Raw genomic sequence first — 114271 nt, forward strand, 5'->3', positions numbered from 1 at the left:
GCATCCGTCCCAGGCTGCCGCACGCGCCCGGGATCGCCGTCGACCAGGAGGAGCGCGGCGTCGAGGTGGTCCCAGGCGCGGCCGCGATCGTCCGGGGCGCTGAACTCGGCGGTAAGAGCGGTAAGAGCGGTGAGTTCGGCGTAGGCCGTGCGCCGGAGGTAGGACACCGACGGTTCGGTCGGGGCGGTGAGCGGCAAACTGCCGGACGGCTCGGGCGCGGGGGAGCGCCGCCGCCGCAGGGCCCGGACGATCCAGGTCGCCCCGGCCACGACGCTCGACAGCAGGAGGGCCGCGAAGGCGCCCACGAACAGGCCCGGCCAGAAATCCGTGGAGAACAGGGGCGGGAGGGCGGTCTCACCGGCGGCGCTCGGCGCTGCGGGGGGCGCGGGCTCGGACCAGGGCCGGTCGGTGCGCGGGGTGTCGTCGAGGAAGGTCATCAGCGCGTCGAGGCGCTCGCCGAGGAGGTGGTCGCCGGCCTCGTCCGCCCTGCTGTCGCCCAGCGTGACGGAGTCCGGCATGTCGAAGGTGAGGAGGTTGCCGTCCAGGCGCAGGCCGTGGTTGTAGGCGTCGATCGTGCCGTCGTCCGGGTCGGCGACCACGTACACCCCGTCCTCGCCCACCTTGGCGTGCACCGCCGCGGCGAACAGGCCCGAGTCGCCGGCCGACTCGCTCTCCGGCGTCTGCGGCACGAGGGAGACGTACACCGGGCCGCCGCCGTCGGAACGCCGGAAGTCCCGGATCCGCTCGTGCAGCCGGTCCAGTTGCCGGGCGTCGAGGACGCGCGGGCTCTCCGGATCGGCGTACACCGGGTCCTGTTTCAGCCCTGCCGCGACCCGCTCCACACGGGCGGACAGGTCGGCGGGGGTGGGAGGCTGCGCCGCGCTCGACCGGGTCTGGTCGAAGACGACGGTGGCGGTGAGGGCGACAGCGGCGGCGGACAGGAGAGCCGCGCCCCAGACGACCGGGCGCAGGACGGGCTTCTTCGGCCGCCCGCGCCCCGCGTAGACCGCGAGCAGCAGGATCGTCAGCGGTACGCCGGTGAGCAGGATGCCCGTGATGAACGACTGGTTCTGGCGGTCGGACGGGCCGATGTACAAGTCGGATGGCTCGTCGTCCTGGTACTTCTCACGAGCGGCCTCGGCGCGGGCGGCGGCCTTCTCGCCGCCCTGCGCGATGACGTCGGCGAACCGCTCGAAGCTGCGCAACGGGCCCGCATCGTATGGGAGTTCGTACTGTGTGACGGTGACGGCGGCGTCAGCGGGGGCGTCGACGCCGAAGGCCCTGGCCTCCGCGATGTCCGGACCCTCGAAACGGACGTACAGCCCGTCCCGCCCGAGCCGGTCGTGGACCGCGCCGAGCAGCTGCCGTCCGTCCGTGCTGCTCTGCATGGGCAGGACCAGGACGTACGTCGGGACGCCGGTCTTCTTCGCGATCCGGGCGAGGTCGGGGGCGGTGGAGCGTGGGACCTCGCGGGGGAGCTGGTCGGTGACGTGGACCGGGTTCTCGCGGAGGCGGTCGGCGAGGTAGGCGGCCAGGGTGGGGGTGTCCGCGGCGACGGCGGGTGTGGCGGTCGCGAAGAGGGCCGTCAGCGCGAACAGGGCGAGGAGCACTCCGGGAACGCGCCTGCGGCTGTTGCTCGTTGCCCGTATCCCTGCTGTGCAGGCGTTGTTCGTCGTGACTGCTCTCACCGGTGAGTCCCCCGCGGTCCGATCGATGTCCGCGCGGCACTCTACTCGGCCGTTCGCGAGTGCTACAGGACGCCCGGCTGCGGCTCGGCCGGTGCTCGCGAGGGCCCCTCAGGATCGGTGTCGCCCTCGCCAGGTCGGGATCGTGCGGTGTCCGCACCTCGAATTCGTGGCTGCGGCCCGGCCTGTGCTCCGGTGGGGCCCGTCAGGATCGGTGTCGCCTTCGCCAGGGCGGGATCACGCGGTGTCCCACGCCGACTTCGTGAGTGAATCGTGCAGGCCTGATGGCCGGTAGGTGACGAACCAGCCCGTGGCTCTGCGCTGCTGGGGTCCCGGGCGATTCGCTCACGCACAGGTGCTGCCGTCATCTGGAGCTGGTTCTGGGCGGGTTGACCGGGCCGGACGTTGCAGATGGATAACAGGCCGCACCCTGCGGCCCGTGGGGCCGGACGTGCCTTGAGGGGCTTATGTGCGGCTGATACGGTGCGATGGCTTGACACTCACCCCCAGTGCTGGCTATTCGCCCAGGTCGGGCGGGTACGTCCGGCCCGTCCCGCACTTCTCCGTGCGGGTCGACGCGGGTGAAGTGTCCGAATTTGAAGGCACATGACAGACATCTTCTTGGGTGTACGGGGAGCGGTTGCGTGAAGATCCAAGAGCGTACGGGGGCGGGCGCAGGTCGTTCCGCCGCTCCGGCTCAGCCGTCGGTCGGCGACCGGCTTCCCACCCCGCCTCGCGAGCGCAAACCGGCTCTGGCCGCGCTCGCGGTGCTGCTGATCCTGGCGGGCGCGCTGGGTGCGACCATGCTCGTGCTCCAGGTCGGTGAGCGCATCGAGGTCGTCAAGGTCACGCAGGCGATCCCCCCGGGTGGCTCGGTCACCCAGTCGAACTCGACCCCCGTCATGGTCGCCAAGGACGACAGCATCCACTACATCGAGTGGACCCAGCTGGACCAGCTGAAGAAGCAGAAGCTGAAGGCCGTCAACGCCATCCCCGCCGGAGCCGTCGTCGTCGGTGAGATGTTCGGCGACGAGGCGGGTGTCGCCGCCGGCAAGGCCACCGTGGGCCTCTCCCTCAAGGCCGGCCAGTACCCGACCGGCATCAAGCAGGGCGACACCGTCGCGGCCTACCGCGTCGGCTCCGCCACCGGCTCGGGCAACAGCAACAGCAACAGCGACTCCTCCTCGTCGTCGGCGACCGACAGCTCCGTCATCGTCGACAGCGCCCGCGTCACCTACGTCCCGGGCCCGAAGGACAGCGGCGACGAGATCGTCGGCAGCACCAACCTGGCGGTCACCCTGACCGTCGACAGCGACAAGGCCGCCGGCTTGGCCCAGGCCGCCTCCAACGGCGAGGTCGCCCTCGTCCAGGTCCCCGGTAACTCCGGCAACTAGAAGGCGGCACCCAGCCCATGGCGCTCATCGCTCTCGCCGCCGACAAGGGTTCCCCCGGCGTCACCACCGCGGCCGTCGCCCTCGCGGCGGTCTGGCCGCGGCGTGTCCTGCTCGCCGAGGCGGACCCGGCGGGCGGTGACCTCGTCTACCGCAGTGCCGCCGCGCACGGCGGACCGCTCAACCCCAACACCGGCATGCTCTCCATCGCCGCCACCGCCCGCCGTGGCCTCGTGCCCGACCAGCTCTGGGACCACGTCCAGCCGCTGAGCGGCGGTCTCGAGGTCCTCGTCGGGCTCGGGATCGCCGAACAGGCCGCCGGACTGGCGGGGTTGTGGCCGACCCTCGGGCACGCCTTCAACTCCCTCGCCGACTCCCCGCACGCCGCCGCCGACGTCATCGCCGACTGCGGACGCGTCAGCGGCGACACCCCGGCCGTGGAGCTGTTCCCGCACGCCGCGCTCGTGCTGCTCATCTCACGCACCGAGCCGGAGGCCCTCGCCCGCGTCCGCGACCGCGCCGCCGCCCTCGCGGCCAAGCTGCACGGCGGACCGCGTGGCGCCGCCAGCCTCGGCACCCCGATGATCGGCGTCGTCCTGATCGCCGACACAGGCACGGCCGCCAAACTCGCCTCGCAGGTCAACGACATGCTCGTGCACGCCCAGACCGGTGCCCGCGTGGTCGGCACCATCGCCGACGACCCGGCCGGCGCCGACCAGCTGGCCGGCCGCAAGCGCGGCCGCCTCGACAAGTCGCTGCTGATCCGCTCGGCCCGCAAGGTCGCCGCCGACCTCTACCAGCAGTACGGCGCCGCCTGGGCCGCCTCCGCCCGAGCCGACCAGGCACCCCAGGCCCACCACGCCCCGCACGCCCCGGGCCAGACGCAGGGCCACGCGGGGGCCGGCGCATGACCGCTGTCGACCACCAGTTGGTCAAGCGGTTCCGCCAGGACGCCGGCGACCGTATCGCCGAGCAGCGCCGGCAGGACCAGGTCGCGGGCGTCACCCCGATGTCCACGGAGGACGAGCGGCAGTACGCCCGTGCCGTCATAGCCCAGATCCTGGAGGAGTACGCCCGCACCGAGATCAACGCGGGCCGTACGCCGCTGGACGCCGAGACCGAGGAGCAGTACGCGGCCGCCGTGCACGCCGCGCTGTTCGGCGTCGGCCGGCTCCAGCCGCTGCTGGACAACCCCGAGGTCGAGAACATCGACATCAACGGCTGCGACCAGGTGTTCGTCGGGTACGCCGACGGACGCGAGGAGAAGGTCGACCCTGTCGCCGAGACCGACGAGGAGCTCATCGAGCTCATCCAGGTGCTCGGTGCGTACTCCGGTCTCTCCTCCCGGCCCTTCGACTCGGCCAACCCACAGCTCGACCTGCGGCTCCCCGACGGTTCGCGACTGTCGGCCGTCATGGACGTCACCCGGCGCCCCGCGCTGTCCATCCGCCGGGCGCGCATGGGCAAGGTGTTCATCTCCGACCTCGTCGGCAACGGCACGCTGTCACCCGAGGTCGCCCACTTCATGGCCTGTGCGGTCCGAGCCCGCAAGAACATCATGATCGCCGGTGCCACCAACGCCGGTAAGACCACGCTCCTGCGGGCCCTCGCCAACGAGATCCCGCCGCACGAGCGCCTCATCACCGTCGAACGGGCCTTGGAACTCGGCCTCGACACCTTCCCCGACCTGCACCCCAACGTCGTCGCCTTCGAGGAGCGCCTGCCCAACTCCGAGGGCCAGGGCACCATCTCGATGGCGGAGCTGGTGCGACGCTCGCTGCGTATGAACCCCTCCCGGGTCATCGTCGGTGAGGTCCTCGGCGACGAGATCGTCACCATGCTCAACGCGATGTCGCAGGGCAACGACGGCTCACTGTCCACGATCCACGCCAACAGCTCGCACGAGGTCTTCAACCGTATTTCCACCTACGCGCTGCAGGCGACGGAACGGCTGCCCATCGAGGCCAGCCAGATGCTGATCGCGGGCGCGGTCAACTTCGTCGTCTTCATCCAGCGGCGCAACAACTTCGGCAACGGCGGCCGCCTCCAGCGCATGGTCACCTCCGTCCGCGAGGTCAACGGCGTGGACGGACGGGTGCTGTCCAGCGAGGTGTTCGCGGAGGCCCCCGACGGCCGGATCGTGCCGCACGCCCCCATAGCCTGCCTGGAGGAACTGATGGCACACGGCTACCAGCCGTCCGGGACCTGGGGGTGAGCCGGGGATGACCACGACCAACACGGCCATCGGCTCGCTCGGCTCCATGGGCGGCCTGTTCTCCACCACCGTCCTGTACTCGATAGGGAGCGGCGTCGCCGTCGGCGGCGGCCTCGCCCTCCTCCTCATCGCCATCCGCGGGCTTCCCGCCAAGCCCGACCACGAGAAGCAGAAGGCCGCCGAGCGGGCGAGCGAACTGATCCGCTTCGCCGGCCAGCGCGGCTCGCTCGCCGCCATCGTCGGCCTGGTCGTCCTCGTCCTCACCCGCTGGACCGTCGCGGGCATCGCGGCCGGCGTCCTCGTCTTCTTCTGGGACCGCCTGTTCGGCGGCGCCGGTGAGGAACGGGCCGCCATGCGCCGCGTCGAGGCCCTGGCCTCCTGGACGGAGTCCCTGCGCGACACCATCGCCGGCGCCGTGGGCCTGGAGCAGGCCATCCCGGCCTCGGCCCGTGCCGCGGCCCCCGTGCTGCGCCCCCACCTCGACGCCCTCGTCGACCGGCTGCGCGCCCGCACTCCGCTGCCCGAGGCGCTCCAGCAGCTCGCCGACGAGATCGACGACGCCTCCGCCGACATCATCGTCGCGGCCCTCATCCTCAACGCCCGGCTGCGCGGCCCGGGTCTGCGCCAAGTCCTCGGCGCCCTGGCCAAGTCGGCCCGTGAGGAGGTCGACATGCGCCAGCGGGTCATGGCCCAGCGCGCCTCGACCCGCAGGTCGGTGCAGATCGTCGTCGCGGTCTCCGTCGCCTTCGTCCTCGGCCTGTCCATCTTCAACCGCGACTTCGTGGAGCCGTACGGAACGGCCGTCGGCCAGCTCGTCCTGGCCTGTGTCTGCGGCCTGTTCGCGCTCGGCTTCTGGTGGCTGCGCAAGCTGTCCACCATCGAGACGCCCGAGCGCTTCCTGGTCCGCGACGAGGCCTCCGTCCAGTTCGTCCGCCCGAGGACGCCGTCGGGGGCGCAGTCCCAGCAGCGGCTGCCGCAGGAAGAAGGGGCTCGCTGATGGACCTCACGATGCCGCTCGTCGTCGGCGCCGTCATCGGCCTGGGCATCTACGCCCTCGTGCGCGCCCTCATGCCCACCAAGCGCAGCGCGATCTCACAGGTCGCGCGGATCGACGCGATGCGCGCCCGCGGCTCGGCCTACGAATCGGCCCGCGTCGAGCGGGAGAAGGGCCGCCTGGGCGCGCTGCGGGCCGAAGTGGGCCTGCGCGTCTCGGAGTTCTACCTCCAGCAGGGCTGGGAGCAGCGCTCGCTGCGCGCGGACCTCGCGGTGCTGGACCGCAGCTGGGAGAAGTTCCTGGCGACGAAGGTGCTGCTGGGCGTGGCCGGCCTGTTCTTCGGCCCGTTCCTGTTCGCCATCGTCTACACGCTGGGCTTCGGCAGGAGCCCGATCATCCCGGTCTGGATGGCCCTGCTCTTCGCGGTCGTCTTCTTCTTCCTGCCCGACCTGGAGGTACGGCGGGACGCGGCCGACAAGCGGCGCGACCTGCGGCGTGTGATCGGCGCGTACCTCGACCTGGTGTCGATGAGTCTCGCCGGCGGACGCGGTCTGCCCGAGGCCCTGATGGCGGCGGCCGAGATCTCCGACGGCTGGGCCAACCAGCGCATCCGCAACGCCCTGTCCGACGCCCGCATCACCGGCGTCAGCCAGTGGCAGGCGCTCGGCGCGCTCGGCGAGGAGATCGGCGTGGAGGAACTCAAGGACCTCTCCGCATCCCTGGCCCTGGTCGCGGACGACGGAGCCAAGGTCCGTGAGTCCCTCGCCTCCCGCGCCGAGACCATGCGGCACCGCGAACTCGCCGAGATCGAGGGCAGCGCGGGCGAGAAGTCCCAGTCGATGCTCGTGGCGCAGCTGCTGCTGTGCGCCGGGTTCCTGGTGTTCCTGATCTTTCCGGCGGCGATGCGGGTGTTCCAGGTGCAGTGAGCCGTGCATGAGCCTTGCGGTGAGCTCGCTGTGAGCGACCTTCACAACTCCAGAACTCCGTGACCTGATTTCGAAAGGACAAGACGTCATGAACGGACGCACCTTCCACACCGGCATCCCCGCCGTGGACTTCCTCGTCACCTTCCTCCAGGCCCGCACCGAGCGGGCCCGCTCCGGCGAGCTGGACCGCGGTGCCTCCGCGGTCGAGTGGGTCATCATCTCCGCGGTCGTCGTGGCGATCGTCGGTGTCGTGGCGGCCATCATCAACGCCGCGCTGAGCGAGGGCGCCAACAAGGTCGGCGACTGCATCAAGGGCGCGGACGCGGGCAAGACCTGCTGATCGCTCTCGGGAGCACCAGGAGCATCAAGAGCAACGGGGTTCACGGGATGCCGGCAGATGTGGGCAGACGGGCACGCCGCTGGGTGCGGGCCGCACGGGAACGGGTGGCCGCCCGCGGCGACTCAGGCATGACCGCGATCGAGTTCGTGCTGCTCACCCCGGTCCTGTTCTTCATGATCTTCGCGACGGTGCAGTTCGCCCTGTACTTCTTCGCCGACCACGTGGCCCAGGCGGCGGCCCAGGCCGGAGCTCGCAAGGCCCGGGCCACGGCCGACGAGCAGCCGGGTGCGTGGCGGGGCGAGGCGCGGGACGTGGTGGACAGCTACATCCGCCAGCTCGGCCCCCAACTGGTCCTGTCTCCGGACGTGACGATGGTGCAGCCGGAGCAGAACACGGTGGGCGTGGAGATCGCGGCGAGGGTCCCGACGGTGTTCCCCGGGCTGGACCTGACGGTGCACGCGCAGTCGGTGGGGCCGGTGGAGCGGTTCGTACAGGAAGAGGGCAACTGAATGTCCGTCCCTTTCCTCCCCGAGGGCGGCCGGTCCGCGGACGACAGTGGCCTGTCCACCGTCGAGGTCGTGATCCTCGCACCGGTGATGATCCTGTTCATCCTGGTGCTGGTGGCCTTCGGTCAGCTGGTGGACGGCCGCGGGGCCCTCGACGGCGCGGCCCGGGACGCGGCCCGCGCGGGGTCGATCCAGAAGGACCACGCGACGGCCATGGCCGAGGCGAAGAAGGCCGCGGAGGCGAACCTGGCGGACGTCTGCTCGGGCCCGGTGTCCGTCACACAGACCAGCCAGGGCTTCGAGCCGGACACCATCTTCACCGTCGAGGTGAGCTGTCAGGTGCGAGGTCTCGCCATGCTGGGCCTCGACGTCCCGACGACCCTGTCGTCGAGCTTCAGCTCCCCGCTCGACCCGTTCCGGAGGTCGGCGTGAGACACCTACGCTCCTCCTGGCGGTCGTGGTGGGCGGCCCGTGGCGCTCGGCTGGACGACCGCGGCTCCGGCGCGGGAGCGGTCATCATCTTCACGCTCGTCTTCCTCTCCCTGTCCGCGTTCGTCATCGACGGCGGCCTGTCCATCTCCAAGCGGGAACGCGCCGCCGACATCGCCGAACAGGCCGCCCGTTACGCCGCGCAGGACATCGACCGCGACGCCCTCTACGAGAACGAGGGCGGCCCCGCGCCGATCAACTTCGAGAACTGCAACGCCCGCGTGAAGGCCTTCGCCCGCGAGATGGACATGACGGGCGCGGACATCGGCGCGACCCACTGCGTGGTGGCGGACGCCGAGCAGGTCGAGGTCGAGGTACAGCTCACGTACTCCCCGGTCTTCACGGGAATGTTCTACGGCGGCGACGTGGTGGTCCACGGGCAGGCCGTGGCGCAGAACGAGGTCGGCTGAGCCGGTCCGGAACCTTCGTCGCATCTGCACACCGGTCACCGCGGGGCCGTGAAGGAACCGGGCGGAAACCGACCCCGGCCCATTTCCCTTACTGCGGACCACATTCCCGTACCGCGGCGGGGCAGAAGGTGTGAAGACCGCGAGGTTCCCGGTGACCAAAAGGTCACACCCATGAATTCGCCTCCCGTCATTCCACTCCCACTCGTCGTCACTGACTGGCCGCCACTTCTCCCGGCATGCTTTGATCAGTCGCGCTCGAGCATTTGAATGAATAAACGAAGGGAACCACCCCCCATGGCGTTCACCCCGCAGATCGAGACCGCCCAGATGTCCGACGCCGAGCTGGACACCGTCGCCGGCGGTCAGGCGGGCGGCGCCACCGCGGGTGCCGGCGCCGCAGCCGGTCTCTACGTCGAGACCACGGCCGCGGGCCTCACGACCGGCGTCGGCGGCGGCCTGGGCCTCGCCGTATCGCCGCAGGGCATCGCGGCGGACCTGCACCTCAACGCGGCCGTCGCTTCCTGAAGCAGCGCGCGCAAAAGGCCCTGGATCTCTGGTGGATCCAGGGCCTTTCCACGTAGCTCGGACGGGCCTACTTCCCCGCGCCGTCCCCCTTACCGCCCTTACCGCCTCGCTTGTCCTCGGTCTTCATGGCGTCGTTCACCTTCTTGGCGAGTTCGTCATCCAGCTTCTTGAACTCGCGAACAACGGCATCGGACATACTGGCCAGCGCATCCAGCTGCTGCGTGATGTCCTCACGCCCGTCCTCCCAGTTGGACTCGAAATCGTCGAGCGCGTCATTGACGCTGCCGTCGCCGATATCGTCCTTGTAGGACTCGAAGAGCTTCTTGGTGTGATTCAGACGGGTCTTGATGGAGCGCAGCCGGCGCCCGTAGCTCTCCAGCTCGGTCAGCGGGAGTGCGAGGTCGCTCTTGCCTTTGCCCATCCGGGAGCCCCCCCAACGTCCGGCACTCTGATCTCCGAGAAACCGTACCCCCAGTTGACGTCCGTCGACGCGACAGTGCCCTGTTTGCCGCCCGTGGGGCCGCTGGTCTGCGTGACCTTGATCCGGGACTGCCACCTCGCCCATCGCTGTCAGGGCCTCCGAAGGCACCCGCCGGCGACGAACTCAGCAGTGGCACGCCCAGGACGCGATGATCAGAGGTATCGCTCTGTGCGGCTCCTTCACCGGGAGCACTTCCCTCGCTCACCGCGCACCGACGTGTTCTGCCACACGCCCTGCTCGTTCTTCGTCAGGGAGAGCGAGTAGAGGACGTAGGGGTTCGTGCCCGCCGGGTTGCCCTCGACCTTGCCGGTCTTGCGATGCCTGGTCTTCGCCTCGGTCTCGTCCGTACAGTAAGTCAGCGTCGCCCCCTTGCGGTTCTTGGCCAGGATGACCTTGGGGTTGAAGGCGGGCAGCTTGCCGATGACGGTGTAACCCTTGTCCGTGTAGGACTTGATCCACTGCTTGGTCTGTCCGCGGACGCCTTCGGTGTCGTAGAAGGCGACGGCTTCACTGTCGGGGTCGTTCGCGATCACCGCCGCGTATCCGGCCCGGAGTTCCTCCTTGCCGTCGTTGAGCACCGCCTGCTCCACCCGGTCGCTGCTCGTCCAGTTCTCGAAGGTCAGTTGGAAGCTGCCGGGGAGCCTGATGACCGGGCGCTTGACGCCGGGTTCCGGGGACGACTTCGAGGCCGTCGGGCTGTGTGAGCTGTCGCCCGAGCCTTTGCTGTCGTCCGCGGCCGAGTCGCCACCCCCGCCGCAGGCGGTGAGCAGCAGGGCCGCCGCCACAGTGAGCGCGGCGGCTGTCGTCTTCGGAGCGCAGCGAGTCACGGGCGCATCTCTCCGTTGTTCGATCGTCGTCAGTGTGGCGTGGCGGTCCGCGTGCGCGGTCGCTGGTCCGTTGGCCGCCAGGTGCCGGGTTAGCGGTTGACCGACTGGATCTCCTGGACGTTCATGTCCTGAGTGGTCTCGAAGGTGCCGTCGGGCAGGTCGCCGTCGGTGCCGTCGGAGCCTTCCCAGGTGATCTGCCAGGTGACGCTGGCCGAGAGCTGGTACGGGGCGCCGTCGGTCGCGCGGAGGTAACGGATGCCGCACGGCGGGGTCTTGTCGGCTGCGCCCTTGGTGTAGGGCGTGCCGATGGAGCCGTCGTCGTTGATCGCGCAGTCGCCGGAGGCGGGGAAGACCTCGGCGTCCTTGGTGCCCGGGTCCAGGTGGAGGGCGACCGGCTTGGCGGTGGTCTCCGCCCACAGGCCCGTGTTCGGCAGTGCGGCACGGACCTTGACGTCCTTGAATGTGCCCTTGTCCAGCCAGACCCAAGTGGGCAGGTTGACCGTGGACTCGGTCTCCGGCTTCAGCTCGACCTCGGTCTCCGGGACCTTGACCTTGTTGTAGGCGTACTCGGCGAGCGTCTTCGGAGTGGGCGCGTTCGGATCGTCCGGGACCTCGCCGGCGTCGACCCAGAACATGATGCGGCCGCAGTCCCACGACTCCGAGGCGTTGGGATCGGGGGCGACACCACGCCAGAAGTAGCCTTCCTCGCCGAGGTTGTAGTCCTTGTAGCCCTCGGCGGAGCTGTTCGTCGGGGCCTTCAAGTCGAAGTTGTCCGCCGGTTTGCCGTCCCGGTAGTGGTCGGTCCACAGGCCCTTGCCGAACCAGGACTCGTGGATTCCGACGTCACCGCCACCGTCCGAGTCCACGAACTTCTTCAACTGCTCCGGGCTGAAGGCGGGCTCGTACCAGCAGGCCGGGGGCTTCCAGTTGGGATCGACCGTGCCGAGGTTGCCTTCCTCGCCGCCGCCACCGCCACCACTCGGGTACGTGACCTGAATGTTGGAGACCGAGGCCGACAGGCCGCCCTTGCCGTCGCTTCCGCCTTGCGGAGGCGGTGCCGCTTCGCCTCCGACCGGTTTGTCGGCGTGAGCCGTACCAGGGGTCGAGAGGACACAACCGGCCGCAAGCCCCACGATCAGCTTCGTCCGCCGGGGCACGGTCACCCTCGGCATGCCTCTGCCTTCCCCTCGACGGTGACCTGCTGGGCACGCCACACCGGGTTGTCCTTCACGGACGCCATGAGGAGGGTGAACTTCTGGTAACTGGCCAGGCTTTCCTTCGTGCGGTGGACCTTCTCGCTCTTGACTTCCTTGCCGAAGACCTTGGACTGGTCCTCACAGAAGGTGACGCTGACCGTCTTGACCTGCTCGGACTCGTCGCCAGGGCTGATCTCGGCGTCGTAGTACCGGTCCCTGCCCGTCAGCGTCCAGCCGCCGTCCACGTACTCCTTGATCTGCGAGTGCGCGTACTGGGAAGCCTGGCCCGACGAGTAGAACTGGAAGGCGGGATCGTTCGGGTCCTGCTTGGTGATGCCGTGGTTCAGCGCGCGAATGTAGTTCGTGGCGTCCTGGAGGGCTGCCGCGCTGTCCTGGTCCAACGGCTTCTCGAAGTCGAAGACCAGATCCAGGTCCTTCGGGACACTCACGTCAGGCCTCTCGACATCGGCCGACGCCGAGCCGGAAGCCGAAGCGGAAGGAGCGCCGGCCCCCTTGCCCGCTCCCTCGATGTCGTCCGGCGCGTCGTTGCCACCCCCGCCGCAGGCGGTGAGCAGCAGGGCCGCTGCCGCCGTGAGCGCGGCGGCTGTCGTCTTCGGAGCGCGGCGAGCCACTGGCGGATCTCCCCCGTTGTGTCGATCGTCGTTCTACGTGTGCGGTAGAGAACGAAGCTATCAGGGGAGGGTGGAGGGGCCTTGATAAGCAGTGGTGGATTGCGTGGGGACAGTGAAGGGCGTGCGTGGCACATGCGAAGGTGACGCCCCCGGTCGCCCGGCCCAGGAGTGAACACCCATGACTTCAGGGGCAAACCGGACGCCGAGGGGGATCCTTCGATCCGCCCTTCGACGCCCCCGGTAAGAGTCCATAAGATCTCTGTAGGCTCAGCACACCCCTCACTCCACAGCCCGGCCTCACCCCACTCCGCACACGACCCCAGGACACCCGCCATGCCGCGACGCCGCACCTCAAGCTCGTCAAGCTCGACGGGACGTACGACGGGAGCGACGGGAGCCACGGCCGCCCCCAGGAACCGGACCCCGCAGCCGGTGAGGATCCGGCGGCGGTCGTTCGGGGACTTCGTCAAGGCGTTCTTCGCCCTCGTCGCCCTTGCCGTGCTGCTCGTGGGCGTGCCGGGCGCGCTGGCCACACAGATCGGGTGGCCGCTGCCCGACGGGGTGCCGAGTGTCGACTGGCTGCAGCAAGAGATCACCGTTCAGACGTTCCTGAACATCCTCACCGTCATCGTGTGGCTGGCGTGGGCGCAGTTCACGGCGTGCGTGCTCGTGGAGATGAAGGCCGCGCTGTCGGGTGTCGGCGTGCCGGGGCGGGTGCCCGGCGCCGGGCCGAGCCAGTTGCTCGCGCGGCAGCTCGTCGCGGCGCTGCTGCTCGTCGGCGCCACCGCCGCCAGCTTCACGCCCGGGCTGTCGCAGCTCGGGAACGGCTACGACGCCAACCAGCAGCCGACCGTCGCCGCCGCCCAGGCCACCCCGGGCCTCTTCGCCCAGCAGCAGGAGCAGGCCTCCGGCGCTGCGGCGGCGCTGGCGGAGCAGGCCTCGCACGCCGCCGCCCACGCCGACGCCGGTGGCAGCACCGCCAAGCAGGGCGACACGAAGTACTACCGGATCCAGCCGCCCGAGGGGCGTCACCACGACTCCCTCTGGGAGATAGCGCAACGGCACCTCGGTGACGGGCGCCGCTACCAGGAGATCTTCGAGCTCAACAAGGACCGCGTGCAGCCGGACGGGTCCAAGCTCTCCGAGGCCAGCCTCATCCGGCCCGGCTGGATCATGGAGATGCCGGGCGACGCCCGCGGCGGCGAGCTCGTCGAGATGCCCGACGAGGCGCCCAACGTGTCGCCGGACCTCCAGCAGCAGATCTCCGACTACGCGCAGAGCGGGGACCACGCGCAGGGCGGAGGCGGCGCCCAGGGCGGAAGCGACCGGGCGCAGGGCGGCGGCGGCACCGCCCAGGTGTCCCTGCCCGACCAGCAGCGGCCCGCCGGCTCCGGTTCCGGGCACCAGCAGGCCACCGCCGTCGGCGCCGAGTCCGACAGCTCCTTCGGCCTCCCCGAAGCCCTCCTCACCGCGCCCCTCCTCGCCGCCGGTCTCCTCGGCGCCCTGGGACGGCGGCGCCGGCAGGCGCTGTGGCAGTCGGCGTTCGGGTCCGTCGGCGGGCGCCGCGGCATGGAGCCGCCCACGCCGACCGGTGACGCGCAGGACGTCCAGGACGCGCTGCTCGTCGGCGCCGACCCCGAGGGCGTACGGCTGCTCGACCGGAGCCTGCGCGGGCTCGCCGCCTCCCTCGCCGAGGAGTCGCGCGCGCTGCCGGTCGTGTACGCGGCCTGGCTCAGCAACGGCGACCTGCACCTCCAGCTCGCCCAGCCCGCCGGGAAGCCCCCGGCCCCCTGGCAGCAGGGCCAGGACCAGACCTTCTGGATGCTGGCCCGGACCGACGCCGAGCGCTACGAGGACGCCGACACGGCCGCGCCCTACCCGGGTCTCGTCAGCCTCGGCACCATGGACGACTCGCGGCTGCTGCTCAACCTGGAGGCCGTGCCCGGCATCGTCTCGCTGAGCGGCCGGGAGGCCGACCGGGCCGCCGTGTTCGCCTCCGTCGCCGCCGAGTTGGCGACCAACGGCTGGTCCGACCGCATGACCATCACCCTCGTCGGCTTCGGGGAGGACCTCACCCCGCTCGCCCCGAACCGCATCCGGCACCTGGAGGACGTCGAGGCGCTCGTCGAGACCATGGAGGCCGAGACGCGGCAGCGGCGCGGAGCGCTGGGCGCCGCCGGGCAGGACTCCGTCCTCACCGGGCGCACGGGGCCCGCCCAGCACACCCGCTGGGCCCCGCACCTCGTCCTGCTCGCCGCGCAGCCGTCCGCCGAGGACGCCGTCAAGCTCGCCGAACTCGCGGCCGACGCGAGCCGTCTCGGCATCGGCTACCTCGTCGGCACCGAGACCGGCGATCTGCCGGGCGCCGCCTGGGAGATGGAGATCACCGGCCGGGGCAAGCTCCTCGCGCCGCTCCTCGGGCTCGAACTCGACGCGCAGTTGCTGCCGGCCGCCCAACAGCGTGCCGTGGTCGAGCTGTTCGTCGAGGCCGACCCGGAGCGCGACAGCAACGCGCCCGCGAACACCCCGCCGTTCCTCGTCGACATCAGCGAGCAGGGCCGGCCGGCCGTGTACGCCCGGCTCGTCGGGCCGTACGAGATCATCGGCCTGGACGACCCGGACGGAGAGCGCAGCGCCCTGCTGCACGAGGCCCTCGCCCTGCTGCTCCTGCACCGCGAGGGCGTGCACCCGCGGGTGCTGTCCTCCGCGCTGTGGCCGCGCGGCGTCACCGACGACGTGCGCACCGCGCTGCTCGAGAGGCTGCACGACTGGCTCGGCGCCGACCCCGACGGCACGCCCCGCCTCGCCACCGACGGCTCCGGCCGGCTCACGCTCGCCAAGACGGTCGTCTCCGACCTGGACGTGCTGCGATCCCTGTACCACGAGGCCACGCAGGGCAGGGGCGTCGACAGCCGGGCCGTGCGCGGACGGCTGCTCACCGACGCGCTGGTGCTGGTACGAGGGCCGCTGCTCGCCGACCGGCCCGAGGGGCGCTACCGGTGGCTCACCCACGAGATCGTGGACGCCCAACTGCCGCTGCTCGTCGCGGACACGGGGCTCGCGCTCTGCGCGTTCCACATGGAGAAGAACCGCGCGGAGAAGGCCATCGAGGCGCTGAACGCGGCCCTGCGCACCGCTCCGGCCGACGAGCGGCTGTGGCACGAGCTGCTGCGCGCCACCCACGCCACCGGCGACACGGACCGGCTGACCGCCCTCGCCACCGACCTCATCGGCCGCAGCGGCGCGCGTGGCCTGCCGCCGCGCACCGAGGCGCTGCTCGACGAGCTGCTCCCCGCGTGGCGTGACGCGATCGCCGCGGTGGGATGAGCACCGGACTGCTGGTCCTCGCCGCCGCGTTGTGGGGTGCGGCGGCGGGAGCGCTGCTGCCCCGGGCGGCCCACCGCTTCTCGGCGCCCTCGGGGGAGGCCTGGCGGGGGGAGTGCCCCGGCGGGCACGCCCTCAGGGGCTGGCTGGGGCGGGCGGCGTGCCCGAAGTGTGCGGAGCCGGGATACGGGCCGCGTACGACACCCCTGGTGATCGCCACCGCCCTGGTCTGCGCCGTCCTCGCCGCCGCGACCGGCACCCGCCCCGAGCTCGGGGTCTGGCTGCTGCTCGCCCCGGCCGGCGTCCTGCTCACGGTCGTCGACTTCCGCGTGCGGCGTCTGCCCGACCCGCTCACCCTCCCGTTCGCCGGTGCGGCCCTGACCCTGCTGGGCCTCACCGCCCTGGTCCCCGAACACGCGGGCCACTGGACGACCGCCCTGCTCGGCTCCCTCGCCCTGGGCGGCGGCTACTTCGTCCTGTTCATCGTCAACCCCGCGGGCATGGGCTTCGGCGACGTCAAACTCGCCCTCGGCGCCGGCGCCGCCCTCGGCTGGTACGGCTGGCCGACGGTCATGCTCGGCACCTTCGCCGGATTCCTCCTGGGCGCCCTCTACGGCGCGGCCCTCGTCGTCACCCGCCGGGCCGACCGCAAGACGGCCATCCCGTTCGGCCCGTTCCTGATCACGGGGGCGTTGCTGGGCCTTCTCGTGGGCGCGTACACGGCCTGACACGTGGGCGCGTACCCGGCCTGACACGAGGGCACGGGCACGGCCCACGAGGGCATGGGCACGGCCTGACACGAGGGCACGGGTACGGCCCAGGGCATGGGCACGGCCTGGCACGAGGGCGGGCACGCGCCGAACTCCTGTGATCCGGGCAACCGGCACTGCCATGATTCTGATCATGACAAATGCATCCCAGTACCCCACCGGCCCGACCCCGCACTCCACCGGCCCGACCCAGTACCCCACCGGCCCGACCCCGTTCCCCGCGGGCCTGACCCCGTACCCCACCGCCCCAACTCCGTACCCCACCGCCCCTCCGCCCGACCCCAACGGCCACCCGTACCACCGCCTCGACCGGGCCACGGGCCGTCACCGCTGGTGGCGGGCCTGGGTCGGGACCCTGCTGCTGGCCTTCACCTACTTCGTGTCGATCCTCGTGCTGTTCGGCGTCAGCCACGGCCTCGGCACGGCGCTCGGCGCCCCCGTACTGCCCGACGGCGGCGCCGACTTAGGGCCACTCGGGAACACGGCGATGGACCTCGTGTCCATCGCGATAGCCCTGCCCCTGGTGCTGCTGGCCACCCTGTGGCCGGCCAGACGGCCCGTCGGCACCGTCACGTCGGTCACCGGGCGGCTGCGCACCGGCTGGCTCGGCTGGTGTCTGGCGGCCGGGCTGCTGTCCGTCCTCCTGCTCACGGTGACGGGCTTCCTCCTGCCGGGCGACTCTGGCGAGTCCGACACGTGGGTGGGCCTGCGCTCCTTCCTCGTGGCCCTGGCCGTGCTGGCCGTCCTCGTCCCGCTGCAGGCCGCGGCCGAGGAGTACCTCTTCCGCGGCTGGCTGCTCCAGGCGGCCGGGGCGTTCGTGCGCTCCCCGTGGCTCGCCGTGATCCCGCAGGCCGTACTGTTCGCGGCGGCCCACGGCTGGGGCACCCGGTGGGGCTTCCTCGGCCTGCTGGTGAACGGCCTGGTGGCCGGTCTGCTCACGATCCGCACCGGCGGACTGGAAGCGGCGATCGCCCTGCACGTCCTGAACAACCTGCTGGCCTTCGGCGTCTCCGCAGCGCTCGTCGGCGGACTGTCGTCGGACGAGACCGCGGCCGACGCGCCCTGGCCGCTGGCCCTCGCCGCCATCGCCACCGACCTGCTCTACGCCGCGATCGTGCTGTGGCTCGCCCGGCGCCACGAACCGCAGCGCCTCTCGGCCCCGAGCACCCCGCCCGCGCCCAGCCCCCATCCCGCCCGCACGGCCTGACGTCCAGCCCACCGAACCCCTGGCGTACGCTGGGCTGGTCCGTCCACAACCCTTACGAAAGGGACGCCCGGTGACCGAGAAGGCCGACCTTCAGCCCATCCTCGACCGTGCAGCCGCCGGTGGGCGGATCACCCCGGACGAGGCACTCGTGCTGTACCGGGACGCCCCGCTGCACGCCCTGGGCGCCGCCGCCGACGCCGTACGCCGCCGCCGGTACGCCGGGACCGAGCACATCGCGACGTACATCATCGAGCGCAACATCAACTACACGAACGTGTGCGTCACGGCGTGCAAGTTCTGCGCGTTCTACGCCCCGCCGAAGGCCACGGACAAGGGCTGGACGCGCGACCTGGACGACATCCTGCGCCGGTGCGCGGAGACCGTCGAGCTGGGCGGCACGCAGATCATGTTCCAGGGCGGGCACCACCCGGACTACGGCGTCGAGTACTACGAGAAGCACTTCGCCGCGATCAAGAAGGAATTCCCGCAGCTGGTCATCCACAGCCTGGGGGCGTCCGAGGTCGAGCACATGGCCCGGATCTCCAAGGTGAGCGTCGAGGAGGCCATCCAGCGTATCCACGCCGCCGGGCTCGACTCCTTCGCCGGTGCCGGTGCCGAGCTGCTGCCCGAGCGGCCCCGCAAGGCCATCGCCCCGCTGAAGGAGTCCGGCGAGCGCTGGCTGGAGATCATGGAGATCGCGCACGGACTGGGCGTGGAGTCCACCTCCACCATGCTCATGGGCACCGGCGAGACCAACGCCGAGCGCATCGAGCACCTGCGGATGATCCGGGAGGTCCAGGACCGCACGGGCGGCTTCCGCGCCTTCATCCCGTACACCTACCAGCCCGAGAACAACCACCTGAAGGGCCGCACGCAGGCGACGCTCTTCGAGTACCTGCGGATGATCGCCATCGCGCGCCTGTTCATGGACAACATCGCCCACATCCAGGGCTCGTGGCTGACCACGGGCAAGGAGGTCGGGCAGCTCTCCCTGCACTACGGCGCCGACGACCTCGGCTCGATCATGCTGGAGGAGAACGTGGTGTCGTCGGCCGGCGCCAAGCACCGGTCCAACCGGATGGAGATCATCGATCTGATCCGGAAGGCGGGCCGGGTGCCCGCCCAGCGCGCGACCACGTACGAGCACCTCGTCGTCCACGACGACCCGGCGAACGACCCCGTCGACGACCGCGTCGTCTCGCACATCTCCTCGACGGCCATCGAGGGCGGCACGGCTCACCCCGAGCTGAAGCTGCTGGCCCCCAACTGACCCGACCGTGCTGACGATCCACGCCGCCCCGCTGGTCCTCCCCGCGGGCGCGGCACCCGGTATGGACGGAGCCGTCGAGGACGGAGCCTTCGTGGACGGAGCCGTCGTGGTGGACGGCGACCGGATCACGACCGTCGGGCCGTACGAGGACGCCGTCGACAGCGCGCCGGGCGCGCGGGTACGGCGCTGGCCGGGCGTGCTCACCCCGGGTCTGCGCCAATGGCACCCGCTGTGGCTGCTGCGCCAGTGCTACCACCCCGACCCGCGCGAGGCAGGTGAGCTGGGCGAACAGCCCCTGTGGGGCGAGCGGCTGGCCGCCCTGGGCGACCTCACCGAGACCCGCTGGTCGGGCAGCGTACGCCGCGGTGTGCAGCGGATGCTGCGCTACGGCACGACGGCCGTCGCGTCGCCCGGCGCCCGCTTCCGCGACCCGCTGGTGGCCACGGCCGTCGCCCGGTCCGGGCTGACCGTCGTGGGGACCACGGGGGCTCCCGGCACCCTTCTCGGCGAGCGGCCCGACCTCGATCCGTTCGCCGAGGGGTACGACCTCGCGGGTACCGTGCACGGGCCGCTGACCGTCGGCGGCCGGGCCGACCTGGCCGTGTTCGACGTGCCCGACGAGACGGCCCTGCTGGAGCGCGGCGCGGTGACCTGCGTGGCGACGGTGCTGGCCGGCCGACTGGTGTACCGGTCCCGCTGAGCCCGCCGGCTCGTGTACGGGCCCGCTGAGCCCGCCGGCTGGTGTACGAGCCCGCCGGCTGGTGCGCGGGGCCCGCCGAGCCGGCCGGCCGGCGCACCGGTACCGCTGAACCCCGGCCTCAGCCCGCGAACGCCTCGCCGAACGCCCCCGGCCCCTGCTCCACCCCGCTGCAATCGGGCTCCGCCTTGCGCGACTCGGCGCCTTCCGCGCACTGCCGGTCCCGGGCCGTCGACCACATCGACACCCAGGCGATGCCCTTCTCCTCGGCGAACGCGCGGACCTCGGCGGCGTCCGCGAGTGTGAACGTCTCGCCCGCGACGTCGTTGACGCCGATCATCGAGGTGAGCGCCATGCCCTGCCAGGCGGTCGTGTCCGAGGTCCCGAAGACCTTCCTCAGCTGGGTGTGCGCGGCACTCGCGGCCGTGCGGGCGTAGCCGCCCATGTCACCGTCGTACGACGAGCCGTAGTTCATCGTCATGAGGTTCACGGTGGAGACCCGCACGCCGTTGTCGTTGGCGGAGTCGAGGAGCGCCAGCCCGTCCTTGCCGAGACCCGACGGCATCACCGGCAGGGTGAACGAGACCTCCAGGCCGGTCCGTTCCTTCTGCAATCGCGCGATCGCCTTCGAACGCAGGGCGATGGACGCGGAGTCGCCCAGCTCGTCGCCCTCGATGTCGAAGTCGGCCCGGGTGGCGCCGGCCGCGTCGAGGGCCTTGCCGTACGCCGCCGCCAACTCCGGGACGCTGTCGCAGTTCGCCGCGAGTTCCGTGCCGGAGGCGCCGCCGAAGGAGACCCGGATCCGACCGCCGTCCCTGGTGAGCTTCGCGATACGGGACTTGACGGCCGTGTCCCCGATGGCCTGCCTGCCGTCCCAGCGGGGGGCGCAGTCGTCGCCGCCGGCCAGGACGAACGCCAGGTTGTACGTGGCGGGGGAGCCGGCGGAGTCGGTTCCGGCGGCCTCGGTGGCGCTGACGTACGGGGCGTACGAGGTGCCGGCCCCGGCGGCGGGCGGGGCACCGGCTCCGGCGGAGGACGAGGTGCTGGGACCGGCCGTCACCGTGGGGGCCGCGCGCGCCGCGTCGCCCTGCCCGGAGCATGCGGCGGTGGCGAGGGCGAACAGGCAGCCCAGCCCGGCCGCCGCCGGTTTCCGGAAACTCCTCATGACGTGTGCTCCCGTTCTCGTGCGGTCTGGCGGTCAGGACAGAAAGTACGTTTCCCGGCTGCGAACGTCTCACGAAGGCGGTGGCGCGCGGCGGGAGCCCCGGACCTTCCCGGGTGCCGCCGGAGCGCACATCGGGGGGCGGCAGGGAAGCAGCCGCGACTCCCGCCCGGACGCCGTGCTGCAAGAATGGGCCCGTGACCCGCGCATCCCTGGACAAGCAGCCGCACGAAGTCGCCTCGATGTTCGACGACGTGGCGGAACGGTACGACCTGACCAACGACGTGCTGTCCCTCGGCCAGGACCGGCGATGGCGCAAGGAGGTCGCCAAGGCGGTCGACGCGCGCCCCGCGCAGAAGGTGCTCGACCTGGCGGCGGGCACGGGCACCTCCTCGCTGCCCTTCGCCAGGACCGGCGCCTACGTCGTTCCCTGCGACTTCTCCCAGGGCATGCTCCGGGTCGGCAAGCAGCGGCAGCCCTGGCTGCCGTACACCGCCGGCGACGCGACGCGCCTCCCGTTCAAGGACGACACCTTCGACGCCGTCACCATCTCCTTCGGGCTGCGCAACGTGCAGGACACGGACGCCGCGCTGCGGGAGCTGTACCGGGTGACCCGGCCCGGCGGGCGGATCGTGATCTGCGAGTTCTCACACCCGACGTGGGCGCCGTTCCGCACGGTCTACACCGAGTACCTGATGCGCGCCCTGCCGCCGGTGGCGCGGGCCGTGTCCTCCAACCCCGACGCCTACGTCTACCTCGCCGAGTCGATCCGGGCCTGGCCCGACCAGCCCGCACTGGCCGAGCGGCTGGGCAAGGCCGGCTGGTCGCGGGTGGCCTGGCGCAACCTGAGCGCCGGGATCGTCGCCCTGCACCGGGGCTTCAAGGCGAGCTGAGGGCCAGGTGAGGGCCGCCCGGCTCGTCCAGCTCGCGCTGGAGACCGCCCCGGGGTGGCCGGGGGATCCGCGGTTCGTGCACACCCCCGCCGCCTTCACCGGGGCCGAAGTCGAACCACACGTAGACCATCGAGTCCGGTGGCACCTCGGCGCCGGGCTGCGGGTACTGGCGTACGACGTGGTCGACGACGGTGAGAGAGAACTCGGGCCGGTCCGGCGCGTTGAGCAGGAGCCCCCGTGCCCGGGCCGTCTCCCGCGCGTCCACGGCCATCAGGCCGACCAGACGCGGCACGCGCACCTCGGGTGTCTTGCGGGTTATGTGCACAGATGTCACCCCCAGCGGTACGGGAACGGTAACTCCCGCCCCGCACCGACCGGAAGTGACGGATGCCTTTCTGTGACAGTCGACTACGCTGCGTCAGATTTCTGGAGGTCGAGCCGGTAACAGTGCCCCGCCCGCTGCGAAGCCGGAGTCCTGAACGTCTCGGCGAGGCGCATCCCGAGGCGCTGTGTCACCGCGACGGACCGGCTGTTGCGGGCGTCGACCATCGCGACGACACCCGGGACGCCGTTCACCCGCATCCGCTCCAGCGTCTGCCGTGCCGCCGCCGTGACATAGCCCCTGCCCCAGTGCTCCCGACCGAGCCGTCAGCCGATCTCGATCTCCCCGGCCGGGCCCCAGGCCCGCTCCCACGGCTGGGCGCCGGTGAAGCCGATGACCTGCCCGGAACCGTCCAGCACGGTCCACAGGCAGAACCCCAGCTCGGCGTCGTGCCGGCGCTGGCGGGCGGTGAGCTCCTCGTAGGCCGAGAGCTCCGCGGCCCTGCCGCCCTGGAACTCCATGACGTCCGGGTCGTCGAAGATCCGGTGCCAGGCGATCGCGTCCACGTGGGTGGGGACGCGAAGGCGCACAGCGGGGAGAACTCGATTCACCTGACTCTTGCGAGGATGCCCCGGCGTTCACGCCCCCTCCCTTCAGGGAGGGGAGCTTTCAAGGAGGCAGCCCTTCAGCCGGGGTGATGAATGCTGCTGCATAGACTGCCCATGTCCAGTGCCGGTCGGCACGCAAGATTTAAGAACTTGGGGAGATCCCGCCGTGACCGTCGTGACCGAGCCCCTCTCCGAGAACACCGCCGATGTGATCGTCGTGGGCGCGGGGCCGGCCGGCTCCACGACCGCCTACCACCTCGCCAAGGCGGGCCTCGACGTCCTCCTGCTGGAGAAGACCGAGTTCCCGCGCGAGAAGGTCTGCGGCGACGGCCTCACCCCACGCGCCGTCAAGCAGCTGGTGGCGATGGGTATCGACATCTCGGAGGAGGCCGGCTGGCTGCGCAACAAGGGCCTGCGCATCATCGGCGGCGGGGTGCGGCTCCAGCTGGACTGGCCGGATCTCGCCTCCTTCCCCGACTACGGACTCGTCCGCAAGCGCGACGACTTCGACGAGCAGCTCGCCCGGAACGCCCAGAAGGCCGGTGCGCGGCTCTTCGAGCGGTGCAACGTGGGCGCGCCGATCCTGGACGAGCGCACGGGCCGTATCACCGGTGTGCACGCCAAGCTCGGTGAGGAGAAGCGCGAGGTCACCTTCCGGGCGCCGCTCGTCGTGGCCGCCGACGGCAACTCCACCCGGCTGTCCCTGGCGATGGGCCTGCACCGCCGCGAGGACCGCCCGATGGGCGTGGCGGTGCGCACGTACTTCACCAGCCCGCGCCACGAGGACGACTACCTGGAGTCCTGGCTGGAGCTGTGGGACCGCCGTGGCGCCGAGGACCGCCTCCTGCCGGGCTACGGCTGGATCTTCGGCATGGGCGACGGCACGTCGAACGTCGGCCTGGGCGTGCTCAACACCTCCGACTCCTTCAAGGAGCTGGACTGGCGCGAGGTGCTGAAGGCCTGGTGCGCGTCCATGCCGGAGGACTGGGGCTACACCCCGGACAACATGACCGGCCCCATCCGCGGCGCCGCCCTGCCGATGGCCTTCAACCGCCAGCCGCACTACACCAAGGGCCTGCTGCTCGTCGGTGACGCCGGCGGCCTGGTGAACCCCTTCAACGGCGAGGGCATCGCCTACGCCATGGAGTCCGGCCAGATCGCCGCCGACGTCATCGTCCAGGCCCATGCCCGGCCGACCCCCGCGAGCCGCGAACTGGCCCTCCAGCGCTACCCGCGCGTCCTGAAGGACACCTACGGCGGCTACTACACGCTCGGCCGTGCCTTCGTGAAGCTCATCGGCAACCCGAAGGTCATGCAGATCGCGGCCCAGCGCGGTCTCACGCACCCGATGCTGATGAAGTTCACGCTGAAGCTCCTCGCGAACCTCACCGACCCGACGGGCGGCGACGCGATGGACCGCATCATCAACGGCCTGAGCAGGGTGGCACCGAAGGCCTGAGCGGGCGACCGGCCCGGGGCGGCCGTGGCTGCCGGCGAATTGCCGGCCCGGGGAGGCCGGTGGCTCGACCGGGAAGCCGGCCCGGGTTGCCGCTCTGCGGAGCCGGCGGGCAGATCAGGCCTCCGGCGCCGCGATGGCGGCGGCCCCGGCGCGCGTACACCGACGCCCGCCGGTCCGCCGTCTGCCGCAGCGCGTCCTTGCGCTCCCGCGCGGAGAGCCGGTCCGGACAGCGCTGCCCGACGCAGTGGCCGGCCACGTCCCGGCACGGCGGAGCGGCCACGCGGGACGGTCGGGTCAACACCCTGCCAGGCCTGGACAATTCGGGCGCGAGTTGCTGGAGTGACGGGAGCGCAGGGGCGGGCTGCGGTGCCGGACGGCCCTCAGGAGGGCTCTGAAGGCCCCTGGAGCGGCTCGGAGGTGGGCCGGCGGGCGACGGGGACCTAAGGCCCCGGACAGGCCGGGAGGGCCGTTGCCTCAGAGTGGCAGCGACCCTCCAGCCCGAATGTGGGGGATGTGTTCGGACGGCGTGTGACGTCAGAGGACGCGCACCGCGCCCGACGCCGGGTAGCCCGACAGGTCCTGGATGACGACGCCCTTGGACGGGTTGGCCGCGTCCAGGTACTGGCCGTTCCCGATGTAGACACCCACGTGGTACGCGGAGCCCTTGCCGCCCCAGTACAGGATGTCGCCGACCTGGACGCTGGACAGCGGGACGTCCGTGCCGGCCATCGACTGGTCCTGCGAGACACGCGGCAGGTCCACACCGACCTGCTTGTACGCGGCCTGCACGAGGGAGGAGCAGTCCCAGGCGTTGGGGCCGGTGGCGCCCATGACGTAGGCGTCGCCCACCTGGGCCTTGAGGAACGCGATGACCGTCGCGACGCTGCCGCTCGCGGGCGCCGACACCGACGTGGAGGCGGAGGCGGAGGTGGACGCGGACAGGGTGGCGCGCTCGGTGCTGCGGTTGGCGCGCTCGGCGGCGGCCTTGCGGGCGGCCTCGGCGGCCTTCTTCTTGACCTCCGCCTTCTTCTTCGCCTCAGCGAGGTCCTTCTTGGCCTCAGTGGCGGCCTTGGCGGCGGCGGCGTCACGCTCGGCGCGCAGTTCGTAGTTCGCGGCGGCCTGCTGGGTGGCGGCCGCGGACTGGGCGACCTGAGCGGACAGGTCGGCCGTCAGGGTGGGCAGTTCGATGGTCTGCGTCACCGGCTCGGCGGCGCTCGCCGAGGCCGACGCACCAGCCGCTGCCAAGCTGAGAACGCCACCGGCAACTCCGGCACGCACGGCGATCGAGGAGGTCGCGCTGCGGCGGGGTTTCCGGTGGCTGCGTATGTGAGCGGTGTGGGACATGGGAACAACCGGTACCAGGGGCTCCTTCATATCTTCAAGAAACGTGTGCTGCGCCACAGTTGTTCAATCGGGCCCTCAAAACCCCCGAACTGGGCCCTCCATTGACGCCGTAACGGACATTGCGGGCGCACCGTGACCGGCCTGTGATCACGGTGTTTGATCAATACGCCGGAATTGCCCCGCGCCTACCACCGGTTGCGTTGAATGGCCAAGCCCCGTTCTCATGGATCTCTCATCCATGTGACGGGGATCACGGAACGGTTGGCCCGAAGGTCGCGTCCCGGTGCGGAGATCACGGCCGGGTCACGAGCTCGCGAAGATCGTGAACGCGTGCACGCGTCCACACCTCGCCCCGCACGCCCTCTGATGTGTGAACGCGCCTCTATCAAGAGATCAACTCCATCGCCAATTTGCATGCACGAGAATCCTCTTGGTATTGAGACGACCCCTCCGGCCTGCGCTGACAAGCCAAAATGTCACCTCTCGTGATCACACGGACGCTTCGCGTGTGAAGATCACCGCTCATCCGACTTCATGATCGATCGTCAGGTGGTGGAGATCACAAAGCTTGTGCAATACCCCGTGTCGCAGATCACAGAGGGTCGGGCATAAGATGCACGCGGTTGGGCTTGTGACCTGCTTCACATGTTCCCGATCTTCGCCGGGGCGGGCGAGGTTCGAGGGACGGGTGGGGCCGGCGGGAGCCCGGCGCAAACCTCCCCCTAGGGTTCGGCTTCGCTCGACCAGGGGGGACGCCCATGCAGTCAGTGCCGACTGAGAGGAGCGAGGAGCGGTGAACGCTTATGCGCCCATCCTCGTACTGGGAGCCCTCGGGGCAGGCTTTGCGATCTTCTCCGTGGTCATGGCCACGTTGATCGGGCCTAAGCGGTACAACCGCGCGAAGCTCGAGGCCTACGAGTGCGGTATCGAGCCGACCCCCACGCCGGCCGGCGGCGGGCGCTTCCCGATCAAGTACTACCTGACGGCGATGCTCTTCATCATCTTCGATATCGAGATCGTCTTCCTCTACCCCTGGGCCGTCACGTTCGACGCCCTGGGGATCTTCGGGCTCGTGGAGATGCTGCTCTTCGTGCTCACCGTCTTCGTCGCGTACGCGTACGTATGGCGGCGCGGCGGCCTGGAATGGGACTGAGGGGCCACACGTCATGGGACTCGAAGAAAAGCTGCCGAGCGGCTTCCTGCTGACCACCGTCGAGCAGGCCGCGGGCTGGGTGCGCAAGTCGTCCGTCTTCCCCGCCACCTTCGGCCTCGCCTGCTGTGCCATCGAGATGATGACCACCGGCGCCGGCCGCTACGACCTGGCGCGCTTCGGCATGGAGGTCTTCCGTGGCTCGCCGCGCCAGGCGGACCTGATGATCGTCGCCGGCCGGGTGAGCCAGAAGATGGCGCCGGTGCTGCGGCAGGTCTACGACCAGATGCCGAACCCCAAGTGGGTGATCTCCATGGGGGTCTGCGCCTCCTCGGGCGGCATGTTCAACAACTACGCCATCGTCCAGGGCGTCGACCACATCGTGCCGGTCGACATCTATCTCCCCGGCTGCCCGCCCCGGCCGGAGATGCTGCTGGACGCGATTCTCAAGCTCCACGAGAAGATCCAGTCCTCCAAGCTCGGCGTGAACGCCGAGGAAGCGGCCCGCGAGGCGGAGGAGGCGGCGCTCAAGGCCCTGCCCACGATCGAGATGAAGGGGCTGCTGCGGTGAGCGACGCGAACGGCAACGGTGTCAACCCCGAGAAGGACCTGTCGGCCTCCAACCTCCCCGGCCAGCGCGGCCAGGGCGGCGAGGAGATCCGCGTCCAGCGCGGCATGTTCGGCGCGAACAGCGGCGGCGACACCTCCGGTTACGGCGGCCTGGTCCGCTCGGTCCGGCTCCCTGGACCGGCGGCCCGTCCCTACGGCGGCTGGTTCGACGAGGTGGCCGACGAACTCGAAGGGGCCCTGGAGGAGCAGGGCCTGCTCCCGGACAACGCGATCGGGAAGACGGTCGTCGACCGCGACGAGCTGACCTTCCACATCGAGCGCGAGCACCTCGTCCTCATCGCCCGCACGCTGCGCGACGACCCGGCCCTGCGCTTCGAGCTGTGCACCGGCGTCAGCGGCGTGCACTACCCGAACGACAAGGGCCGCGAGCTGCACGCCGTCTACCACCTGCGCTCGATCACTCACAACCGGGTGATCCGCCTGGAGGTCAGCGCCCCTGACAGCGACCCGCACATCCCGTCGCTGTTCGAGGTCTACCCGACGAACGACTGGCACGAGCGCGAGACGTACGACTTCTTCGGAATCGTCTTCGACGGCCACCCGGCCCTGACGCGGATCATGATGCCGGACGACTGGCAGGGCTTTCCGCAGCGCAAGGACTACTCCCTCGGCGGCATCCCCGTCGAGTACAAGGGCGCCCAGATCCCGGCTCCGGACCAGCGGAGGTCGTACTCATGAGCACTTCCCACGCCTCCCCTCGGGAGACCACCGAGGGCACCGTCTACACCGTCACCGGCGGCGACTGGGACGAGGTCGTCGAGTCGGCCGCCCGCACCGACGACGAGCGCATCGTCGTCAACATGGGCCCGCAGCACCCGTCCACCCACGGCGTGCTCCGCCTGATCCTGGAGATCGACGGCGAGACCGTCACCGAGGCGCGCTGCGGAATCGGTTACCTGCACACCGGCATCGAGAAGAACCTCGAGTACCGGACGTGGACGCAGGGCACCACGTTCGTGACGCGCATGGACTACCTGACGTCGTTCTTCAACGAGACGGCGTACTGCCTCGGCGTCGAGAAGCTCCTCGGCATCGAGGACCAGATCCCCGACCGCGCTTCGATCATCCGCGTGCTCCTGATGGAGCTGAACCGGCTCTCCTCGCACCTGGTGTGTATCGCCACCGGCGGCATGGAGCTCGGCGCCACCACGGTCATGATCTACGGATTCCGTGATCGTGAACTCATTCTCGACATCTACGAGCTGATCACCGGCCTGCGGATGAACCACGCGTACATCCGCCCCGGCGGACTCGCCCAGGACCTGCCGCCCGGCGCGGTGGACCAGATTCGCGAGTTCGTGAAGAAGATGAAGAAGAACCTCCCGGAGTACGACAAGCTCGCCACCGGGAACCCCATCTTCAAGGCCCGTATGCAGGACGTCGGCTACCTCGACCTGGCCGGCTGCATGGCCCTCGGCGCGACGGGCCCGATCCTGCGCTCCACCGGCCTGCCGCACGACCTGCGCAAGGCCCAGCCGTACTGCGGCTACGAGAACTACGACTTCGAGATCCCGACCGCCGACACCTGCGACTCCTACGGCCGCTTCCTGATCCGGCTGGAGGAGATGCGCCAGTCCCTCAGGATCGTCGAGCAGTGCCTGGACCGGCTCCAGCCCGGCCCGGTCATGGTCGCCGACAAGAAGATCGCCTGGCCCGCACAGCTCGCCCTGGGCCCCGACGGCCTCGGCAACTCCCTCGACCACATCAAGAAGATCATGGGCACCTCCATGGAGGCCCTGATCCACCACTTCAAACTGGTCACCGAGGGCTTCCGCGTCCCGCCCGGACAGACGTACGCGGCGGTCGAGTCGCCCAAGGGCGAACTCGGGGTGCATGTCGTCTCCGACGGCGGCACCCGCCCCTACCGGGTCCACTTCCGCGACCCGTCCTTCACCAACCTGCAGGCCATGGCGGCGATGTGCGAGGGCGGCCAGGTCGCCGACGTCATCGTCGCCGTAGCGTCCATCGACCCCGTGATGGGAGGCGTCGACCGGTGACCACCTCTTCTTCCGAGCGGGGCGTCAGCCTGGGCATGCCCGAACTGCCCGCACCCGCCTACCCGGACGACGTCCGGGCCCGTCTGGAGACCGACGCGCGCGAGATCATCGCCCGCTACCCGGACTCCCGGTCCGCCCTCCTGCCGCTGCTGCACCTCGTGCAGGCGGAGGAAGGGCATGTGACCCGCACCGGCATGCGATTCTGCGCGGACGTGCTCGGCCTGACCACGGCCGAGGTCACCGCGGTGGCCACCTTCTACACCATGTACCGCCGTCGGCCGAGCGGTGACTACCAGGTGGGGGTGTGCACCAACACCCTGTGCGCCGTGATGGGCGGGGACGCGATCTTCGAGGAGCTCCAGGAGCACCTCGGGGTCGGCAACGGCGAGACCACCGGCGACGGCAAGGTCACCCTGGAGCACATCGAGTGCAACGCGGCCTGCGACTTCGCGCCGGTCGTGATGGTCAACTGGGAGTTCTTCGACAACCAGACCCCGGCCAGCGCCAAGAGCCTCGTCGACGACCTGCGCGCGGGACGGCCGGTGACGCCCACCCGCGGGGCGCGCATGTGCACCTTCAAGGAGACCGCCCGGGTCCTGGCCGGCTTCCCCGACGAGCGGGACGGGGCCGTGGAGTCCGGGGGCAGCGCGGGACCCGCCTCCCTGGTCGGCCTGAAGCTCGCCAAGGGGGAGGTCTCCGCCGCGCGCGTGGTGCACCCGCGCGGTGAGGCGGCCCGGACGGGGGCACCGCACGAGCCGTCGCCGACGGAGCACTTGAGCTCGCACGACGCGCCGCAGGACACGTCGGCCTCCGACCCGGCCCACCCGGCCGGGCCCACCGCCGAGGAGGGGGAGTGATGACCTTGGCACCCGAGCTGAAAGACATGAGCCCCGAGAAGCTGCTCGCACCGGTGCTGTCGGCCTTCTGGGACGAGGACAGGTCCTGGACGCTGGACGTGTACCGGCGGCACGACGGGTACGAAGGGCTGCGCAAGGCGCTCGCCATGACGCCGGACGACCTGATCGCGTACGTCAAGGACTCCGGTCTGCGCGGGCGCGGCGGCGCGGGATTCCCCACCGGGATGAAGTGGCAGTTCATCCCCCAGGGGGACGGCAAGCCGCACTATCTTGTTGTCAACGCCGACGAGTCGGAGCCCGGGACGTGCAAGGACATCCCGCTCCTCTTCGCGAACCCGCACAGCCTCATCGAGGGCATGATCATCGCGTGCTACGCCATCAGGTCGTCGCACGCCTTCATCTACCTGCGTGGTGAAGTCGTCCCCGTGCTGCGGCGGTTGCACTCGGCCGTGCGCGAGGCGTACGAGGCCGGCTTCCTCGGCGAGAACATCCTGGACAGCGGGCTCGACCTCGACATCACCGTGCACGCGGGCGCGGGCGCGTACATCTGCGGTGAGGAGACCGCACTGCTGGACTCGCTCGAAGGCCGCCGGGGCCAGCCGCGGCTTCGTCCCCCCTTCCCTGCCGTCGCGGGCCTCTACGCGTGCCCGACTGTGGTGAACAACGTCGAATCGATCGCGTCGGTTCCCGCGATCCTGCAGCGGGGCAAGGAATGGTTCCGGTCGATGGGGAGTGAGAAGTCGCCCGGCTTCACGCTCTACTCCCTCAGCGGCCATGTCGCCAGCCCCGGCCAGTACGAGGCGCCGCTCGGGATCACGCTCCGCCAGCTCCTCGACATGAGCGGCGGCATGCGCCCCGGGCACCGCCTCAAGTTCTGGACGCCGGGCGGCTCCTCGACCCCGATGTTCACCGACGAGCATCTCGACGTCCCTCTTGACTACGAAGGAGTGGGCGCCGCGGGTTCCATGCTCGGCACGAAAGCTCTCCAGTGCTTCGACGAGACGACCTGCGTGGTCCGTGCCGTCACCCGCTGGACCGAGTTCTACGCCCACGAGTCCTGCGGCAAGTGCACGCCCTGCCGCGAAGGGACCTACTGGCTCGTGCAGTTGCTGCGCGACATCGAGGCCGGCAAGGGACAGATGTCCGACCTCGACAAGCTGAACGACATCGCCGACAACATCAACGGCAAGTCCTTCTGCGCCCTCGGCGACGGTGCCGCCTCGCCGATCTTCTCCTCGCTGAAGTACTTCCGCGAGGAGTACGAGCAGCACATCACGGGCCGGGGCTGTCCCTTCGACCCGGCCAAGTCCACGGCTTGGGCCGACCGCACGGAGGTGAACGCATGACCGTGACCACCAACGCTCCCTCAGGCGGGGGAGAGGCGGCGGTCCCGCCGGAGGACCTCGTGTCGCTGACGATCGACGGCGCCGAGATCAGCGTGCCCAAGGGCACCCTGGTCATCCGGGCCGCCGAACAGCTCGGCATCGAGATCCCCCGGTTCTGCGACCACCCCCTCCTGGACCCGGCCGGCGCCTGTCGCCAGTGCATCGTCGAGGTCGAGGGCCAGCGCAAGCCGATGGCGTCCTGCACCATCACCTGCACCGACGGCATGGTGGTCAAGACCCACCTCACCTCCCCGGTCGCCGAGAAGGCCCAGAAGGGTGTGATGGAGCTCCTGCTCATCAACCACCCGCTGGACTGCCCGGTCTGCGACAAGGGCGGCGAGTGCCCGCTGCAGAACCAGGCCATGTCGCACGGCGACGCCGACTCCCGCTTCGAGGGCCGCAAGCGGACCTACGAGAAGCCCGTCCCGATCTCCACGCAGGTGCTGCTGGACCGCGAGCGGTGCGTGCTGTGCGCCCGCTGCACCCGGTTCTCCAACCAGGTCGCGGGCGACCCGATGATCGAGCTGATCGAGCGGGGCGCCCTCCAGCAGGTCGGCACCGGTGAGGGCGACCCCTTCGAGTCGTACTTCTCCGGCAACACCATCCAGATCTGCCCGGTCGGCGCGCTGACCTCGGCGGCGTACCGATTCCGCTCCCGCCCCTTCGACCTGGTCTCCTCCCCGTCGGTGTGCGAGCACTGCTCCGGCGGCTGCGCCACGCGCACCGACCACCGGCGCGGCAAGGTCATGCGGCGGCTCGCGGCGAACGACCCCGAGGTCAACGAGGAGTGGATCTGCGACAAGGGGCGGTTCGGGTTCCGGTACGCGCAGCAGCGCGACCGGCTCCAGACGCCGCTGGTGCGCAACGCCGAGGGCGAGCTGGAGCCCGCCTCCTGGCCCGAGGCGCTGCAGATCGCGGCCCAGGGGCTGCTGGCCTCCCGGGGCCGCACCGGAGTCCTGACCGGCGGCCGCCTCACCGTCGAGGACGCCTACGCGTACAGCAAGTTCGCACGCGTGGCCCTCGACACCAACGACATCGACTTCCGCGCGCGCGTGCACAGCAGCGAGGAGGCCGATTTCCTCGCAGCTGAGATCGCCGGGCGCGGCCGGGACCTCGACGGCACGGGCGTCACCTACACCGCGCTGGAGAAGGCACCGGCCGTCCTGCTGGTCGGGTTCGAGGCGGAGGAGGAGGCGCCCGGCGTCTTCCTGCGGCTGCGCAAGGCCTGGCGTGGGCACGGGCAGAAGGTCTACTCCCTGGCCACGCACGCCACGCGCGGTCTGGAGAAGGCCGGGGGCACGCTGCTGCCGGCGGCTCCCGGCACGGAGACCGAGTGGCTGGACGCGCTCGCGAACGGGGCAGGCCTGGAGGACGACGGTGCGCTCGCCGCCGAGGCGCTGCGCACCGAGGGCGCGATGATCGTCGTCGGCGAGCGGCTGGCCGCCGTGGCCGGCGGGCTCACCGCCGCCGCGCGCACCGCCTCCGCGACCGGTGCCGGGCTGGTGTGGATCCCGCGCCGGGCCGGGGAACGCGGTGCGATCGAGGCGGGCGCGCTGCCGTCGCTGCTGCCGGGCGGGCGCCCGGCCACCGACCCCCGCGCGCGTGACGAGGTCGCCGCCCTCTGGGGCGTCGCCGGACTCCCGCACCGCTACGGCCGCGACACCGGCCAGATGGTGGAGGCCGCGGCGACCGGAGAGCTCCAGGCCCTGCTCGTGGCGGGCGTGGAGATCGCCGACCTGCCCGACCCGGCACGCGCGCGTGCGGCGCTGGACGAGGTGGGCTTCCTCGTCTCGCTGGAACTGCGGCCGAGCGAGATCAGCCGCAAGGCCGATGTCGTCCTGCCCGTGGCCGCGGTCGCCGAGAAGGCCGGCACCTTCCTCAACTGGGAAGGCCGCCTCCGCTTCTTCGAGTCCGCGCTCAAGCCCGACCAGATGACCCGCCGCCCGGCACCCACCGACGCGCGGGTGCTGCAGATGCTGGCCGACGCCATGGACGTCCACCTCGGACTGCCCGATCTGCGCACCGTGCGCGGCGAGATCGACCGGCTCGGCGCCTGGGGCGGCCCGCGGGCCGGCGACCCCCTGGAGACCGCGGCCGCGCTGCCGCGGCCCGCCGCCGGGGAAGCCGTACTGGCGGGGCACCGGCTGCTGCTCGACCAGGGCCTCCTCCAGCAGGGCGACGAGGCACTCGCCGGCACGCGGCACGCGGCACGCGCGCGTGTGTCGGCCCCGACGGCCGCCGAGGCGGGCGTCAAGGACGGCGATCTGCTCGCGGTGACCGGTCCGCAGGGAGTCGTGGAACTCCCGCTCCAGATCACCGACATGCCCGACCGGGTGGTGTGGCTGCCGCTCAACTCCACCGGCGGCGGCGTCGCCTCCGACACCGGGGCGCGGCCCGGCTCCCTCGTCCGCATCGGTCCGGCGACACTCGCCGGCGAGGCCCCCAAGGAGGTGGAGGCATGAGCCCGTACCTCGCCGCTGAAGACCTCTCGATGTTCGGCACCGACCCCTGGTGGCTGGTCGTCATCAAGGCGGTGTTCTGCTTCGCCTTCCTGATGGTGACCGTGCTGGTCTCCATCGTCATGGAGCGCAAGGTCGTCGCCTGGATGCAGCTGCGCATCGGCCCCAACCGGCACGGCCCGTGGGGCATGCTCCAGTCACTCGCCGACGGTATCAAGCTGATGCTGAAGGAGGACGTGATCGTCAAGCGCGCGGACAAGGTGGTGTACGTCCTCGCGCCGGTCATCGCGGCCATCCCGGCCTTCATGGCGATCGCGGTGATCCCCTTCGGTCCGGCCGGCAACGAGATCTCGATCTTCGGCCAGCGCACCACGATGCAGCTCACCGACCTGCCGATCGCGCTGCTCTACATCCTCGCGGTCGCCTCGGTCGGCATCTACGGCATCGTGCTGGCGGGCTGGAGCTCCGGCTCGACGTACCCGCTGCTGGGCGGCCTGCGCTCGTGCGCGCAGATGATCTCGTACGAGATCGCGATGGGCGCCGCCTTCGCCTCCGTGTTCCTCTACTCGGGGTCGATGTCGACCTCGGCGATCGTCGAGCAGCAGGCCGACCGCTGGTACATCGTGCTGCTGCCGGTCTCCTTCATCATCTACATCGTGACGATGGTCGGAGAGACCAACCGCGCCCCCTTCGACATGCCCGAGTCCGAGGGCGACCTGGTCGGCGGCTTCAACACCGAGTACTCGTCGATCAAGTTCGCGATGTTCATGCTCGCCGAGTACGTCAACATGGTGACCGTCTCGGCCGTCGCCACCACGCTGTTCCTCGGCGGCTGGCGCGCCCCCTGGCCCATCAGCACCTTCTGGGAGGGCGCCAACCACGGCTGGTGGCCGCTGCTCTGGTTCACGGTCAAGGTCCAGCTGCTGTTGTTCATGTTCATCTGGATCCGCGGCACCCTCCCGCGCGTCCGCTACGACCAGCTGATGAAGCTCGGCTGGAAGGTCCTCATCCCGGTCTCGCTGGTCTGGCTGATGCTCGTCGCCACTGTCAGGGCCTTCCGCAACGAGGGCTACGACTTCGCCGACATCGCCCTCTACGTGGGCGGCGGCGTGCTCGCCCTGCTGCTGCTCTCCTTCGTCGCCGACATGTTCCGCGAGAAGGCCAAGAAGGCCGAACCGCCGGCCGAGACCCCGGCCGCCTTCGACCCGATGGCGGGCGGGTTCCCCGTACCGCCGCTGCCCGGACAGGAACTACCGCCGGTCCCGCGCCGCCGCTCGCACCGTGAGCGGGAGCTGATTGTCAGTGGTGGGCCCGATACTCAGAGTGACGGATCTCTGGGCGGAACTACGGATGGAAAGGAGGCGTCCGATGACTGAGGAACCCAAGGACACCAAGCCCGGTTTCCAGAACCCCGTGGCCGGCTTCGGCGTGACCTTCAAGGCCATGTTCAAGAAGCGTCTGACCGAGCAGTACCCGGAGCAGCAGAAGACCACGGCTCCGCGCTTCCACGGACGGCACCAGCTCAACCGCCATCCGGACGGCTTGGAGAAGTGCGTCGGCTGTGAACTGTGCGCATGGGCCTGCCCCGCCGACGCGATCTACGTGGAGGGCGCGGACAACACCGACGAGGAGCGCTACTCGCCGGGCGAGCGGTACGGCCGCGTCTACCAGATCAACTACGCCCGCTGCATCCTGTGCGGCCTGTGCATCGAGGCCTGCCCCACCCGCGCGCTCACGATGACCAACGAGTTCGAGCTGGCCGACTCCAGCCGGGCCAACCTCATCTACACCAAGGAGCAGCTGCTCGCCGGTCTCGAGGAGGGCATGGTCGACTCGCCCCACGCCATCTACCCCGGGACGGACGAGCAGGACTACTACCGGGGCCTGGTGACGGAAGCGGCGCCCGGCACCGAGCAGCAGGTCGCCCACTCCAAGGGCGAGGTCGTGCAGGAGGCCGACTCGACCTTCGGCGAGACGGAACCGGCGTCGGGGAAGGCGGTCGGCCGATGACCACCCAGCTCGCCGCCTACTCCACCTCCACCGCGGAGGCCGTCCAGTTCTGGATCCTCGGCACCGTCGCGGTGATCGGCGCCCTGTGCACCATCCTCATGAAGAGGGCCGTGCACAGCGCGCTCTGCCTCGCCGGCACCATGATCATCCTGGCGGTGTTCTACCTCGCCAACGGCGCCTACTTCCTGGGCGTCGTCCAGATCATCGTCTACACCGGCGCGATCATGATGCTGTTCCTGTTCGTGGTGATGCTCGTCGGCGTCACCGCGGCGGACTCCCTGAAGGAGACCATCAAGGGCCAGCGCTGGCTGGCCCTGCTGTGCGGACTCGGCTTCGGCATCCTGCTGGTCGCCGGGATCGGCAACGCGTCCCTGACGGAGTTCAACGGCATCGGCCAGGCGAACGCCGGGGGCAACGTGGAGGGCCTCGCCGCCCTCCTCTTCACCAGGTACGTCTTCGCGTTCGAGATCACCGGCGCCCTGCTCATCACGGCCGCGGTCGGCGCCATGGTGCTCACCCACCGCGAGCGCACCGAGCGGGCCAAGACGCAGCGGGAGCTCGCCGAGGAGCGGGTGCGCGCGGGCAAGCAGCTCCCGCCGCTGCCGGCGCCCGGGGTGTACGCCCGGCACAACGCGGTCGACATCGCGGGCCTGCTGCCCGACGGCACCCCGTCCGACCTCACCGTCAGCAAGACCCTGCGCGAGCGCGGCCAGATCCGCGACGTGTCGCAGGAGGCGCTCAACGACCTCAAGGCCCTGGAACAGCGGTCCGAGGAGCGGCTGGAGCGCAGGGCGGTCGGGCCGGCGAAGTTCCAGCGGTCCGAGGAGGCGTCGAAGTGAACCCCGTCAACTACCTCTATCTCGCGGCCCTGTTGTTCACGATCGGCGCCACCGGCGTGCTCATCAGGCGCAACGCGATCGTCGTGTTCATGTGCATCGAGCTCATGCTCAACGCCTGCAACCTCGCGTTCGTCGCCTTCTCCCGGATGCACGGCAACCTCGACGGCCAGGTCATCGCCTTCTTCACGATGGTCGTCGCCGCCGCCGAGGTCGTGGTCGGGCTCGCGATCATCGTGTCCCTGTTCCGTGCCCGCCACTCGGCCTCGGTCGACGACGCCAGCCTGATGAAGCTGTAAGGGGTCGGAAGAATCGTGGAGAACCTCATTGCGCTGCTGGTGGCGGCGCCTCTGCTCGGAGCGGCGGTCCTGCTGTGCGGCGGGCGGCGGCTGGACGCCGTCGGCCACTGGCTCGGCACCCTGCTCTCGGCCGTCTCCTTCGTGCTCGGCCTGGTGCTGTTCACCGACATGCTGGGCCGGGACGCCGAGAACCGCGTCCTGAGCCAGCACCTGTTCAGCTGGATCCCGGTCGAGGGCTTCCAGGCGGACGTCGCCTTCCAGCTCGACCAGCTGTCCATGACGTTCGTGCTGCTGATCACGGGCGTCGGATCGCTGATCCACCTGTACTCCGTCGGGTACATGGAGCACGACGAGCGGCGCCGCCGCTTCTTCGGCTATCTGAACCTGTTCCTCGCGGCGATGCTGATCCTCGTCCTCGCCGACAACTACCTGCTGCTGTACGTCGGCTGGGAGGGCGTCGGTCTCGCCTCCTACCTGCTGATCGGCTTCTGGCAGCACAAGCCCAGCGCCGCCACGGCAGCGAAGAAGGCCTTCCTGGTCAACCGCGTCGGCGACATGGGCCTGTCCATCGCGATCATGCTGATGTTCCTGTGGTTCGGCACGTTCGCCTTCGGGCCGGTGCTCGGCGGCCACGGGGAGGCCGGTCTCGCCGGTGCCGCCGGTGAGGACAAGCTGACCGCGATCGCGCTGATGCTGCTCCTCGCCGCCTGCGGCAAGTCCGCCCAGGTGCCCCTGCAGTCCTGGCTCGGGGACGCGATGGAGGGCCCGACCCCGGTCTCGGCCCTCATCCACGCCGCGACGATGGTGACGGCGGGCGTCTACCTGATCGTCCGCTCCGCGGCCGTCTTCAACGGCGCCCCCGATGCTCAGCTGGTCGTCACCATCGTCGGCGCGGTCACGCTCCTGTTCGGTGCGATCGTCGGTTGCGCGAAGGACGACATCAAGAAGGCCCTGGCCGGCTCGACCATGTCGCAGATCGGCTACATGATCCTCGCCGCCGGCCTCGGCCCCATCGGCTACGTCTTCGCGATCATGCACCTGGTGACGCACGGCTTCTTCAAGGCCGGACTGTTCCTCGGCGCCGGCTCGGTCATGCACGGCATGAACGACGAGGTCGACATGCGCCGCTACGGCGGACTGCGGAAGTACATGCCCGTCACCTTCGTCACCTTCGGCCTCGGCTACCTGGCCATCATCGGCTTCCCGGGCCTGTCCGGGTTCTTCTCCAAGGACAAGATCATCGAGGCGGCGTTCGCCAAGGGCGGGACCGAGGGCTGGATCCTCGGCGCCTGCGCCCTGCTCGGCGCGGCCATCACCGCGTTCTACATGACGCGCGTGATGCTGATGACGTTCTTCGGCGAGGAGCGCTGGCGCAACGCCCCGACGCCGTCCCCGGCCGAGCACAGCGCGGAACCCGCCGCCGAGACGCGCGGCGAGTACACCCCGCCGCATCCGCACGAGTCGCCCAAGGTCATGACGATCCCGATGATCGTGCTGGCCGTCGGGTCGGTCGCCGGCGGTGCGTTCTTCAGCATCGGCGACCGGTTCATGCACTGGCTGGAGCCGATCACCGGGCACAGCCACGGCAACCCGCCGATCAGCGCGGGCGTGGTCACCGGCGCGACCGTGGCGTGCATGGTCATCGGTGTGGCCATCGCCTGGGCCCAGTACGGCCGCCGTCCGGTCCCGGCCGTCGCCCCGCGCGGCTCGCTGCTCACCCGGGCCGCCCGGCGCGACCTGCTCCAGGACGACTTCAACCACGTCGTCCTGGTCCGCGGCGGCGAGCACCTCACGCGGTCCCTGGTCTACGTCGACCACACCCTGGTCGACGGCGTCGTCAACGGCACGGCGGCCTCGGTCGGCGGCCTCTCCGGGCGGATGCGCAAGCTGCAGAACGGCTTCGCCCGCTCCTACGCGGTCTCGATGTTCGGGGGTGCGGCGGTCATCGTCGCCGTGACCCTGCTGATGAGGGCGGTCTGATACCGATGTCCTTTCCTCTGCTGACAGTGACAGCGGCGCTCCCGGCCGTCGGGGCGATCGCAACGGCCGCCGTACCGGCCGCCAAGCGCACCGCGGCCAAGTGGCTGGCGCTGCTCTTCTCGCTCGCCACGCTCGTCCTGGCGATCGTCGTCCTGGTCCGCTTCGACCCGGGCGGCGACCGCTACCAGCTCACCGAGTCGCACGCCTGGATCGCTGACTTCGGCGTCCGCTACGAGCTGGGTGTGGACGGCATCGGGGTGGCGCTGGTCGCGCTGACCGCACTGCTGATCCCGTTCATCATCCTCGCGGGCTGGCACGACGCCGACCCCCTGGAGACCGGCAGCAGCCGCTGGCGGCCGACGCAGGGCTTCTTCGCCCTGATCCTCGCCGTCGAGGCGATGGTGATCCTCTCCTTCGAGGCCACCGACGTCTTCCTCTTCTACATCTTCTTCGAAGCCATGCTGATCCCGATGTACTTCCTCATCGGCGGCTTCGGCGACCGTGCCCACGAGCACGGCGAGAAGGCGGCGGCGACACAACGCTCGTACGCCGCGGTGAAGTTCCTCCTCTACAACCTGGCCGGCGGTCTGATCATGCTGGCGGCGGTGATCGGCCTGTACGTGGTCGCCGGGAACTTCTCGCTCCAGGAGATCGCCGAGGCCCGCGCCAACGGCACGCTCGACATGGCGACCGGCACCGAACGCTGGCTGTTCCTCGGCTTCTTCTTCGCCTTCGCGGTGAAGGCGCCGCTGTGGCCGCTGCACACCTGGCTGCCCAACGCCATGCAGGAGTCCACCGCACCGGTCGCCGTGCTCATCACGGCGGTCGTCGACAAGGTGGGCACCTTCGCCATGCTCCGCTTCTGCCTCCAGCTGTTCCCGGAGGCCAGCAAGTGGGCCACGCCCGCCATCCTCGTCCTGGCCCTGATCAGCATCATCTACGGGGCGCTGCTCGCGGTCGGCCAGCGGGACATCAAGCGGCTGATCGCCTACGCGTCGATCTCCCACTTCGGCTTCATCATCATGGGCATCTTCGCGATGACCAGCCAGGGCCAGTCCGGGGCGACGCTCTACATGATCAACCACGGCATCTCGACGGCCGCGCTGATGCTGGTGGCGGGCTTCCTGATCTCCCGGCGCGGCTCGCGGCTCATCGCCGACTACGGCGGAGTGCAGAAGGTCGCCCCGGTGCTCGCCGGCACGTTCCTGATCGGCAGCCTCGCGACCCTGTCCCTGCCGGGGCTGGCGCCGTTCGTCAGTGAGTTCCTGGTCCTGGTCGGCACGTTCACGCGCTACCCGGTGATCGGCATCATCGCCACCTTCGGCATCGTCCTCGCCGCGCTCTACACCCTCGTCCTCTACCAGCGGACGATGACGGGCCCGGTGAAACCGGAGGTCTCCGCGATGCCGGACCTCCGGGTCCGTGAGCTCGTGGTCGTCGCCCCGCTGGTCGCCCTGCTGATCTTCCTGGGTGTCTACCCGAAGCCCGTCACACAGATCATCGACCCGGCGGTCAAACAGACCATGTCCGACGTACAGAAGAAGGACCCCCAGCCCGAGGTGGAGGCGGCCAAGTGAGCGCAACAGCCGTCCACAGCCTGTGGACAACCGCGGCCGACCCGATCACCAAGATCGACGCGCCGAAGATCGAGTACGGACAGTTGTCGCCGACCCTGATCGTCGTCGGTGCGGCGATCATCGGGATCCTGATCGAGGCGTTCGTTCCGCGAAAGTCGCGCTACTACGCCCAGATGTTCGTGTCCGTCGTCGCTCTCGTCGCCGCCTTCGCCGCGGTCGTGGCGCTCGCGGCCGGCGGGTACGGCACGACCAAGGCGCACATCGCGGCGATGGGCGCGATCGCCGTCGACGGGCCCGCCCTGTTCCTGCAGGGCACCATTCTGCTGTCGGCGCTGGTGGGCCTGTTCACCTTCGCCGAGCGACGCCTCGACCCCGAGGCGCACGGCAACCGCGTCGACTCCTTCGCCGCGCAGGCCGCGTCCGTGCCGGGCAGTGAGAGCGAGAAGGCCGCGGTCAAGGCCGGGTTCACCACCACCGAGGTGTTCCCGCTGCTGCTGTTCGCGGTCGCCGGCATGCTGGTCTTCCCGGCGGCCAACGACCTGCTGACGCTGTTCGTGGCGCTGGAGGTCCTCTCCCTCCCGCTGTACCTGCTGTGCGCGCTGGCCCGCCGCAAGCGGCTCATGTCGCAGGAGGCGGCGGTCAAGTACTTCCTGCTCGGCGCCTTCGCCTCCGCGTTCACCCTGTTCGGCATCGCGCTGCTCTACGGCTACGCGGGCTCGATGTCGTACGCGACGATCGCGCAGGTCGTCGACGGCACCGTGCAGGACGTCAACCCGGCGCTCGCCGACACCATGGGCAACGACGCGCTGCTGCTGATCGGCGCCGCGCTGCTGGTGATGGGGCTGCTGTTCAAGGTGGGCGCGGTGCCGTTCCACATGTGGACGCCGGACGTGTACCAGGGCGCGCCGACGCCCGTGACCGGCTTCATGGCGGCGGCGACGAAGGTGGCGGCGTTCGGCGCGCTGCTGCGGCTGCTGTACGTCGTGCTGCCGGGCCTGCGCTGGGACTGGCAGCCGGTCATGTGGGCCGTGGCCATCGTCACCATGCTGGGTGGTGCGATCGTCGCGATCACGCAGACCGACATCAAGCGGCTGCTGGCGTACTCGTCGATCGCCCACGCCGGGTTCATCCTGGCGGGTGTCATCGCGACCACGCCCGACGGAGTCTCGTCGGTGCTGTTCTACCTGGCGGCGTACTCGTTCGTCACGATCGGCGCCTTCGCGGTGGTGACCCTGGTCCGCGACGCGGGCGGTGAGGCGACCCACCTGTCCAAGTGGGCGGGGCTCGGGCGCAGGTCCCCGCTGGTGGCGGCGGTGTTCGCGGTGTTCCTGCTGGCCTTCGCGGGCATCCCGCTGACGTCCGGCTTCGCCGGCAAGTTCGCCGTGTTCAAGGCGGCGGCGGAGGGCGGGGCCGCCCCGCTCGTCGTGATCGGTGTGATCTCGTCGGCGATCGCGGCGTTCTTCTACATCCGCGTCATCGTGCTGATGTTCTTCAGCGAGCCGCGGCCGGAGGGCCCGACGGTGGCCGTGCCGTCGCCCCTGACGATGACGGCGATCGGTGTGGGTGTGGCGGTCACGCTGGTGCTCGGTGTGGCGCCGCAGTACTTCCTGGATCTGGCGGGGCAGGCGGGGGTGTTCGTTCGCTGACGCTGACGCCGCTCAGGGGTCCTTACACGAAGGCCGCGGCCCGGTACCTCCGTCCAGGGGTACCGGGCCGCGGCTCGTCCAGGCTCACTGCGTCCTGTCCCGGCGCGCCCGGATCTGAGTGAGGTCCAGGTCCGCCGGGAACGGAACGTCCACCTTCATCCGCTCGCGGAAGATGTTGATGCCGGTGTAGGCGCCCGTGGTCGGCTCCAGCTCGAAGACATGCACCGCAGCGCGCCCGTCCTCGTTCTCGACCCGCCAGTAGTGCGGGATCTTGGCCCGCGCGTACTTCAGCGGCTTGGTCTCGCGGTCGCGGGAGACGGAGTCCTCGGACACGACCTCGATGGCCAGGAGGACAGCGCCCGCGGGAAACCGGGTCTGATCAGGGTCTTCCACTACTTCCCCGCGCACCACGACAACATCCGGCTCGGGGCGGTTCTGGCGGTCGAGGTCGATGGTGAACTCGCGGAACACCTCGAGATCGGCGGGCGCCAGAGACTGCAGCTGCCACTTGAAGAAGTCGATGGCACGCTCGTGAAAGATGGTCTGCGGACTCACGAAGACGAGGCTCCCGTCGATCAGCTCCGTGTGCGGAGGGAGATTCGGGAGGCGGTCCAGATCGTCGGCGGTCCAGCCGCCTTCCGGCGGGGTCGGCCAGGTGGGCTTGGACGCCTTCGGTGCGACGCTCATCAGTGCTCCCATGGGACGGAGTCTCGCGGGCGCATTCAGACTATCCGCCGGAATCGGGGAGGCCTCCCGCGAACGTGTGAACGACGATCGTGTCCTTGACGCAGCTGTACGGGGCGGACCTGTGGATAACTCCGGGGCTGTCGGTGTGGGCGCCTATGGTGGACGCAGTGGTCGAAGCGCGACGCACGGGGGACGCAACGATGGGCGCGACGGGCGGGACAGGTGTGATGACGGAACTGGACGCGGTGACCGGAGCCGGGGTGACCGGGGCCGGGATCGGCGCGGGCGGCGGCTCCGCCGGGCTCCTCGGCGCCGACGCGAGCGAGGCGCTGGCCGCGCTGACCCGGGTCTTCGGCTACGACGCCTTCCGCGGTGAGCAGGAAGCCGTCATCGACCATGTCGTGGCGGGCGGCGACGCCGTCGTGCTCATGCCGACCGGCGGTGGCAAGTCGCTGTGCTACCAGATCCCGTCCCTGGTCAGGCCGGGTACGGGGGTGGTCGTCTCCCCGCTCATCGCCCTGATGCAAGACCAGGTGGACGCGCTGCGGGCGCTGGGCGTGCGGGCCGGCTTCATGAACTCCACGCAGGACTTCGACGAGCGCCGGATGGTGGAGGCCGAGTTCCTCGCCGGCGAGCTGGACCTGCTGTACCTGGCGCCGGAGCGGCTGCGGCTGGAGAGCTCGCTCGATCTGCTCTCCCGCGGGAAGATCTCCCTCTTCGCGATCGACGAGGCGCACTGCGTCTCCCAGTGGGGCCACGACTTCCGGCCCGACTACCTGGCGCTGTCCCTGCTCGGCGAGCGCTGGCCGGACGTGCCGCGGATCGCGCTGACGGCGACGGCCACCCACGCGACGCACCAGGAGATCACCGAGCGGCTGAACATGCCGACGGCCCGCCACTTCGTGGCGAGCTTCGACCGGCCCAACATCCAGTACCGGATCGTGCCCAAGGCCGACCCGAAGAAGCAGCTGCTGAGCTTCCTGCGCGAGGAGCACGCGGGCGACGCGGGCATCGTCTACTGCCTGTCGCGCAACTCGGTCGAGAAGACCGCGGAGTTCCTCAGCCGCAACGGCATCGAGGCGGTGCCGTACCACGCGGGGCTTGATGCGGGGACGCGCGCGGCCCACCAGTCCCGCTTCCTGCGGGAGGACGGCCTGGTCGTGGTGGCGACCATCGCCTTCGGCATGGGCATCGACAAGCCGGACGTCCGTTTCGTCGCCCACCTTGACCTTCCCAAGTCGGTCGAGGGCTACTACCAGGAGACGGGCCGGGCCGGCCGCGACGGGCTGCCGTCGACGGCCTGGATGGCCTACGGGCTGAACGACGTCATCCAGCAGCGCAAGCTGATCCAGTCCGGCGAGGGTGACGAGGCCTTCCGGCGCCGGGCCCAGGCCCACCTGGACTCGATGCTGGCGCTGTGCGAGACGGCCCAGTGCCGCCGGGGCCAGCTCCTCGCCTACTTCGGCCAGGACCCGGACGCGCCCCGCTGCGGCAACTGCGACACGTGCCTGACCCCGCCGGAGACCTGGGACGGCACCGTCGCGGCGCAGAAGGCGCTGTCCACGGTGGTCCGGCTGCAGCGGGAGCGCGGGCAGAAGTTCGGCGCGGTGCAGATCGTCGACATCCTGCTGGGGAAGCGGACCGCCAAGGTCATCCAGTTCGACCACGACCAGCTGTCCGTGTTCGGCATCGGCGAGGAGCTCACCGAGGGCGAATGGCGGGGTGTCATCCGCCAGTTGCTCGCGCAGGGCCTGCTCGCGGTGGAGGGCGAGTACGGCACGCTGGTGCTGACCGAGGCCAGCGGGGCGGTGCTGCGGCGGGAGCGGGACGTGCCGCTGCGCAAGGAGCCGAAGAAGCCGGTGACCTCCCGGTCGGGGTCCTCGTCCGCCGGCTCCGGGCGGGGCGAGCGCAAGGGCAAGGCGGTTGCCGCAGAGCTGCCCGAGGAACTGCTGCCGGCCTTCGAGGCGCTGCGCGCCTGGCGCGCCGAGCAGGCTCGTGAGCAGGGCGTCCCGGCGTATGTGATCTTCCACGACGCCACACTGCGGGAGATCGCCACGGTGTGGCCGACGTCGGTGGGGGAGCTCGGCGGGATCAGCGGGGTCGGCGAGAAGAAGCTCACCACGTACGGGGAGGGTGTGCTGGAGGTGCTCGCGTCGCTGGGCGCACCGGCAGACGCGGCTCCGGGAGCGGACGTGGCTCCGGCAGCGGGCCCGGCTTCGGGAGCGGGCGTGGCTCGGGCAGCGGGCCCGGCTTCGGCCAAGACCCCTGCTCTCATCCCTGGTCAGGACGCGGGCGATCCGGACTACTGGCCGGAGATGGACGCGGAGCCGGAGCCCGACGACTGGATATGAGGGCCGGGCTCCGGCCAGGTCACCGGGACCGGGGAGCCGGACCGGTCACAACGCCCGTCCCGCATACGCCCTGACATCCGCGTCGGAGTCCGTCGTCGCCGTGGCGAGAGCCGCCCGGGCCTCCTTGGTGGCGCGGTGCCGGGTCAGTGCCAGGACGGCGGCCTTGCGGACATCGGCGTTGGAGTCCGCCAGAGCCTTCGCGAGGGCCGGGACGGCCACGTCGGGGTCGGCCACGGACAGTGCCGCGGCGGCTCCGGCCCGCACCTGCCAGGCCGGTTCGGACAGGGCGGCCACGGCACGTGAGGTGAGGGGCGCCGGGCAGCCGGTGGTGCCCAGCGCTCCGTAGGCCGCTGCGCGCACCAGGGCATCGGGGTCGTCCAGGAGCCCGGCGAGGGCGGCTTCGACCGCGTCGGCGTCGGGCGCGGCGTCGGGCTCGGTGTCTGGATCGGCGTGGGGCTCGGTGTCTGGATCGGCGTGGGGATCGGCGTCGGCCGGGGCGCGATCCGCCGGCCGCTCGGCACTCACGGTGGCCAGGCCCTTGGCGATCGCGACGCGGACCTCGCGGGACGGGTCGCCGACCGCGGCACGGGCCAGTTCGCCTGCCGCGTCGACCGACACCAGGGCGCGTACGGCCTCGATGCGGACGGCGATGTCGGAGTCGGCGAGGGAGTCCGCGAAGAGGGCGGCGTCTCCGAGGCGCAGGGCGCGCAGGACGTCCAGGGCGCCGGAGCGGACCACCGGGTCCGGCTCCGCCAGGGCGGCGGCGAGGCCGTCGCGCAGGTCGGGTTCTGCCGGGAGCGTCTCGACGAGCTCGCGCAGTGACGCGGCCGCGGCGGCACGCACCTCCGCGGCGGTGTCGCGCAGGGCGGAAGCGAGGGCGGTGCCCGTCCCCGGCGGGAGCGTCTCGGTGAGCACGGCGACGGCCTCGCGGCGGACAGCGGCCGCGGGGTCGGTCAAGTACGGCTGAAGGACTTCGAGTTCGGGCTCCTCCTCGGCGAGGGCGACGAGTTCGAGGAGACGGGCTGAGGACTGCTCGCCGGAAGGCGCGGTGGCCGAGAGCTGCGGTGCCGGAGTCCGCTTCGGCTCCGCAGCCCCTGCCAGGGCCGCGACCGGCGCCACGTCCCGCGAGCCCGCCGTGGCCACATCCTCGGCGTGGACCTCGCCGAGAGCACGGGACGGGCCGCCGACGGGGTCGAAACCGTCGACCGGAACGAGATAGGGAGCCACGGGCCGGGCCGTGAACTCCATCGCACCAGAGGGGGACTTGTGCAGATCGAGATGGTGGAACCAGGACGCGTCGTCGCGCCGCGGGTGGTCGAGGCGGTCGTGGTAGAGGCCCCAGCGGGACTCCGTACGGGCCAGGGAGGAGCGCGCGGCCATCTCCGCGCAGTCGCGGATGAAGGTGACCTCGGCGCAGCGCATCAGCTCGTGCGCGGTGCGGGCACCCATCTCGGCGATGTCGGCGCGCATCCGCTCGAAGGCCTCCAGGGCCAGCGACAGCCGGGCGCCGGACTTGGGCGGGGCCACGTAGTCGTTCACGAAGCGGCGCAGCTTGTACTCGACCTGGGGCTGCGGCGGGCCGTCGGGGTTGCGCAGCGGACGGTAGATCAGCTCGTGTGCCTCGCGCAGCTGATCACCCGGCAACTCCCCTTCGTACGCCGGATACTGGGAGGCGTCCGCGCCCGCGAGGTCGCCGAAGACGAACGCGCCGATCATGTAGTTGTGCGGGACGCACGCCAGGTCGCCGGCCGCGTACAGCCGGGGCACGGTCGTGCGGGCGTGGTCGTCCACGCGGACACCGGAGGCGGAGTGGCCGCCGCACAGGCCGATCTCGGAGATGTGCATCTCGATGTCGTGGCTGCGGTAGTCGTGGCCGCGGCCGGAGTGGAAGGTGCCGCGGGTGGGGCGCTCGGTGGAGTGCAGGATCGTCTCCAGGGCCGAGACCGACTCCTCGGGGAGATGGCTCAGCTTCAGGTAGACCGGGCCACGGTCGGAGGCGACCTCCGCCGCGAACTCGGCCATCATCTGGCCCGACCAGTAGTCGGAGTCGACGAAGCGTTCACCGTGCCGGTTGACCTGGTAGCCGCCGAAGGGGTTGGCGACGTAGGCGCAGGCCGGGCCGTTGTAGTCCTTGATCAGCGGGTTGATCTGGAAGCACTCGATGCCGGTGAGCTCGGCGCCCGCGTGGTAGGCCATGGCGTAGCCGTCGCCCGCGTTGGTGGGATTCTCGTAGGTGCCGTAGAGGTAGCCGGAGGCGGGCAGGCCGAGGCGACCGCAGGCGCCCGTCGCGAGGATCACCGCGCCCGCGCGGACCTGGACGAACTGCCCGGTGCGGGTGTTGAAGCCGGCCGCCCCCACGGCCCGCCCGCCGGCGGTGAGGACACGCACCGGCATGACCCGGTTCTCGATGCGGATCCTTTCCCGCATCTCGCGCCGCCGCAGCCGCCGGTACAGGACCTTCTTGACGTCCTTGCCCTCCGGCATCGGCAGCACGTAGGAGCCGGAGCGGTGCACCTGGCGGACGGAGTAGTCGCCGTGCTCGTCCTTCTCGAACTTCACGCCGTAGGACTCCAGCCGCTGCACCATGCCGAAGCCGCGGGTGGCGGTCTGACGGACGGTGGACTGGTCGACGATGCCGTCGTTGGCCCGGGTGATCTCGGCGACGTAGTCGTCGGGTTCGGCCCGGCCCGGGATGACCGCGTTGTTGACGCCGTCCATGCCCATGGCGAGCGCGCCGGAGTGACGGACGTGCGCCTTCTCCAGCAGCAGCACGTTCGCGCCGTGCTCGGCGGCGGTCAGGGCCGCCATGGTGCCGGCGGTGCCGCCGCCGATGACGAGGACGTCGCAGGCCAGTTCCTCGGCGTCGGCGATGGTCGGGACGGCCAGGGGGGTGTCCCGAGGGGGGTTCACGAAGGTGGTCACCGGGGTGCCTTTCACGTACCGAGCGAGGTGAGGACGTCGCGCCGCAAGGCCACGCGCGCCGGGTCGTCGTGTGCGCCGCGCTCGCGCGGGCGGGGGATGCCCCGGACGGCGACGAGGCCGCCCGCGCCGAGCAGGGCCACGCGGTCACCGAGGAACAGCGCCTCGTCCACGTCGTGGGTGACGAAGACGACGGTGGCGCCCGTGCCCTGGAGCACCTCCACCAGCAGGTCCTGCATCCCCGCGCGGGTCTGCGCGTCGAGGGCACCGAACGGCTCGTCCATCAGGACGGCGCGCGGGCGTGCGGCCAGGGCGCGGGCCAGCTGGACGCGCTGGCGCTGCCCGCCGGAGACCCGGTGCGGCAACTGTCGTGCCTGCGAGCCGAGCCCGACCCGCTCCAGCCAGGTCCGGGCCTGCCTCCGGCGCTCGGCGCGGGGCACGCCGCGGATGGCGAGGGGGAGTTCGACGTTGGCGCGCAGGGTGCGCCAGGGGAGCAGGGCGTCCTCCTGGAAGACCAGGGCGCGGTCGGCGGAGGGGCCGGTCAGCGGCTTTCCGTCCTGGGTGATCTCGCCGGCGAGCGGTGGCAGCAGGCCGGCCAGGGTGCGCAGCAGGGTCGACTTGCCGCAGCCGGAGGGGCCGACGACGGTGAGTATCTCTCCGGGGGCGATGTCCAGCTCGACTTCGTCCAGAGCGGTCGCGCCGGGGCGGCCGAGAGAGGCCCCGGCGAGGCTGAGCCGGGTGCCGCGCACCGGGGCGGCGGGGGTGGCCGCCTCCGACGAGGCGTTCCGGACGTTCTCGGACGAGGTGCCCGGGGCAGCCCCGGGTGGGGTGTTCGAGACGGTCTCAGACGAGGTGCTCATCGCGTGCCTCCTCCCATCGGGGCCCTCCGTGGACAGCGGCGGGGGCGGCCGGTGCCGGTGTCACGGACCGGTCGGGCCGCGGTGGCCGGGCGACGGGCACGTACGCGGTGCGCGGCAGCCAGCGGGTGAGGCGGCGGCCCAGCACTTCCACGGCCGTGGAGGTGAGCCAGCCGAGGACGCCGATGGTGGCCATGCCGACGAACACGCCGGGGTAGTCGACGACGGTGTAGTCCTGCCAGGTGCGGTAGCCGACGCCGTACTGGCCGGAGATCATCTCGGCGGAGATCACACAGATCCACGAGACGCCGATGCCGACGGACAGACCGCCGAAAACGCCGGGCAGCGCCCCCGGCAGGACGACCGCGCCGAGGATCCGCCACCGGCCGCCGCCCATGGTGCGCACCGCTTCCTCCCACACGGGAGTCAGGGCGCGCACAGCGTGCCGGGTGGAGACCAGCACCGGGAAGAAGGCGGCGGTGCAGGTGATGAAGACGATGCCCTGCTCGTTGGAGGGGAAGAGCAGGATCGCGACGGGGACCAAGGCGATGGCGGGGATCGGGCGGATCACCTCCAGCAGCGGGCCGAGCAGGTCCTCGGCGAGACGCGAGCGCGCCACGAGCACGCCCGTGGCCACACCGAGGACGGCGGCCAGCAGGAAACCGGTGAGGATCCTGGTGAGGCTGTCGGTGAGGTCCGTCCAGTAGTCCGGCCCGGACACCCGGGTGGCGAAGGTCCGGGCCACGTCGGTGACCGTGGGGAACTGCGAGAAGCGCAGCCACAGGTCGATGTTCCAGCTGGTCAGTGCCTGCCACAGGCCGAGGGCGGCGGCCGGCGACACCAGGCGCAGCGCGTACCGCTTCACGAGGCCCGCTCCAGAGCGTCGGCGTACGGGACGACCCGCGCCCCGCCGTGCGCGGCGATGTAGGCCCGCGCGGTGTCGGGGGCGACGAAGGGCAGCAGCTTGCCGCCGTCGGCCACCCACACGGCCTTGTCGGCGAACCAGAGGGTGCCGGTGGTGGTGTCGGGGACATAGGCGGCGCGCAGGGAGCCGCGGTGCCCGGCCACGTAACGCAGCAGCAGGGAAGGGGAGTCGAAAGTGACGGTCTTCGAGGCGCCCTTGGGCCAGGCCTCGCTGGCGGCCGGTGTCGGCTTCGTGGCGAGATGCCTGGCGTACGCCGCCGGTCCGAGGGCCTGCTTCACGTACCGGTCGTCGACGAAGGAGTCGACGTCCACGTCGCCGGTGAGCTTGGCCGACTCGAGGACCGCCACGTCCCGCTTCAGCGCGGAGACGAGCTGGGGCTTGATGGCCGGGTCGAAGGTGGCGATGCCGTGATCACCGTTGTAGAGGTAGACGACCTCGGCGGGCAGGCCGGTCGCCTTCGCGACCTTCTCGGCGGCGTCCACCGGGTGGTCGTTCAGAAAGTCGGTCGCCTCCGCCTGGGCCTTCAGGAAGGCCTCCAGCACGGCGGGGCGCTGCTCGGCGAAGTCCTCGCGGGCGGTGACGCCGTGGAAGGTGGGCAGGTTCAGCCGGGCTCCGTCGTAGATCGCCTTCGCCTTGCCCTGGAAGGTGAGCAGGCCCGGCCAGGCGACGAACTGGGACAGCGCGTCCGTGCTGCCCGCCGCGAGGGCGGAGGCGCCGACGGAGGGCTGCTGATTGAGCTTCTCGATCCCGCTGTCCGGGTCGATGCCGGCGCGCCGCAGGGCCCGTACGAGGGTGCCGTCGGCGGCCGAACCGACGCTCGTGGAGACCTTCTGGCCCTTCAGGTCCTCCAGGGAGGTCAGCTTCGAGCCGGGCGCGGTGACGATGCTGTTGAGGCCGCCGCGGAGGTTGTAGCCGGTGACCGACACCAGGCGGGTGGGGCTGTTCAGTTGTTTGCCGCGGGCCGCGTTGATGAGCAGGGGGAAGTCACCCATCGAACCGATGTCGATCTTCCCGGCGGTCATCTGGGCGGTGATGGGGGCGCCGGTGGCGTAGTCCTGCCAGTTCACCTTGTAGTGGACGCCGTCGTGCAGGGAGTTGAGCTGCTTCTCGAAGGAGCCGAGAGAGCGGAGCAGGGTGCCCGCCGTGACGGTGTTGATCGTCCTGGACTGGTAGCCGACGGTGACGGTGACCGTGGAGCCGCTTCCGGCCTCGGCATCACCGCCGCAGGCGCTGAGCGGGAGCAGGAGGACGACGGCGGAGATCGCGACCGCTGTGCGTTTCATGGTGCTTCGGGACATGACGGTTCTGGCCTCTCACCGGAGCAGATAGGGCATGTTGACCGTGACGGCTCCGGTGGGGCAGCGGGCCGCGCACGGGCCGCAGTACCAGCACTCGTCGACATGCATGTACGCCTTGCCGTTGCGCTCGTCGATGGCGAGGGAGTCCAGCGGGCACATGTCCACGCAGAGGGTGCAGCCGTCGATGCACTTCGACTCGTCGATGGTCACGGGCACGTCGGCCCGCTGGGGCGCCAAGGGCATGGCTGTCTCCAGGAGTGTGGGCGAGCGGGTTGGCTACCGGGTCCGGTGCAGCAGACCGCTCATGGTGATGCGGTCGCCGCGGAAACGGATGAACTCCAGGTCGACCGGGCGGCCGTCCGCGAGGTGGGTGAGGCGTTCCAGCATGAGGACGGCGGCGCCGCGCGGGGCCTCGAGCACGGCGGCCGAGTGGGTGTCCACGCTGACCGCTTCCAGGGTGATCTCGGCGTGGCCGAGGCGCTGGCCGGTGACGGTTTCCAGGAGGCGGAAGACGTCGGTGTTCTCCAGATCGGCGCCGAGCAGCTCGGTGCCGATGTCCAGGGGGATGTAGGTGAGGTCGAGGGACAGGGGCAGACCGCCCAGCCTGCGCAGGCGTTCGATGTAGAGGACGTCGGTGCCGGGCGCGAGCCGGAGACGGTCGGCGACCGGGGCGGGTGCCGGGGCGGGGCCCATGGTGCGGACCTCGTTGGTGACCTGCCCGTGTTCGCGGAGGGTTTCCGCGAGGCCCATCAGACGGTCGAGGCCGTGGGGGTACTTGTGGGCCACGACCACGGTGCCGACGCCGGGCTGGCGCTCCACGAGGCCCTCGGCCCGCAGCAGGTCGAGAGCCTCGCGGACCGTGTTGCGGCTGGCGCCGTACTCGGTGGCGAGGGTCGACTCGTGGGGGAGGACACCGTCGGGGAAGGCGCCGGTGAGCAGCAATCGGCGGAGCAGGTCGGCCAGTTGCCGTGCCCGGTCGGCGCGCAGCCGTCGCCGCGCGCGGTGGGCGGCGACGGTGGTCGCGGCTGCCTGTCCGGCGTGGTCTCGGATACGGTCACTGGGCATGGCCGGACCATACCTATCCGATAGGAAAAGTGGTGTTGCGGGAATGTTGCGCCACCGGGAGTGTGACCGATCCGACGGCTGAGCTGGCACTTCGGCCGACCCGCGACCAGTTCCGCCACCGGCCGCCGGGGCGGCGACATCACGGGGGAGCCCCCGACTGCCGGGTCGGCCCGCCCGAGGCAGCGCCCGACCTCCGGGCTGGCACGCCCGCGAGAGCCTCCGACCTCCAGGCCGGCGGCCCCGCGAGGCCGCCGACTGCCAGGCCCTCGCGCCCACGGGGCCACCGACCTCCGGTCCATCGCGCCCACGAAGCCACCACCTGCCGGCCGACCCACCCGAGAGAGCCCCCAATTGCCGGGCCGTCGAGCCCCCGGGAGCCCCCGACTGCCGGGCCGCCGCGCCCGCGATCCTCATCGGCCGCGCGGGCCGGCCCGGCTACGACAGTGCCGTCAGGCCCGGGGCGAACGCGATCAGCAGGGGCAGCAGCGGTACGAGCGCCGCCGTCGTGGTGGTCAGGGCCCGGTGCCGGCGGCCCAGCCGGGGCGGCGGCTCCAGGAGCCGGTCGACCCGCTCGCCCAGCAGGCGGTGGCTGGAGGCGCAGGACAGCACGCCGCGGTGCTGGTTGAGCTCGATCAGGGCCAGTGCCGTGGTCAGGTGGCCGCAGCGGCGGGAGGCCGTGTCGTCGGCGGCCAGTTCGACCAGGCGATGGGTCTGGTCGCAGAAGTGGGCGAACAGCGGGATGCGCGGGAAGCCGGTGGCCAGTGCCGTGGACAGGTGCAGCAGCCAGTCGTGGCGGGCCCGGGCGTGGCCCCGCTCGTGGGTGAGGACGGCGTCGATCTGGTGGCCGGTGAGGCGGTGCAGGGCGCCCGTGGTGACGATCAGCTGGGGCGGGCTTCCGGGCATCCACCAGGCGTCCGGGTACTCGTCCTCCAGGACGAGCAGCGGTCCCCGCGCCGCGGGCAGGCCGGCCGGCAGGTCGGGGGCGCGCTCGCGCAGGTGGGCCCGGGCCCGGGCGCGGCGCCGGCGAGCCTCGACGAGCTCCCGCGCGAGCATCGCCGTCGTCCAGGCGGCACCGCAGGCCAGCAGCAGGGTGAGGGCGGCGGCCCATGGCGGGGCGGTGGACAGGTCGTACGCCGCGGTCACCGCGGGGGGTGCCGGGGCGAAGAGCTGGGCGCGGACGGTGCCGAAGACGGCCGCGGCGCCCAGGGAGAGTGCCGTCACGCAGCACAGCAGGACGGTGGCCACCAGGCACTGCCACACCCACAGCGCGACCACCGGTTCCCGCTCGGGCCACGCGGCCCGGGTCAGCGCTCGGGGAACGGGGACGGCGGCCGTCACGGCGACGACGCTCAGCAGGAGCAGGCAGACGGTCATGGCCACGGGCTCCGGTTCCTCGTCGGAAGAGGGGCGGCTACGGGTCGTGCGAGGGAGGGCGGTCGCCGTGCGCACCGGTGACCATGCAGAACGTGCCGTCCGTGCGGGCACACCGCCCTGCGCCCAGTATGACGGGCCGGACGGTGTGCGTCAGGGGCTGAACGACAACGGACGCCAGACGGGAGGGGCGACCGCCGGACGCCCGGAGAGCCGGCTCCCGGCCGGTCCGCGTCAGGTCCGCGTCAGCCCTGGACCACCCGCCCCGTCACCTCGCCCAGCCCCACCCGTACGCCGTCCGGTCCCGGGGCCCAGGCCGAGAGGGTCACCTCGTCGCCGTCCTCCAGGAACGTGCGCTTGCCGTACGGGAGTTCGAGCGGCTCGCGGCCGTTCCACGTCAGCTCCAGCAGGGAGCCGCGCTCTCCTTCCGCCGGACCGCTGACCGTGCCGGAGCCGTACAGGTCGCCGGTGCGCAGGGAGGCGCCGTTGACGGTCATGTGGGCCAGCTGCTGGGCGGCCGTCCAGTACATGGTGGAGAAGGGGGGCTCGGAGACGACGTGGCCGTTGACGGCGATGCTGATCCGCAGGTCGTAACCGCCGGGTTCCTCGTCGCTGTCGTCCAGGTAGGGCAGCAGCTCGTGGGTCCGGGCCGGAGGTGCCACGAGCGCCTCCTCCAGGGCGTCCAGGGGGGTGATCCAGGCGGACACCGACGTGGCGAAGGACTTGCCGAGGAAGGGGCCGAGGGGCACGTACTCCCAGGCCTGGATGTCGCGCGCGGACCAGTCGTTGAGGAGGCACAGCCCGAACACGTGCTCGCGGAAGTCGCCGAGGGCCACCGGCGCGCCCATCCGGGAGGGCACGCCGACGACGAAACCGACCTCGGCCTCGATGTCCAGGCGCACGGACGGGCCGAAGAGGGGAGAGGCGTCCGTGGGCGCCTTGCGCTGGCCGGACGGGCGTGCGACCTCCGTACCGGAGACGACGACGGTGCCGGAGCGGCCGTGGTAGCCGATCGGCAGGTGCTTCCAGTTGGGGGTGAGGGAGTCCTCGGCGTCGGGGCGGAAGATCTGCCCGACGTTCCGGGCGTGGTTCTCGGACGCGTAGAAGTCGACGTAGTCCGCGACCTCGAACGGCAGGTGCAGGGTCACCGACGACAGGGGGTGGAACAGGGGTGCGACGGTCTCGCGGTGGGACGGCACGGTCACCCAGGCGGTCAGCGCCCGGCGCACGTCGGACCAGGCGGTGCGGCCCGCGGCCAGCAGCGGGTTGAGGCTCGGCCGCGCGAGCAGGGAGGCGTACGGCGAGCCGAGCGCGTGGGCCGCCGCGCCCGCGTCCAGCACGTGGTCGCCGAGCCGGACGCCCACGGTCCGGTGGGTGGAGCCGGGGAGGGAGAACACGCCGTACGGCAGGTTGTGCGGGCCGAAGGGGTCGCCTTCGGGGACATCGAAGGGGGGCATCGGGTGCTGCCTCGCTTTCGGGTGTGCCATGTCGTCGCCACGTGTTCGTGGTCGTGCCACACGTTACGGGTGACATGCCGGTCCTGGGCAGAGTCCGAGGAGACGAGGAGGGGCGAACGGGGCAGGTGGGCCCGGGTGGGACCGGACGGGGCGACTCCGGCGGGCCGGACGGGACGCCCCATTCGTACGTGCCGGAAGTTATCCACAGGACGCGACGCAATCTTGACGGAGCGGTGCGAACGGGGCGACTCTGGGCGGGTGCCGGAAGGCCTCGGGGAGGGGGCTTTCCCACGGCACATCTGGGGGGCGGATGGCCATAGGGGAGGCCGGTCCGGGTTCGGTGCGGCATGGTGCGCAGCCCAAGCGGCTGGAAGAGACCATGCGCGTTCGGCTCGGCCGGGAATGTGTGTACGTACCGTCGTGCCGCTTCGGGCTGTATGTGGCGCTGCGGCACTGGTGCCCGCCCGGCGGACGCGTGCTGATGTCGCCGGTCAACGACGACGTGATCTTCTTCGTGGTGCTCGCGGCCGGACTGCGGCCGGTGCAGGCGCCGTTGAACCCGCTCGACGCGTCCATCGACATCGATGCCGTGCCGGACGAGGTGTGGGGCTCGGTGTCGGCCGTGCTCACCACGAACCTGTACGGGAACCCGGACCCGGCGCCGCGCCTGCGGCAGAAGTGCGACGCCCTGGGGATCCCGCTGTTCGAGGACGGGGCGCACGCGATCGGCAGCCGGGTGGGGGGCAGGCCGGTCGGGGCGTGGGGCGAGGCCTCCGCGTTCAGCCTGTCCAAGCACGTCGGGGCCAAGGCCGGAGGCATGCTCGCGCTCGCCGACCCGGGGCTGCGGGAGGCGGTGGAGGAAACCTGCGCCGGGCTGCTCGCGCCGCGCCGGGCCGGCGCCGAACTCGCCTACCTGGTCCGGCCGTACGCGGAGGCGGCGGTGCGCGGGCTGCGGCTGCGGCGCGCCGCCTGGGCCGCGATCCGGCTGCTGGGACTGGCGGACCGCGAGGAGATCCGGATGCCGCTGCGCCCGGACGAACTCGCCCTCGCCGCCCGCGAGACGCCCGGGCTCGACGCCCACCACCCGTGGGTGCGCGTCGACATGCACGACTACCGCCTGGAGGCCGGCCGGCTGCGGCTGCGGCGCATCGGGCACAAGCTCGACCGGCTGGACGACGTCCTGGACGCCTGCCGGGCGGGCACGGAGCTGCTGCTCTCCACGCCCTGGGCCAAGCCGCGTGACGCCCACGGCACGCAGCCGTTGTTCCGTGTGCCGCTGTTCGTGGCCGACCGGGACGCGGCGGTGGCGGCTCTGGCGCGCCGGGGCATCGTCGTCGGCTACCTCTACGACCCGCCCCTGGACGACTACGCCGGTGCGGAGTTCACCGACCCCTCGCCGGCCCCCGCGGCGGCCCGCTGGTTCGCCCGGCACGCGCTGCCCGTGGACCCGCTGCGGGCGCGGACGGTCGCCGAGGTGCTGGAGCGGTCCGGGGCGCGGCCGGTGCCGGCGCCGGGAGAGGGAGAGCTGCCCGGGAGCAGGCCGACACCGGGAGGGCCGGTACAGTCCCGTGACTGAGATCCAGGTGCACGAGCCCGCCGCCGCCCGCACCGGTGGCGGCGGACCGAAGCCTGCCGACGGCGACCCCACCCACGACTCGCTCTTCAAGAACGCCTACTTCCTCATGCTCAGCACCGGCGTCTCCGCCGTACTGGGCCTGGGATTCTGGCTGGTGGCCGCCCGCTACTACACAGAGGAGGCCGTCGGCCAGGGCTCGGCCGCGATCGCCGCGATGCGGCTGCTCGCCAGCATCACGGCGACGACGATGATCGGTGCCGTCGTCCGCTTCGTCCCCCGAGCGGGCCACCAGACCGGGCGGCTGGTGGGTGGCACCTATGTGGCCAGTTCGCTGATCGTGGCGCTCGCGGCCGCCGTCTTCCTGCTCACGCTCGACGCGTGGGGGGCGTCCTACGCGCCCCTGGGCGCGCCCATGGCGGGAGCGGTGTTCGTCGCGGCCTGCGTGGCCTGGGCGCTGCTCACCCTCCAGGACGGAGTGCTCACCGGACTGCGCAAGGCGGAGTGGGTGCCCGCCGGGAACGCGGTGTTCTCGGTCGGGAAGCTGGTCCTCCTGGCCGTCTTCGCCGGCACGCTGCCGGTGCTCGGCATCTTCGTCTCCTGGGCGGTGGCGATCGCCTTCTCCACGCTCCCGCTGGGCTGGCTGATCTTCCGCCGGCTCATCCCGCGGCAGGCGGAGGCCGACGGCGACAAGGAACCCCCGAAGATCAAGGACATGGGCCGCTTCCTGGCCGGGGACTCCCTGGGCGCCCTGTTCAGCCTGGCGATGATCAACCTGCTGCCGGTGATGGTCGCGGTCCGCTTCAGCGCCGCCGAGAACGGCTACTTCTACGTGGCCTACACCGTCGGCGGCACGATGGAGTTCATGGCCATCAACATGGCCTCGTCGCTCACCGCGCACGCCTCGCACGACCCCCGCCAGCTCGCCGACGGCGTCCGGGGTGCCCTGCGACGCATGACGCTGCTGCTGGTCCCGGTCGTCCTGGTGCTGGTCGTCTTCGCCCCGTACATCCTCACGCCCTTCAGCCCCGACTACGCCGAGCACGGCTCGACCGTGCTGCGGCTGCTCGCCCTCGGCGCGCTGCCGCGGGTGGTGGTGGAGCTCTACATCGGAGTGCTGCGCGTCCAGGGGCGCACGGGTGTGCTCGCCGCGCTCCAAGGGGCCATGTGCGTCCTGGTGCTGGGCAGCGCTGCCGTGCTGTTCACCCCGTCCGGGATCGCGGGCGCGGGCTGGGCGGTGCTGCTGAGCATGACGCTGATCGCCGTCGTCTCCATGGCCGGGCTGCGCGTGGCCCTGCGCCACGACGACGGCCCGCCCGCCGTCCGTACGCCCGCCGCCCCCTCCTACGGCACCCACTGGGCGAAACTCAACGCCACCGCCGGATACGGCACGAGCTGGGCCCGCCGCGCCGCCTACCAGCCCAAGGAGAACGACCAGGACACGGTCACTCTTTTCATAGGGCGCCCCGGCTATGAGCGCGAGGCGCTGCAGGCGGACACGCTGGCGCTGATCGTGCGACCGGAGGGGCCAACCGGACAACCACCGCCCCACGACCCCGGGGAACCGGATCAGGAGCCGCGGGAGCGGCGGCTGAGAGGCGCCCTGTGGAGCCTGCTCGGTGTCGCCGTCGTGTTCTTCTGGGCCCCGCTGCGGGACCTGCCGTGGCTCGACCGGGCATCCGAAACGGCTCTGACCGGACGTCAGCTGCTGGAGGGCATGCCCCTGCCGTCGCTCACCGCGGGCGGCCTGCTGCTCGTGGTGTTCGTCGCCGCCGTCACGCTGAGCGCCCGGCGCGACCCGTGGCTGCCCGGCACGGCGCTGGGCGCCGCCCTCATCGCCCTGTACACCGCACCGGCCGCCCTCGGACGGGAACCGCGGCCGGCGGACGGGGCGTTGTATGAGAAAGCGGCCGGCTTCCTGGCGGACGCGCTGGGGCTCGACGGGCCCGAGCCGATGCTGCGCTGGGCGCCGCCGGTCTGCCAACTGCTGTGTCTCGTACCACTGGGGCTGCTGCTGCTCGCGAGCGCGGGCGGGCGGCTGCCGTGGCCGGGGCGCTGGGGGGTTCTGTATCTCGTCGCGGTCGGCGGCTGGGTGTGGCGTGACGCGCTCGCACCCCTCGCACCGCCCCTGCTCGTCGCCCTCCTGCTGCTCCTCCTGCTCCACCGCGCAGTGACGGCGTGGGCGCGCTCCCGCACCACAGCCTCACCGAGCCCCATAACCGACCGAACGGCCGACGGACCACCGAGTGGCCCACCCCGCGACTGACCGGACCGAAACCGAGACCGATCCGGGCTCCGGGCCGACAGAGCCGCCCGAGCCGAACAGAGCCGCCACAGCAACACAGCCGAACAGAGCCGAAGAGAGCAACCGCCAGGGGGGAACCACCGTGCGTCCGCCAGTCACACCGAGGGAGAGATCCACGCCAGAACCCACACCCGCACGGGACGGCGCGAACACCCCCGGCAGCGGCCCCGAGACGGCCAGCCAGTCCTCCAGCCCCTCCTCCTCGGAGTCGTCGAGCCCCGCCCATGAGCCCGTGACGGCTCCGTCCGACCTGCCCCCCGCCCGGCCCGGGCCCCGCGCAGTCGCATGGCCGGGTGTGCCCCTGCTCGTCGCGCTGGCGCTCTGGGCGTACGCCATGCGGCACACCGACGTCTCGCGGCTCGACGACTACGGGCTGGTCAGCGCGCTGCACCCGACCTTCTGGGCGGGGCTCGTGGTGCTCACCACCGGTTTCTGGTTCACGGTCCGCGACGCGCGCCGGCCGGGCGCCTGGTCGGCGGCGTACGTGCTGGGCCTGCTGGTGATGGAGCGGGCCACGCAGGCCGTGCTCTACCCGACGCCGCTGTACGCCTGGGCGTGGAAGCACGAGGCGGTCATCGACCACCTGCTGTCGGCCGGCGGTCTGCAGTCGGCCGATCAGGTCGGCGACATGGCGGTGTACGACCAGTGGCCGGGCTTCTTCGCCGCTCAGGCCGCCCTGCAGCGGCTGCTGGGGGTGGACTCGGCGGCGATGTTCATGGCCTGGTGGCCCCTGGTCTCCAGCCTGATGCTGCTGCTCCCGCTGCTGCTGATCTACCGCACCTTCACCGAGGACCGGCGGCTGATCTGGACCGCGGTCTGGCTCTTCTACGTCGCCAACTGGGTCGGGCAGGACTATTTCTCCCCGCAATCCGTCGCCTACGCGCTGCACGTGGGTGTCCTGGCGGTCGTCCTGCGCCGCTTCGGCCGGTCCGCCGGGCGGCGCGGCCGGCCGCGGCAGGCGGTGTGGACGGTGGTGATCACCGTCATGATCGTGGCGATCGTCATCTCCCACCAGCTCACCCCGGGCATGCTGGCCGTCTGCCTGCTCGCCCTGTGCCTGAGCCGCCGCTACCGCGACTGGGTCCCGCTGGTCATGATCGTCGTGATCTTCCTGGCCTGGTGCCTCACGGCCGCGCTGCCCTTCCTGTCCGCGGCGATGCCGGAGATGATCCGCTCCATCGGCGACGTCGGCGCCAACGTCGAGACGGGCTACGGCGCCACCCCGACCGGCACCGGAGCGATAGCGACCTCCTGGGCGGCCCGGCTGCTGTCCGGCTCCGTGCTGCTGCTCGCGGCCGTCGGCGTGCTGCGCCAACCGGTGCTGCGGCACCGCGCGCGGCCCCTGCTGCTGGTCGCGGCGGCCCCGCTGCCGATGTTCGCGGCGAGCAGCTACGGCAGCGAGATGATCTTCCGGGTGCTGCTGTTCATGCTGCCCGGTGCGGCCTTCTTCGCCGCCGCGGCACTGCTGCCCAAGGTCCGCACACTGGCCGCCGACGCCACCGCGCAGGAGACCGGCAACGGGCGGGCCACCGGCCCCGCCACGGCCCGCCGGTGGGCCATCGGCACGTGGGTGCCGCTGGCAGCGCTGCTCGGCGGGACCCTGGTCTTCGTCCCCGCCTACTCCGGCAAGGACCGGATCAACTACTTCCCGCCGCAGGAAGTGGCGCTCGTACGGCAGCTCTTCGACCAGGCTCCAGGCGGCTCGCTGGTCGTCGCCGCCAACCGCAACTACCCGGACGCGTACGCCTCCTACGGGAGCATCGACCACTACTGGTTCCTCGACGACGCCCGCGGCCACGTCGACAAGATCGTCCGGGACCCGGCCGCCACCCTCGCCGATGACATGGCCGGGGTGGAGCGGCCGGCCCGGGCCTACTTCCTGCTCACCCAGGGGCAGCTGGCCAACTCCGAGATGAACGGGCAGCTCGACAAGGCGCAGCTGGACCGCATCCGGACGTCCGTCGCCGCCTCGCCGCGCTTCCGACTGGTGGCGGAGAACGGCGCCGGATGGCTCTACGTGCTGAAGCAGTCAGGGGGAGCGGAGCGATGACACCGCAGGAACTCATGGTCCGGATGCTGCCCCCGTTCGGCGGCTGGCTGGCGCTGGCCGCGCTCGCCCTGCCCGGCGGATCGCCGCTGCGGGGCGCCGCGGTCGCGCTCTTCCTGGCGGCGGGGCCGGGCGCGGCCGTGGTCAGAGTCTGCGCCCCCGCCCTGGGGGCGCGGCCCGCCGAAGGGCCCGTGGAGCGCCGGGACCCGGACTTCGCCCGCCACTCCGACCTGCTGGAGCGGCTGATGCTGACGCTGTTCCTGAGCATCGGTGCCGTGATGCTCGTCGCCACCGTGCTGATCGCCACGCACACCTTCAGCGCGCAGCGGGTGCTGCTGACGCTGACGCTGCTGACCACACTCGCCGCGTTCTGTCCGCCGCTGCGCGCCTCCCCGCCGCCGATGACGACGCCGAGGACACCGAAGGGTTCCGCTCAGTGAGGTTCAACCGTCTCCACCGTCCCTTTCGCCGCGATCCGGACCCGGCCGGACAGCACCGCAAACCCCCCGGAGGCCAGCCGGCGTCCGGTCCGTTCGCGTCGAGCCGGCGCCGGCTGCTGATCACGTCCGCCACGGTGGTCAGTGCGGTCCTCGTCGCCGTACTCGCCCTCCGGGACGCCTCCGGGCCGGGGTCTGGAGCCGCCGGATCCAAGGCGGACTGCCGCCCCACGGCCCTTCTGGAACCGCCCTGCGGCGCCTGGTTCGGGGCGTTCGTGCCACACGAGCGGGACGACCTGCCGGAGAAGGTGCGCGCCTACGAGAAGCGCGTGGGCCGCGAGCTCGACATCGTGTACACGTACCACGACATGTCCCTGGCCTCGGGCACCCGGCGCGAGGGCCAACTGCTCACCCCGGAGGAGCAGCGCGTCGGCGAGGACCACCTGCTGCTGCTGTCCTGGGAGAGCAAGTGGTGGGGCGGCACGAAGCGGCAGCAGCCGACCTGGAAGCAGATCGCCGCCGGCGAGCTGGACGACAAGGTCATCGACGTCCAGGCCCGCCGCATCAAGGACTACGGCAAGAAGGTGTTCCTCTCCTTCGACCTGGAGATGGACACCCGCACCCCGGACAACGGCACGCCGGCCGACTACGTGAAGGCCTACCGGCACATCCACGACCGGTTCCGCGAACTGGGCGTCGACAACGTGGTGTGGACGTGGATCACCACCGGGTACCTCGACCACGCTGACGACATCAAGAAGATGTACCCGGGCGACGACTACGTCGACTGGGTCGGCTACAACCAGTACAACTACTACCGCTGTCACGAAGCGGGCTGGCTGACCTTCGCGCAGACCCAGAACACCACGCACGACTGGATCCGCGCCAACATCTCCGACGACAAGCCGCTGATGCTCTCCGAGTTCGGCACCGCCGCGGACTCGGCCCGCCCGCAGCGGCAGGCCGAGTGGTACGCGCAGGTGCCCGGAGTCCTGAAGGGCCTGGAGGGCGTCAAAGCCGCACTCCAGTGGAACTACCGCGACCCCGGGCCGCACTGCAACCTGGCCCTGGCCAACGACGCGGCCTGGGACAGCCTGCGCAAGGCGGTCTCCGACCCGTACCTCAACCAGCCGCGGAGGTAGCGCGGGCAGACCTCGGCCCGCCCGGCCGGGATCAGCCCGCGAACTCGGGCCCGTGCACCACCGCACGGGCCCGCCGGTACCAGCGCCACGCGATCGTCTTCGGCCCGTCGCGGTACGGCGCGACGCGTGCGCCCGCCCCCGCCAGCCAGCTCTCGACGTCGGCGACGGTGTGGGTGCGCCGGACGATGAGCCGGGCGATGCGGTACCGCTCGTCGCGCTCGGAGCTGAGCGCGTGCCGTACGGCGGTCGCCGTCTCGTAGCCGGCCCGGGCCGACATCGCCCGTACCCGGGGGCTGTTGTAGCCGTGCGGGTAGGCGAGGTGCCGGATCTCGTGCCCGAGGGCGTCCTCCAGTACGGCCTTGGAGGTGCGCAGTTCGTACGCCAGGGCCTTGGCGGACAGGGTGTCGAGCTGCGCGTGCGTGACGGTGTGACTGCCGATCTCCATGCCGGAACGTTCCAGCTCCGCCGCCCGGGCCAGGGGCATCATCGGGGCGGGCGGCAGCAGGCTGCGGCCGCCCGGGGCGATGGCGCCGGTGGTGAGGTAGGCGGTGGCGGGCAGCGCGCGTTCGGCCAGGGCCTCGGCGGTGGGGCCGGGCAGATCCGCGAACCCGTCGTCGAAGGTGAGCAGCACGGGCCGGGGCGGCAGCGGCGCCCGCCCGGCCAGGTGATCGGCGATCGCGCTGATGGTCACGGGCGTACGCCCGCTGCGGACCACGGCATCGAGATGCGCGCCGAACTGCTTCGGGGTGACCGTGAACTCGGCGATCCAGTCCGGCGGATCGTCCATCACACAGTGGTACAGGAAGACGGGGATGGCCGCAGTGCCGTGGGCATGCGGCGGGGCTATCGGCCCCTCGCCCTCCCGCGCACCCCGCTCCGCCCGGCCTCTGCCGTCCGTTTCCATCTCGCCCCCTGAGCTGTCTTGTCACGAACCGTCACGAACCGTCGTGAGCTGTCACGAGCCGTCATGAGCCGCGGCGTGAGCCGTCATGAGCGGTCATGAGCGGTCATGAGCTGTCACGAGACGTCGCACGCAGCGCGCGACGCGCCTTCAGATAGCCGACCGGGCCGTACAGCATCCCCCTGCGCTGCAACCGCGACAGCCGCCGCGGCCAGGGGTGCGTCCGCACGTCGTGATCACCCGGCGTCCCTGTGCCCTCCGTCTCGCGTACGGCGGTCAGTGCGCGGGCGTGGGCCAGACCTCGCGGCAGCAGGGCGAGGAACGCCGGCAGCAGCGCGGGCCGGTTCACGAGCACCGCGGTGAGATAAGCGGTGAGCCCGGCTCCGTAGCCGTACGCCTGGGTCTCCAGGTCCCGCCACGTCTCCCGGTGGTGGTGCCAGACCAGGGCGTACGGCGTGTAGCGCAGCCGGTGGCCCTGGGCGAGGACGCGCACGAAGCCGTAGAGGTCGTCGCCGCCCCGGGCGGCCGTACCGGCGCCGGTGGCCGGGTCGAAACCGCCGACGGAACGCAGCACCGCCGTCCGGAACGCCATGTTCGCGCCCGAGCCGAACCGCCCCGCCGTGAACGGGAACAGCGGCTCGTCGCCCGGAGGACGCGCCGGGTCGTACGTCCTTGGAGTGAAGCCCTTGGCGAAGCCGCCGTGGCTTTCCAGCAGCACCTGGGCCGGGGTGGTCAGGCGCGCGGGCAGGATCAGCCCGGTGCAGCACCCCAGCCCGGCGTCGGCGGCGAAGGGCGCGCTCAGCTCGGTCAGCCAGCTCGGGTCGGCGACCACGTCGTCGTCGGTGAAGGCGACCACCTCGCCGTGCACGGCGTCCAGCCCCGCGTTGTGCGCGCCCGCGAGCCCCGGAACAGGCTCACGGACGTAGCGCACGCGCTCGGCGTACTTCCGCTCGATCAGCTCCCGCGTCTCGTTCGTGACGGGCGCGTTGTCGACGACGACGATCTCGAACCGCGGATGGTCCTGCGCCAGCAGCGAGTCCAGCGCCCGGGCCAGCTGCCCGGCGCGCTCCCGGGTGGCGACGACGACACTCGTGAACGGCGGCTCCCCGGGTCCGCCGAAGACGGCCGGCGCGTGCTCCGCCCGCGCCCGCTCCGCCAGCACGGCCCTGGGGTCCGCCCCCTCCGGCACTCGCCCGAGCAGCGTGCCCACCGGTCGGCCGCCCCTCCTGACCAGCACGAACACCTCGCCGTGCGTCACGGGCGGGCTCCCCGGGCCGGGTCTGAGCACCGCCTGGTCACCGTCGAGGTCCAGCTCGGCGACCTGCACCGCCCCGATGTCCAGGAACCGCCGGATCTCCTCCTGCGCACGCGCCGAACGGGCCATGCGCCCACCCCCCTTGTGTGTCAGGTACGGCGCAGCCGAGCCGCGCCCTTCAGCGTCCGTGCGGCCAGCGACGCGAGCCGCGGCCTGCCGCGGACGAAGCTGTGCGCGCGGCGTGTGGGCTCGCGGCTCAGCCAGTGCAGTGCCGCGCCGGCCCCCGGCCGGGTCACCGCACCTTCGTACACGGGCAGTTCGCCCGTCTTCAGGGCGTCCTTGTACTCGGCCGCGCCCCGTCCCAGGTCGAGCGTGCCGATGCCGTCGGCGGCCGCCGCCTCGGCCATGCGCAGGTGCAGCACGAGACCGGGTGAGAACTTCGCGAACTCCGGGTCGTACGCCGGGAACCAGCAGGCCAGCACCGAGGACGAACGCAGCCCGAAGTGCGCGGCGACGGGCCGCTCACCGGCGTACAGCACCGACAGCGTGCCGCTGCACTCCGGTGCCCGGGTCCGGGCCAGCTGCCCGACGAGCCCGGTGATCCACTCCTGGGCGAACCGGTCCCGGCGGCCGGTCCTGCGGTACTGGGCGGACTTCCACTCCATGAGCGTGCGCAGCGCGGCCGGTTCGCGTTCGTCGAACACGAACCGCAGGTCACCGGCGTGCCGGCCCAGCTTGCGCTCCTTGGCCAGCGTGGTCTTCAGGAACTTCGGCGACTGTGCGCGCAGCACCGACTCGTATGTCTCGTAGCCCTTCTCCACGTCGATGACGTAGGTGGCGTGCTCCTCGGCCGCGTACCGGACGAACAGCCGCTGCTCGGCCTCCAGGTTGTCGAAGGCGAAGCTCGACACCGAGCAAGCCCTCAGCAGTTGGTCCGTCTCCAGGTCCAGACCCGGCCGCAGGATCGCGCCCTGGGCGTCCGAGACACCGAGGCCGATCGCCCGGCCCTGCCCCAACGGGCCGCGCTCATAGGGCAGGAACCCGGCCGGTTCCAGCCCCTCGTACACCACGGCCACCCGCGCCCTGGGCCTGACCCGGCCGACGGCTTCGGTGAACTCCGGCTCCATGAAGGGGTTGCGCGGTGTCTCGCAGGCCGCCCGCAGCGCACGCCAGCGCTCCCTCTCCCCTTCGCCGAGCTCCCCGGGCCCGGCCACACGAATGCGCCCACTGCTCAACCCGACCCCCCGATCAAGTCCCCCCTGGACACTTGGAAGGTACCGCTCGATGCGGCCCCACGGGTAGGTAGCGGAGCATGTTGTTGCCAACCGGTGCAGAGGCCTTCAACCGGGCAATCGGCGTGGGTCGTACGATGAAACGAAGGGGCGCGCTGTCCGTATTCTCTGATCATGGCCGCACCCATCGCATATTCACTCATCGCCACCGATCTGGACGGGACGCTGCTGCGCGGCGACGACACCCTCTCCGACCGGTCTCTCGCCGCGCTCGCGCGGGTGGCGGACGCCGGTGCCCAGCACCTCGTGGTGACGGGCCGGCCGGCGCCGAGAGTGCGGCCGCTCCTGGACGACCTCGGCGCGACGGGGCTCGCGGTGTGCGGGCAGGGCGCGCAGGTGTACGACGCCGGCGCGGACCGGCTGCTGTGGTCCATCACCCTGGACCGGGAGCTGGCGGAGACCGCCCTGGGCAAGATCGAGGCCGAGGTGGGGCAGGTGTACGCGGCGGTCGACCAGGACGGGGTCGACGGGCTCACGCTGATCGAGCCGGGCTACCTGATGCCGCACCCGACCCTGCCCGCCGTGCGGGTCGACCGCCGCGACGAACTGTGGGGTGAATCCATCAGCAAGGTGCTGCTGCGCCATCCCCATCTGTCGGACGACGAGTTGGCGGCGACGGCCCGCTCGGTGGTCGGCTCACTGGCGACGGTGACGATGTCGGGGCCCGGCACGGTCGAACTCCAGCCGTGCGGGATCACCAAGGCGACGGGCCTGGCGCTGGCCGCCGAGCATCTGGGGCTGCGACCGGCGGACACCATCGCCTTCGGTGACATGCCCAACGACATCCCGATGTTCGACTGGGCCGGCCACGGCGTGGCGATGGCCAACGCCCATCCCGAACTCAAGGCCGTGGCCGACGAGGTCACCCTGTCGAACGAGGACGACGGCATCGCCGTCGTCCTCGAACGACTGCTGGGCGGGGCGGCTCAGTACGGGCCGTTGACGTTGTCGATCGAGCCGTAGCGGTCGGCCGCGTAGTTGCAGGCCGCGGTGATGTTGGCGACCGGGTCGTACGGGTCCCACGACGTGCCGTCCACGTGGTAGGCCTGGAAGGTCGGGTCGATGGTCTGGAGGAGACCCTTGGACGGGGTGCCCTTGGCGGCGTTGGAGTCCCAGTTGTTGATCGCCTGGGGGTTGCCGGACGACTCACGCATGATGTTGCGGTGGATGCCGTCGTAGGACCCGGGGATCCCCTTCTGCGCCATGATGTCCAGCGCCTCGCGGATCCACCCGTCGAGGTTGTCCGGGTAGGTCTTCACGGACGCCTGGGTGGCCTGGGTGACGCCGCCGGCGGGCTCGGCGGCCGGCTTGGCGGGGGCGGACGACTTGGTCGCCGTCTTCTTCGCGGTGTCCGTCTTGGTGGTCTTCACCGTCAGCTTCAGACCCGGGTGGATCAGCTTCGGGTCGTCACCGACGGCCGCGCGGTTGTCCTTGTACAGCTGCTTCCAGCCACCCGAGACGTCGTACTTGTCCGCGATGCGGGCAAGCGAGTCGCCCTTGACCACGGTGTACGGGAGGGACTTGGCGGGCTGGGCCGCCTGCGGCACGGACTGTGCGGCGGCGGGTGCGCTCTGGGGTTCGGCGGCGCTCGCGTGCGTGGCACCGAGGAGCGGCAGGGTGAGTGCGGCTCCTCCGGTACCGGCGGCGATGAAGCCTCGGGTCAGCGGGTTGGTTCTGGGGCGACGGTGCTTGCCTCGTCCGGCCATGGCGATATTCCTCTCCGGCGCCTGCGAGGTGAGCTGTCGGGTTCGGGCCGGGAGGTGCCCGGCCGCGTACGGCGCTGTGTGCCGTGCGCGGCTTCACCCCGAGCCGTGCCGCTGTGCGGACCGGCGACTTACCTGGGTCCCCCGCTCCTGCCCTGCGTGAGTGAGTCGGTTGGTGGGGAGTCCGGGCGGCGGCAGGATTGGGCGTCCGCCGGACAGGCCGGGAACGTATGCGAGAGCACATGTCGGGAACAAGCGCCTCAGTCACACATCGAGCGGTTGACCTTGGTCGGGGTTGTTTTGGCCGCTTGATCCTTTGCGGCAGCCAAGGCTCAACTGGCGTTCGGGGGAAGGTGGTACGGGCCGATGCCGAGGCGGGACGGAAAAGGGGGACAAGTGATTCAACTCACTGATCACGAGTCTGTGGGGCAATTTCTACCAAGAGGAATTCACCGACTCTTCTCGGCAAATCGTGCATAGTTCGCTACCTCTGGGTAAGTCGATTTATATCTGTTCTTATAGGTTGATCGAAAACATAACGGTCGTGATCGGATACCGCCCGGCCTGTAACCCTGGGTGCTGGCGGTGATCGAAACGTGACCGGATACGCTGGCCGGAGTGTGGGCAGCGACCTATCGACAATCCGCGTAACCACCGGCAGACACAGCAGACAGGAGACCCCTCGTGACCGACGTCGGGCCGTTCGGGCTGAGCGTGCGGGACCAGGCTCTGGAAGCCGATGTCCAGGCCGGACTGGCGGCTGTCGAGGAAGGCTTGCTCGAGGCCACCAAGAGCGAGGTGCCCTTCATCACGGAGGCCGCCCAGCACCTGGTGCGGGCCGGAGGCAAGCGGTTCCGCCCCCTGCTGGTGATGCTCTCCGCCCAGTTCGGTGACCGGTACGCGCCCGGGATCGTGCCGTCGGCCGTCGTCGTGGAGCTGACCCACCTCGCCACGCTGTACCACGACGACGTGATGGACGAGGCCTCCGTGCGCCGCGGCGTCGCGAGCGCGAACGCCCGCTGGGACAACTCCGTCGCGGTCCTCACCGGCGACTTCCTCTTCGCCCGCGCCTCGCACATCCTGGCCGACCTCGGCCCGGAGGCCGTGCGGGTGCAGGCCGAGGCGTTCGAGCGGCTGGTGACCGGCCAGATCCTGGAGACGGCCGGACCGCAGGACGGCCGGGACCCCGTCGAGCACTACCTCGACGTGCTGGGCGGCAAGACCGGCTCGCTGGTCGCCGTGTCGTGCCGGTTCGGCGCGATGATGTCCGGCGCCGACGACACGGTCGTGGACGTCCTGACCCAGTACGGCGAGCGGCTCGGCGTCGCCTTCCAGCTCGCGGACGACGTCCTGGACATCGCCTCCGACTCCCACGAGTCCGGCAAGACGCCGGGTACCGACCTGCGCGAGGGCATCCCCACGCTGCCGGTGCTGCGGCTGCGCGAGCGGGCGGCCCGGCTCGGACTCGCCGAGGACGCCGCCCTGTGCGACCTGCTCGACTCCGACCTCACCGACGACGCCCGGCACGCCGAGGCCCTGCGCCTGCTGCGGGCCCACCCGGCGCTGGAGCAGGCCCGGCGGGACACCGTCCGCTACACCCAGGACGCCCGTTCGGCGCTCGCACCCCTGCCGGAGTGCACCGCGAAGACGGCGCTCCTGGAGCTGTGCGACGCGGTGGTGCACCGGGCCGGCTAGGGCCTCTGTACCGTCCGACCCCTACGGGTCGGGGGAGAAGCGGCCCTTCCGTGTCATACCCCAGCAGTACACGGAGTTGAGCCCGGGGTCTGACGTATCTCCCTGGCCGATTTGGTCAGATGGACACCACGGAAAGACACCACTCCTCACCTGTTCGGGTGAGAATGGCGGCTCAGGGACGAGTGCGTGGACGACACGGACAGCCGCCGCCGATCACGGAGGTAGGGCACACATGGCACCGTACGCATCCGACGACAGCACGACCGCCGGAGAGGGCGACGAGCAGCGCTCCGTGCGGCGCAAAGCCGCGCGGTACATCGTCCCGGTCACGGTGGTGGGGGTGGCCGCCGCGACGATCGGGCTGGTCCCCGCGCTCGCCGACTCCGGGGACCCCGACCTCCCGAAGATCACCGCACAGCAACTCATCGAGAAGATCGCCAAGTCGGACGTCCAGCAGCTGTCCGGCACGGTGAAGATCAGCACGGACCTCGGACTGCCGAACCTCGGCGGCCTGGAGTCGGGCCTGCTGTCCGGTGCCACGGGCAAGGGCGAGGGCGGCTCCTCCGCCGACCCGACGGCCAAACTCACCGAACTGGCCTCCGGCACGCACACCCTGCGCGTCGCGGCAGACGGCCCGGACAAGCAGAAACTGTCGCTGCTGGAGAACGCCGCCGAGTACAGCCTCATCCACAACGGCAAGGACGTCTGGGGTTACGACAGCAAGTCCAACGAGGTCTACCACGGGACCTCCTCCGACAGCCCGGAGCGCGGCAAGGACCAGCAGCCGCCGGCCATGCCCAAGGACTTCGCCGAGGAGGCCCTGAAGGCGGTCGACGACACCACGTCCGTGACCGTGGACGGCACCGCCCAGGTCGCCGGCCGGGACGCCTACAAGCTGGTCGTCAAGCCGAAGCAGTCCGGCTCGACGGTCGGCGCCATCACCGTGGCCGTGGACGCGAAGACCGGCATGCCGCTGAAGTTCACGCTGACCCCGGCGAGCGGTGGCTCGGCCGTCGTGGACGCGGGCTTCACGAAGGTGAGCTTCGCCAGGCCGGCCGCCTCCACCTTCGACTTCGCCCCGCCCAAGGGGGCGAAGGTCACCGAGGAGAAGGACGCCGGCAAGGCATCCGGCAAGGCCTCGGGCGACACGCCGCACAAGGCCCCCGGCAAGCCCTTCGACCTGGGCGAGGCGCCGGGCCACGCCCCCAAGGCCGGGAAGGGCTCCGGCCAGGGCCCCGGCGGGATGAAGACCATCGGCGAGGGCTGGACCGCCATAGCCACCTTCGACACCGGCGGTGAGGGTATGCCCTCGGGCAAGGCCGGCGGCGAGTTCGGCGGCTTCATCGACTCGCTCGGCGACAAGGTCCAGGGCAAGTTCGGCTCGGGCACGGTCTTCTCGACCCGCCTGGTCAACGCCCTCGTCACCGACGACGGCAAGGTCTACGCGGGCCTGGTCACCAAGGACGCGCTCGTGAAGGCGGCCGACGCCGGCAAGTAGGTCCCGCAGCCGCACGGGACGTCGAGAGAACGAGGAAGCCGATGGGCGAGGTGTCCGCCGGAGAACCGGAGCAGTGTGAGACGCGGGCCGAGACCGGGGAACCGGTCATCGCCACCCACGCGCTCACCAAGCGCTACGGCGACGGACAGCTCGCCGTCGACGGTCTCGAGCTGACCGTTCCGGCGGACAGCTCGCCGTCGACCGTCTCGATCTGACCGTCCCGGCGGGCAGCGTCTTCGGCTTCCTCGGACCCAACGGCTCCGGCAGGGCCACCACCATCCGCATGCTGACGGCCTCCAGGCCCTGTACGCGGCGGTGTTCGGGTCGGCGGCGTGGGCGTTGCTTCACGGCGAAGAACGTCAACGCCTGGCGCTCAGTCCTCGTACAGGAACCTGGCCAGGGGCGCCTCCTGCTCGAAGAAGGTCTTGGCGCGCGTCAGCGCCACGTCGTCGGTCAGTACGTCACCGGGCTTGCTGCCGTTGCCCAGCAGCACCCCGCCGAAGCGCATCCCCATGTACGCGGCGGAGTTGTGGAGCGTCCCGACGAGCGGGTCGGCGACCACTTCCTGGGTGTGCGCGAGGGCGGTGACGCCCCACAGGGTGCGGCCGGCCAGGGTCGCCTTGAAGTCGAGGCCCGGCGTGCGCAGCCAGCCCGACCAGTAGTCGAGGTAGCGCTTGGTCTGCGCGGAGACCGAGTACCAGTACAGGGGCGAGACGATCACGATGTCCGTCGCCGCGAGCGTGGCGTCGAGCAGCCGGGCCACGTTGCCCTCGGTCGGGCGGACGTGGTCGCTGTCGTGCCGCAGGTCCTCGAAGTCCGGTACCGGAAGCTCGGTGAGGTCGATCCACTCCTGCCCGACGTCCGGGGGAAGCTGCTCGGCGGCCCGGCGGGCCAGCAGCTCGGAGTTGCCCTCGGCGCGAGCGCTGCCCAGGACGAACAGGAAACGGCGGGTCATGGGTGCCCCTTTGGAGAACTCGGCATCGACAGTTGCATGCATGCGCATCGTATGTGCATGCAACTAAAAGCGCCAGGGGCGTCCACCGCGTCTCCCGCGCCACCGCCGGTGGCAGCGCCTCCCGCCCCGGCGGCGCCACCCGCTGGAGACCGGCCGGGCAGCCCCGGTCCGGCCCCGCGCCCTGCCGGGGCGCTCCCGGCCCCGTTACGGAAGTCGCCCCCCACGGGCACGCAACCGGCCGCGAGCAGCGGGCCCGCCGCGCGCAGCCCGTGCCGCCCCTTCACGGTGACCGGCACGCCAATCCGGTTCAGGGCCGTCGCGACGACGAACGTCGCGCGCAGCTCCCTGGTCCGCACCCGCCGCGATCTCCCCGGTGGACAGGTGTACGGCCGACAGAGGCAGGGCCGTCAGCGTGCCGCTCCCGTCAGCCGGGCCAGGGCCTGCGTCTCACGCGGCGGACGGCCCGGTTCACCGAGCCGCCAGGACGGCACCCACGGCACGCGGTACACGTCGATGACCGACTCCAGCGATCTGACCCGCTGGGCGAGCGGGCGCGGCAGCCGCCCCGGGGCGTCCGCCACGAGCACGATCGCGTCCAGGTCGAGCCCCGGCGGAGCCTGGCCGCGCCGGAAGAGCTCCACCGCTCCGGCCGCCGTGTCCAGACCGGCCGCGTGCGTCCGTGCGACCAGCAGCACCGACGGGGGATCGCCGGGCCCGGGCCAGGACCGGCCGCAGTCGTGGCCGCCGTAGACCGCGGCGAGCGTGGAGACGCCCGCGCCGCCGTGCGTGCCGACCCAGGAGAAACGCCGTGCCGCGGCGTGGGCGTGCGCGGGCTCGGGCGGCCCCGGCTCCGGGGTGGGCACCGGGCCGCGCAGCCAGATCTCCGGTCCCTGTCGCATGCCTGTGTGCATGCCCCTCTCCTCCCTCGTGCGCCCGGTCTTCATGCCGTCGCTGACGACCGTCCGGGGCCGGCGTCCCTTGGGACGAGCCTGTGACACCGTGGTGACGTGAGAAACGGGGGCGAGCGGACACACTCGACAGTAGGTGCACGACGCCCGGTGAGGGGACGATGTCGCGACTCAGCCGCGAGAAGAAGCGGGAACAGAAGCAGGCCGCACGCGCGGCGACCCCGGCGGCGCCGATCGACGTCCAAGTCCCCGGGTCCGGCACGGACGTGGGAGGGGGACCCGGAGGGGTGTCCGACGGGGCCTCCGTCGGTGGCGTCCCGGTCTTCGCGGCTCCCGGTGAGGAGATCCAGCGGGCCGTCCTGAACCGGCTTCACCACATCGCCCTCGCCACCGGCCACCCCGTCCTCGCGACGATCCGCGACGAGCGCATCGGTTACGTCGTCCCGCTCCAGGTCGATCCGGACGGCTCCAGCCACTTCACCGCAGAGCCGGTCGCCACGACGCCGCATGAGCGGCAGCACGCCCGGGGCGAGGCCGCCGGTACACAGCATGAGCAGCAGCACGCCCGGAGCGAGGCCACGGCCCCGCCCGAGCCGCAGCAGTTCCCTCCGGCCCACAGCGACAGTGCCACGCACGTGCTGCGGCCCCTGCCGGAGACCGGCCGCGGTGCGGCCCCGACGTTCCCGCTGCGGGCCGTGCCCGAGCCGCAGCCGACCGACGGACCCGTACCCACGTTCGAGCTGCGCGCCGTGCCGGAGTCACCCGAGCCCACGCCGGAGGACGCGCGGCCGGCCCCGGGTGCGCCACCAGCCCCGGGTGCGGCGCCCGCCCCGGGCACGGCGATGCCCTCGGGAACGGCGATGCCGCCCGGCACCGTCGCGCCGCCCACCGGCGAGTTCGGCCCGCCCCCGCCCATGGACGCGAGGCCGCTCCCGGTTCCCGAAGCCCAGCCGGCTCCGCGACCCGCGCCGGTCCCCGAAGACGCCCTGATCGCCGCCGACCCCGACCCCAAGCCCACGCCCCCACGTGGCTTCGACGCCGTCGCGGAGGCCGTGCTCGGGGACGAACCTCTCACCGCGCCGGGCGATTCCAGCGCCCCCGCGCTCCTCGCGGAGCCGATCACGCGGATCAACGAGGCGGTGAAGGAGGGCAGGATCGAAGCGGCGTCCGGGCTGGCGGAGCAAACCCTCGTGCAGGCCTCGGCGACGCTCGGGCCGGAGCACCCCGAGGTGCTCCGGCTGGGCGAACTCACCGCGTACATCGCCTACTTGGCGGACGATCCGCTCCGCGCCTTCCGGCTGTCGCTCGAACTGGCCGGTGCCCGTCGCCGGTCCGGCGACGCGGAGGCCGCCTACGGCAACGTGGAGAGCGCCGCCACCGCCTGGCGCGCGGTGCGCGACCCCGCGCTGGGGCTGGAGCTGGGACGCGACCTGATCGGCCAGTGGACGGAGCTCGCCGCCGAGGACGGTCCGGCCGCCGAGGAGGTCGAGCAACTGGAGTCGGCCCGCGCCCGCATGGGCCGCCTCACCGAGCGCGCCCGCAACGGCTAGGGGCCGCTTCACCGAACGCGCCCGTAACCGGTAGGGGCTACTCGGACAGCTCCCACACCGCGTGCGCGAGGGCGTCGCTGTTGCGGTTCAGGGCGGTGTCGTTGATGTTGGCGGTGGTGTCGCAGGAGGAGTGGTAGCAGCGGTCGAAGGCCCGCCCTGCCGTACCGCCCCACTTGGCCGCCTGCGCCGCAGTCATCGTCCGGCTCGCCCCGGTGAACAGACCGCCCACCGGCACGCCCGCACTCTTGAAGGGCGCGTGGTCGGAACGGCCGTCGCCCTCGGTCTCGATCTCGGTCGGGACGCCGATGCCGCCGAAGTAGTCCTTGAAGGTCTTCTCGATCGCCGGGTCGTCGTCGTAGACGAAGTAGCCGGGGTTCGGGGAGCCGATCATGTCGAAGTTCAGATAGGCGCTGATCCTCGAACGGTCGCCGGTGGCCAGTCGGTTGACGTAGTAGCGGGAGCCGACGAGGCCGAGCTCCTCGGCGCCCCACCACGCGAAGCGCAGGTGCTTCGTCGGCTTGTACTGCGCCCGGGACACGGCGAGGGCGGTCTCCAGGACCGCGGCCGAGCCGGAGGCGTTGTCGTTGATGCCGGCCCCGGAGGAGACGCTGTCGAGGTGCGAGCCGGCCATCACGACCTGGTTCGCGTCGCCGCCCGGCCAGTCGGCGATCAGGTTGTAGCCGGTGCGGCCGGAGGCGGTGAACTGCTGGATCGTGGTGGTGTATCCGGCCGCGTCCAGCCTGGCCTTCACGTAGTCGAGGGAGGCCTTGTAACCGGCCCGGCCGTGGGCCCGGTTGCCGCCGTTGGCGGTGGCTATGGACTGCAGCTGGGACAGGTGGGCCTTGACGTTCGCCACGGGTATGTCCGGTGCGGCGGCCGCTCTGGAGGGAGCGGAGGACGCGGCGTCGGCCACGGCGCCGCCGACCAGGAGCATGGCTGTTGCCATGCCGCCCGCGGCGACGGAGCGCGCGGAAACGGAGAGCTTCATGTGGGGGCTCCGGATTCCGTGGGGAAGCCCGGGGGATGTCCACGGGCCGCCCACAGTGAATGGGGTGCCTGGATGGTGAAGCTGGTACTGACTCTCCGTCAAGGTGTTGAACCGGCCAGCGAGTTACGGAGCGCAGGCCTCCGGAGCGCCTGTCATTGGACGCAGAACTCGTTCCCCTCCGGGTCCGCCATCACGACCCACTCGCCGCCCTGCTCCTTCACCCGCCGCAGTGCGCTCGCCCCGAGCCCCTCCAGCCGGGCGACCTCCTCGTCGCGCCGCCCCTGGCCGGGGTGCAGATCGAGGTGCAGCCGGTTCTTGACCGTCTTCGTCTCCGGAACGCGCTGGAACAGCAGCCGGCGCCCCAGTCCGGTCCCGCTCTCCTCCTCGTAGGGGTCATCGGGGTGCCGTACGGCGACCAGGTCCCGGAAGGCGCGGCGGCCGTGGAACTCGACCGTGGCCTCCTCCGGCAGGGCACCGAAGCCGAGCAGCTTCCCGATGAGGGCGCTGTTGTCCTCGACCTCGTAGCGCAGGGCGCCGGCCCAGAAGTCGGCCTGGGCGTGCGGGTCGTTCGCGTCGATGACGAGTTTCCAGTGCACGGGAGCCGGTGATGCGGGTCTCTGAGTCATGTAACCACTTATACTGGTTAGATGAGCGGACGCGCAGGGGAAACGCCGGATCGAACGCCCGGCCTGACGCTGGTCTCGGGCCAGGGCAAGCCCTACCGCTTCGACCCCGGCACCCTGTGCCTGGAGCTGACGGTGACGGGCGGCCCCGGGGCCTTCGCCCGCTGGGAAGTGCTGCACGAACCCGCAGACCTGGTCACCTGGGCCGGGCGCAGCCGACTGCCGGACGGCCTGGAACTGACCGTCTCCGCCGGGGAACTGGAGCGGGCCCGCGCCCTGCGCGACGCCGTGTTCCTGCTCGCGGCCGACCGCGCCCACGGGCGACCCCTGCGGGCCGACCAGCTGGACATCGTCAACGCCGCCGCGGCAGCGCCCCCGCTCGTCACCCGCGCCGAGCCCGACGGCACCCGCGCCTGGGCTCCGGGCGCCACCGGCACCCACCTGCTCGCGACCGTCGCCCGCGACGCGATCGACCTGTTCACCGGGCCTTTCGCCGACCGCGTCCGCGAGTGCGGCGCCCACAACTGCCACCTGCTCTTCGTCGACACCTCCCGCCCGGGCCGCCGCCGCTGGTGCGCGATGGAGCACTGCGGGAACCGTGAGAAGGTCCGGGCGCACCGGGCCCGCCGCGCTCCTGTGGAGCCGTAGCCTCCGCGGCGGAGCACTGCGGGAACCGTGAGAAGGTCCGGGCGCACGGGCCCGCCGCGCTCCTACGGAGTCGTAGCCTCCGCGGCGTCCGCCGTGCGGGAGTCATACGCGGTCCGGGCCGCCGCGATCTCCTCCTGGTGCTTCTCCGTCCAGGTCACCAGGGACTGGATCGTGGCGTGCAGCGTTTTGCCGAGGGAGGTCAGTTCGTACTCGACGCGCGGCGGTACCACCGGGTGCACCGTCCGCTTCACCAGGCCGTCGCGCTCCAGCGAGCGCAGGGTCACCGTCAGCATCCGCTGGCTGACCCCGTCGATCTCCCGGCGCAGCTCCGTGAAGCGCAGCCGCCGGTTCTCCAGCAGCGCGATGACCAGCAGCGACCACTTGTCGGCGATCCGGTCGAGGATCTGCCGGACCTGGCAGTCCTCGCGGGTGTCCCACTGGAAGGGGTCGGCGTCGCCGTGGTCCACGGTGCTCGGGCGGTTACTCGGTGACTTCGAAGTGCCTTCTTCCATGTCCATCGATGCTGCCGCAGGGTGGGACGTGGTTACAAGAGGGAACCGACCCTCGCTTGCGTAACCGCCCCATACCGGAGGAGTGTTGACTCATGGGCACCCGTGCCTGGGCGCTACTGCTCGTTCTGTGCGGAACGATCTTCCTCGAAGGCATCGACGTCGCGATGATGGCGGTGGCGATCCCGGCCGTCCGTGCCGATCTCGGGCTGACCACCGGCACCGCCGCCTGGGTGATGAGCGCCTATGTGCTCGGCTACGCGGGTTTCACGCTGCTGGGCGGCCGGGCAGCCGACCTGCTCGGGCGCCGGCGGATGTTCCTGCTCTGGCTGACCGTCTTCCTCGCCTTCTCGGGGCTCGGCGGCTTCGCCACGGGCGGCTGGATGCTGATCGTCGCCCGGTTCGTCACGGGCGTCGCCGCCGCCTTCATGACCCCGGCCGCGCTCTCCCTGATCACCACCTCGTACGAAGAGGGCCCGCAGCGCAACAAGGCCGTGCTGGTCTTCGCCGGGACGGGCGCGGCCGGCTTCTCCCTCGGCCTGGTGATCGGGGGTCTGCTCACCCAGATCGGCTGGCGCTGGGTGTTCTTCGCACCCGTGCTGCTGGCCGCCGCCCTGCTCGTCGCCGCCGTACGCCTGATCCCCCGGCGCGACGCTCCGCCGAAGCGCCGGCGCACCTTCGACCTGCCCGGTGCGGTCACCGCCGCGTGCGCCATGCTGCTGGCCGCCTACACCGTCGTACGTCTGGAACACGGCCTGCGCCAGTGGCCGATCACCCTGGCCTCGGGCCTGGCGGCCGTACTGCTGGCCGGTGTCTTCGTCGTGGTCGAACGCCGCTGCCCCGATCCGCTCGTCCGGCTCGGCCTGCTGCGCAAGGGCCCGGTCGTGCGCGCCGACCTGGGGGCGTTGCTCTTCCTCGGCGCCTTCTTCGGCTTCCAGTTCGTCGTCACGCTCTACCTGCAGGAACTGCGCGGCTGGTCGGCCCTGCAGACGGCGCTGGCCCTGGTCGTCATGGGCGTCGACGCCGTCCTCGCGCCGACGCTCACCCCCAGACTGGTCACCCGCTTCGGCAACGCCCGGGTGATCGCCGGCGGCTTCCTCCTGGCCGTGGCCTCCTACGCGCTGTTCCTGCCGGTCGGCATGGACTGGTCCTACGCCATGATGTTCCCGACCCTGCTCCTGAGCGGTCTCGCGTTCGCCCTGGCCTACGGGCCGCTGACCATCGCGGCGACGGACGGGGTGGACGCGTCGGAGCAGGGCCTGGCCGGCGGGCTGCTGACCACGGCCACCCAGTTCGGCTCCGCGATCGGCATCTCGGCGGTGACCGCAGTCTACGGCCTGGCGTCCACCGGGTCCGGCCCGGAGGCCACACTCTCGGCGTTCCGCGCGGCATTGACGGTGCCGGTCGCGCTGGTGGTGCTGGGCACGCTGATCTCGCTGGTGAGCGTGCGGGAGGCCCGGCGGGCGGTGCGCAACGCGTCCCAGGTGAGCAGCGTCAACGCCAGCCAGACGAGCGCGAATCCGGCCCAGCGCTCCGGCGGCATCTCCTCGTGGAAGTAGAGGATGCCGAGCAGGAACTGGATGACCGGCGTCGAGTACTGCAGCAGGCCGATGGTGGACAGGGGCACGCGGATGGCGGCGGCGCCGAAGCAGACCAGGGGGAGCGCGGTGACGATACCGGCCGAGGCGAGCAGCGCCGCGTGCCCCACACCGTCGCCGGTGAACGTGGAATCGCCCTGCGCGGTGAGCCACGCAAGGAAGGCGAGCGCGGGCAGGAACTGGATCGCGGTCTCCGCGGCCAGCGACTCGATGCCGCCGAGGCCCACCTTCTTCTTCACCAGTCCGTACGTGGCGAAGGAGAACGCCAGACACAGGGAGATCCACGGCGGCTGCCCGTAGCCGATGGTCAGCACGACCACCGCCACGCCGCCGGTTCCGACCGCCGCCCACTGCACCGGCCGCAACCGCTCCTTCAGCAGCAGCACGCCGATCGCGATGGTGACCAGCGGGTTGATGAAGTACCCGAGCGAGGCCTCGACCACGTGCCCGGAGTTCACGGACCAGATGTACAGGCCCCAGTTGACGGTGATGACCGTCGCGGCGACCGTGATCAGCGCCAGCTTGCGGGGCTGCCGGAGCAGCTCGCCTGCCCAGGCCCAGCGGCGCAGCACGAGCAGCGCGGCGCCCACGAAGACCAGCGACCACACCATCCGGTGGGCCAGGATCTCCATCGCGCCGGCCGGCTTCAACAGGGGCCAGAAGAGGGGGACCAGCCCCCACATCCCATAGGCCGCGAAGCCGTTCAGCAGTCCTATGTGCCGCTCACCCCTCGGCTTGCCGGTCACGGGCCCCTCCTTCGCGCCTGGCGTGCGTCCGCGTTCACGACGGTAACGCCGAGCGCCCCCGGCTGTCATGTCCGTATCGGCATACGGTCATGACAGCCCGGGGTGGCCCGGTGAAGCGGGCGTCAGTCCTTGAGGGCTGCGGCGATGGCGTCGGCGAGCGGGGTGGTCGGGCGGCCGGCCAGGCGGGAGAGGTCACCGGTGGAGACGACCAGTTCGCCCTTCTCGATGGAGGCGTCGACGCCCGCGAGGGTCTGCGCGAGCGGCTCGGGCAGGCCCGCGCCGGTGAGGATGCCGGCGAGGGCTTCGGAGGAGACGGCGTTGTAGGCGATGTCCTTGCCGGTCTGCCGGCTCAGCTCGGCCGCGTACTCGGCGAAGCTCCAGGAGGTGTCGCCGCCCAGCTCGTACGTCTTGTTCTCGTGCCCCTCACCGGTCAGTACGGCGACGGCGGCAGCGGCGTAGTCGGCGCGCGAGGCGGAGGAGACCTTGCCCTCACCGGCGGCGGCGACGACCGCGTTGTGCTCCAGCACGGGCGCGAGGTTCTCGGTGTAGTTCTCGTGGTACCAGCCGTTGCGCAGCAGCGCGTAGGGCACGCCGGAGCCCAGCAGGATCTCCTCGGTGCCGCGGTGGTCGTCGGCCAGCGCGGCGGTCAGGGTGCCGGGGGCGCTCGTGTAGGCGACCAGGGCGACACCGGCCGCCGCGGCGGCGTCGATGACGGCCTTGTGCTGCTGCACGCGTCCCTTGTCGAACTCGTTGCCGGAGACGAGCAGCACCTTGTCGCCGGCGGAGAACAGGCCGTCGAAGGAGGCGGGGGCGTTGTAGTCGGCGAGGGCGATCCGCACCCCCCGGTCGGCGAAGTCGGCGGCCTTCTCCGCGCTGCGCACGACCGCGGTGATCTGCTCGGCGGGGACCTTCTCCAGCAGCTGCTCCACGACGTGACGGCCGAGGTTCCCGGTGGCTCCGGTGACGACGATGCTCATGGTGAGGACTCTCCTTGTGGGGTGCGTTGGCACTAACCCTAGGAGATGCGCTAACTCTTGGAAAGTACCCACTTTGAAGTAAGGTACTGGCATGGCGGTAAGTGAAAACGAAGCCCTGTGCCCGTACCGGCTGATCCTGGAGCACGTGACCAGCCGCTGGGGCGTGCTCGTCCTCATCGAGCTCCTGGACCGCCCGTACCGGTTCAGCGAACTGCGCCGGGCGATCGGCGCGTACGGCGGCCGGGGCGTCAGCGAGAAGATGCTCACGCAGACCCTCCAGACCCTGGAGCGGGACGGACTCGTCCACCGCGACGCCAAGCCCGTCATCCCGCCGCGCGTCGACTACTCCCTCACCGGCCTGGGCCGCGAGGCCGCCGAGCAGGTACGGGCCCTGTCGCAGTGGACGCACGACCGCATGGACGACGTGGAGAAGGCGCGGCGGACATACGACGAGACCCGGGCCGCCACCTAGGCGGTCCCGGGTCTCGAGGGGCTTGGCAGGTCAGCCCACGACCGTCCAGGTGTCGCCGCCCGCCAGCAGCGCGCCCAGGTCGCCCTTGCCGTGCTGCTCGATGGCCGCGTCCAGCTGGTCGGCCATCTGCGTGTCGTAGACCGGCCGGTCGACGGAGCGCAGGACGCCGATGGGGGTGTGGTGGAGGGTGTCCGGGTCGGCGAGGCGTGACAGCGCGAACGCCGTGGTCGGGGACGGGGAGTGGGCGTCGTGGACGAGTACCCGGTCCTCGTTGTCCGGTGTCACCGCGACCACCTTCAGATCACCGGTCAGGGGGTCCCGCACGACGCCCTTGGCCTGGTCGGCGCCGAAGCGGATCGGCTGGCCGTGTTCCAGCCGGATCACGGCCTCCTCGGCCTGCTGTTTGTCCTTCAGGGCGTCGAAGGCGCCGTCGTTGAAGATGTTGCAGTTCTGGTAGATCTCGATCAGTGCCGTGCCCTGGTGGGCGGAGGCCTGGCGCAGCACCTCGGTGAGGTGCTTGCGGTCGGAGTCCACCGTCCGGGCCACGAAGGAGGCCTCCGCGCCGATCGCCAGCGACACCGGGTTGAAGGGCGCGTCCAGCGAGCCCATCGGCGTCGACTTCGTGATCTTGCCGACCTCGGAGGTCGGCGAGTACTGGCCCTTGGTCAGGCCGTAGATCCGGTTGTTGAACAGCAGGATCTTGAGGTTGACGTTGCGGCGCAGCGCGTGGATGAGGTGGTTGCCGCCGATGGACAGCGCGTCGCCGTCGCCGGTGACCACCCACACCGACAGGTCCCGGCGGGAGCTGGCCAGTCCCGTGGCGATGGCGGGGGCGCGGCCGTGGATGGAGTGCATCCCGTAGGTGTTCATGTAGTACGGGAAGCGGGAGGAGCAGCCGATGCCCGAGACGAAGACGATGTTCTCCTTGGCCAGCCCCAGCTCCGGCATGAAGCCCTGCACCGCCGCGAGGATGGCGTAGTCGCCGCAGCCGGGGCACCACCGCACTTCCTGATCGGACTTGAAGTCCTTCATCGACTGCCTGCCCTCGGCCTTGGGAACGAGGGAAAGCGACTCGACGGTGCCCGGGCCGTGCGTGGACGTCTCAGCCATCGATGGCCTCCTTCAGAGCCGCGGCGAGCTGCTCCGCCTTGAACGGCATGCCGTTGACCTGGTTGTACGAGTGGGCGTCGACCAGGTACTTCGCCCGGATGAGGGTGGCGAGCTGCCCGAGGTTCATCTCGGGGATCACGACCTTGTCGTAACGCTCCAGGACGGAGCCCAGATTCGGCGGGAAGGGGTTGAGGTGCCGCAGATGCGCCTGTGCGACGGACTCCCCGGCTCTGCGCAGCCGCCGCACCGCCGCGGTGATCGGCCCGTAGGTCGAGCCCCAGCCCAGGACCAGTACCGTCGCCCCGTGCGGGTCGTCCACGTCGACGTCCGGGACGTCGATGCCGTCGATCTTCGCCTGCCGGGTGCGGACCATGAAGTCGTGGTTGGCCGGGTCGTAGGAGATGTTGCCGGTGCCGTCCTGCTTCTCGATGCCGCCGATCCGGTGCTCCAGGCCCGGTGTGCCCGGGACCGCCCAGGGGCGGGCCAGCGTCTGCGGGTCCCGCTTGTACGGCCAGAACACCTCACTGCCGTCGTCGAGCGTGTGGTTCGGCCCCTGCGCGAACTGCGTCCGCAGATCGGGCAGCTCCTCGATGTCGGGGATCCGCCAGGGCTCGGAGCCGTTGGCCAGGTAGCCGTCGGACAGCAAGAACACCGGCGTGCGGTACGTCAGCGCGATCCGCGCCGCCTCCAGCGCGGCGTCGAAGCAGTCCGCCGGGGTGCGCGGCGCGACCACCGGCACCGGCGCCTCACCGTTGCGCCCGTACATCGCCTGCAGCAGGTCCGCCTGCTCGGTCTTGGTCGGCAGGCCCGTCGACGGGCCGCCGCGCTGGATGTCCACGATCAGCAGCGGCAGCTCCAGCGACACCGCCAGCCCGATCGTCTCCGACTTCAGCGCCACCCCCGGACCGCTCGTCGTGGTCACGGCCAGCGAACCACCGAAGGCCGCGCCCAGCGCCGCCCCGATACCGGCGATCTCGTCCTCCGCCTGGAAGGTGCGCACCCCGAAGTTCTTGTGCCTGGACAGCTCGTGCAGGATGTCCGAGGCCGGAGTGATCGGGTACGACCCCAGATACAGCGGCAGATCCGCCTGCCGGCTCGCGGCGACCAGCCCGTACGACAGGGCCAGATTGCCGGAGATGTTGCGGTACACACCCGGCGGGAACGCCGTGGCCGCCGGGGCGACCTCGTAGGACACGGCGAAGTCCTCCGTCGTCTCGCCGAAGTTCCAGCCCGCCCGGAACGCCGCGATGTTGGCCGCCGCGATGTCGGGCTTCTTCGCGAACTTCGACCTCAGGAACTTCTCCGTGCCCTCCGTGGGCCGGTGGTACATCCAGCTCAGCAGGCCCAGCGCGAACATGTTCTTGCTGCGCTCGGCCTCCTTGCGGGTCAGGGCGAACTCCTTCAGCGCCTCGACCGTGAGCGTGGTCAGCGGCACCGGGTGCACGTGGTAGCCGTCCAGCGACCCGTCCTCCAGCGGCGACGTGTCGTAGCCGACCTTCTGCATCGCCCGCTTGGTGAACTCGTCCGTGTTGACGATCACCTCGGCGCCGCGCGGCAGATCGCCGATGTTCGCCTTCAACGCCGCCGGGTTCATCGCCACCAGCACGTTCGGCGCGTCACCCGGCGTGAGGATGTCGTGGTCGGCGAAGTGCAACTGGAAGGACGACACACCCGGCAGAGTCCCGGCAGGGGCCCTGATCTCGGCCGGGAAGTTCGGCAGCGTCGACAGGTCGTTGCCGAACGACGCCGTCTCCGAGGTGAAACGGTCACCGGTGAGCTGCATACCGTCACCCGAGTCCCCCGCGAACCTGATGATCACCCGGTCGAGGCGACGGACATCCTTCGCGCCCGCCGCTTTGCGCTGCTCTCCTACGACTGTTCCGTCGGCCTGCTCCGCTGGGCTACTGACCTGGCTGGTCACTGAACTGGACCTCCTCGAGGCGGCTGTCCGGGACAGGCCTTCCCGCAGGCCCTCCCAGGATCAACACTACGACCGCAAGGGTCGCCTTCTTTGTGTCATTCGCATCTTGGACACGACTTCGGGGTGATCATGCGTCCCTGTTTGTCCGGGTATCCGGTGCCAGGGCGTAAAACGTCAGGACCTGAGGTGCGTCAGCACGGCCAGCACCCTGCGGTGGTCCCCGTCGCTCGGGGACAGCCCCAGCTTCAGGAAGATGTTGCTGACGTGCTTCTCGACCGCCCCGTCGCTGACCACCAGCTGCCGCGCGATCGCCGAGTTCGTCCGACCCTCGGCCATCAGCCCCAGCACCTCACGCTCCCGCGGGGTGAGCCCCGCCAGCACGTCCTGCTTGCGGCTGCGGCCCAGCAACTGCGCGACCACCTCCGGGTCGAGCGCCGTACCGCCCCCGGCCACCCGCACCACCGCGTCCACGAACTCCCGCACCTCGGCCACCCGGTCCTTCAGCAGGTAGCCGACGCCCCGGCTGGAGCCCGCGAGCAGCTCCGTGGCGTAGCGCTCCTCCACGTACTGCGACAGCACCAGCACCCCGAGCTCCGGGTGCGCCTTGCGCAGCTGCACCGCCGCCCGCACCCCCTCGTCGGTGTGCGTCGGCGGCATCCGCACGTCCGCCACGACCACGTCCGGCAGCTCGCCCGCCGCGTCCAGCTCCGTGATGGTCTTGATCAGCGCCTCGCCGTCACCGACACCGGCGACGACGTCGTGCCCACGGTCCGTCAGCAACCGGGTCAGGCCCTCCCTCAGCAGCACTGAATCCTCGGCGATGACCACCCGCACCCTGTCCTCCACGATGTCCGGCCCCCCACAGCCCGATGCCGCCCGTCCGCAGCCCACAACGGCTCCGCGCCCACCCGTGCGACGGGTCCAGCATTTCAGGCTCGGGGAGTGTGTGGGGGCGGGAGCGGCTTCTTGCCTGGCCGATCGGGTGGTGGAGGGAAGCTTTGAGGCCAGAGGTGAAGACCTCTGGCCCCTGTCACAGCCCGCGGGGGCCGAGCCCCCAGGCTGTGACAGGGGATCGGCCCGGGAAGCGAGCCCCCGCGAAGGTCACCTCACGTGCTCCCCCCGCCACGGCAACTCGGCGGTCACCCGGGTCGGCCCGCCCGCCGGCGAATCCACCACCAGAATCCCGTCCACCGCGTCGAGCCGGTCCGCCAGCCCCGCAAGACCGGACCCCCCGGACACGTCCGCTCCCCCCACGCCGTTGTCCACGACCTGCAGCATCAGCCGGTTCTCCGTCCGCCACACCTCGACGCCCGCCCAGGTGGCCCGCGCGTGCTTGCTGACGTTCTGCAGCAGCTCCGACACCGTGAAGTACGCGATCCCCTCGATGGCCGGCGCCGGCCGCTCCACCAGGTCGACCTCCACCCGCACCGGCACCGTGCACCGCGACGCCACCGCCGACAGCGCCGCGTCCAGCCCCCGGTCCGTCAGCACCGCGGGATGGATGCCCCGGGCCAGGTCCCGCAGCTCCTGCAGCGCCGTCTTCACCTCTCCGTGTGCCTCGTCCACCATCCGCGCGGCCGTCTGCGGGTCCTCCTGCAACTTCTCCTTCGCCATCCCCAGATCCATCGCCAGCGCCACCAGCCGGGCCTGCGCCCCGTCGTGCAGATCCCGCTCGATGCGCCGCAGGTCGGCGGCGGCCGTGTCCACCACGACTCCCCGGTCCGACTCCAGCTCCACCACCCGCGACGCCAGCCGCGACGGCCCGAGCAGCCCGTGCACCAGCAGCCGGTCCACCATCGTCAGCGCCCGCACGATCCACGGAGAGGCGATCGTGAACAGCAGCCCCACCAGCGCGGTCACCGTGATCTCGAACGGGTTGTCGAGATAGATCCGGCGCGTCTCGTCGCCGTACAGCTGGACCCCCTCCTGACCGGCGTACACCGGGAACACCCAGAACCACAGCGGATACGTCAGCAGCGCCCAGCCCAGCACCCACACGTTCACCGCGACGACGAACGAGAACACCGCCCAGGGCAGGTGCAGCACCCCGTACAGCAGGGCCCGCCACGAGGCACCGCTCTTGAGGACGGCCACCGTCCACGCCATCGCGCCCGGCTTCCTCATCCGCAGCGGCTCCGGATCGGCCACCTCCAGGCCCAGCAGCGCCCGCGCCCGCATCCGCTCCAGCGACCCGAAGCCGCGGCACCCGGCGAGCCCCGCCGCCAGCACCGGCACACCGAGGAACGTGACCAGCAGTCCCGCCCCCAGCGACACCATCGTGACCGCGTACGTGAACAGCAGGATGCTGATCGGCAGGCTCAGCAGCACATGGGTGAGTTCGAGCCAGGTGCGCAGCTCGACCGGCGCCCGCAACGCGGCGGGCAGCAGATGCCGTCGTTCGGTGCTCCCCGGGAACCCGGACCCGCTGTCGAGCCCGTATCCCTGTCCGTACTCCGTGGCCATCGGCGCCGTCCTTCTCCTCGTCCCGCGGCTGTGCTCTCGTACCTCCACCCTGCTCCGCCGCAGGTCGGCGGACCATGGAGTCCGTCGGCGTCTTGGGCGGGGGGTTTTCCCTACCCCCGGTCCCCGGAGCGGTCCCGCCAGGGCAGTTCCGCCGTGACCGTCGTCGGGCCGCCCACGGGCGAATCCAGGACGAACAGCCCGTCGACGGCGCCCAGCCGGTCCGCCAGCCCCTTCATCCCCGTACCGCCGTCGAGGCTCGCGCCCCCGCCCCCGTCGTCCCACACCTGGATGAGCAGCCGGGTCTTCGTCCGCCACACGTCCACCGAGGCCGACTTCGCGTGGCTGTGCTTGCTGACGTTCTGCAGCAGCTCCGAGACGGTGAAGTAGGCGATGCCCTCGATGGCCGCGGCCGGCCGCTGAGGCAGATCGACCGTCACCTTCACCGGGACCGTGCAGCGCGAGGCGACCGATGACAGAGCCGCGTCCAGGCCACGGTCGGTCAGGACCGCCGGGTGGATGCCGCGCGCCAGATCCCGCAACTCCTGGAGCGCCAGCTTCACCTCGCCGTGCGCCTCCTCGACCATCACAGCCGCCGCGTCCGGGTCCTCCAGCACCTTCTCCTTGGCCAGGCCGAGACCCATGGCCAGCGCCACCAGCCGGGCCTGCGCCCCGTCGTGCAGATCCCGCTCGATGCGCCGCAGATCGGCCGCGGCCGTGTCGACCACGACCCCACGGTCCGACTCCAGCTCGGCGATCCGCCGCTCCAGTTCGTCGGAGGGCGACAGCAACGCCCGCACCATGGCCCGGTCGGCGTTGGTCAGCCCCCGGGCGATGAACGGCAGCACCGGCCACAGCACGAACAGCGAGGTCAGCGTGACACCGAAGGTGAGCACGCCCCACGGCAGCCGGATGAACTCGTACAGCACTGTGCGCCAGCCCACCGGGTCCTTCAGCTGCATCCACAACCGCTGGAAGAATCCGCCCCCGCCGCGCAGCCGCAGTCGGCTCGGCTCCTCGACCCGCACCCCGAGCAGCGCCCTGGCCCGCGCCCGCTCCATCCTCCCCAACTGCCGCGCGCCGATGAGTCCGGCCGCGAGCAGCGGGAACCCCACCACCGTGACGGTCAGGCCGAAGCCGATGGACATCATCGTCACGACGTAGGTGAAACCGAGCAGCGCGACCGGCAGGTTGGCCAGCAGGTGCGCGATCTCTTTCCAGGTGTGCCGGTCATAGGCGAGCCGGGCAGGCGGCGGACGGTCGTCCGGCACGGCGGCCCCCCGGGCCGCCGTCGTGCCCGGGGACGGGATGTGTTGGGTCATATGCGTTAGCGTGCCCGGCGGCGGGCGATGGCGCCATGAGGTGGACCGCCAGGATCCACTGAGGAAAACCCCACCCCCGCATGCCCGGCCATGACGGGCTGCTTACCCTGCCCTTATCAGGGCCTAGACTCCCGTGCGTACAGATCGTCGAACGGCGGCATCCGATTGAGCCGCAGCATCGTCGCAGGATCCAGGTCCGAGTTTCAGGGAGCGAGGGACGGACGTGCCGGAACCGACCGTCGTCACCACGACCGTCGTCGCGGCGGACTACTTCCAGTCCTATTCGGTCGTCGGACTGCTCGCCGTCGTCGGCGTGCTGTTCGTGGCCGTGGCCTTCGGGGCCGGCCGCCTGCTGCGGCCTGTGGTCCCCACCCCCGAGAAACTCATGACGTACGAGTGCGGCGTCGACCCCGTCGGCGAGGGCTGGGCCCACACCCAGGTCCGCTACTACGTGTACGCCTTCCTCTACGTGATCTTCGCCGTCGACTCGATCTTCCTGTTCCCCTGGGCGACCGTCTTCGCCGCCCCCGGATACGGCGCGACGACCCTGGTCGAGATGTTCATCTTCCTCGGCTTCCTGGCCGTCGGCCTGCTCTACGCCTACAAGAAGGGCGTCCTGACATGGACGTGAACCCCTCGGCGCCCGAGCCCGTCCTGCTGCCCGAGCCCAAGCGGCTGGGCGCCCTGGCCCGCCTCGCGCCCGAGCCGATGAAGGTCGTCCTCAACTGGGGCCGCCGCTACTCGCTCTGGGTCTTCAACTTCGGCCTCGCCTGCTGCGCGATCGAGTTCATCGCCGCGTCGATGGCCCGTCACGACTTCATCCGCCTCGGCGTCATCCCGTTCGCCCCGGGCCCGCGCCAGGCCGACCTGATGGTGGTCTCCGGCACCGTCACGGACAAGATGGCCCCGGCCGTGAAGCGCCTCTACGAACAGATGCCGGAGCCGAAGTACGTCATCTCCTTCGGCGCCTGCAGCAACTGCGGCGGCCCCTACTGGGACTCGTACTCCGTCACCAAGGGCGTCGACCAGATCATTCCGGTGGACGTGTACGTGCCGGGTTGCCCGCCGCGCCCCGAGGCACTTCTCCAGGGCATCCTCAAGCTCCAGGAGAAGATCGCCCGCGAGTCGCTGGGGGAGCGGTACGGCAGCGGCGCGGGCCGTCCTTCGGCGGCGGCACTGCAGAGCGGACTGGTGCAGCCGCCGGCTCAGGGGCCGGCTTCGGGGGAGGGACGATGACCGCCGTCGGCTGGCTGCCCTCCGGCGCCGAGGAGCTCTTCGGCCCGGACGCCACAGCCGAGGAGTCCTACGAGGTCCTGACGGTCGACGTACCCCCGGCCGCCTGGATCACCGCCCTGGAGACCGCCCGCGACCGGCTCGGCTGCACCTACTTCGACTGGCTGAGCGCGGTCGACGAACCGGGCACGGGGTTCCGCGTCACGGCCCACGTCGCCGCCCTCGCACCCGTACGACGCCTCCTCCTGCGTACGACCGTCCCGCACGAGGCCGCCGCTCTGCCCTCGGCGGTCGACGTCTACGCGGGCGCCGCCTGGCACGAACGCGAGACGCACGAAATGTTCGGCATCGCCTTCGAAGGCCACCCGGCGCTGGACCACCTGCTCCTGCCCGAGAACTTCGAAGGCCACCCCCTGCGCAAGGACTTCGTCCTGGCCGCCCGCGTCGCCAAGGCCTGGCCCGGAGCGAAGGAACCGGGCGAGTCGGAACACGGCGGCCCCAAGCGCCGCCAGATGCTCCCGCCCGGCGTCCCCGACCCCAACGAATGGGGACCCCTCAAGGGCCAGCTTCCCCCGGCCCCCGCCCGCCCGGCCCGCGGCGCGGCACGCCCCGCGGGAGAACGCCCGGTACGACGGACCCGCTCGGCATCGAGTGGCTCGGCGAGCCAGTCAGCCGCTGGGGCTGGGGCGCCGGGTGCTGGGTCGGGGAGTTCGGCTGCCGGGTCGGGGGCTTCGGCTGGCGGTTCGGGGAGTTCGGCTGCCGGCTCGGGGACTTCGGCGGCCGGAGGGGAGGCTCCAGTTGCTGGTGTCGAGGCTGCGGCTGCGGCGCGGCGTTCGCGTTCGGCGGCGGAGGGTTCGGCGAGTCAGTCCGCTGGTGGTGCGGAGGCTCCGGTTGCGCCACGCCGTTCGCGCTCGGCGGCGGAGGGTTCGGCGAGTCAGTCCGCGCCCGGCGAACCGACCGCTCCGGCCCCGACGGGACCGCGGCGCAACCGCTCGGTGTCGCAGGATTCGGCAGCGCAGGATTCGGCAGCGCAGGGCTCGGCAGCGCAGAGGCCGGCGAGTCAGCAGCGCAGCGACCAGGCGTCCCCGACGGCGGGCTCCGAGCCCCACACGCCCGGGGCATCGGCCGCGTCGGAGGGATCGCGCCGGGCGCGCAGCGCATCGGAGGGCAGCACGAGCCAGCGAGCCGTGTCCGACCGCGGCGACAGCCGGCCGGGCAGGGCTCCGACCGCCCCCCGCAGCTCGGACGCTCCCTGGCACCACGCCCGTCCGGCCTTCGACGAGCCGGCTCCCCAACCGTCGCCGGAGGCAGCGCCGTTGCCGGATCCAGAACCGTCGAGCGGGTCACAGACCTCCGAGCCCGCGGACGTCCCGGAGTCCTCGGACAACTCAAAGTCCTCGGACAATCCGGAGCCCTCGGACAGCCCGGAGACTGCCCCGGACACTTCCGACAGTCGGGGTATCTCCGACAGCCAGGACGCTTCTGGCAGCCCGGACACGCCCGAGGACCCCGCGGGAGGCCCGCGGTGAACGACGTGCTCGACGTCGCCCTGCGACTCCTCATCGTCTTCGTCGTCTTCCTCACCTTCCCCCTGGTCATCGGCCAGACCGAGCACAAGGTGATGGCCCACATGCAGGGCCGCCTCGGCCCCATGTACGCGGGCGGCTTCCACGGCTGGGCCCAGCTGATCGCCGACGGCGTGAAGTTCGCGCAGAAGGAGGACGTCGTCCCCGCGGGCGCCGACCGCCGCATCTTCCAACTGGCCCCGGCCGTCGCCCTCCTGCCCTACCTCCTCGTCCTGCTCGCCATCCCCATCGGCCCCGGCGAGGGCGCCGTCGGTCAGGTCATCGACGCGGGTGTCTTCTTCGTCCTGGCCGTCATGGGCGTCGGCGTCCTCGGCTCGCTCATGGCCGGCTGGGCGTCCGCGAACAAGTTCTCCCTGCTCGGAGGCTTGCGCACCGCCGCCCAGCTCCTCGCCTACGAACTCCCGATGCTGCTGACGGCGGCCTCCGTGGCGATGGCGGCCGGCACCGTCTCCCTCCCCGGCATCCTCGACGCCTTCGAGTGGTGGTGGCTGCCCTGGCAGATCGTCGGCGCGATCGTGTTCTTCGTGGCCGGCCTCGCCGAACTCCAGCGCCCGCCCTTCGACATGCCCGTCGCCGACTCGGAGATCATCTTCGGTGCCTACACCGAGTACACCGGCCTCCGTTTCGCTCTCTTCCTCCTCGCCGAGTACGCCGGAATCGTCGTCCTGTGCGGCCTGACCACCGTCCTCTTCCTGGGCGGCTGGCACGGCCCCTGGGGCGCCGACGGCCTCGGCTGGGTCTGGACCCTGCTGAAGACCGCCGTCCTCGCCTTCGTCGTCATCTGGCTGCGCGTCACCTATCCCCGTCTGCGCGAGGACCAGCTCCAGAAGCTCTCCTGGACCCTCCTCGTTCCCCTCTCCCTCGCCCAGATCGCCCTCACCGGCGTCGTCAAGGTGGTGATCCGGTAACCATGGCCCCCATCCCCGGCTCTGGGCTCGCCAAAGGCCTGGCCGTCACCCTCCGCACGATGACGAAGAAGTCCGTGACCGCGCAGTACCCGGACGCCCAGCCCGGCCTCCCGCCCCGCACCCGCGGTGTGATCGGCCTGTTCGAGGAGAACTGCACGGTCTGCATGCTGTGCGCCCGTGAGTGCCCGGACTGGTGCATCTACATCGACTCCCACAAGGAGACGGTCCCGGCGGCGGCCCCGGGCGGCCGCGAGCGCAGCCGCAACGTCCTCGACCGCTTCGCCATCGACTTCTCCCTGTGCATGTACTGCGGTATCTGCATCGAGGTCTGTCCTTTCGACGCGCTGTTCTGGTCACCCGAGTTCGAGTACGCCGAGACCGACATCCGCGAGCTCACCCATGAGCGCGACAAGCTCCGCGAGTGGATGTGGACCGTCCCGGCCCCGCCTGCCCTCGACCCCGGCGCGGAGGAACCCAAGGAACTGGCCACCGCCCGCAAGACCGCCGACAAGCTGGCCGCCCAGCAGGCCCCGCCGGCGACCGAACCGCACGCCGACGAGCAGGCCCGCGCCGCCGAACAGCCCACCCGTCCCCAGGGCGACTCCAAGCAGCAGACCGACCAGCCGCAGCCGGACGAGCCGAAGCTGAAGCCGAGGCGGGGCGAGCCGAGCCCGGATGAGCCGAACCAGGGCCAGCCGAGCCCCGACCAGTCGAGGCGGGGCGAGTCGAGCCCGGGCCGGCCGAGCCCGGACGAGCCGAGGCGGGGCGAGTCCAGCCCGGACCAGTCGAGGCGGGAACAGCCGAACCCGGACGAGCCGAGCCCCGACCAGCCGGCCCCGGGGCAGGAGGGACAGGGATGACCCTCGCCGCAACCGCCGCCCACCTTGCGACCGGCCCGACCACCGGGGCCGCCGGAACCCACGGCTTCCTCTCCCCGACCGGCGTCGAGATCGCCTTCCTCCTCGTCGGCCTGGTCACCTTCGGCGCCGCGCTCGTCACCGTCACCACCCGGCAGCTGGTGCACGCCGCCCTGTGGCTGGTGGTCACCCTCGGCGGCCTCGCCGTCGAGTACCTCCTGCTCACCGCGGAGTTCATCGCCTGGGTGCAGGTCCTCATCTACGTCGGGTCCGTCGTCGTCCTCCTCCTGTTCGGACTGATGCTCACCAGAGCCCCCATCGGCCGCTCCCCGGACGCCGACTCGGGCAACCGCTGGGCCGCCCTCACTGTGGCCGTCGCCGCCGCGGCCGCCCTGGTCTGGGTCGTCGTGGACGCGTTCCGCGCCACCTGGATCGACCTGGACGGCCCCGCCGCCGGCTCCACCGAGGCCACCGGCGCGAGCCTCTTCCAGAACTGGGTCCTCCCCTTCGAGGCCCTCTCCGTCCTCCTCCTCGCCGCCCTGGTCGGCGCGATCGTCCTGTCCCGCAAGGCGAAGGCCGACACGGCCGCCCCGGCCGGCCAGGACACCGGGCGCGACACGGAAGGGGCCCGCTGATGCACCTCGCCTATCCCGCCGTGCTCTCCGCCCTCCTCTTCTGCACGGGCCTGTACGGCGTCCTCGCCCGCCGCAACGCGATCCTGGTCCTGATGTCGGTCGAGCTGATGCTCAACGCCGTCAACCTCAACCTGGTCGCCTTCGACGTCTGGCTCAGCAGGACCGCCGAGGAGACCCTGCACTCCGGGCAGGCCCTGACCCTGTTCACCATCGCCATCGCCGCCGCCGAGATCGGCATCGGCCTGGCGATCGTCCTCGCCGTCCACCGCAACCGCGGCACCGCGGACATCGACAGGCTCCGCGACACCTCCGAACGGCACGACCCCGACGGCACCGACCACGACGCCCGCACGGCCGAGCAGTCCGACGAGGCCCAGAAGGCTGAGGCCACCGCGTGACCACGACCACCCTCGCCGTCCTCGTCCCCCTCCTTCCGTTCCTCGGCGCCGTCGCCGGGCTGCTCCTGGGCCGCAGTGCACCCGGCTTCGTCCGCCCGCTCGCCGTCCTGCCGACACTCACCTCCCTCGTCATCGCCGCGCTCGTCGCCGTGCGTCAGAGCGGTGACGCGGCAGTCAACGCGGCCACGGAACTCACCCCCACCGGCTCGGTCCCGATCGAGCTCGCCGTGCACATCGACGGCTTCGCCGCCCTGGTCGCCGTCCTCGTCGGCCTGGTCGCCTCCTGCGTGCAGATCTACTCGACGGGCTACCTGCGCGACGACCCGCGCTACCCCTCCTACGCCGCCCTGGTCTCGCTGTTCACCTCCGCGATGTTCCTGGTCGTCTACTCCGGCGACCTGATCGTCCTGCTGGTCGGCTGGGAAGTCATGGGCATCTGCTCCTACTTCCTCGTCGGCCACTACTGGGAGACCCCTCAGGCCCGCGACGCCTCCCTCAAGGCCTTCCTCGTCACCAAGCTCGGCGACGTCCCCTTCCTCATCGGCCTGTTCGCCCTGGCCACCGACGCCGGCTCGTTCCGCATCACCAGGGTCCTGGGCGCCGTCGCGAGCGGGGGACTCGACCACCCGACCCTGATCGCTCTGCTCCTCCTCGCGGGCGTGGCGGGCAAGTCGGCGCAGTTCCCGTTGCACACGTGGCTCCCCGACGCGATGGCGGGCCCGACTCCCGTCTCCGCGCTGATCCACGCCGCGACGATGGTCGCCGCCGGTGTCTACTTCATCGCCCGTCTCCTCCCGGTCTTCGAGGCCTCCCGGGCCGCGATGGTCGTCCTCGCCGTCATGGCCGCCGTCACGATGGCCGGTTCGGCGCTCGCCGCGCTCGCCCAGGACGACATCAAGCGCGTCCTCGCCTACTCGACGATCGGCCAGCTCGGCTACATGACCGGCGCCCTCGCCGTCGGCGACCGCGGTGCCGCCGTGTTCCACCTCCTGTCCCACGGCGCCTTCAAGGCGCTGCTGTTCCTCGCCGCGGGCGTGATCATCCACGCCGCGGGCACCAACTCGCTCGCCGCCATGTCCCGTATGCGGAACCTGCGCGACCGCGTCCCCGACGCCTACTGGACGATGACGGTGGCGTTGCTCGCGCTCGCCGCGATCCCGCCGTTCAGCGGCTTCTTCTCCAAGGAGGCCGTCCTCGGCGTCGCCGAGCACGTCATCACCGGCCACACCGAGCACGCCCCCGCCGCGGCCGGCTGGATCGTCCTCGTCGCGGGCCTGCTCACGGCCGTGCTCACCGCCGCCTACGCGACGCGCCTGTGGCTGCTGACCTTCCGGGGCCGGGGCACCGAAGCCCCCGACCACGGCAGGCAGCCACTGACCATGACCGTCGTGCTGTGGGTGCTGGCCGTGCCGTCCCTGGCCTTCGGCGGGTTCGCGTTCCGCCTGCTGCCCGACTGGTTCGACGGCCGCGACCTCAGCCCCACCCTGACCACCTCCGTGCTCGGCACGGGTGTGGCCATGGTCGGCGGCATCGTCACCTACGCCGCCTGGCAGCACACCACCGCGCTCACCGCCCGCGTCCCGCTCGGCGCTGTCGCGGCCCACCCCGAGGGCGACGCCGCTCAGGTCGAGGCCGAGGCCATCGCCAGCCACGAGCCCGCCTACGGCGACATCGCCCACGCGCCGGACCCCGCCGACCCGGGACGGCTGCTGCTCGGCCCCCTGCACCGGCACGCGGCCGCGGGCTTCCACCTGGACGCCGTGTACACGACCCTGTTCGTCCGCCCGGTCCAGGCCGGAGCGAGCCTCGTCCGGTTCCTCGACCGGGAGGTCGTCGAGACCTACGTACGCGGTGCGGGTGCGCTGCCCCGCTGGCTGGGCGCCGCCGTACGGCGCGCACAGACCGGCAACGTCCAGACCTATGTGAGCGCGCTGCTCGCCGGCACCGTCGTCCTCGCGGTCGCCGTCGTCCTCGTCGCCACGGGAGCGTGAGCAGGCGTGATCGATATCAACGAGTCCGTGATGCGGTTCCTTCTGGCGTTCATCGTCGTCGGCCCGCTCCTCGGCGCCGCCGCGGCTCTCCTGCCCGCCCCGCCCGGGCTGAAGGGGAAGTCACCCGAGCAGGCCGTGCTCCGGCACGGTGTCACCGTGACCGGTGCGGTCCTCATCGCCGCGATCGTCCTCGCGCTCGGCTTCGACCACGACCAGCCGTCGAAGATGCAGGCCAGCACGGACATCAGCTGGATCCCCGCACTCGACGTACGCATCCACCTCGGCATCGACGGCATCTCCCTCCCCCTTCTGGTCCTGACCGCGCTGCTGACCTTCCTCTGCGCGCTCTACTCGTACTTCAAAATGCCCGCGGGGCCGACCCCGAAGGCCTTCGTCGCCCTGCTGTTCGTCCTCGAGTCCGGCACCCTCGCGACCTTCGCCGTCCTCGACCTGCTGCTGTTCTTCCTGGCCTTCGAGATGGTCCTCATCCCGATGTACTTCCTCATCGCCCGCTGGGGCGGCGAGGGCCGGAGCCAGGCAGCCTGGCGGTTCATCCTCTACACGCTGCTCGGATCCGTGGTCATGCTGCTCGGCCTGCTCCTGATCGGGATCAAGGCGGGCACGTTCGACATGATGGCACTCGCCACTGACAACGGCCGGTCGCTGACCACATCCGTGCAGGTCATCGCCGTTCTGGCGATCGGGATCGGGCTCGCGGTGAAGACGCCGATGTGGCCGCTGCACAGCTGGCTGCCGGACGCCCACACCTCAGCGCCCACCGTCGGCTCGGTCCTCCTGGCCGGCGTCCTGCTGAAGATGGGTACGTACGGGTTCGTCCGTATCCTGCTGCCCATCGCGCCGGACGGGTTCCGCACCTTCGCGCCCTACCTCGCCGCCCTCGCCGTCGTGGGCATCATCTACGGATCCCTGGCCTGCCTGGCGCTCGCCAAACAGGGCGCGAAGGGCGACCTCAAGCGCCTCATCGCCTACTCCTCCGTCGGCCACATGGGCTTCGTGCTGCTCGGCATCTCGACGATGACCCCGACCGGCGTGAACGGCGCCCTCTTCGCCAACATCGCCCACGGCCTCATCACCGGCCTGCTGTTCTTCCTGGTCGGCGCGCTGAAGGACCGCACGGGCACCACCGACCTCGACACCCTCGCCGAGGAGACCGGAGCCGCCCTCTACGGCAAGGCCCCGCGCCTCGGCGGCCTGCTCGCCTTCGCCGCCGTCGCCTCGCTCGGCCTGCCGGGCCTGGCCGGATTCTGGGGCGAGATGCTGGCCCTGTTCGGCGCGTTCCAACCCGCCGAGGGCCTCAACCGCGCGGCCTTCCTCACCTTCATGGCGATCGGCGCGTTCGGCACGCTGCTGACGGCCGCGTACCTGCTGATCGTGGTCCGCCGCGTCTGCATGGGCGCCCTGCCCCACGACGCACCCAGGCTCACCGACGTCCGCGGTTACGAGTTCGCGGCGTGGACACCGCTCGTCGTCCTCACCGTCGTCGCGGGCCTGTGGCCCAAGGTGCTCCTCGGCCTGAGCGACCCGGCCGTCCAGCAGCTGTTCGCAGGAGGCACCCGATGAGCTCCCCGGCCCAGCCCCTGGCCGCCTCGCTGGTCCAGTCCGTCGACTGGCTCGCGATCGCGCCGCCCACCATCGCGGCGGTCGCCGCACTCGTCGTCCTGGTCGCCGACCTGTTCCTCGCCGAGCACCGCAAGGCCCTGCTCGGATGGACGTCGGTGGCAGGCCTGGCCGCCGCGACGGTGATGCTGCTGCCCCTGCTGGACGGCGACCGCAGCACCTTCTGCCTGACCGGCGACGCCACCGTGTGCAGCTACACGGCCGACCGCTTCACCCTGGTCATCCAGTTCCTGGTCCTCGGCGGCGCCCTGCTCTCCGCCCTCCTGTCGGTCACGGCCCTGAAGGACGCCCGCAAGGAGCTGCCAGAAGGCGAATACTGGTTCCTGCTGCTGTCCTCCGCGGCCGGAGCCGCACTCCTTCCCGCCTCCCGCGACCTCGCGACCCTGATCGTGGCCCTCGAAGTCGCCTCCCTGCCCGCCTTCGCGCTGGTCGGCCTGCGGTACGGCGACCGGAAGTCGTCCGAGGCGGCCCTGAAGTTCTTCCTGTCCTCGGTCACGGCGACCGCGGTCAGCCTCATGGGCATCAGCTTCTTGTACGCCACCACGGGCACCCTCTACCTCACCCAGGTCGCCGACCGTATCCAGAACGTCGACGGGCAGTTCCACACCCTCGCCCAGACCGGCGTCGTCCTCACTCTCGTGGGCTTCGCCTTCAAGACGGCCGCCGTGCCCTTCCACTTCTGGGTGCCCGACACCTACGTGGGGGCGCCCCTGCCGATCGCGGCGTACCTGTCGGTCATCGGCAAGGCGGTCGGCTTCAGCGGCCTGATCCTGATCACGGTCGTGGCCCTCCCGTCCTACGCCGACGTCTGGGGCCCGGCCCTGGCAGCCCTGGCCGCACTGACCATGACCGTGGGCAACGTCGGAGCCCTGCGCCAGCAGGCCACGCGCGCGTACAGCGCCGTACGCCTGCTCGCCTGGTCCTCCGTCGGCCAGGCCGGATACCTCCTGGTCCCGATCGCCGCCGCCGCGTACTCCGGGGACGCCGAGAAGTCGATCGGCTCCACGGTCGCCTACGCCCTGATGTACGGCGCCGTGAACCTCGGGGCCTTCGCCGTGGCCGCCCTCGTAGGCAGGACGAAGTCCCTCAACCGCGTCGACGACTACCGCGGCCTGTACGCCTCCAGCCCCCTGTCCGCGCTGCTCCTGGCGTTCTTCCTGCTCTGCCTCGCCGGGCTGCCGCCGGGCATCATCGGCCTCTTCGCCAAGGTCACCGTCTTCTCGGCGGCCGTCGACGCCGGCCTCGGCTGGCTGGCCGTGGTCATGGCCGTCAACGTCGTCATCGCGCTGTTCTACTACCTCCAGTGGACGGCCCTGCTCTTCCGCGCCCCCGAGGGCGAGCCCGAGAAGCACCGCGTCCCCGGCCCGGTCACCGCCGCGATCGCCCTGACCGGCGTCCTCGGCATCGCCCTGTCCGGCGCACCCCAGCTGGTCCTGCGCTTCACCGACACCGGGCTCTTCTGAACGAACCCGGCTTCCCGGAAACCGGCCGCTCAGACCGCGCGCGTGGGGCACTCGCCCCCACGCGCGCGTGCCGCGTCCCGTTGCCGTCACCCGGACGGTCCACACCCGCCGCCGCGCGCACCAGGGAACTTGAGCCTCCCGCCTGGCGTTGACCAGTACGGGAGGGTCCACTGGACGTGAGGACACGGCACCAGTGGCACCGCAGACACAGCAAGCGAGGGTCCCCCTGCCGCACCACTTGGAGGGCGCACCGTGCACCGCCGGCACAACGGGCTCAGGACAGCGATCCTCCTGGGAGGACTGTCCGCACTCATCATCGTCATCGGCAGCTTCTTCGGCCGCATGGGGCTCGTCATCGCCGTCCTGGTAGCGCTGGCCACCAACGCGTACGCGTACTGGAACAGCGACAAACTGGCACTGCGCGCGATGCGTGCCCGCCCGGTGAGCGAGTTCGAGGCGCCGGCGCTCTACCGCATGGTCCGCGACCTCTCCACCCAGGCCCGCCAGCCCATGCCGCGCCTGTACATCTCCCCGACGGAGGCACCCAACGCCTTCGCCACGGGGCGCAACCCACGCAACGCCGCCGTGTGCTGCACCGACGGCATCCTTCGCCTGCTGGACGAACGCGAACTGCGCGGCGTCATCGGACACGAACTCAGCCATGTCTACAACCGCGACATCCTCATCTCGTCGGTCGCGGGAGCCCTCGCCTCCGTCATCATGTTCCTGGTCAACTTCGCCTGGCTGATCCCCATCGGGCGCTCGGACGACGATGACGGCCCCGGGCTGCTCGGCATGCTGCTGATCATGATCCTGGGCCCGCTCGCCGCCTCGCTCATCCAACTGGCCGTCAGCCGCTCCCGCGAGTACCAGGCGGACGCCTCCGGCGCCCAGCTCACCGGCGACCCGCTCGCCCTGGCCAGCGCCCTGCGCAAGCTCGAACTCGGCACGAAGCAGCTCCCGCTGCCGCCCGAGCCGCGCATCGAGACGGCCAGTCACATGATGATCGCGAACCCGTTCCGGCCCGGCCAGGGCCTCTCGAAGATGTTCTCCACACACCCGCCGATGGCGGAACGCATCGCCCGGCTCGAGAAGATGGCAGGTGGGAACCAGTGAGGACCATACTCAACGTCATATGGCTCGTCCTGAGCGGCTTCTGGCTGTTCCTCGCCTATATGCTCGCGGGCCTGCTCCTCTGCATCACCGTCATCGGCATCCCGTTCGGCATCGCGGCCTTCCGTATCGGCGTCTACGCCCTGTGGCCCTTCGGGTACACGACGGTCGAGCGCCGTGACGCGGGCGCACCGTCCTGCGTGGGCAACGTGCTCTGGCTGGTCCTCGCGGGCTGGTGGCTCACCCTCGGCCACATCGCCACCGGCATCGCCCTGTGCGTGACGATCATCGGCATCCCGCTGGGCATCGCCAACTTCAAGCTCATCCCGGTCTCGTTGCTCCCGCTCGGCCGCGACATCGTGCGGACGGACGAGCCGTTCGCGGTGCGCTGACGCCGGGGAGCTTCCGACCTTCCCCCCCCCGTTGTCCACAGGCCGCGGTTATCCACAGGTCCGCCCGGCTGTCGGCGGCGGCCTGCATGATGAACCCATGACCGCGGGCCGGTACGGGGGTCCCGTTGCGTAGACGATGACCCCGTAGTCGCGCATGTCATCGGTGTATCCGTGGTGCACGACAGCGTGATTGAAGATTTTATCCAGCAACTGTTCAAGTGGGGCAGCATCCATGCCGCCCTTCCACCGCACCCCGGCGGACCGGCCCTACTTCCTCCCCGCCCTGGCCTTCACCCGCCACCGCACCGCGTACGCAACCGCCCCCACCACCAGCACCCCCGCGCCCACGACCACCGACACCCCGGGCAGCGAGAACGCCAGCACCACACACCCGACCAGCCCCACCACCGGCACCACCCGAGCCGCCGGCGCCGAAGACAGCGTCCACGCCGATGCGTTGGCCACGGCGTAGTACGCCAGCACACCGAAGGAGGAGAACCCGATCGCACCCCGCACATCCACCGTGGCTGCCAGAACCGCGACCACAGCGCCCACTGCCAGCTCCGCCCGGTGCGGCACCTGGAACCGCGGATGCACGGCGGCCAGCACCCCCGGCAGGTGCCGGTCCCGGGCCATGGCCAGCGTCGTCCGTGACACACCCAGGATCAGCGCCAGCAGCGAGCCCATCGCGGCCACCGCCGCACCGATCCGCACCACCGGCACGAGCCAGGGCGTCCCGGCCGCCCGCACGGCGTCGGTCAGCGGAGCCGTCGCATCCCCGAGACCGCCCGACCCGAGTACCGAGAGGACGGCCACCGCCACGCACACGTACACCACCAGCGTGATGCCCAGCGCCAACGGGATCGCGCGCGGAACGGTGCGCGCCGGATCCCGCACCTCCTCGCCGAGGGTGGCGATCCGAGCGTACCCGGCGAAGGCGAAGAACAGCAGTCCGGCCGCCTGCAGCACGCCGTCCGCGCCACCCGAGGCCCCGATGTCCAGCCGCCCGGCATCAGCCTCACCGGAGACCAGACATACGACCACCACGGAAGCGAGGACAGCCAGGACGAGCGCCACGATCACCCGCGTCAGCCACGCGGACTTCTGGACACCGCCGTAGTTCACCGCGGTCAGCGCCACCACGGCCCCGACCGCCACCGCGTGCGCCTGCCCCGGCCAGACGTATGTGCCCACGGTGAGCGCCATCGCCGCACAGGAGGCCGTCTTCCCGACCACGAACGCCCAGCCTGCGAGATACCCCCAGAACTCCCCGAGCCGCTCCCGCCCGTACACATACGTGCCACCCGAGGCCGGATACAGGGCGGCGAGGCGAGCCGACGACGTGGCGTTGCAGTACGCGACCACAGCGGCGACGGCGAGCCCGATGAGCAGCCCGGTTCCGGCCGCGTGCGCGGCCGGGGCGAGGGCGGCGAAGATCCCGGCCCCCACCATCGCGCCGAGTCCGATGACGACGGCGTCACCCACGCCGAGGGTGCGGCGCAGTCCGGGAACGGATGCGGTCATGCGTCGCACCCTACTGATCAGCGCAACCGGCGGGGGCGACCCGGGCGTCCTCCCCACCAACACGGCGTGAACGTGCGTGACGAGGAGGCCGCGCGCGGGGCGCCCGACGTACGGCGCACGGGTTCGGCCTGGCGGGAGCAAGATCACATGGCCGGGGATGTGCGGGCACAGCGTGAAAGGGCAGGTTCACGGCATGACGATCATCAGCTGGATCATCCTGGGACTGTTGGCCGGAGCCATCGCGAAGTTCCTGCTGCCGGGGCGTGACCCGGGCGGCCTCATCGGCACGACGCTGATCGGCGTCGCGGGCGCGTTCATCGGCGGCTGGATATCGGCCCGCTGGATGGACCACCCCATCACCAAGGACTTCTACGACGGTGCGACCTGGGCGGCGGCGATCGGCGGATCGCTCGTCCTGCTCATCGCCTACCGCCTGCTGTTCGGCAACTCGCGCAACTGACCGCTCCCACCGATGGCAGCCGGCAGAAGACCCACGGCAGTCGGCAGAGCAGACCAATGGCGGCCGACGGAGAAGACCAATGCCGGCAGCCGGGCAAGCCCGATGGCGTTGGCCGGGCGGAACCGATGGCGTCAGGCGGGTGAGAAGGGTGGGCACCGGCGGTACCCGCCCCTCCTCGTACCCGTGAGGGCGGGAGCCCGGGGGGCCGGACCTACCGGTAGTTCACGAACTGGATCGCGAAGTCGAAGTCCTTGCCCTTCAGCAGGGTGATGATGGCCTGCAGATCGTCACGGCTCTTGGAACTGACCCGCAGCTCCTCGCCCTGCACCTGCGCCTTCACGCCCTTGGGGCCCTCGTCGCGGATGGTCTTCGCCACCTTCTTGGCGTTTTCCTGGGAGATCCCCTCCTTGATCGAAGAGAAGATCTTGTACTCCTTGCCGGAGAGCTGGGGCTCGCCCGCATCCAGGGCCTTCAGCGAGATGCCCCGCTTGATCAGCTTGGACTGGAAGACGTCGAGGATGGCCTTCACCCGGTCCTCGGAGTTCGCCTCCATGAGGATCTGCTCACCGGACCACGAGATCGAGGCACCCACGCCCTTGAAGTCGTAGCGCTGCGAGATCTCCTTGGCGGCCTGGTTGAGTGCGTTGTCGACCTCCTGCCGCTCGACCTTCGAGACGATGTCGAAACTGGAGTCGGCCATGTCCTGTGGCTCCTTGTATCGGGGTGCGTATCGTGCGTACCGGCGTATGCGGGCGGTCGCAGGGCCCGTTCAGGTCCCGGCCGCATCCGGACAAGCCTAGCCACCCCCGGCCCTGCGAGCGCCGATCAATCGGGTGGCGGAGCACCCCTCCACATCAGGTATTGTTTACGTCGTTGCCACGGAGCGCCGCGGAAGAGCGGCTCGCCAGGCAGCAACCCCGGCGGTGTGCCCGAGCGGCCAAAGGGAGCAGACTGTAAATCTGCCGGCTCAGCCTTCCCAGGTTCGAATCCTGGCGCCGCCACACTGGGGAAGACCCCCTCTGATCAGGCTTATCGCCTGGTCGGAGGGGGTTTTTCGTTGTCGTGTCCTCCAGGCCCCCCTGGGGTGAGCATGATCACTCCGGCTGGCTACCATGACGCGGCACGTACTGGCCTTCAGCACGAGCCAACTTGCGCATGCACGCCAACGGCAGCTCGCCGACGGGTGGTTCCCGACGGGTGATTCCCAACGTCTGCCGGAAGCCCGTCGGGGGGCATGAACTCGTCAGATACGCTGCCGCCTCTTGTAACGGCATGCTCTACGGCAACTCCACGACCGTCGTCGCCACCAGTGCGGCCGACTAGGTCGACGTGCGCTGACGCCTATCTGCCGGCTCAGCTCTCGCAGGACCCGAATTTGACGTCCCCGCTGAGCTGCTGCGGTCGGACGGCCACGTGGCCCGGGCCCCGACGAGTGACCCGTCAGGACTGCTCGGCCCCGGTGTCCAGGTCGGAGAAGGCGTACGCCCCGTCGAGGCCGGTTCGCGTCGGGGCGACCACGTCGCCTGCCGCGCCCACCAGCGTCACCCGCGCGTCGCTCAGCGGTCACGCAGCCGAGCCCCCACGCCGTCGAGCCCCATACAGCCGAGCCCACGCCGTCGAGCTCAAACAGCCGAGCCCCGTGCAGCCGAGCCCCACGCCATCGAGCCTCATACAGCCGAGGCCCGCGCAACCGAGGCCGTCGAAGATCGAGGGCCACGAACAGGTAGGGGCAGCACCCCGCAGGGGAGACGCCCGACCGGCCCGCCCGCGCGGCACACTGGCTCCATGTCTTCCCGCCGCAGAGTCTGCCCCGAGTGCCGTCGCGAGATCGCCGTCGTCGCCGGGCGCTACGCGCGCCACGACCCGCCCGGCGCTCGTGAGCACGGCGAACTCACCTCATGTCCTGGCTCCCGCCGCCAGGCCCGCCCGGGCCCCGAGCAACCGTCCCTGGACGGCTACACGGTCCCGGACTTCCCCGGCCAACTCTCCCTGTTCTAGGAGACGTCCGCGCGGTCGGCCGCGAACCTCAGTTTCCTGCCACCGACTTCACCGCCACCGAGACCGGCGCCGACCCGCTGACGAGCTCCAGAGTGAGCCCGGCCGTCGCGGAGGTGTCCACCAGCTCAGCCAGCACGCCGGCCACGTCGTCGCGCGGGACCGGGCCGCGGCCGGTGCGGGCCTCCAGGCGTACGAGGCCGGTACCCGCGTCGTCGGTAAGCTGGCCGGGGCGCAGGATCGTCCAGTCCAGGGCGTCCAGCCCGCGCACGTACGCGTCCGCCTCGCCCTTGGCGCGCAGGTAGACGTCGAAGATCTCGTCACCCTGGTGGCGCGGATCGGCGCCCATGGACGACACGACCACGAAGCGCCGTACTCCCGCCGCCACCGCCGCGTCCGCGAAGAGGACCGCCGCGGCCTTGTCCACCGTGTCCTTGCGGGTCGCCCCGCTGCCCGGGCCCGCGCCCGCCGCGAAGACCGCGGCGTCGGCGCCCCTGAGCCGCTCCGCGACCTCGTCCACTGAGGCCGACTCAAGGTCGAGCACGGCCGGTTCGACACCGGCCTGCCGCAGATCGTCCGCCTGCTCGGCCTTCCGGATGATTCCCACTACCTCGTCTCCGCGCGCGGCGAGCAGCCGCTCCAGCCGCAACGCGATCTGACCATGACCACCAGCGATGACAATGCGCATGCCTTCGACCGTACGCCTCGACAGCACCGTCCGCCGCAGCCTAGGCCACACCCCGCCGCATGTGTTCCGGCGCTCCACCGGACGCCTTCCGGCTCCCCGCCCCAGGCTTTCCGGCGCTCCACCGGACGCCTTCCGGCTCCCCGCCCCAGGCTTTCCGGCGCTCCACCGGACGCCTTCCAGCACCTCGCCGCATACCTCACGGCACCTCTCCCCGCCCCTGCCGCGGCAGTCCCAGCTCCACCGAGGCCGTCGAACTGCAGTACTCCCGCACCGCGCTGGTCCGCGCCACCACACGCCCCTGGTGCACGACGATCCGGCTGTACGCCAGGGACAGCACCCCTGCGAGCCGGTCCCCGCGCACCGCGAGCAACTCGGCCGGGAAACCCGCCTCCACCCGCACCTCGGGCAGTCCCAGCACCGCCCGCGCCGACGAACTCACCGCGTCGTACGCCTCCTCGGGCGCCAGCCCGCAACGCGAGGCCAGCAGGAAGGCCGCCTCCAGCGGGTCGCCACGCCCCACCGGGTTGGACACGTCCCGCAGCGCCCCGCTCCCGGCGGCCACCCGCACTCCGGCCGCGCGCAGCAGCCGGACGGGTGCGGCCCCGCGTCGGTCGACGCCGCCGCAGCCACCCTGGGGCAGGCACACCACCGCCACTCCGGCCGCCGCGAGTTGGTCGGCCGTCCGCGAGGCCACCTCGGAGGGCAGCCGGCCGAGATCGCCGCAGGGGCTGAGGGACACCCCGGGGCGCAGTCCGCCCGCCATGGCCGCGAGCCGGGCCAGCCGGGCGGGGTCACCGGCGTCCGTGTGCAGGTCGACGGGGCAGCCGTGCTCGGAGGCCATCTCCAGAACCGCCTCCACGTACCCCGTCGGGTCGGGGTCGAGGTCCGGCCGGCCGCCCACCACCGAGGCGCCCATCTTCACCGCGTCCCGCAGCATGGCAAGCCCGTCCGCACCGGCCACCCCGGTCAGCACCCGGGGCATCGCCACCGTCGTCAGCTCCGCCAGCCCGCGCAGCGCGCGCCGTGCCTGCAGCACGGCGGCCAGCGCGCCCAGCCCCTGGACGTCCCCCACGCGCACGTGCGCCCGCAGCGCCGTCGCCCCGTGCCCGAGCTGGAGCAGTGCGGCCTCCGTGGCCCGGCGCTGCACGTCCTGCGGCTCGTACGAGACCGGCCCCTCGATGTCGGCCGACAGGGCCGTGTCGGCGTGGGCGTGCGGCTCGGCGGGAGCCGGCAGCAGCAGATAGCCACTGAGGTCCACGCGTGATCCGCACGCGCGCGTGCCGCCCGCTCCCAGACTGCCGGCCGTGCCGACCGCCTCGATACGCCCGCGGCCCAGCCGTACGTCCACCCTCCGGCCGTCGGTGAGCCGCGCCCCGCACAGCAGCAGCGACGACGGGTCGGCCGGACCGGGCGAAGACGACGAGGGCGGTGGTGGCTGCGGCCGGCTGTCGGGCATCGCACTCCAGGGGCTCGGGCTGGCACGGGAGGACGCATGATCACGCAGAGTGAGACGAGCCTAGGACGGCCCCCCGCCCCTGGCGGGGAGGAGCGCAATAGTCGTACCGGCGTGGTCCGATCACGAAACGGGAGGGGTCCACGAGGCCGCCGGGAGGACGGTCCGGGCGCCCGGAGCGGGGGCCTCGAAACGGATTTGGGTGAACGGCGGCGGAGCGTGTAATGTCTTCATCGCTCGCCCCAATAGCTCAGTCGGCAGAGCGTCTCCATGGTAAGGAGAAGGTCAACGGTTCGATTCCGTTTTGGGGCTCTGGTGTGACTGGTTCCGTCGCAAGGCGGGGCCGGATCGCATCAAAGCGGTGTAGCTCAGTCGGTAGAGCAAGCGGCTCATAATCGCTGTGTCACCGGTTCAAGTCCGGTCACCGCTACTGACAGTAGCCGATTGCGGGGTCGGTCCTTCGATCGGCTACTCTTCTTGCGTTAAACAGTCCATCCGTTCGTCTTAGGAGCACTCACGTGGCTGCCACCGACGTCCGCCCGAAGATCACGCTGGCCTGCGTGGAGTGCAAGGAGCGGAACTACATCACCAAGAAGAACCGGCGTAACAACCCGGATCGCCTTGAGATGAAGAAGCACTGCCCGCGTTGCAATGCGCACACCGCGCACCGCGAAACGCGATAAAAACAGGCTCGTACACGAGGCCGTTCCCGAGTGATCGGGGGCGGCCTCGCGTCGTTGAGGGACCCGTACCGGTCAGTGCCGGTCAGTGAGCTACCAGGAGGTGCCGAGCCATGGCGCTCGACCAGTCCTTCGTGGGGCGGACGTACCCGCCCACCACGCCGTACGAGGTGGGCCGGGAGAAGATCCGTGAGTTCGCCGAGGCGGTCGGGGACGCCAACCCGGCTTACACGGACGCGGAGGCCGCCAAAGCCCTTGGGCACCCCGACGTGATCGCCCCGCCGACGTTCGTCTTCGCGATCACCTTCAAGGCCGCGGGCCAGGTCGTCCAGGACCCCCAGCTCGGCCTGGACTACAGCCGCGTGGTGCACGGCGACCAGAAGTTCGCCTACCGCCGCCCGGTCCGCGCCGGCGACCGGCTCTCGGTCACCTCGACCATCGAGGCGATCAAGTCCCTCGCGGGCAACGACATCGTGGATATCCGCGGCGAGGTGCACGACGAGGCCGGCGAGCACGTCGTGACCGCCTGGACCAAGCTCGTGGCCCGCGCGGCCGAGGAGGCGTGAGCGACCCCATGACCGCGAAGATCTCCTACTCCGACGTCGAGGTCGGCACCGAGCTGCCCGCCCAGACCTTCCCTGTGACCCGCGCGACCCTCGTCCAGTACGCGGGCGCCTCCGGCGACTTCAACCCGATCCACTGGAACGAGAGGTTCGCCAAGGAGGTCGGCCTGCCGGACGTCATCGCGCACGGCATGTTCACCATGGCCGAGGCGATCCGCGTGGTCACCGACTGGACCGGCGACCCGGGCGCGGTCGTCGAGTACGGCGTCCGCTTCACCAAGCCGGTCGTCGTCCCGAACGACGACCAGGGTGCCGTGATCGAGGTCGCCGGCAAGGTCGCCGCCAAGCTCGACGACAACACGGTCCGCGTGGACCTGACGGCGACCAGCGCCGGGCAGAAGGTGCTGGGCATGTCTCGGGCGGTTGTGCGACTGGCCTGAGTCGGCCGCGACACGACGTAAGGGGCGCTCTCCGATCATGGGGCGCCCCTTTCGCGTGGCTCTCCAATGTGGGGCGCCGCCCCCTACGCATGGCCCGTGCGGGGTACCGCTTGACGTAGTTAGTGATTGAGTACTAACTTCGAATGCATGGCAAGGATGAGTGCGGAAGAGCGGCGCGAGAGTGTCATCAGGGCGGCGACGACCGAGTTCGGCCGCGGTGGGTACCACGGCACCTCGACCGAGGCGATCGCCCGCCGGGTCGGCGTGTCGCAGCCGTACCTCTTCCGTCTCTTCCCGGGCAAGAGGGCGATCTTCCTGGCGGCGGCCCAGCGCTGTGTGGAGGACACCATCCGCACCTTCGCGGAGGCCTCCGAGGGGCTCGAAGGCGAAGAGGCCCTGCACGCGATGGGGAACGCGTACACCAAGGTCATCGAGGAGCGCCCCGAGCGGCTCATGATGCAGATGCAGATGTATGTCGCCGTGAAGGCCGCCGAGGAGGAGGGTGACCACGAGTTCGGCGAGTCCGTGCGCGCCGGATGGATGCGGCTGTGGGACACCGTCCACCTCCCGCTGGGTGCCGACGCCGGTGAAACGACGATGTTCTTGGCGTACGGAATGCTCATCAACTGCCTGACGGCCATGGGGTTCCCGCCCGAGCATCGCGTCTGGGAAGGCATGTACCCCTCGGCGCGTCGCAAGGCCGGGCCGGAGCACTGACGGGGAAGGGCCTGAATGCAGCGGATCTTCATGACCGCGAAAGTTAGTAATCAATAACTAATCGATCACCGCAGATTCTTCTTGGGGGAGCGATGTCACAGCAGACCGCACATCGCGGGGGAGCCGCCTGGGCCCTCGTCATCACCAGCGTCGCCGGATTCATGGCGGCCCTCGACAACCTCGTCGTCACCACCGCCCTGCCCTCCATCCGGGAGGACCTCGGCGGGGGACTGCACGACCTCGAATGGACGGTGAGCGCCTACACGCTGACCTTCGCCGTCCTGCTGATGTTCGGCGCCGCCCTCGGTGACCGCTTCGGCCGCCGACGGCTGTTCATCGTCGGGCTCGCCATCTTCACCGGGGCCTCCGCCGCTGCGGCCATGGCCCCCGGCATCGACTCCCTCATCGCCGCCCGCGCCGTCCAGGGCGCCGGTGCCGCGGTGATGATGCCGCTGACGCTGACCCTGCTGACCGCCGCCGTGCCCGTCGCCAAGCGCGGCATGGCGTACGGCATCTGGGGCGCCGTCAACGGACTCGCCGTCGCCTCCGGACCGCTCGTCGGCGGCACCCTCACCGAACACATCTCCTGGCAGTGGATCTTCTGGCTGAACGTTCCGCTCGGCCTGGCCCTGCTGCCGCTCGCCCGCCTGCGCCTCGCCGAGTCCCACGGCACCGGAGCCCCGCTCGACGTCCCCGGCACCCTGCTCGCCAGCGGCGGCCTGTTCGGCATCGTCTACGGGCTGGTGCGCGGCCCCGCCGACGGCTGGACCTCCTCGCTCGTCCTGACCGGACTGTTCGCGGGCGGAGCGCTGCTCGTCGGCTTCATCCTCTACAGCACGCGGGCCAAGAACCCCATGCTCCCGATGCGGCTGTTCCGCTCCCGGGCGTTCTCCGGCATCAACGCGGCGAGCCTGCTGATGTTCCTCGGCATGTTCGGCTCGATCTTCCTGCTCAGCCAGTACATGCAGGGCGTCCTCGGCTACTCGCCCACGGAGGCGGGCCTCAGGATGCTGCCCTGGACCGGCATGCCGATGCTGGTCGCCCCGATCGCCGGGATCCTGGCCGACCGCATCGGCGGCCGCCCGGTCGTCGCCGCGGGCCTCTTCCTGCAGGCGCTGGGCCTCGGCTACATGGCGGTGGTGGCCACGGCCGACGCCTCCTACGCGTCCCAGCTGCCCGCCCTGATCGTCAGCGGCGTCGGCATGGCGCTGTTCTTCGCCCCCGCCTCGCACCTGGTCATGTCCAGCGTGCGGCCGTGGGAGCAGGGCATCGCCTCCGGCGCCAACAACGCCCTGCGCGAGGTGGGCGGGGCGCTCGGCATCGCCGTCATGGGGTCGATCTTCGCGGCCCAGGGCGGTTACGAGACCGGCCAGACCTTCGTCGACGGCATGCGTCCCGCCCTCGTGACGGGCTCCGCGGTGGTCGCCCTCGCCGGCGTCGCGGCCCTGCTGATACCGACCCGGCGGCGCACCGAGCGGCAGGCCGAGGCGGCCGAACCGGCACCGGTGCTGGAGACGGCCGCCCACTGACCCCGAAGGACCCGAACAAGGAGAAGCGGCCATGCCCACTCTTCCCTGGACCGTCCCGAACATCCCTCCCCGCGACACCGAGGTGTGCGTCTTCGCCTCCCGCTTCGAGACCCGCACGCTGTGGGGAGCCCTGAGGTTCCTCGCCGGAACGCCCGCCGTCTGGCGGCAGGTCCGCCGGAGCCCCGGCGCCTACGGAGCCACCCTGAAGGCCCAGCCCCTCAAACGGACCTTCTGGACCCTGTCGGCCTGGGAGTCCAAGGACGCGCTGCACGCCTTCGTCCGCGCGGGTGCCCACGGCCCGGCCTCCCGCGGCCTCGCCCCGCAGATGAGGGACTCGGCCTTCACCACCTGGCAGGTGAGCAGCGACGACCTCCCGCTCTCCTGGTCCGAGGCGCTCCGCCGGCTGGCCTGAGAGCCACCACGCGCGCGTGCGGCCCCCTTTCCCCGCGGAAGGGGGCCGCACCCACACGTGCCCGGCGCCGTCAGTGCCGTCTCGTACTCTTGAGCCCGTGCAGGAACTCCACGACGCCCCCCTCGCCCCGCTGACGACCTTCCGGCTGGGCGGCCCCGCGACCCGGCTGATCACCGCGACGACGGACGACGAGGTGATCGCCGCCGTCCGCGAAGCCGATGAGGCGGGCACCCCGCTGCTGCTCATCGGCGGCGGCTCGAACCTGGTCATCGGCGACAAGGGCTTCGAAGGCACCGCCCTCGTCATCGCCACCAAGGGCTTCGCCCTCGACGGCACGTCGCTGGAGCTGGCCGCGGGCGAAGTCTGGACCGACGCCGTCGGCCGTACGGTCGAGGCGGGCCTGGCGGGCATCGAGTGCCTGGCCGGCATCCCCGGCTCCGCGGGCGCGACCCCCATCCAGAACGTCGGGGCGTACGGCCAGGAGGTCTCGTCCACGATCACCGAGGTCGTCGCCTACGACCGCCACACCGGCGCATCGGTCACCCTGACCAACGAGGACTGCGCCTTCTCCTACCGCCACAGCCGATTCAAGTCCGACCCCGAGCGCTACGTGGTCCTGCGGGTCCGCCTCGCCCTGGAGGACGCCGAGGGCCTCTCCGCCCCCCTCCGGTACGCCGAGACGGCGCGCGCCCTCGGCGTGGAGGCGGGCGATCGCGTCCCGCTCGCGCAGGCCCGCGAGACGGTGCTCAAGCTGCGCGCCGGCAAGGGCATGGTCCTGGACCCCGAGGACCACGACACCTGGTCGGCGGGCTCCTTCTTCACCAACCCGATCCTGACGGACACGGACTTCGCGACGTTCCGCGCACGCGTGCGTGAGCGCCTCGGCGAAGGGGTGGAGCCCCCCGCGTACCCGGCCGGCGACGGCCGCACCAAGACCTCCGCGGCCTGGCTGATCGACAAGGCGGGCTTCACGAAGGGGTACGGCGACGGACCGGCCCGCATCTCCACGAAGCACACCCTGGCGCTGACGAACCGGGGCAGCGCGACGACGGAGGACCTCCTCGCCCTGGCCCGTGAGGTGGTGGCCGGCGTCCGAGAGGCCTTCGGTATCACCCTGGTCAACGAGCCGGTGACGGTCGGGGTCAGCCTCTAGAGGTCCCGGTCGTAGATGCCCTGAGCACGGTGGAGACGACGCCGCGCACGGCCCGGGGCGAGCGGTCCGTCCCGGCTCCGGCTCGGGCCCGAGCGGCGCGGCGCGGCGCTGACGACGAGCAGTCGACGTATCCCGCGGCGTCCTCAAAGAACCGGCCGCTCCCGCCGGGATCGGGCATCCACCCGGCGCACAGGCTCGTCTATCCGGGACCGCGCATCCCCCGACGCACCGGTGCCTCCCGCCGGGACCGCACATCCCACCCGACGCACCGGCCCCTCTCGCCGGCATCGGGCATCATCCGATGCACTGGCTCGTCTCGCCGGGATCGCGCATCCCCCCGACGCGCGCCGGCTCGCCCGCCACGACCGCGCATCCCCCCGACGCACCGGCTCCTCCCGCCGGGATCGCGCATCCATCCGATGCACTGGCTCGTCTCGCCGGGATCGCGCATCCACCCGACGCGCCGGCTCGCCCGCCACGACCGCAGATCCACCCGGCGCACCGGCTCGTCCCGCCACGACCGCAGATCCACCCGGCGCACCGGCGGACAGGCCTCTACGACGCCAGCCAGTCGTCCACCCCCGCCAGCAGCTTCGTCTTCACGCCCTCCGGGGCCGCCGAACCCCGGACCGACTGCCGGGCCACCTCCGCCAGCTCCGCGTCCGTGAACCCGTGATACCGCCGCGCGATCTCGTACTGCGCCGCCAGCCGGGATCCGAACAGCAACGGATCGTCCGCGCCCAGCGCCAACGGCACCCCGGCCTCGAACAGCGTCCGCAGCGGCACGTCCTCCGGCTTCTCGTACACCCCCAGCGCCACGTTCGACGCCGGGCACACCTCGCACGTCACCTGTCGGTCGGCCAGCCGCTTCATCAGCCTCGGGTCCTCCGCCGCCCGCACCCCGTGCCCCACCCGCGTCGCGCCCAGGTCGTCCAGACAGTCCCGCACGGACGAAGGCCCCGCCAGCTCACCCCCGTGCGGCGCGGACAGCAACCCGGCCTCGCGCGCGATCCCGAACGCCCGGTCGAAGTCCCGCGCCATCCCCCGCCGCTCGTCGTTCGACAGCCCGAACCCGACCACGCCCCGGTCCGCGTACCGCACCGCCAGCCGCGCCAGCGTCCGCGCGTCCAGCGGGTGCTTCATCCGGTTCGCCGCGACCAGCACCCGCATCCCGAGCCCGGTCTCCCGCGATGTGGTCTCGACCGCGTCCAGGATGATCTCCAGTGCCGGGATCAGCCCGCCCAGCAGAGGCGCGTACGACGTCGGGTCGACCTGGATCTCCAGCCACCCCGACCCGTCCCGGACGTCCTCCTCCGCAGCCTCCCGCACCAGCCGCCGGATGTCCTCCGGCTCCCGCAGACACGAGCGCGCGGCGTCGTACAGCCGCTGGAAGCGGAACCAGCCCCGTTCGTCCGTCGCCCGCAGTCTCGGCGGCTCCCCGCCTACCAGCGCCTCGGTCAGCGCGTCGGGCAACCGCACCCCGTACTTGTCGGCCAGTTCCAGCACGGTCGAGGGCCGCATCGACCCGGTGAAGTGCAGGTGCAGATGGGCCTTCGGCAGCTCAGAGACATCACGTACGCGCTCCATCCAAAGATCCTGCCGTACGTCCCAGCCGTCCCGGTAGCTGTTTCCCCTTTCGTGGTCTTGCTCGCACAAACAAACTGGCGCAAGCAAAGGGGGCACCTACCGAACTCGGTAGGTGCCCCCGGGCCGCCGCAGGACCGGCGAAGCGGACGTCAGTCCCGTGCCTCCGCCAGCAGCTTCTGGATCCGGCTCACACCCTCGACCAGGTCCTCGTCACCCAGCGCGTACGACAGCCGCAGGTAACCCGGCGTGCCGAAGGCCTCACCCGGTACGACCGCCACCTCGGACTCCTCCAGGATCAGCGCGGCCAGCTCGACCGTGTCCTTGGGCCGCCGGCCCCGGATCTCCTTGCCGACCAGGGCCTTCACGGACGGGTACGCGTAGAACGCGCCCTCCGGCTCCGGGCACACCACACCGTCGATCTCGTTCAGCATCCGCACGACGGTCTTGCGGCGCCGGTCGAAGGCCTCACGCATCGCCGACACGGCGTCCAGGTCACCGGAGACGGCGGCCAGCGCGGCGGCCTGGGCGACGTTGGACACGTTGGACGTGGCGTGCGACTGCAGGTTCGTCGCGGCCTTGACGACGTCCTTCGGGCCGATGATCCACCCGACCCGCCAGCCGGTCATCGCGTACGTCTTGGCGACACCGTTGACCACGACGCACTTGTCGCGCAGCTCGGGCAGCACCGCCGGCAGCGACACGGCGGAGGCGTCGCCGTAGACGAGGTGCTCGTAGATCTCGTCGGTCATCACCCACAGGCCGTGCTCGACGGCCCAGCGGCCGATGGCCGCG

103 protein-coding genes, 3 tRNA genes, 3 pseudogenes and 1 riboswitch (2 of these 110 cut by a window edge) are annotated in these 114271 nt (G+C 71.2%); of the genes and pseudogenes, 69 read left to right on the forward strand and 40 right to left on the reverse strand.

The window, feature by feature from the left end; translation table 11 throughout:
- Positions 1-1688 carry the 5' portion of a hypothetical protein gene (locus ACFY9S_RS08635; RefSeq protein ID WP_391124546.1) on the reverse strand. Its footprint begins 358 nt before the window's first position, so 1688 of the gene's 2046 nt are visible here — the first part of the coding sequence; the start codon lies at positions 1686-1688; its stop codon lies beyond the left edge, outside the window.
- 641 nt (positions 1689-2329) lie between these two features.
- On the opposite strand from ACFY9S_RS08635, the gene ACFY9S_RS08640 reads away from it, so the two are divergent.
- From ACFY9S_RS08640 to ACFY9S_RS08685, 10 genes are all read left to right on the forward strand, one after another.
- Positions 2330-3079: a hypothetical protein gene (locus tag ACFY9S_RS08640; RefSeq protein ID WP_391124549.1), complete on the forward strand. Its 750-nt coding sequence runs from the start codon at positions 2330-2332 to the stop codon at positions 3077-3079.
- Positions 3080-3096: 17 nt separating this feature from the next.
- Positions 3097-3987, forward strand: coding sequence for a hypothetical protein (locus ACFY9S_RS08645; protein WP_391124552.1), 891 nt, complete (start codon positions 3097-3099; stop codon positions 3985-3987).
- Positions 3984-5291, forward strand: coding sequence for a CpaF family protein (locus tag ACFY9S_RS08650; protein ID WP_102912126.1), 1308 nt, complete (start codon positions 3984-3986; stop codon positions 5289-5291). The genes ACFY9S_RS08645 and ACFY9S_RS08650 overlap by 4 nt, the downstream gene beginning before the upstream one ends.
- 7 nt (positions 5292-5298) lie before the next feature.
- Positions 5299-6288: a type II secretion system F family protein gene (locus tag ACFY9S_RS08655; RefSeq protein WP_391124556.1), complete on the forward strand. Its 990-nt coding sequence runs from the start codon at positions 5299-5301 to the stop codon at positions 6286-6288.
- Positions 6288-7211, forward strand: a complete 924-nt coding sequence (locus ACFY9S_RS08660; protein WP_391124559.1) for a type II secretion system F family protein — start codon at positions 6288-6290, stop codon at positions 7209-7211. The genes ACFY9S_RS08655 and ACFY9S_RS08660 overlap by 1 nt, the downstream gene beginning before the upstream one ends.
- 88 nt (positions 7212-7299) lie before the next feature.
- Positions 7300-7551 carry a hypothetical protein gene (locus ACFY9S_RS08665; RefSeq protein ID WP_031107180.1) on the forward strand — a complete coding sequence of 84 codons (252 nt, stop codon included), beginning with the start codon at positions 7300-7302 and terminating at the stop codon, positions 7549-7551.
- Positions 7552-7598: 47 nt separating this feature from the next.
- A complete protein-coding gene (locus ACFY9S_RS08670) occupies positions 7599-8060 on the forward strand; it encodes a TadE/TadG family type IV pilus assembly protein (RefSeq protein WP_391124562.1) in 462 nt (153 codons plus the stop codon).
- The gene (locus ACFY9S_RS08675; RefSeq protein WP_391124565.1) at positions 8061-8489 is read left to right on the forward strand and encodes a TadE/TadG family type IV pilus assembly protein; all 429 of its coding nucleotides are present in this window, start codon (positions 8061-8063) and stop codon (positions 8487-8489) included.
- Positions 8486-8956 carry a pilus assembly protein TadG-related protein gene (locus tag ACFY9S_RS08680; RefSeq protein ID WP_391124568.1) on the forward strand — a complete coding sequence of 157 codons (471 nt, stop codon included), beginning with the start codon at positions 8486-8488 and terminating at the stop codon, positions 8954-8956. The genes ACFY9S_RS08675 and ACFY9S_RS08680 overlap by 4 nt, the downstream gene beginning before the upstream one ends.
- Before the next feature lie 294 nt (positions 8957-9250).
- Positions 9251-9481 carry a hypothetical protein gene (locus ACFY9S_RS08685; RefSeq protein ID WP_391124571.1) on the forward strand — a complete coding sequence of 77 codons (231 nt, stop codon included), beginning with the start codon at positions 9251-9253 and terminating at the stop codon, positions 9479-9481.
- 67 nt (positions 9482-9548) lie between these two features.
- On the opposite strand, the gene ACFY9S_RS08690 is transcribed toward ACFY9S_RS08685, so the two are convergent.
- From ACFY9S_RS08690 to ACFY9S_RS08705, 4 genes are all read right to left on the reverse strand, one after another.
- Entirely contained in the window at positions 9549-9902 is a 354-nt protein-coding gene (locus ACFY9S_RS08690) for a hypothetical protein (RefSeq protein ID WP_102912133.1), read from the reverse strand.
- A 239-nt stretch (positions 9903-10141) separates the two neighbouring features.
- Positions 10142-10789, reverse strand: coding sequence for a hypothetical protein (locus ACFY9S_RS08695; RefSeq protein WP_391124574.1), 648 nt, complete (start codon positions 10787-10789; stop codon positions 10142-10144).
- Positions 10790-10878: 89 nt separating this feature from the next.
- The gene (locus ACFY9S_RS08700) at positions 10879-11961 is read right to left on the reverse strand and encodes a hypothetical protein (RefSeq protein ID WP_391124577.1); all 1083 of its coding nucleotides are present in this window, start codon (positions 11959-11961) and stop codon (positions 10879-10881) included.
- On the reverse strand, positions 11949-12617 hold the full coding sequence (locus ACFY9S_RS08705) for a hypothetical protein (protein ID WP_391124579.1): 669 nt from the start codon (positions 12615-12617) through the stop codon (positions 11949-11951). The genes ACFY9S_RS08700 and ACFY9S_RS08705 overlap by 13 nt, the downstream gene beginning before the upstream one ends.
- Before the next feature lie 333 nt (positions 12618-12950).
- Here ACFY9S_RS08705 and ACFY9S_RS08710 point away from each other — a divergent pair, with 333 nt between their 5' ends.
- The 5 genes from ACFY9S_RS08710 (at position 12951) to ACFY9S_RS08730 (ending at position 19888) form a co-directional block, all read left to right on the forward strand.
- The gene (locus ACFY9S_RS08710) at positions 12951-15944 is read left to right on the forward strand and encodes a BTAD domain-containing putative transcriptional regulator (protein WP_391124582.1); all 2994 of its coding nucleotides are present in this window, start codon (positions 12951-12953) and stop codon (positions 15942-15944) included.
- Positions 15941-16669 carry a prepilin peptidase gene (locus tag ACFY9S_RS08715; RefSeq protein WP_391124585.1) on the forward strand — a complete coding sequence of 243 codons (729 nt, stop codon included), beginning with the start codon at positions 15941-15943 and terminating at the stop codon, positions 16667-16669. Before ACFY9S_RS08710 ends, ACFY9S_RS08715 begins: the two co-directional genes overlap by 4 nt.
- 175 nt (positions 16670-16844) lie before the next feature.
- Positions 16845-17918, forward strand: a complete 1074-nt coding sequence (locus ACFY9S_RS08720; protein WP_391124588.1) for a type II CAAX prenyl endopeptidase Rce1 family protein — start codon at positions 16845-16847, stop codon at positions 17916-17918.
- A gap of 70 nt (positions 17919-17988) precedes the next feature.
- Positions 17989-19188, forward strand: a complete 1200-nt coding sequence (gene mqnC, locus ACFY9S_RS08725) for a cyclic dehypoxanthinyl futalosine synthase (protein ID WP_102914134.1) — start codon at positions 17989-17991, stop codon at positions 19186-19188.
- A 7-nt stretch (positions 19189-19195) separates the two neighbouring features.
- Entirely contained in the window at positions 19196-19888 is a 693-nt protein-coding gene (locus ACFY9S_RS08730) for a hypothetical protein (RefSeq protein ID WP_391124592.1), read from the forward strand.
- Positions 19889-20006: 118 nt separating this feature from the next.
- Here ACFY9S_RS08730 and ACFY9S_RS08735 read toward each other — a convergent pair whose 3' ends face one another.
- A complete protein-coding gene (locus ACFY9S_RS08735) occupies positions 20007-21050 on the reverse strand; it encodes a chitinase (RefSeq protein ID WP_391124595.1) in 1044 nt (347 codons plus the stop codon).
- Between the two features lie 194 nt (positions 21051-21244).
- On the opposite strand from ACFY9S_RS08735, the gene ACFY9S_RS08740 reads away from it, so the two are divergent.
- Positions 21245-21940 (forward strand): demethylmenaquinone methyltransferase, encoded by a 696-nt coding sequence (locus tag ACFY9S_RS08740; RefSeq protein WP_391124598.1) that lies wholly within the window; start codon positions 21245-21247, stop codon positions 21938-21940.
- Here ACFY9S_RS08740 and ACFY9S_RS08745 read toward each other — a convergent pair.
- Positions 21927-22265, reverse strand: coding sequence for a PASTA domain-containing protein (locus ACFY9S_RS08745; protein ID WP_391124601.1), 339 nt, complete (start codon positions 22263-22265; stop codon positions 21927-21929). The two genes, ACFY9S_RS08740 and ACFY9S_RS08745, sit on opposite strands and share 14 nt — an antisense overlap.
- A gap of 83 nt (positions 22266-22348) precedes the next feature.
- A pseudogene (locus ACFY9S_RS08750) lies at positions 22349-22873 on the reverse strand (GNAT family N-acetyltransferase).
- A 163-nt stretch (positions 22874-23036) separates the two neighbouring features.
- Here ACFY9S_RS08750 and ACFY9S_RS08755 point away from each other — a divergent pair.
- A complete protein-coding gene (locus ACFY9S_RS08755) occupies positions 23037-24329 on the forward strand; it encodes a geranylgeranyl reductase family protein (RefSeq protein WP_030839958.1) in 1293 nt (430 codons plus the stop codon).
- A gap of 534 nt (positions 24330-24863) precedes the next feature.
- Here the strand turns inward: ACFY9S_RS08755 and ACFY9S_RS08760 are convergent.
- Positions 24864-25703, reverse strand: coding sequence for an NlpC/P60 family protein (locus ACFY9S_RS08760; RefSeq protein WP_391124605.1), 840 nt, complete (start codon positions 25701-25703; stop codon positions 24864-24866).
- A gap of 763 nt (positions 25704-26466) precedes the next feature.
- Between ACFY9S_RS08760 and ACFY9S_RS08765 the strand changes: the two genes are divergently transcribed.
- The 14 genes from ACFY9S_RS08765 to nuoN are packed head-to-tail and all read left to right on the forward strand — an operon-like array spanning position 26467 to position 42499.
- Complete coding sequence (locus ACFY9S_RS08765) at positions 26467-26826, forward strand: NADH-quinone oxidoreductase subunit A (RefSeq protein WP_003974383.1); 360 nt, start codon at positions 26467-26469, stop codon at positions 26824-26826.
- A gap of 13 nt (positions 26827-26839) precedes the next feature.
- Complete coding sequence (locus ACFY9S_RS08770) at positions 26840-27394, forward strand: NADH-quinone oxidoreductase subunit B family protein (RefSeq protein WP_102909137.1); 555 nt, start codon at positions 26840-26842, stop codon at positions 27392-27394.
- Positions 27391-28131, forward strand: a complete 741-nt coding sequence (locus ACFY9S_RS08775) for an NADH-quinone oxidoreductase subunit C (protein WP_391124608.1) — start codon at positions 27391-27393, stop codon at positions 28129-28131. Before ACFY9S_RS08770 ends, ACFY9S_RS08775 begins: the two co-directional genes overlap by 4 nt.
- A complete protein-coding gene (locus ACFY9S_RS08780; protein ID WP_391124609.1) occupies positions 28128-29450 on the forward strand; it encodes an NADH-quinone oxidoreductase subunit D in 1323 nt (440 codons plus the stop codon). Before ACFY9S_RS08775 ends, ACFY9S_RS08780 begins: the two co-directional genes overlap by 4 nt.
- On the forward strand, positions 29447-30307 hold the full coding sequence (nuoE, locus tag ACFY9S_RS08785) for an NADH-quinone oxidoreductase subunit NuoE (RefSeq protein ID WP_391124612.1): 861 nt from the start codon (positions 29447-29449) through the stop codon (positions 30305-30307). The genes ACFY9S_RS08780 and nuoE overlap by 4 nt, the downstream gene beginning before the upstream one ends.
- On the forward strand, positions 30307-31653 hold the full coding sequence (gene nuoF / locus ACFY9S_RS08790; RefSeq protein ID WP_102909133.1) for an NADH-quinone oxidoreductase subunit NuoF: 1347 nt from the start codon (positions 30307-30309) through the stop codon (positions 31651-31653). The genes nuoE and nuoF overlap by 1 nt, the downstream gene beginning before the upstream one ends.
- Complete coding sequence (locus ACFY9S_RS08795) at positions 31650-34154, forward strand: NADH-quinone oxidoreductase subunit G (RefSeq protein ID WP_391124615.1); 2505 nt, start codon at positions 31650-31652, stop codon at positions 34152-34154. Before nuoF ends, ACFY9S_RS08795 begins: the two co-directional genes overlap by 4 nt.
- On the forward strand, positions 34151-35527 hold the full coding sequence (gene nuoH, locus ACFY9S_RS08800) for an NADH-quinone oxidoreductase subunit NuoH (protein WP_391124618.1): 1377 nt from the start codon (positions 34151-34153) through the stop codon (positions 35525-35527). The genes ACFY9S_RS08795 and nuoH overlap by 4 nt, the downstream gene beginning before the upstream one ends.
- Complete coding sequence (nuoI, locus tag ACFY9S_RS08805; RefSeq protein ID WP_102909130.1) at positions 35520-36161, forward strand: NADH-quinone oxidoreductase subunit NuoI; 642 nt, start codon at positions 35520-35522, stop codon at positions 36159-36161. The genes nuoH and nuoI overlap by 8 nt, the downstream gene beginning before the upstream one ends.
- Positions 36158-37000: an NADH-quinone oxidoreductase subunit J gene (locus tag ACFY9S_RS08810; protein WP_391124621.1), complete on the forward strand. Its 843-nt coding sequence runs from the start codon at positions 36158-36160 to the stop codon at positions 36998-37000. The genes nuoI and ACFY9S_RS08810 overlap by 4 nt, the downstream gene beginning before the upstream one ends.
- Positions 36997-37296 carry an NADH-quinone oxidoreductase subunit NuoK gene (gene nuoK, locus ACFY9S_RS08815; protein ID WP_031141126.1) on the forward strand — a complete coding sequence of 100 codons (300 nt, stop codon included), beginning with the start codon at positions 36997-36999 and terminating at the stop codon, positions 37294-37296. Before ACFY9S_RS08810 ends, nuoK (ACFY9S_RS08815) begins: the two co-directional genes overlap by 4 nt.
- Before the next feature lie 15 nt (positions 37297-37311).
- On the forward strand, positions 37312-39276 hold the full coding sequence (gene nuoL / locus ACFY9S_RS08820) for an NADH-quinone oxidoreductase subunit L (protein WP_391124625.1): 1965 nt from the start codon (positions 37312-37314) through the stop codon (positions 39274-39276).
- 5 nt (positions 39277-39281) lie between these two features.
- Positions 39282-40853, forward strand: coding sequence for an NADH-quinone oxidoreductase subunit M (locus ACFY9S_RS08825; RefSeq protein WP_391124628.1), 1572 nt, complete (start codon positions 39282-39284; stop codon positions 40851-40853).
- Positions 40850-42499, forward strand: a complete 1650-nt coding sequence (nuoN, locus tag ACFY9S_RS08830; protein ID WP_102909126.1) for an NADH-quinone oxidoreductase subunit NuoN — start codon at positions 40850-40852, stop codon at positions 42497-42499. Before ACFY9S_RS08825 ends, nuoN begins: the two co-directional genes overlap by 4 nt.
- A gap of 84 nt (positions 42500-42583) precedes the next feature.
- Here nuoN and ACFY9S_RS08835 read toward each other — a convergent pair whose 3' ends face one another.
- Complete coding sequence (locus ACFY9S_RS08835; protein WP_391124631.1) at positions 42584-43186, reverse strand: Uma2 family endonuclease; 603 nt, start codon at positions 43184-43186, stop codon at positions 42584-42586.
- Positions 43187-43413: 227 nt separating this feature from the next.
- Here ACFY9S_RS08835 and recQ point away from each other — a divergent pair, with 227 nt between their 5' ends.
- Positions 43414-45537 (forward strand): DNA helicase RecQ, encoded by a 2124-nt coding sequence (gene recQ, locus ACFY9S_RS08840; protein ID WP_391124634.1) that lies wholly within the window; start codon positions 43414-43416, stop codon positions 45535-45537.
- A 45-nt stretch (positions 45538-45582) separates the two neighbouring features.
- On the opposite strand, the gene ACFY9S_RS08845 is transcribed toward recQ, so the two are convergent.
- From ACFY9S_RS08845 to fahA, 8 genes are all read right to left on the reverse strand, one after another.
- The gene (locus tag ACFY9S_RS08845; protein ID WP_391124636.1) at positions 45583-48459 is read right to left on the reverse strand and encodes a fumarate reductase/succinate dehydrogenase flavoprotein subunit; all 2877 of its coding nucleotides are present in this window, start codon (positions 48457-48459) and stop codon (positions 45583-45585) included.
- 11 nt (positions 48460-48470) lie between these two features.
- The gene (locus ACFY9S_RS08850; protein WP_391124639.1) at positions 48471-49316 is read right to left on the reverse strand and encodes an ATP-binding cassette domain-containing protein; all 846 of its coding nucleotides are present in this window, start codon (positions 49314-49316) and stop codon (positions 48471-48473) included.
- The gene (locus tag ACFY9S_RS08855; RefSeq protein ID WP_391124642.1) at positions 49300-50178 is read right to left on the reverse strand and encodes an ABC transporter permease subunit; all 879 of its coding nucleotides are present in this window, start codon (positions 50176-50178) and stop codon (positions 49300-49302) included. The genes ACFY9S_RS08850 and ACFY9S_RS08855 overlap by 17 nt, the downstream gene beginning before the upstream one ends.
- Entirely contained in the window at positions 50175-51521 is a 1347-nt protein-coding gene (locus ACFY9S_RS08860; RefSeq protein WP_391124645.1) for an ABC transporter substrate-binding protein, read from the reverse strand. The genes ACFY9S_RS08855 and ACFY9S_RS08860 overlap by 4 nt, the downstream gene beginning before the upstream one ends.
- A 30-nt stretch (positions 51522-51551) precedes the next feature.
- The gene (locus ACFY9S_RS08865; protein WP_003992261.1) at positions 51552-51779 is read right to left on the reverse strand and encodes a ferredoxin family protein; all 228 of its coding nucleotides are present in this window, start codon (positions 51777-51779) and stop codon (positions 51552-51554) included.
- 33 nt (positions 51780-51812) lie between these two features.
- On the reverse strand, positions 51813-52601 hold the full coding sequence (locus tag ACFY9S_RS08870) for a UTRA domain-containing protein (protein WP_391124648.1): 789 nt from the start codon (positions 52599-52601) through the stop codon (positions 51813-51815).
- A gap of 435 nt (positions 52602-53036) precedes the next feature.
- On the reverse strand, positions 53037-53975 hold the full coding sequence (locus tag ACFY9S_RS08875) for a M48 family metalloprotease (RefSeq protein WP_391125492.1): 939 nt from the start codon (positions 53973-53975) through the stop codon (positions 53037-53039).
- Positions 53976-54217: 242 nt separating this feature from the next.
- Complete coding sequence (fahA, locus tag ACFY9S_RS08880) at positions 54218-55429, reverse strand: fumarylacetoacetase (RefSeq protein WP_391124651.1); 1212 nt, start codon at positions 55427-55429, stop codon at positions 54218-54220.
- A 310-nt stretch (positions 55430-55739) separates the two neighbouring features.
- Here fahA and ACFY9S_RS08885 point away from each other — a divergent pair, with 310 nt between their 5' ends.
- The 5 genes from ACFY9S_RS08885 to ACFY9S_RS08905 all read left to right on the forward strand — a co-directional run bounded on the left by ACFY9S_RS08885 (position 55740) and on the right by ACFY9S_RS08905 (position 62933).
- Positions 55740-57005 carry a DegT/DnrJ/EryC1/StrS family aminotransferase gene (locus tag ACFY9S_RS08885; protein WP_391124654.1) on the forward strand — a complete coding sequence of 422 codons (1266 nt, stop codon included), beginning with the start codon at positions 55740-55742 and terminating at the stop codon, positions 57003-57005.
- On the forward strand, positions 56998-59268 hold the full coding sequence (locus ACFY9S_RS08890; protein WP_391124657.1) for a lipopolysaccharide biosynthesis protein: 2271 nt from the start codon (positions 56998-57000) through the stop codon (positions 59266-59268). Before ACFY9S_RS08885 ends, ACFY9S_RS08890 begins: the two co-directional genes overlap by 8 nt.
- Before the next feature lie 271 nt (positions 59269-59539).
- A complete protein-coding gene (locus tag ACFY9S_RS08895; RefSeq protein ID WP_391124660.1) occupies positions 59540-61357 on the forward strand; it encodes a glycosyltransferase in 1818 nt (605 codons plus the stop codon).
- A complete protein-coding gene (locus ACFY9S_RS08900; protein WP_391124663.1) occupies positions 61354-61794 on the forward strand; it encodes a hypothetical protein in 441 nt (146 codons plus the stop codon). Before ACFY9S_RS08895 ends, ACFY9S_RS08900 begins: the two co-directional genes overlap by 4 nt.
- Complete coding sequence (locus ACFY9S_RS08905) at positions 61791-62933, forward strand: glycosyl hydrolase (RefSeq protein WP_391124666.1); 1143 nt, start codon at positions 61791-61793, stop codon at positions 62931-62933. Before ACFY9S_RS08900 ends, ACFY9S_RS08905 begins: the two co-directional genes overlap by 4 nt.
- A 31-nt stretch (positions 62934-62964) precedes the next feature.
- Here ACFY9S_RS08905 and ACFY9S_RS08910 read toward each other — a convergent pair whose 3' ends face one another.
- The 3 genes from ACFY9S_RS08910 to ACFY9S_RS08920 form a co-directional block, all read right to left on the reverse strand.
- Entirely contained in the window at positions 62965-63720 is a 756-nt protein-coding gene (locus ACFY9S_RS08910; RefSeq protein WP_391124669.1) for a polysaccharide deacetylase family protein, read from the reverse strand.
- 220 nt (positions 63721-63940) lie between these two features.
- Entirely contained in the window at positions 63941-65218 is a 1278-nt protein-coding gene (locus ACFY9S_RS08915) for a glycosyltransferase (RefSeq protein ID WP_391124672.1), read from the reverse strand.
- A 20-nt stretch (positions 65219-65238) separates the two neighbouring features.
- A complete protein-coding gene (locus ACFY9S_RS08920; protein WP_391124675.1) occupies positions 65239-66324 on the reverse strand; it encodes a GNAT family N-acetyltransferase in 1086 nt (361 codons plus the stop codon).
- A 171-nt stretch (positions 66325-66495) separates the two neighbouring features.
- Between ACFY9S_RS08920 and ACFY9S_RS08925 the strand changes: the two genes are divergently transcribed.
- Positions 66496-67344 (forward strand): Cof-type HAD-IIB family hydrolase, encoded by an 849-nt coding sequence (locus ACFY9S_RS08925; RefSeq protein WP_391124678.1) that lies wholly within the window; start codon positions 66496-66498, stop codon positions 67342-67344.
- Here ACFY9S_RS08925 and ACFY9S_RS08930 read toward each other — a convergent pair.
- Positions 67308-68087 (reverse strand): transglycosylase SLT domain-containing protein, encoded by a 780-nt coding sequence (locus ACFY9S_RS08930; RefSeq protein ID WP_391124681.1) that lies wholly within the window; start codon positions 68085-68087, stop codon positions 67308-67310. The genes ACFY9S_RS08925 and ACFY9S_RS08930 overlap by 37 nt on opposite strands.
- A gap of 5 nt (positions 68088-68092) precedes the next feature.
- Positions 68093-68268, reverse strand: a riboswitch (cyclic di-AMP (ydaO/yuaA leader).
- A 500-nt stretch (positions 68269-68768) separates the two neighbouring features.
- Here ACFY9S_RS08930 and ACFY9S_RS08935 point away from each other — a divergent pair.
- The 3 genes and pseudogenes from ACFY9S_RS08935 to ACFY9S_RS08945 form a co-directional block, all read left to right on the forward strand.
- Entirely contained in the window at positions 68769-69779 is a 1011-nt protein-coding gene (locus ACFY9S_RS08935; protein ID WP_391124684.1) for a polyprenyl synthetase family protein, read from the forward strand.
- Between the two features lie 232 nt (positions 69780-70011).
- Positions 70012-71277: an outer membrane lipoprotein carrier protein LolA gene (locus tag ACFY9S_RS08940; protein WP_391124687.1), complete on the forward strand. Its 1266-nt coding sequence runs from the start codon at positions 70012-70014 to the stop codon at positions 71275-71277.
- A gap of 41 nt (positions 71278-71318) precedes the next feature.
- Positions 71319-71566, forward strand: a pseudogene (locus ACFY9S_RS08945) (hypothetical protein); the annotation flags it as partial.
- Between the two features lie 84 nt (positions 71567-71650).
- Here the strand turns inward: ACFY9S_RS08945 and ACFY9S_RS08950 are convergent.
- Both ACFY9S_RS08950 and ACFY9S_RS08955 read right to left on the reverse strand, forming a co-directional pair.
- Positions 71651-72232 carry an NAD(P)H-dependent oxidoreductase gene (locus tag ACFY9S_RS08950; protein ID WP_391124690.1) on the reverse strand — a complete coding sequence of 194 codons (582 nt, stop codon included), beginning with the start codon at positions 72230-72232 and terminating at the stop codon, positions 71651-71653.
- Positions 72233-72639: 407 nt separating this feature from the next.
- The gene (locus tag ACFY9S_RS08955) at positions 72640-73143 is read right to left on the reverse strand and encodes a DUF6668 family protein (RefSeq protein ID WP_391124693.1); all 504 of its coding nucleotides are present in this window, start codon (positions 73141-73143) and stop codon (positions 72640-72642) included.
- 158 nt (positions 73144-73301) lie between these two features.
- Between ACFY9S_RS08955 and ACFY9S_RS08960 the strand changes: the two genes are divergently transcribed.
- Complete coding sequence (locus tag ACFY9S_RS08960) at positions 73302-74690, forward strand: tetratricopeptide repeat protein (RefSeq protein WP_391124696.1); 1389 nt, start codon at positions 73302-73304, stop codon at positions 74688-74690.
- A gap of 37 nt (positions 74691-74727) precedes the next feature.
- On the opposite strand, the gene ACFY9S_RS08965 is transcribed toward ACFY9S_RS08960, so the two are convergent.
- Entirely contained in the window at positions 74728-75678 is a 951-nt protein-coding gene (locus tag ACFY9S_RS08965; protein WP_391124699.1) for a M28 family peptidase, read from the reverse strand.
- 152 nt (positions 75679-75830) lie between these two features.
- Positions 75831-76304, reverse strand: a complete 474-nt coding sequence (locus tag ACFY9S_RS08970) for a VOC family protein (protein ID WP_391124702.1) — start codon at positions 76302-76304, stop codon at positions 75831-75833.
- Positions 76305-76325: 21 nt separating this feature from the next.
- Between ACFY9S_RS08970 and ACFY9S_RS08975 the strand changes: the two genes are divergently transcribed.
- Entirely contained in the window at positions 76326-76949 is a 624-nt protein-coding gene (locus ACFY9S_RS08975) for an ABATE domain-containing protein (RefSeq protein WP_102912397.1), read from the forward strand.
- Between the two features lie 62 nt (positions 76950-77011).
- Here the strand turns inward: ACFY9S_RS08975 and ACFY9S_RS08980 are convergent, their stop codons facing one another.
- Positions 77012-77461 (reverse strand): winged helix-turn-helix transcriptional regulator, encoded by a 450-nt coding sequence (locus ACFY9S_RS08980; protein ID WP_391124705.1) that lies wholly within the window; start codon positions 77459-77461, stop codon positions 77012-77014.
- A gap of 167 nt (positions 77462-77628) precedes the next feature.
- Here ACFY9S_RS08980 and ACFY9S_RS08985 point away from each other — a divergent pair.
- Positions 77629-78708: pseudogene (locus ACFY9S_RS08985) on the forward strand (MFS transporter); the annotation flags it as partial.
- Between the two features lie 80 nt (positions 78709-78788).
- On the opposite strand, the gene rarD reads toward ACFY9S_RS08985, so the two are convergent.
- Both rarD and ACFY9S_RS08995 read right to left on the reverse strand, forming a co-directional pair.
- Entirely contained in the window at positions 78789-79739 is a 951-nt protein-coding gene (gene rarD / locus ACFY9S_RS08990; RefSeq protein ID WP_391125495.1) for an EamA family transporter RarD, read from the reverse strand.
- A 185-nt stretch (positions 79740-79924) separates the two neighbouring features.
- Positions 79925-80779 (reverse strand): NAD(P)H-binding protein, encoded by an 855-nt coding sequence (locus ACFY9S_RS08995; RefSeq protein ID WP_391124709.1) that lies wholly within the window; start codon positions 80777-80779, stop codon positions 79925-79927.
- Positions 80780-80870: 91 nt separating this feature from the next.
- Here ACFY9S_RS08995 and ACFY9S_RS09000 point away from each other — a divergent pair, with 91 nt between their 5' ends.
- Positions 80871-81251 (forward strand): winged helix-turn-helix transcriptional regulator, encoded by a 381-nt coding sequence (locus tag ACFY9S_RS09000; protein WP_391124712.1) that lies wholly within the window; start codon positions 80871-80873, stop codon positions 81249-81251.
- Positions 81252-81281: 30 nt separating this feature from the next.
- Here ACFY9S_RS09000 and ACFY9S_RS09005 read toward each other — a convergent pair whose 3' ends face one another.
- From ACFY9S_RS09005 to ACFY9S_RS09025, 5 genes are all read right to left on the reverse strand, one after another.
- On the reverse strand, positions 81282-82361 hold the full coding sequence (locus ACFY9S_RS09005; protein ID WP_391124715.1) for a thiamine pyrophosphate-dependent enzyme: 1080 nt from the start codon (positions 82359-82361) through the stop codon (positions 81282-81284).
- Positions 82354-84282, reverse strand: coding sequence for a 2-oxoacid:acceptor oxidoreductase subunit alpha (locus ACFY9S_RS09010; RefSeq protein ID WP_391124717.1), 1929 nt, complete (start codon positions 84280-84282; stop codon positions 82354-82356). The genes ACFY9S_RS09005 and ACFY9S_RS09010 overlap by 8 nt, the downstream gene beginning before the upstream one ends.
- 174 nt (positions 84283-84456) lie before the next feature.
- A complete protein-coding gene (locus ACFY9S_RS09015) occupies positions 84457-85116 on the reverse strand; it encodes a LuxR C-terminal-related transcriptional regulator (RefSeq protein ID WP_391125498.1) in 660 nt (219 codons plus the stop codon).
- 267 nt (positions 85117-85383) lie between these two features.
- Positions 85384-86745 carry a sensor domain-containing protein gene (locus tag ACFY9S_RS09020; RefSeq protein WP_391124723.1) on the reverse strand — a complete coding sequence of 454 codons (1362 nt, stop codon included), beginning with the start codon at positions 86743-86745 and terminating at the stop codon, positions 85384-85386.
- A gap of 110 nt (positions 86746-86855) precedes the next feature.
- Positions 86856-88064, reverse strand: coding sequence for a sensor domain-containing protein (locus ACFY9S_RS09025; RefSeq protein ID WP_391124726.1), 1209 nt, complete (start codon positions 88062-88064; stop codon positions 86856-86858).
- A gap of 223 nt (positions 88065-88287) precedes the next feature.
- On the opposite strand from ACFY9S_RS09025, the gene ACFY9S_RS09030 reads away from it, so the two are divergent.
- From ACFY9S_RS09030 to ACFY9S_RS09085, 12 genes are all read left to right on the forward strand, one after another.
- Positions 88288-88695 (forward strand): NADH-quinone oxidoreductase subunit A, encoded by a 408-nt coding sequence (locus ACFY9S_RS09030; protein WP_102913543.1) that lies wholly within the window; start codon positions 88288-88290, stop codon positions 88693-88695.
- Positions 88686-89300, forward strand: a complete 615-nt coding sequence (locus tag ACFY9S_RS09035) for an NADH-quinone oxidoreductase subunit NuoB (protein WP_391124730.1) — start codon at positions 88686-88688, stop codon at positions 89298-89300. Before ACFY9S_RS09030 ends, ACFY9S_RS09035 begins: the two co-directional genes overlap by 10 nt.
- Positions 89297-90826, forward strand: coding sequence for an NADH-quinone oxidoreductase subunit C (locus ACFY9S_RS09040; protein WP_391124733.1), 1530 nt, complete (start codon positions 89297-89299; stop codon positions 90824-90826). Before ACFY9S_RS09035 ends, ACFY9S_RS09040 begins: the two co-directional genes overlap by 4 nt.
- Positions 90823-91791: an NADH-quinone oxidoreductase subunit H gene (locus ACFY9S_RS09045; protein ID WP_391124736.1), complete on the forward strand. Its 969-nt coding sequence runs from the start codon at positions 90823-90825 to the stop codon at positions 91789-91791. The genes ACFY9S_RS09040 and ACFY9S_RS09045 overlap by 4 nt, the downstream gene beginning before the upstream one ends.
- A 2-nt stretch (positions 91792-91793) precedes the next feature.
- Positions 91794-92651: a 4Fe-4S binding protein gene (locus ACFY9S_RS09050; protein WP_391124739.1), complete on the forward strand. Its 858-nt coding sequence runs from the start codon at positions 91794-91796 to the stop codon at positions 92649-92651.
- Positions 92648-93283: an NADH-quinone oxidoreductase subunit J gene (locus ACFY9S_RS09055; RefSeq protein ID WP_391124742.1), complete on the forward strand. Its 636-nt coding sequence runs from the start codon at positions 92648-92650 to the stop codon at positions 93281-93283. Before ACFY9S_RS09050 ends, ACFY9S_RS09055 begins: the two co-directional genes overlap by 4 nt.
- A complete protein-coding gene (nuoK, locus tag ACFY9S_RS09060) occupies positions 93283-93681 on the forward strand; it encodes an NADH-quinone oxidoreductase subunit NuoK (RefSeq protein ID WP_391124745.1) in 399 nt (132 codons plus the stop codon). Before ACFY9S_RS09055 ends, nuoK (ACFY9S_RS09060) begins: the two co-directional genes overlap by 1 nt.
- Positions 93678-95672 carry an NADH-quinone oxidoreductase subunit L gene (locus ACFY9S_RS09065; RefSeq protein ID WP_391124748.1) on the forward strand — a complete coding sequence of 665 codons (1995 nt, stop codon included), beginning with the start codon at positions 93678-93680 and terminating at the stop codon, positions 95670-95672. The genes nuoK (ACFY9S_RS09060) and ACFY9S_RS09065 overlap by 4 nt, the downstream gene beginning before the upstream one ends.
- A gap of 6 nt (positions 95673-95678) precedes the next feature.
- A complete protein-coding gene (locus ACFY9S_RS09070) occupies positions 95679-97253 on the forward strand; it encodes an NADH-quinone oxidoreductase subunit M (RefSeq protein WP_391124751.1) in 1575 nt (524 codons plus the stop codon).
- Positions 97250-98773 (forward strand): proton-conducting transporter membrane subunit, encoded by a 1524-nt coding sequence (locus ACFY9S_RS09075; protein WP_391124754.1) that lies wholly within the window; start codon positions 97250-97252, stop codon positions 98771-98773. The genes ACFY9S_RS09070 and ACFY9S_RS09075 overlap by 4 nt, the downstream gene beginning before the upstream one ends.
- Before the next feature lie 252 nt (positions 98774-99025).
- The gene (gene htpX / locus ACFY9S_RS09080; RefSeq protein WP_391124757.1) at positions 99026-99889 is read left to right on the forward strand and encodes a zinc metalloprotease HtpX; all 864 of its coding nucleotides are present in this window, start codon (positions 99026-99028) and stop codon (positions 99887-99889) included.
- Positions 99886-100278, forward strand: a complete 393-nt coding sequence (locus tag ACFY9S_RS09085) for a YccF domain-containing protein (RefSeq protein ID WP_031141233.1) — start codon at positions 99886-99888, stop codon at positions 100276-100278. The genes htpX and ACFY9S_RS09085 overlap by 4 nt, the downstream gene beginning before the upstream one ends.
- Positions 100279-100545: 267 nt before the next feature.
- Here the strand turns inward: ACFY9S_RS09085 and ACFY9S_RS09090 are convergent, their stop codons facing one another.
- On the reverse strand, positions 100546-101802 hold the full coding sequence (locus ACFY9S_RS09090) for an amino acid permease (RefSeq protein ID WP_391124760.1): 1257 nt from the start codon (positions 101800-101802) through the stop codon (positions 100546-100548).
- A 193-nt stretch (positions 101803-101995) separates the two neighbouring features.
- Here ACFY9S_RS09090 and ACFY9S_RS09095 point away from each other — a divergent pair, with 193 nt between their 5' ends.
- Positions 101996-102262, forward strand: coding sequence for a GlsB/YeaQ/YmgE family stress response membrane protein (locus tag ACFY9S_RS09095; protein WP_102910741.1), 267 nt, complete (start codon positions 101996-101998; stop codon positions 102260-102262).
- Positions 102263-102473: 211 nt separating this feature from the next.
- On the opposite strand, the gene ACFY9S_RS09100 is transcribed toward ACFY9S_RS09095, so the two are convergent.
- Positions 102474-102962 carry a YajQ family cyclic di-GMP-binding protein gene (locus ACFY9S_RS09100; protein ID WP_391124762.1) on the reverse strand — a complete coding sequence of 163 codons (489 nt, stop codon included), beginning with the start codon at positions 102960-102962 and terminating at the stop codon, positions 102474-102476.
- 219 nt (positions 102963-103181) lie between these two features.
- On the opposite strand from ACFY9S_RS09100, the gene ACFY9S_RS09105 reads away from it, so the two are divergent.
- Together ACFY9S_RS09105 and ACFY9S_RS09110 are read left to right on the forward strand one after the other, a co-directional pair.
- Positions 103182-103263, forward strand: a tRNA-Tyr gene (locus ACFY9S_RS09105).
- A 784-nt stretch (positions 103264-104047) separates the two neighbouring features.
- Positions 104048-104260: a hypothetical protein gene (locus ACFY9S_RS09110; RefSeq protein WP_391124764.1), complete on the forward strand. Its 213-nt coding sequence runs from the start codon at positions 104048-104050 to the stop codon at positions 104258-104260.
- A 28-nt stretch (positions 104261-104288) separates the two neighbouring features.
- Here ACFY9S_RS09110 and ACFY9S_RS09115 read toward each other — a convergent pair whose 3' ends face one another.
- Positions 104289-104945, reverse strand: a complete 657-nt coding sequence (locus ACFY9S_RS09115; protein ID WP_391124766.1) for an NAD(P)H-binding protein — start codon at positions 104943-104945, stop codon at positions 104289-104291.
- A 196-nt stretch (positions 104946-105141) separates the two neighbouring features.
- The gene (locus ACFY9S_RS09120) at positions 105142-106401 is read right to left on the reverse strand and encodes an amidohydrolase family protein (protein ID WP_391124769.1); all 1260 of its coding nucleotides are present in this window, start codon (positions 106399-106401) and stop codon (positions 105142-105144) included.
- 236 nt (positions 106402-106637) lie between these two features.
- Between ACFY9S_RS09120 and ACFY9S_RS09125 the strand changes: the two genes are divergently transcribed.
- The 9 genes from ACFY9S_RS09125 to ACFY9S_RS09165 all read left to right on the forward strand — a co-directional run bounded on the left by ACFY9S_RS09125 (position 106638) and on the right by ACFY9S_RS09165 (position 111892).
- Positions 106638-106710 (forward strand) — tRNA-Thr (locus ACFY9S_RS09125).
- 45 nt (positions 106711-106755) lie between these two features.
- Positions 106756-106828: transfer RNA gene (locus tag ACFY9S_RS09130), tRNA-Met, on the forward strand.
- A gap of 88 nt (positions 106829-106916) precedes the next feature.
- Entirely contained in the window at positions 106917-107081 is a 165-nt protein-coding gene (rpmG, locus tag ACFY9S_RS09135; protein WP_003948671.1) for a 50S ribosomal protein L33, read from the forward strand.
- A 110-nt stretch (positions 107082-107191) separates the two neighbouring features.
- Positions 107192-107644, forward strand: a complete 453-nt coding sequence (locus tag ACFY9S_RS09140; protein WP_102909652.1) for a MaoC family dehydratase N-terminal domain-containing protein — start codon at positions 107192-107194, stop codon at positions 107642-107644.
- An 8-nt stretch (positions 107645-107652) separates the two neighbouring features.
- Positions 107653-108081, forward strand: coding sequence for a MaoC family dehydratase (locus ACFY9S_RS09145; RefSeq protein ID WP_102909651.1), 429 nt, complete (start codon positions 107653-107655; stop codon positions 108079-108081).
- 147 nt (positions 108082-108228) lie between these two features.
- Complete coding sequence (locus ACFY9S_RS09150) at positions 108229-108798, forward strand: TetR family transcriptional regulator (protein WP_391124772.1); 570 nt, start codon at positions 108229-108231, stop codon at positions 108796-108798.
- A gap of 92 nt (positions 108799-108890) precedes the next feature.
- Positions 108891-110327, forward strand: a complete 1437-nt coding sequence (locus tag ACFY9S_RS09155) for a DHA2 family efflux MFS transporter permease subunit (protein WP_391124775.1) — start codon at positions 108891-108893, stop codon at positions 110325-110327.
- Positions 110328-110358: 31 nt separating this feature from the next.
- Positions 110359-110739 carry a DUF3291 domain-containing protein gene (locus tag ACFY9S_RS09160; RefSeq protein ID WP_391124778.1) on the forward strand — a complete coding sequence of 127 codons (381 nt, stop codon included), beginning with the start codon at positions 110359-110361 and terminating at the stop codon, positions 110737-110739.
- Between the two features lie 97 nt (positions 110740-110836).
- Entirely contained in the window at positions 110837-111892 is a 1056-nt protein-coding gene (locus ACFY9S_RS09165) for a UDP-N-acetylmuramate dehydrogenase (RefSeq protein ID WP_391124781.1), read from the forward strand.
- Between the two features lie 555 nt (positions 111893-112447).
- On the opposite strand, the gene ACFY9S_RS09170 is transcribed toward ACFY9S_RS09165, so the two are convergent.
- Both ACFY9S_RS09170 and ACFY9S_RS09175 read right to left on the reverse strand, forming a co-directional pair.
- A complete protein-coding gene (locus ACFY9S_RS09170) occupies positions 112448-113479 on the reverse strand; it encodes an adenosine deaminase (protein WP_391124783.1) in 1032 nt (343 codons plus the stop codon).
- Positions 113480-113628: 149 nt separating this feature from the next.
- Positions 113629-114271: the 3' portion of an aminotransferase class I/II-fold pyridoxal phosphate-dependent enzyme gene (locus tag ACFY9S_RS09175; protein WP_391124786.1), read on the reverse strand. Its footprint extends 584 nt past the window's final position; 643 of the gene's 1227 nt are visible here — the last part of the coding sequence; the start codon falls outside the window, past its right edge; it ends in the stop codon at positions 113629-113631.

The sequence above is a fragment of the Streptomyces sp. NPDC012474 genome (assembly GCF_042955185.1).
Taxonomy (GTDB): domain Bacteria; phylum Actinomycetota; class Actinomycetes; order Streptomycetales; family Streptomycetaceae; genus Streptomyces; species Streptomyces cahuitamycinicus.

Coding starts and splice junctions, on each gene's coding strand:
- ACFY9S_RS08960 (WP_391124696.1), top strand. CDS start 73,302: ATGTCGCGACTCAGCCGCGAGAAGAAGCGGGAACAGAAGCAGGCCGCA.
- ACFY9S_RS08760 (WP_391124605.1), bottom strand. CDS start 25,703: ATGAAGGAGCCCCTGGTACCGGTTGTTCCCATGTCCCACACCGCTCAC.
- ACFY9S_RS08710 (WP_391124582.1), top strand. CDS start 12,951: ATGCCGCGACGCCGCACCTCAAGCTCGTCAAGCTCGACGGGACGTACG.
- ACFY9S_RS09040 (WP_391124733.1), top strand. CDS start 89,297: ATGACCGCCGTCGGCTGGCTGCCCTCCGGCGCCGAGGAGCTCTTCGGC.
- ACFY9S_RS09000 (WP_391124712.1), top strand. CDS start 80,871: ATGGCGGTAAGTGAAAACGAAGCCCTGTGCCCGTACCGGCTGATCCTG.
- ACFY9S_RS09005 (WP_391124715.1), bottom strand. CDS start 82,361: ATGGCTGAGACGTCCACGCACGGCCCGGGCACCGTCGAGTCGCTTTCC.
- ACFY9S_RS08690 (WP_102912133.1), bottom strand. CDS start 9,902: ATGGGCAAAGGCAAGAGCGACCTCGCACTCCCGCTGACCGAGCTGGAG.
- ACFY9S_RS09140 (WP_102909652.1), top strand. CDS start 107,192: ATGGCGCTCGACCAGTCCTTCGTGGGGCGGACGTACCCGCCCACCACG.
- ACFY9S_RS08825 (WP_391124628.1), top strand. CDS start 39,282: ATGTCCTTTCCTCTGCTGACAGTGACAGCGGCGCTCCCGGCCGTCGGG.
- ACFY9S_RS09150 (WP_391124772.1), top strand. CDS start 108,229: ATGGCAAGGATGAGTGCGGAAGAGCGGCGCGAGAGTGTCATCAGGGCG.
- ACFY9S_RS08650 (WP_102912126.1), top strand. CDS start 3,984: ATGACCGCTGTCGACCACCAGTTGGTCAAGCGGTTCCGCCAGGACGCC.
- ACFY9S_RS09170 (WP_391124783.1), bottom strand. CDS start 113,479: ATGGAGCGCGTACGTGATGTCTCTGAGCTGCCGAAGGCCCATCTGCAC.
- ACFY9S_RS09115 (WP_391124766.1), bottom strand. CDS start 104,945: ATGCGCATTGTCATCGCTGGTGGTCATGGTCAGATCGCGTTGCGGCTG.
- ACFY9S_RS08780 (WP_391124609.1), top strand. CDS start 28,128: ATGAGCACTTCCCACGCCTCCCCTCGGGAGACCACCGAGGGCACCGTC.
- ACFY9S_RS09025 (WP_391124726.1), bottom strand. CDS start 88,064: ATGACCCAACACATCCCGTCCCCGGGCACGACGGCGGCCCGGGGGGCC.
- ACFY9S_RS08795 (WP_391124615.1), top strand. CDS start 31,650: ATGACCGTGACCACCAACGCTCCCTCAGGCGGGGGAGAGGCGGCGGTC.
- ACFY9S_RS09055 (WP_391124742.1), top strand. CDS start 92,648: ATGACCCTCGCCGCAACCGCCGCCCACCTTGCGACCGGCCCGACCACC.
- ACFY9S_RS08865 (WP_003992261.1), bottom strand. CDS start 51,779: ATGCCCTTGGCGCCCCAGCGGGCCGACGTGCCCGTGACCATCGACGAG.
- ACFY9S_RS09120 (WP_391124769.1), bottom strand. CDS start 106,401: ATGCCCGACAGCCGGCCGCAGCCACCACCGCCCTCGTCGTCTTCGCCC.
- ACFY9S_RS09145 (WP_102909651.1), top strand. CDS start 107,653: ATGACCGCGAAGATCTCCTACTCCGACGTCGAGGTCGGCACCGAGCTG.
- ACFY9S_RS08700 (WP_391124577.1), bottom strand. CDS start 11,961: ATGCCGAGGGTGACCGTGCCCCGGCGGACGAAGCTGATCGTGGGGCTT.
- ACFY9S_RS08720 (WP_391124588.1), top strand. CDS start 16,845: ATGACAAATGCATCCCAGTACCCCACCGGCCCGACCCCGCACTCCACC.
- ACFY9S_RS08665 (WP_031107180.1), top strand. CDS start 7,300: ATGAACGGACGCACCTTCCACACCGGCATCCCCGCCGTGGACTTCCTC.
- ACFY9S_RS09155 (WP_391124775.1), top strand. CDS start 108,891: ATGTCACAGCAGACCGCACATCGCGGGGGAGCCGCCTGGGCCCTCGTC.
- ACFY9S_RS08910 (WP_391124669.1), bottom strand. CDS start 63,720: ATGGACGATCCGCCGGACTGGATCGCCGAGTTCACGGTCACCCCGAAG.
- ACFY9S_RS08980 (WP_391124705.1), bottom strand. CDS start 77,461: ATGGAAGAAGGCACTTCGAAGTCACCGAGTAACCGCCCGAGCACCGTG.
- ACFY9S_RS08970 (WP_391124702.1), bottom strand. CDS start 76,304: ATGACTCAGAGACCCGCATCACCGGCTCCCGTGCACTGGAAACTCGTC.
- fahA (WP_391124651.1), bottom strand. CDS start 55,429: ATGCCCCCCTTCGATGTCCCCGAAGGCGACCCCTTCGGCCCGCACAAC.
- ACFY9S_RS08655 (WP_391124556.1), top strand. CDS start 5,299: ATGACCACGACCAACACGGCCATCGGCTCGCTCGGCTCCATGGGCGGC.
- rarD (WP_391125495.1), bottom strand. CDS start 79,739: ATGTGGGGGCTGGTCCCCCTCTTCTGGCCCCTGTTGAAGCCGGCCGGC.
- ACFY9S_RS08675 (WP_391124565.1), top strand. CDS start 8,061: ATGTCCGTCCCTTTCCTCCCCGAGGGCGGCCGGTCCGCGGACGACAGT.
- ACFY9S_RS08930 (WP_391124681.1), bottom strand. CDS start 68,087: ATGGCCGGACGAGGCAAGCACCGTCGCCCCAGAACCAACCCGCTGACC.
- ACFY9S_RS08860 (WP_391124645.1), bottom strand. CDS start 51,521: ATGAAACGCACAGCGGTCGCGATCTCCGCCGTCGTCCTCCTGCTCCCG.
- ACFY9S_RS08965 (WP_391124699.1), bottom strand. CDS start 75,678: ATGAAGCTCTCCGTTTCCGCGCGCTCCGTCGCCGCGGGCGGCATGGCA.
- ACFY9S_RS08735 (WP_391124595.1), bottom strand. CDS start 21,050: ATGAGGAGTTTCCGGAAACCGGCGGCGGCCGGGCTGGGCTGCCTGTTC.
- nuoI (WP_102909130.1), top strand. CDS start 35,520: ATGACTGAGGAACCCAAGGACACCAAGCCCGGTTTCCAGAACCCCGTG.
- ACFY9S_RS09050 (WP_391124739.1), top strand. CDS start 91,794: ATGGCCCCCATCCCCGGCTCTGGGCTCGCCAAAGGCCTGGCCGTCACC.
- nuoF (WP_102909133.1), top strand. CDS start 30,307: ATGACCTTGGCACCCGAGCTGAAAGACATGAGCCCCGAGAAGCTGCTC.
- ACFY9S_RS09110 (WP_391124764.1), top strand. CDS start 104,048: ATGTCTTCCCGCCGCAGAGTCTGCCCCGAGTGCCGTCGCGAGATCGCC.
- ACFY9S_RS08915 (WP_391124672.1), bottom strand. CDS start 65,218: ATGGCCCGTTCGGCGCGTGCGCAGGAGGAGATCCGGCGGTTCCTGGAC.
- ACFY9S_RS08670 (WP_391124562.1), top strand. CDS start 7,599: ATGCCGGCAGATGTGGGCAGACGGGCACGCCGCTGGGTGCGGGCCGCA.
- recQ (WP_391124634.1), top strand. CDS start 43,414: ATGACGGAACTGGACGCGGTGACCGGAGCCGGGGTGACCGGGGCCGGG.
- ACFY9S_RS09020 (WP_391124723.1), bottom strand. CDS start 86,745: ATGGCCACGGAGTACGGACAGGGATACGGGCTCGACAGCGGGTCCGGG.
- ACFY9S_RS08875 (WP_391125492.1), bottom strand. CDS start 53,975: ATGACCGTCTGCCTGCTCCTGCTGAGCGTCGTCGCCGTGACGGCCGCC.
- ACFY9S_RS08835 (WP_391124631.1), bottom strand. CDS start 43,186: ATGAGCGTCGCACCGAAGGCGTCCAAGCCCACCTGGCCGACCCCGCCG.
- ACFY9S_RS08975 (WP_102912397.1), top strand. CDS start 76,326: ATGAGCGGACGCGCAGGGGAAACGCCGGATCGAACGCCCGGCCTGACG.
- ACFY9S_RS08950 (WP_391124690.1), bottom strand. CDS start 72,232: ATGACCCGCCGTTTCCTGTTCGTCCTGGGCAGCGCTCGCGCCGAGGGC.
- ACFY9S_RS08685 (WP_391124571.1), top strand. CDS start 9,251: ATGGCGTTCACCCCGCAGATCGAGACCGCCCAGATGTCCGACGCCGAG.
- nuoH (WP_391124618.1), top strand. CDS start 34,151: ATGAGCCCGTACCTCGCCGCTGAAGACCTCTCGATGTTCGGCACCGAC.
- ACFY9S_RS09100 (WP_391124762.1), bottom strand. CDS start 102,962: ATGGCCGACTCCAGTTTCGACATCGTCTCGAAGGTCGAGCGGCAGGAG.
- ACFY9S_RS08925 (WP_391124678.1), top strand. CDS start 66,496: ATGGCCGCACCCATCGCATATTCACTCATCGCCACCGATCTGGACGGG.
- nuoK (WP_391124745.1), top strand. CDS start 93,283: ATGCACCTCGCCTATCCCGCCGTGCTCTCCGCCCTCCTCTTCTGCACG.
- ACFY9S_RS09090 (WP_391124760.1), bottom strand. CDS start 101,802: ATGACCGCATCCGTTCCCGGACTGCGCCGCACCCTCGGCGTGGGTGAC.
- ACFY9S_RS09160 (WP_391124778.1), top strand. CDS start 110,359: ATGCCCACTCTTCCCTGGACCGTCCCGAACATCCCTCCCCGCGACACC.
- ACFY9S_RS08660 (WP_391124559.1), top strand. CDS start 6,288: ATGGACCTCACGATGCCGCTCGTCGTCGGCGCCGTCATCGGCCTGGGC.
- ACFY9S_RS08770 (WP_102909137.1), top strand. CDS start 26,840: ATGGGACTCGAAGAAAAGCTGCCGAGCGGCTTCCTGCTGACCACCGTC.
- ACFY9S_RS09075 (WP_391124754.1), top strand. CDS start 97,250: ATGAGCTCCCCGGCCCAGCCCCTGGCCGCCTCGCTGGTCCAGTCCGTC.
- ACFY9S_RS08955 (WP_391124693.1), bottom strand. CDS start 73,143: ATGCACACAGGCATGCGACAGGGACCGGAGATCTGGCTGCGCGGCCCG.
- ACFY9S_RS08645 (WP_391124552.1), top strand. CDS start 3,097: ATGGCGCTCATCGCTCTCGCCGCCGACAAGGGTTCCCCCGGCGTCACC.
- ACFY9S_RS08885 (WP_391124654.1), top strand. CDS start 55,740: ATGGCCATAGGGGAGGCCGGTCCGGGTTCGGTGCGGCATGGTGCGCAG.
- ACFY9S_RS08810 (WP_391124621.1), top strand. CDS start 36,158: ATGACCACCCAGCTCGCCGCCTACTCCACCTCCACCGCGGAGGCCGTC.
- ACFY9S_RS08940 (WP_391124687.1), top strand. CDS start 70,012: ATGGCACCGTACGCATCCGACGACAGCACGACCGCCGGAGAGGGCGAC.
- ACFY9S_RS09035 (WP_391124730.1), top strand. CDS start 88,686: ATGGACGTGAACCCCTCGGCGCCCGAGCCCGTCCTGCTGCCCGAGCCC.
- ACFY9S_RS08870 (WP_391124648.1), bottom strand. CDS start 52,601: ATGCCCAGTGACCGTATCCGAGACCACGCCGGACAGGCAGCCGCGACC.
- ACFY9S_RS08715 (WP_391124585.1), top strand. CDS start 15,941: ATGAGCACCGGACTGCTGGTCCTCGCCGCCGCGTTGTGGGGTGCGGCG.
- ACFY9S_RS08900 (WP_391124663.1), top strand. CDS start 61,354: ATGACACCGCAGGAACTCATGGTCCGGATGCTGCCCCCGTTCGGCGGC.
- ACFY9S_RS09095 (WP_102910741.1), top strand. CDS start 101,996: ATGACGATCATCAGCTGGATCATCCTGGGACTGTTGGCCGGAGCCATC.
- ACFY9S_RS08995 (WP_391124709.1), bottom strand. CDS start 80,779: ATGAGCATCGTCGTCACCGGAGCCACCGGGAACCTCGGCCGTCACGTC.
- ACFY9S_RS08850 (WP_391124639.1), bottom strand. CDS start 49,316: ATGAGCACCTCGTCTGAGACCGTCTCGAACACCCCACCCGGGGCTGCC.